This is a genomic window from Micromonospora sp. LOL_021 (assembly GCF_048060215.1).
Taxonomy (GTDB): domain Bacteria; phylum Actinomycetota; class Actinomycetes; order Mycobacteriales; family Micromonosporaceae; genus Micromonospora_E.
The window spans coordinates 227,033-342,375 of the sequence record NZ_JBHMIN010000002.1 but is presented as its reverse complement, the minus strand read 5'-3'; the positions used below and the strand labels follow the sequence as shown (position 1 = coordinate 342,375).

98 protein-coding genes and 1 riboswitch (2 of these 99 running past the window's edge) are annotated in these 115,343 nt (G+C 70.8%); of the genes, 60 read left to right on the top strand and 38 right to left on the bottom strand.

What is annotated here, in order from left to right:
- Positions 1-772, bottom strand: partial view of a D-glycero-beta-D-manno-heptose 1-phosphate adenylyltransferase gene (rfaE2, locus tag ACFHWT_RS03675; protein WP_416593129.1) — the start only. Its footprint begins 917 nt before the window's first position; the window shows 772 of its 1,689 coding nt (coding positions 1-772); it begins with the start codon at positions 770-772; the stop codon falls past the left edge of the window.
- Positions 773-913: 141 nt separating this feature from the next.
- Between rfaE2 and ACFHWT_RS03670 the strand changes: the two genes are divergently transcribed.
- Complete coding sequence (locus ACFHWT_RS03670; RefSeq protein WP_416593128.1) at positions 914-1,423, top strand: MarR family winged helix-turn-helix transcriptional regulator; 510 nt, start codon at positions 914-916, stop codon at positions 1,421-1,423.
- Positions 1,420-3,003, top strand: a complete 1,584-nt coding sequence (locus ACFHWT_RS03665) for an MDR family MFS transporter (RefSeq protein ID WP_416593127.1) — start codon at positions 1,420-1,422, stop codon at positions 3,001-3,003. The genes ACFHWT_RS03670 and ACFHWT_RS03665 overlap by 4 nt, the downstream gene beginning before the upstream one ends.
- Before the next feature lie 15 nt (positions 3,004-3,018).
- On the opposite strand, the gene ACFHWT_RS03660 is transcribed toward ACFHWT_RS03665, so the two are convergent.
- The 3 genes from ACFHWT_RS03660 to ACFHWT_RS03650 are packed head-to-tail and all read right to left on the bottom strand — an operon-like array spanning position 3,019 to position 5,256.
- Positions 3,019-3,513, bottom strand: coding sequence for an NUDIX domain-containing protein (locus ACFHWT_RS03660; protein ID WP_416593126.1), 495 nt, complete (start codon positions 3,511-3,513; stop codon positions 3,019-3,021).
- A 41-nt stretch (positions 3,514-3,554) separates the two neighbouring features.
- Positions 3,555-4,301: an ABC transporter permease gene (locus tag ACFHWT_RS03655; protein WP_416593125.1), complete on the bottom strand. Its 747-nt coding sequence runs from the start codon at positions 4,299-4,301 to the stop codon at positions 3,555-3,557.
- Entirely contained in the window at positions 4,294-5,256 is a 963-nt protein-coding gene (locus ACFHWT_RS03650; RefSeq protein ID WP_416593124.1) for an ATP-binding cassette domain-containing protein, read from the bottom strand. The genes ACFHWT_RS03655 and ACFHWT_RS03650 overlap by 8 nt, the downstream gene beginning before the upstream one ends.
- A 99-nt stretch (positions 5,257-5,355) precedes the next feature.
- Between ACFHWT_RS03650 and ACFHWT_RS03645 the strand changes: the two genes are divergently transcribed.
- From ACFHWT_RS03645 to ACFHWT_RS03575, 15 genes are all read left to right on the top strand, one after another.
- Positions 5,356-6,129, top strand: coding sequence for a TetR/AcrR family transcriptional regulator (locus ACFHWT_RS03645; protein ID WP_416593123.1), 774 nt, complete (start codon positions 5,356-5,358; stop codon positions 6,127-6,129).
- Between the two features lie 78 nt (positions 6,130-6,207).
- Entirely contained in the window at positions 6,208-6,561 is a 354-nt protein-coding gene (locus tag ACFHWT_RS03640; protein ID WP_416593122.1) for an ArsR/SmtB family transcription factor, read from the top strand.
- Entirely contained in the window at positions 6,561-6,848 is a 288-nt protein-coding gene (locus tag ACFHWT_RS03635) for a hypothetical protein (protein ID WP_278173392.1), read from the top strand. Before ACFHWT_RS03640 ends, ACFHWT_RS03635 begins: the two co-directional genes overlap by 1 nt.
- A 32-nt stretch (positions 6,849-6,880) precedes the next feature.
- The gene (locus ACFHWT_RS03630) at positions 6,881-7,864 is read left to right on the top strand and encodes an NAD(P)-dependent alcohol dehydrogenase (protein WP_416593160.1); all 984 of its coding nucleotides are present in this window, start codon (positions 6,881-6,883) and stop codon (positions 7,862-7,864) included.
- Positions 7,865-7,987: 123 nt separating this feature from the next.
- Entirely contained in the window at positions 7,988-8,851 is an 864-nt protein-coding gene (locus ACFHWT_RS03625; protein WP_416593121.1) for a glutaminyl-peptide cyclotransferase, read from the top strand.
- Between the two features lie 80 nt (positions 8,852-8,931).
- The gene (locus tag ACFHWT_RS03620; RefSeq protein ID WP_416593120.1) at positions 8,932-9,939 is read left to right on the top strand and encodes an ABC transporter substrate-binding protein; all 1,008 of its coding nucleotides are present in this window, start codon (positions 8,932-8,934) and stop codon (positions 9,937-9,939) included.
- Entirely contained in the window at positions 9,936-10,757 is an 822-nt protein-coding gene (locus ACFHWT_RS03615; RefSeq protein ID WP_416593119.1) for a class I SAM-dependent methyltransferase, read from the top strand. Before ACFHWT_RS03620 ends, ACFHWT_RS03615 begins: the two co-directional genes overlap by 4 nt.
- The gene (locus ACFHWT_RS03610) at positions 10,754-11,791 is read left to right on the top strand and encodes a FecCD family ABC transporter permease (RefSeq protein ID WP_416593118.1); all 1,038 of its coding nucleotides are present in this window, start codon (positions 10,754-10,756) and stop codon (positions 11,789-11,791) included. Before ACFHWT_RS03615 ends, ACFHWT_RS03610 begins: the two co-directional genes overlap by 4 nt.
- Complete coding sequence (locus ACFHWT_RS03605) at positions 11,788-12,558, top strand: ABC transporter ATP-binding protein (RefSeq protein WP_416593117.1); 771 nt, start codon at positions 11,788-11,790, stop codon at positions 12,556-12,558. The genes ACFHWT_RS03610 and ACFHWT_RS03605 overlap by 4 nt, the downstream gene beginning before the upstream one ends.
- Positions 12,559-12,667: 109 nt before the next feature.
- Positions 12,668-13,162 (top strand): DUF6924 domain-containing protein, encoded by a 495-nt coding sequence (locus ACFHWT_RS03600; protein ID WP_416593116.1) that lies wholly within the window; start codon positions 12,668-12,670, stop codon positions 13,160-13,162.
- Between the two features lie 113 nt (positions 13,163-13,275).
- On the top strand, positions 13,276-16,461 hold the full coding sequence (locus tag ACFHWT_RS03595) for a hypothetical protein (protein ID WP_416593115.1): 3,186 nt from the start codon (positions 13,276-13,278) through the stop codon (positions 16,459-16,461).
- A gap of 23 nt (positions 16,462-16,484) precedes the next feature.
- Positions 16,485-20,132, top strand: coding sequence for a LamG-like jellyroll fold domain-containing protein (locus ACFHWT_RS03590; RefSeq protein ID WP_416593114.1), 3,648 nt, complete (start codon positions 16,485-16,487; stop codon positions 20,130-20,132).
- A 47-nt stretch (positions 20,133-20,179) separates the two neighbouring features.
- Entirely contained in the window at positions 20,180-26,986 is a 6,807-nt protein-coding gene (locus tag ACFHWT_RS03585) for a polymorphic toxin-type HINT domain-containing protein (RefSeq protein WP_416593113.1), read from the top strand.
- A 4-nt stretch (positions 26,987-26,990) separates the two neighbouring features.
- Positions 26,991-27,485 (top strand): SUKH-3 domain-containing protein, encoded by a 495-nt coding sequence (locus ACFHWT_RS03580; protein ID WP_416593112.1) that lies wholly within the window; start codon positions 26,991-26,993, stop codon positions 27,483-27,485.
- A 712-nt stretch (positions 27,486-28,197) separates the two neighbouring features.
- Positions 28,198-30,066, top strand: a complete 1,869-nt coding sequence (locus ACFHWT_RS03575) for a LamG-like jellyroll fold domain-containing protein (RefSeq protein WP_416589933.1) — start codon at positions 28,198-28,200, stop codon at positions 30,064-30,066.
- Positions 30,067-30,119: 53 nt separating this feature from the next.
- Here ACFHWT_RS03575 and ACFHWT_RS03570 read toward each other — a convergent pair whose 3' ends face one another.
- Positions 30,120-30,605, bottom strand: coding sequence for a MarR family winged helix-turn-helix transcriptional regulator (locus ACFHWT_RS03570; protein WP_416551112.1), 486 nt, complete (start codon positions 30,603-30,605; stop codon positions 30,120-30,122).
- 117 nt (positions 30,606-30,722) lie between these two features.
- On the opposite strand from ACFHWT_RS03570, the gene ACFHWT_RS03565 reads away from it, so the two are divergent.
- Together ACFHWT_RS03565 and ACFHWT_RS03560 are read left to right on the top strand one after the other, a co-directional pair.
- Positions 30,723-31,097: a DoxX family protein gene (locus ACFHWT_RS03565; protein WP_281552031.1), complete on the top strand. Its 375-nt coding sequence runs from the start codon at positions 30,723-30,725 to the stop codon at positions 31,095-31,097.
- A 48-nt stretch (positions 31,098-31,145) separates the two neighbouring features.
- The gene (locus ACFHWT_RS03560; RefSeq protein WP_416593111.1) at positions 31,146-32,243 is read left to right on the top strand and encodes an alkene reductase; all 1,098 of its coding nucleotides are present in this window, start codon (positions 31,146-31,148) and stop codon (positions 32,241-32,243) included.
- Positions 32,244-32,286: 43 nt separating this feature from the next.
- Here ACFHWT_RS03560 and ACFHWT_RS03555 read toward each other — a convergent pair whose 3' ends face one another.
- From ACFHWT_RS03555 to ACFHWT_RS03525, 7 genes are all read right to left on the bottom strand, one after another.
- Positions 32,287-33,447: a cellulose binding domain-containing protein gene (locus tag ACFHWT_RS03555; protein ID WP_416593110.1), complete on the bottom strand. Its 1,161-nt coding sequence runs from the start codon at positions 33,445-33,447 to the stop codon at positions 32,287-32,289.
- Between the two features lie 496 nt (positions 33,448-33,943).
- Positions 33,944-34,381, bottom strand: a complete 438-nt coding sequence (locus ACFHWT_RS03550) for a hypothetical protein (RefSeq protein WP_416593109.1) — start codon at positions 34,379-34,381, stop codon at positions 33,944-33,946.
- A gap of 28 nt (positions 34,382-34,409) precedes the next feature.
- Entirely contained in the window at positions 34,410-34,853 is a 444-nt protein-coding gene (locus ACFHWT_RS03545; RefSeq protein ID WP_416593108.1) for a hypothetical protein, read from the bottom strand.
- On the bottom strand, positions 34,843-35,457 hold the full coding sequence (locus tag ACFHWT_RS03540; RefSeq protein WP_416593107.1) for a hypothetical protein: 615 nt from the start codon (positions 35,455-35,457) through the stop codon (positions 34,843-34,845). Before ACFHWT_RS03540 ends, ACFHWT_RS03545 begins: the two co-directional genes overlap by 11 nt.
- Complete coding sequence (locus tag ACFHWT_RS03535; RefSeq protein ID WP_281552024.1) at positions 35,454-35,714, bottom strand: hypothetical protein; 261 nt, start codon at positions 35,712-35,714, stop codon at positions 35,454-35,456. The genes ACFHWT_RS03540 and ACFHWT_RS03535 overlap by 4 nt, the downstream gene beginning before the upstream one ends.
- A gap of 403 nt (positions 35,715-36,117) precedes the next feature.
- Positions 36,118-36,348 (bottom strand): GntR family transcriptional regulator, encoded by a 231-nt coding sequence (locus ACFHWT_RS03530; protein WP_416593106.1) that lies wholly within the window; start codon positions 36,346-36,348, stop codon positions 36,118-36,120.
- 420 nt (positions 36,349-36,768) lie between these two features.
- Positions 36,769-37,008, bottom strand: coding sequence for a winged helix-turn-helix domain-containing protein (locus tag ACFHWT_RS03525; RefSeq protein ID WP_278173418.1), 240 nt, complete (start codon positions 37,006-37,008; stop codon positions 36,769-36,771).
- Positions 37,009-37,497: 489 nt separating this feature from the next.
- Between ACFHWT_RS03525 and ACFHWT_RS03520 the strand changes: the two genes are divergently transcribed.
- On the top strand, positions 37,498-37,845 hold the full coding sequence (locus ACFHWT_RS03520; RefSeq protein ID WP_416593105.1) for a DivIVA domain-containing protein: 348 nt from the start codon (positions 37,498-37,500) through the stop codon (positions 37,843-37,845).
- Positions 37,842-39,659 (top strand): hypothetical protein, encoded by a 1,818-nt coding sequence (locus tag ACFHWT_RS03515; protein WP_416593104.1) that lies wholly within the window; start codon positions 37,842-37,844, stop codon positions 39,657-39,659. Before ACFHWT_RS03520 ends, ACFHWT_RS03515 begins: the two co-directional genes overlap by 4 nt.
- An 89-nt stretch (positions 39,660-39,748) precedes the next feature.
- Here ACFHWT_RS03515 and ACFHWT_RS03510 read toward each other — a convergent pair whose 3' ends face one another.
- On the bottom strand, positions 39,749-40,852 hold the full coding sequence (locus tag ACFHWT_RS03510) for a Ku protein (protein ID WP_416593103.1): 1,104 nt from the start codon (positions 40,850-40,852) through the stop codon (positions 39,749-39,751).
- A gap of 148 nt (positions 40,853-41,000) precedes the next feature.
- Here ACFHWT_RS03510 and ligD (ACFHWT_RS03505) point away from each other — a divergent pair, with 148 nt between their 5' ends.
- Together ligD (ACFHWT_RS03505) and ligD (ACFHWT_RS03500) are read left to right on the top strand one after the other, a co-directional pair.
- The gene (gene ligD, locus ACFHWT_RS03505; protein ID WP_416593102.1) at positions 41,001-41,972 is read left to right on the top strand and encodes a non-homologous end-joining DNA ligase; all 972 of its coding nucleotides are present in this window, start codon (positions 41,001-41,003) and stop codon (positions 41,970-41,972) included.
- Positions 41,962-42,915, top strand: a complete 954-nt coding sequence (gene ligD, locus ACFHWT_RS03500; RefSeq protein ID WP_416593101.1) for a non-homologous end-joining DNA ligase — start codon at positions 41,962-41,964, stop codon at positions 42,913-42,915. The genes ligD (ACFHWT_RS03505) and ligD (ACFHWT_RS03500) overlap by 11 nt, the downstream gene beginning before the upstream one ends.
- Here ligD (ACFHWT_RS03500) and ACFHWT_RS03495 read toward each other — a convergent pair.
- From ACFHWT_RS03495 to ACFHWT_RS03485, 3 genes are all read right to left on the bottom strand, one after another.
- Positions 42,907-44,577 carry a DNA repair helicase XPB gene (locus tag ACFHWT_RS03495; RefSeq protein ID WP_416593100.1) on the bottom strand — a complete coding sequence of 557 codons (1,671 nt, stop codon included), beginning with the start codon at positions 44,575-44,577 and terminating at the stop codon, positions 42,907-42,909. The two genes, ligD (ACFHWT_RS03500) and ACFHWT_RS03495, sit on opposite strands and share 9 nt — an antisense overlap.
- Before the next feature lie 362 nt (positions 44,578-44,939).
- On the bottom strand, positions 44,940-45,881 hold the full coding sequence (locus ACFHWT_RS03490) for a glycosyl hydrolase family 32 (protein ID WP_416593099.1): 942 nt from the start codon (positions 45,879-45,881) through the stop codon (positions 44,940-44,942).
- A 94-nt stretch (positions 45,882-45,975) separates the two neighbouring features.
- On the bottom strand, positions 45,976-47,004 hold the full coding sequence (locus ACFHWT_RS03485; RefSeq protein ID WP_416593098.1) for a LacI family DNA-binding transcriptional regulator: 1,029 nt from the start codon (positions 47,002-47,004) through the stop codon (positions 45,976-45,978).
- 331 nt (positions 47,005-47,335) lie between these two features.
- Here ACFHWT_RS03485 and ACFHWT_RS03480 point away from each other — a divergent pair, with 331 nt between their 5' ends.
- The 7 genes from ACFHWT_RS03480 to ACFHWT_RS03450 all read left to right on the top strand — a co-directional run bounded on the left by ACFHWT_RS03480 (position 47,336) and on the right by ACFHWT_RS03450 (position 54,558).
- Positions 47,336-48,697: an ABC transporter substrate-binding protein gene (locus ACFHWT_RS03480; protein WP_416593097.1), complete on the top strand. Its 1,362-nt coding sequence runs from the start codon at positions 47,336-47,338 to the stop codon at positions 48,695-48,697.
- Complete coding sequence (locus tag ACFHWT_RS03475; protein ID WP_416593096.1) at positions 48,694-49,620, top strand: carbohydrate ABC transporter permease; 927 nt, start codon at positions 48,694-48,696, stop codon at positions 49,618-49,620. Before ACFHWT_RS03480 ends, ACFHWT_RS03475 begins: the two co-directional genes overlap by 4 nt.
- A complete protein-coding gene (locus tag ACFHWT_RS03470) occupies positions 49,617-50,441 on the top strand; it encodes a carbohydrate ABC transporter permease (RefSeq protein WP_416593095.1) in 825 nt (274 codons plus the stop codon). The genes ACFHWT_RS03475 and ACFHWT_RS03470 overlap by 4 nt, the downstream gene beginning before the upstream one ends.
- Positions 50,438-51,595 (top strand): serine hydrolase domain-containing protein, encoded by a 1,158-nt coding sequence (locus tag ACFHWT_RS03465; RefSeq protein WP_416593094.1) that lies wholly within the window; start codon positions 50,438-50,440, stop codon positions 51,593-51,595. The genes ACFHWT_RS03470 and ACFHWT_RS03465 overlap by 4 nt, the downstream gene beginning before the upstream one ends.
- A 217-nt stretch (positions 51,596-51,812) precedes the next feature.
- Positions 51,813-53,135, top strand: a complete 1,323-nt coding sequence (locus ACFHWT_RS03460; protein ID WP_416593093.1) for a hypothetical protein — start codon at positions 51,813-51,815, stop codon at positions 53,133-53,135.
- 856 nt (positions 53,136-53,991) lie between these two features.
- Complete coding sequence (locus tag ACFHWT_RS03455) at positions 53,992-54,162, top strand: hypothetical protein (RefSeq protein WP_416593092.1); 171 nt, start codon at positions 53,992-53,994, stop codon at positions 54,160-54,162.
- Between the two features lie 135 nt (positions 54,163-54,297).
- On the top strand, positions 54,298-54,558 hold the full coding sequence (locus ACFHWT_RS03450) for a hypothetical protein (RefSeq protein WP_416593091.1): 261 nt from the start codon (positions 54,298-54,300) through the stop codon (positions 54,556-54,558).
- Positions 54,559-54,614: 56 nt separating this feature from the next.
- Here the strand turns inward: ACFHWT_RS03450 and ACFHWT_RS03445 are convergent, their stop codons facing one another.
- The gene (locus ACFHWT_RS03445) at positions 54,615-57,152 is read right to left on the bottom strand and encodes a helicase-associated domain-containing protein (protein ID WP_416593090.1); all 2,538 of its coding nucleotides are present in this window, start codon (positions 57,150-57,152) and stop codon (positions 54,615-54,617) included.
- A gap of 170 nt (positions 57,153-57,322) precedes the next feature.
- Between ACFHWT_RS03445 and ACFHWT_RS03440 the strand changes: the two genes are divergently transcribed.
- Both ACFHWT_RS03440 and ACFHWT_RS03435 read left to right on the top strand, forming a co-directional pair.
- On the top strand, positions 57,323-57,937 hold the full coding sequence (locus tag ACFHWT_RS03440) for an HAD family hydrolase (RefSeq protein WP_416593159.1): 615 nt from the start codon (positions 57,323-57,325) through the stop codon (positions 57,935-57,937).
- 32 nt (positions 57,938-57,969) lie between these two features.
- Positions 57,970-58,356: a cold-shock protein gene (locus ACFHWT_RS03435; RefSeq protein ID WP_123607376.1), complete on the top strand. Its 387-nt coding sequence runs from the start codon at positions 57,970-57,972 to the stop codon at positions 58,354-58,356.
- A gap of 38 nt (positions 58,357-58,394) precedes the next feature.
- Here ACFHWT_RS03435 and ACFHWT_RS03430 read toward each other — a convergent pair whose 3' ends face one another.
- From ACFHWT_RS03430 to ACFHWT_RS03420, 3 genes are all read right to left on the bottom strand, one after another.
- Positions 58,395-59,306, bottom strand: a complete 912-nt coding sequence (locus ACFHWT_RS03430) for a 1,4-dihydroxy-6-naphthoate synthase (protein WP_416593089.1) — start codon at positions 59,304-59,306, stop codon at positions 58,395-58,397.
- Positions 59,287-60,027, bottom strand: a complete 741-nt coding sequence (locus ACFHWT_RS03425; RefSeq protein WP_416593158.1) for a futalosine hydrolase — start codon at positions 60,025-60,027, stop codon at positions 59,287-59,289. Before ACFHWT_RS03425 ends, ACFHWT_RS03430 begins: the two co-directional genes overlap by 20 nt.
- 78 nt (positions 60,028-60,105) lie before the next feature.
- Entirely contained in the window at positions 60,106-61,899 is a 1,794-nt protein-coding gene (locus tag ACFHWT_RS03420; protein WP_416593088.1) for an MFS transporter, read from the bottom strand.
- An 85-nt stretch (positions 61,900-61,984) separates the two neighbouring features.
- On the opposite strand from ACFHWT_RS03420, the gene ACFHWT_RS03415 reads away from it, so the two are divergent.
- Positions 61,985-62,842: a DUF3027 domain-containing protein gene (locus tag ACFHWT_RS03415; RefSeq protein WP_416593087.1), complete on the top strand. Its 858-nt coding sequence runs from the start codon at positions 61,985-61,987 to the stop codon at positions 62,840-62,842.
- Here ACFHWT_RS03415 and ACFHWT_RS03410 read toward each other — a convergent pair.
- On the bottom strand, positions 62,811-63,116 hold the full coding sequence (locus ACFHWT_RS03410) for a DUF2530 domain-containing protein (protein WP_416593157.1): 306 nt from the start codon (positions 63,114-63,116) through the stop codon (positions 62,811-62,813). The genes ACFHWT_RS03415 and ACFHWT_RS03410 overlap by 32 nt on opposite strands.
- Positions 63,117-63,310: 194 nt before the next feature.
- Here ACFHWT_RS03410 and ACFHWT_RS03405 point away from each other — a divergent pair, with 194 nt between their 5' ends.
- The 3 genes from ACFHWT_RS03405 (at position 63,311) to ACFHWT_RS03395 (ending at position 66,723) form a co-directional block, all read left to right on the top strand.
- The gene (locus ACFHWT_RS03405; RefSeq protein WP_416593086.1) at positions 63,311-64,774 is read left to right on the top strand and encodes an NCS2 family permease; all 1,464 of its coding nucleotides are present in this window, start codon (positions 63,311-63,313) and stop codon (positions 64,772-64,774) included.
- Between the two features lie 129 nt (positions 64,775-64,903).
- Complete coding sequence (locus ACFHWT_RS03400) at positions 64,904-65,338, top strand: MarR family transcriptional regulator (RefSeq protein WP_416593156.1); 435 nt, start codon at positions 64,904-64,906, stop codon at positions 65,336-65,338.
- Positions 65,339-65,409: 71 nt separating this feature from the next.
- Positions 65,410-66,723, top strand: coding sequence for an MFS transporter (locus ACFHWT_RS03395; protein ID WP_416593085.1), 1,314 nt, complete (start codon positions 65,410-65,412; stop codon positions 66,721-66,723).
- 14 nt (positions 66,724-66,737) lie between these two features.
- Here ACFHWT_RS03395 and sepH read toward each other — a convergent pair whose 3' ends face one another.
- The 3 genes from sepH to ACFHWT_RS03380 form a co-directional block, all read right to left on the bottom strand.
- On the bottom strand, positions 66,738-67,805 hold the full coding sequence (gene sepH / locus ACFHWT_RS03390; RefSeq protein ID WP_278173453.1) for a septation protein SepH: 1,068 nt from the start codon (positions 67,803-67,805) through the stop codon (positions 66,738-66,740).
- A 285-nt stretch (positions 67,806-68,090) separates the two neighbouring features.
- Positions 68,091-69,218, bottom strand: a complete 1,128-nt coding sequence (gene serC, locus ACFHWT_RS03385) for a phosphoserine transaminase (protein WP_416593084.1) — start codon at positions 69,216-69,218, stop codon at positions 68,091-68,093.
- A gap of 156 nt (positions 69,219-69,374) precedes the next feature.
- Positions 69,375-70,481, bottom strand: coding sequence for a citrate synthase 2 (locus ACFHWT_RS03380; RefSeq protein ID WP_123606312.1), 1,107 nt, complete (start codon positions 70,479-70,481; stop codon positions 69,375-69,377).
- 200 nt (positions 70,482-70,681) lie between these two features.
- On the opposite strand from ACFHWT_RS03380, the gene pdxH reads away from it, so the two are divergent.
- The 7 genes from pdxH (at position 70,682) to ACFHWT_RS03345 (ending at position 77,846) form a co-directional block, all read left to right on the top strand.
- Positions 70,682-71,341 (top strand): pyridoxamine 5'-phosphate oxidase, encoded by a 660-nt coding sequence (pdxH, locus tag ACFHWT_RS03375; RefSeq protein ID WP_416593083.1) that lies wholly within the window; start codon positions 70,682-70,684, stop codon positions 71,339-71,341.
- Positions 71,342-71,426: 85 nt separating this feature from the next.
- Positions 71,427-72,392: an aldose 1-epimerase family protein gene (locus ACFHWT_RS03370; RefSeq protein WP_416593082.1), complete on the top strand. Its 966-nt coding sequence runs from the start codon at positions 71,427-71,429 to the stop codon at positions 72,390-72,392.
- On the top strand, positions 72,392-73,012 hold the full coding sequence (locus tag ACFHWT_RS03365) for a nitroreductase family protein (protein ID WP_282234490.1): 621 nt from the start codon (positions 72,392-72,394) through the stop codon (positions 73,010-73,012). The genes ACFHWT_RS03370 and ACFHWT_RS03365 overlap by 1 nt, the downstream gene beginning before the upstream one ends.
- Before the next feature lie 171 nt (positions 73,013-73,183).
- Positions 73,184-73,495: a type II toxin-antitoxin system VapB family antitoxin gene (locus ACFHWT_RS03360; protein ID WP_123606308.1), complete on the top strand. Its 312-nt coding sequence runs from the start codon at positions 73,184-73,186 to the stop codon at positions 73,493-73,495.
- Between the two features lie 71 nt (positions 73,496-73,566).
- On the top strand, positions 73,567-74,343 hold the full coding sequence (locus ACFHWT_RS03355; protein WP_416593081.1) for a DUF4230 domain-containing protein: 777 nt from the start codon (positions 73,567-73,569) through the stop codon (positions 74,341-74,343).
- Between the two features lie 224 nt (positions 74,344-74,567).
- The gene (locus tag ACFHWT_RS03350; protein ID WP_416593080.1) at positions 74,568-75,794 is read left to right on the top strand and encodes a glycosyltransferase family 2 protein; all 1,227 of its coding nucleotides are present in this window, start codon (positions 74,568-74,570) and stop codon (positions 75,792-75,794) included.
- Between the two features lie 300 nt (positions 75,795-76,094).
- A complete protein-coding gene (locus ACFHWT_RS03345; RefSeq protein WP_416593079.1) occupies positions 76,095-77,846 on the top strand; it encodes an arabinofuranosyltransferase in 1,752 nt (583 codons plus the stop codon).
- Positions 77,847-77,891: 45 nt separating this feature from the next.
- Here ACFHWT_RS03345 and ACFHWT_RS03340 read toward each other — a convergent pair whose 3' ends face one another.
- Complete coding sequence (locus ACFHWT_RS03340) at positions 77,892-78,098, bottom strand: PspC domain-containing protein (protein ID WP_416593078.1); 207 nt, start codon at positions 78,096-78,098, stop codon at positions 77,892-77,894.
- Positions 78,099-78,503: 405 nt separating this feature from the next.
- Here ACFHWT_RS03340 and ACFHWT_RS03335 point away from each other — a divergent pair, with 405 nt between their 5' ends.
- Positions 78,504-80,630, top strand: a complete 2,127-nt coding sequence (locus ACFHWT_RS03335) for a DUF5941 domain-containing protein (protein ID WP_416593077.1) — start codon at positions 78,504-78,506, stop codon at positions 80,628-80,630.
- Positions 80,627-82,840 (top strand): bifunctional glycosyltransferase/CDP-glycerol:glycerophosphate glycerophosphotransferase, encoded by a 2,214-nt coding sequence (locus tag ACFHWT_RS03330; RefSeq protein ID WP_416593076.1) that lies wholly within the window; start codon positions 80,627-80,629, stop codon positions 82,838-82,840. The genes ACFHWT_RS03335 and ACFHWT_RS03330 overlap by 4 nt, the downstream gene beginning before the upstream one ends.
- 31 nt (positions 82,841-82,871) lie before the next feature.
- Here ACFHWT_RS03330 and ACFHWT_RS03325 read toward each other — a convergent pair whose 3' ends face one another.
- A complete protein-coding gene (locus ACFHWT_RS03325) occupies positions 82,872-84,470 on the bottom strand; it encodes a glycosyltransferase family 2 protein (protein ID WP_416593075.1) in 1,599 nt (532 codons plus the stop codon).
- A 65-nt stretch (positions 84,471-84,535) separates the two neighbouring features.
- On the opposite strand from ACFHWT_RS03325, the gene ACFHWT_RS03320 reads away from it, so the two are divergent.
- From ACFHWT_RS03320 to ACFHWT_RS03310, 3 genes are all read left to right on the top strand, one after another.
- Positions 84,536-85,078 (top strand): hypothetical protein, encoded by a 543-nt coding sequence (locus ACFHWT_RS03320; protein ID WP_416593074.1) that lies wholly within the window; start codon positions 84,536-84,538, stop codon positions 85,076-85,078.
- Positions 85,075-86,253, top strand: coding sequence for a glycosyltransferase (locus ACFHWT_RS03315; protein ID WP_416593073.1), 1,179 nt, complete (start codon positions 85,075-85,077; stop codon positions 86,251-86,253). Before ACFHWT_RS03320 ends, ACFHWT_RS03315 begins: the two co-directional genes overlap by 4 nt.
- Before the next feature lie 62 nt (positions 86,254-86,315).
- On the top strand, positions 86,316-86,885 hold the full coding sequence (locus ACFHWT_RS03310) for a hypothetical protein (protein ID WP_416593072.1): 570 nt from the start codon (positions 86,316-86,318) through the stop codon (positions 86,883-86,885).
- A gap of 53 nt (positions 86,886-86,938) precedes the next feature.
- On the opposite strand, the gene ACFHWT_RS03305 is transcribed toward ACFHWT_RS03310, so the two are convergent.
- The 3 genes from ACFHWT_RS03305 to ACFHWT_RS03295 all read right to left on the bottom strand — a co-directional run bounded on the left by ACFHWT_RS03305 (position 86,939) and on the right by ACFHWT_RS03295 (position 88,841).
- Positions 86,939-87,808 carry an AraC family transcriptional regulator gene (locus tag ACFHWT_RS03305; protein ID WP_416593071.1) on the bottom strand — a complete coding sequence of 290 codons (870 nt, stop codon included), beginning with the start codon at positions 87,806-87,808 and terminating at the stop codon, positions 86,939-86,941.
- 114 nt (positions 87,809-87,922) lie between these two features.
- Entirely contained in the window at positions 87,923-88,420 is a 498-nt protein-coding gene (locus ACFHWT_RS03300; protein WP_416593155.1) for a GNAT family N-acetyltransferase, read from the bottom strand.
- 46 nt (positions 88,421-88,466) lie between these two features.
- A complete protein-coding gene (locus ACFHWT_RS03295; RefSeq protein ID WP_416593070.1) occupies positions 88,467-88,841 on the bottom strand; it encodes an ArsR/SmtB family transcription factor in 375 nt (124 codons plus the stop codon).
- 79 nt (positions 88,842-88,920) lie between these two features.
- Here ACFHWT_RS03295 and ACFHWT_RS03290 point away from each other — a divergent pair, with 79 nt between their 5' ends.
- The gene (locus ACFHWT_RS03290; RefSeq protein ID WP_416593069.1) at positions 88,921-89,388 is read left to right on the top strand and encodes an ArsI/CadI family heavy metal resistance metalloenzyme; all 468 of its coding nucleotides are present in this window, start codon (positions 88,921-88,923) and stop codon (positions 89,386-89,388) included.
- An 8-nt stretch (positions 89,389-89,396) separates the two neighbouring features.
- Here the strand turns inward: ACFHWT_RS03290 and ACFHWT_RS03285 are convergent, their stop codons facing one another.
- Positions 89,397-91,112, bottom strand: a complete 1,716-nt coding sequence (locus ACFHWT_RS03285; protein ID WP_416593068.1) for an ATP-binding cassette domain-containing protein — start codon at positions 91,110-91,112, stop codon at positions 89,397-89,399.
- 211 nt (positions 91,113-91,323) lie between these two features.
- The gene (locus tag ACFHWT_RS03280; RefSeq protein ID WP_416593067.1) at positions 91,324-91,956 is read right to left on the bottom strand and encodes a GNAT family N-acetyltransferase; all 633 of its coding nucleotides are present in this window, start codon (positions 91,954-91,956) and stop codon (positions 91,324-91,326) included.
- A 221-nt stretch (positions 91,957-92,177) separates the two neighbouring features.
- On the opposite strand from ACFHWT_RS03280, the gene ACFHWT_RS03275 reads away from it, so the two are divergent.
- Positions 92,178-92,834 carry an alpha/beta fold hydrolase gene (locus tag ACFHWT_RS03275; RefSeq protein WP_416593066.1) on the top strand — a complete coding sequence of 219 codons (657 nt, stop codon included), beginning with the start codon at positions 92,178-92,180 and terminating at the stop codon, positions 92,832-92,834.
- A gap of 135 nt (positions 92,835-92,969) precedes the next feature.
- On the opposite strand, the gene ACFHWT_RS03270 is transcribed toward ACFHWT_RS03275, so the two are convergent.
- Entirely contained in the window at positions 92,970-94,829 is a 1,860-nt protein-coding gene (locus ACFHWT_RS03270; RefSeq protein ID WP_416593065.1) for a S8 family peptidase, read from the bottom strand.
- A gap of 271 nt (positions 94,830-95,100) precedes the next feature.
- Complete coding sequence (locus ACFHWT_RS03265; protein ID WP_416593064.1) at positions 95,101-96,600, bottom strand: hypothetical protein; 1,500 nt, start codon at positions 96,598-96,600, stop codon at positions 95,101-95,103.
- A gap of 111 nt (positions 96,601-96,711) precedes the next feature.
- On the opposite strand from ACFHWT_RS03265, the gene ACFHWT_RS03260 reads away from it, so the two are divergent.
- The 4 genes from ACFHWT_RS03260 (at position 96,712) to ACFHWT_RS03245 (ending at position 103,268) form a co-directional block, all read left to right on the top strand.
- On the top strand, positions 96,712-98,634 hold the full coding sequence (locus ACFHWT_RS03260) for a hypothetical protein (protein ID WP_416593063.1): 1,923 nt from the start codon (positions 96,712-96,714) through the stop codon (positions 98,632-98,634).
- A 126-nt stretch (positions 98,635-98,760) separates the two neighbouring features.
- Positions 98,761-100,074: an ABC transporter ATP-binding protein gene (locus tag ACFHWT_RS03255; RefSeq protein ID WP_416593062.1), complete on the top strand. Its 1,314-nt coding sequence runs from the start codon at positions 98,761-98,763 to the stop codon at positions 100,072-100,074.
- A gap of 78 nt (positions 100,075-100,152) precedes the next feature.
- Positions 100,153-100,902 carry an HAD family hydrolase gene (locus ACFHWT_RS03250; RefSeq protein WP_416593061.1) on the top strand — a complete coding sequence of 250 codons (750 nt, stop codon included), beginning with the start codon at positions 100,153-100,155 and terminating at the stop codon, positions 100,900-100,902.
- On the top strand, positions 100,899-103,268 hold the full coding sequence (locus ACFHWT_RS03245) for a glycoside hydrolase family 65 protein (protein WP_416593060.1): 2,370 nt from the start codon (positions 100,899-100,901) through the stop codon (positions 103,266-103,268). Before ACFHWT_RS03250 ends, ACFHWT_RS03245 begins: the two co-directional genes overlap by 4 nt.
- A gap of 54 nt (positions 103,269-103,322) precedes the next feature.
- On the opposite strand, the gene ACFHWT_RS03240 is transcribed toward ACFHWT_RS03245, so the two are convergent.
- Positions 103,323-104,339 carry a coiled-coil domain-containing protein gene (locus ACFHWT_RS03240; RefSeq protein WP_416593059.1) on the bottom strand — a complete coding sequence of 339 codons (1,017 nt, stop codon included), beginning with the start codon at positions 104,337-104,339 and terminating at the stop codon, positions 103,323-103,325.
- Between the two features lie 2 nt (positions 104,340-104,341).
- Positions 104,342-104,477: riboswitch (cyclic di-AMP (ydaO/yuaA leader) on the bottom strand.
- Positions 104,478-104,734: 257 nt separating this feature from the next.
- Here ACFHWT_RS03240 and ACFHWT_RS03235 point away from each other — a divergent pair.
- The 4 genes from ACFHWT_RS03235 (at position 104,735) to ACFHWT_RS03220 (ending at position 109,249) form a co-directional block, all read left to right on the top strand.
- A complete protein-coding gene (locus ACFHWT_RS03235; RefSeq protein ID WP_416593058.1) occupies positions 104,735-105,412 on the top strand; it encodes a potassium channel family protein in 678 nt (225 codons plus the stop codon).
- Positions 105,413-106,140: 728 nt separating this feature from the next.
- Entirely contained in the window at positions 106,141-107,205 is a 1,065-nt protein-coding gene (locus ACFHWT_RS03230) for a cellulose binding domain-containing protein (RefSeq protein WP_416593057.1), read from the top strand.
- 48 nt (positions 107,206-107,253) lie between these two features.
- Entirely contained in the window at positions 107,254-107,922 is a 669-nt protein-coding gene (locus ACFHWT_RS03225) for a winged helix-turn-helix domain-containing protein (RefSeq protein ID WP_416593056.1), read from the top strand.
- Between the two features lie 28 nt (positions 107,923-107,950).
- A complete protein-coding gene (locus tag ACFHWT_RS03220; RefSeq protein WP_416593055.1) occupies positions 107,951-109,249 on the top strand; it encodes a sensor histidine kinase in 1,299 nt (432 codons plus the stop codon).
- A gap of 45 nt (positions 109,250-109,294) precedes the next feature.
- Here ACFHWT_RS03220 and ACFHWT_RS03215 read toward each other — a convergent pair whose 3' ends face one another.
- A complete protein-coding gene (locus ACFHWT_RS03215; protein WP_416593054.1) occupies positions 109,295-109,777 on the bottom strand; it encodes a hypothetical protein in 483 nt (160 codons plus the stop codon).
- Positions 109,778-109,836: 59 nt separating this feature from the next.
- On the opposite strand from ACFHWT_RS03215, the gene ACFHWT_RS03210 reads away from it, so the two are divergent.
- Entirely contained in the window at positions 109,837-110,979 is a 1,143-nt protein-coding gene (locus ACFHWT_RS03210; protein ID WP_416593053.1) for a branched-chain amino acid ABC transporter substrate-binding protein, read from the top strand.
- Between the two features lie 51 nt (positions 110,980-111,030).
- Positions 111,031-111,792 carry a hypothetical protein gene (locus ACFHWT_RS03205; RefSeq protein WP_416593052.1) on the top strand — a complete coding sequence of 254 codons (762 nt, stop codon included), beginning with the start codon at positions 111,031-111,033 and terminating at the stop codon, positions 111,790-111,792.
- A gap of 45 nt (positions 111,793-111,837) precedes the next feature.
- Here the strand turns inward: ACFHWT_RS03205 and ACFHWT_RS03200 are convergent, their stop codons facing one another.
- The 3 genes from ACFHWT_RS03200 to ACFHWT_RS03190 form a co-directional block, all read right to left on the bottom strand.
- Entirely contained in the window at positions 111,838-112,716 is an 879-nt protein-coding gene (locus ACFHWT_RS03200) for a peptidase (protein WP_416593051.1), read from the bottom strand.
- A gap of 1 nt (position 112,717) precedes the next feature.
- The gene (locus ACFHWT_RS03195; protein WP_416593050.1) at positions 112,718-114,067 is read right to left on the bottom strand and encodes a VWA domain-containing protein; all 1,350 of its coding nucleotides are present in this window, start codon (positions 114,065-114,067) and stop codon (positions 112,718-112,720) included.
- Between the two features lie 87 nt (positions 114,068-114,154).
- Positions 114,155-115,343 carry the 3' portion of a methyltransferase domain-containing protein gene (locus ACFHWT_RS03190; protein ID WP_416593049.1) on the bottom strand. It continues 2,087 nt past the right edge of the window, so only the last 1,189 of its 3,276 coding nucleotides appear in the window; its start codon lies beyond the right edge, outside the window — the gene reads right to left on this strand; the stop codon is at positions 114,155-114,157.

The following is a 115,343-nucleotide window of genomic DNA, read 5'->3' as shown; positions in this document are numbered from 1 at the left end:
GCGTGGCTTCGCCGACCGCCGGTGCGGCCTCGGCGATGCTGGGCGTGATCAGCGTCGGCCGCAGCCCGGCCCACCGGGTGAGGTCGTGGGCGTCGAGGGCCACGGTGCCGTACCGGTCCCGGTGCCGGATCAGCCACCGCCGGATCCGGTCGGACAGCGCGCCGAGCCCGTAGTCGCAGATGACCAGGTCGGGCCGGACCTCGTCGGTGTCGGGCGCGGCCGTGTCCGGCCGGATCTGCTCGGCGTGGTCGAGGCGGATCTCCTCGGTGCTGGCGACGAGCGCGGCGAGCAGCCGTTCGACCTGTTCGGCGGGGAGCGGGCCGGTCGGCCCGCCGTCGTCCTCGCGGAGCAGGATCTGGTCGGCGGCGAGCAGTCGACGTTTCACCGGGGTACGGGTGCCCGGCTGGGCGACCATCCGGTCCTGTACGCCGGCCTGGTGCAGGCAGCGCGCCACCTGGTCGCCGACCTGGTCGACGCCGATCGGGGCGACCAGCAGTGGGCGGGCGCCGAGCGCGGCGAGGTTGACCGCGGTGTTCGCGGCACCGCCGGCGGCGACCTGACGCCGGTCCAGGGTGAGCACCGGGGCGGGTGCCTCCCGGCAGAGCCGGGTGGAGGTGGCGAACCGCCATTCGTCGAGCATCGCGTCCCCGACAACCAGGATCCGGCGCCCGGACCACCGCTCGACGAGGCCGGTGGGACCGGCGCCGCCAGGCGGCCCGGCGGGGCCGGCCGGGCCGGTGCGGTGCCGCTGGTCGTTGGGCGAGGGCCGCATGGGGCAGCGGGTGCCCGGGACGGGCACAGTCAAACGTGCGGGTCGGTACATGTCGGGGATCACAGATAAATCGGTTGGCTTTCCGCCCCGGCATGGCAGAATGCTTGTAGCAAGCAACTATCGGATGGGGTGAGATCGGCGGTGCACACCGACCCGCCGACCGGTCCCGACGCGGAGCTCATCGCCCTCGGCAAGCAGTTCGGCGTCTTCCACCGGTCCGTGCACATGTTCTACCAACGGCTGCGGTTCGACCCGCCACTGGAGCGGGCGGCCTACACCCTGCTGGTGCGGCTCGCCGGCGACCGGCCGGCCCGGCTCAGCGTGCTCGCCGACGGCCTCGGCCTGGACCTGTCCACGGTGAGCCGCCAGGTCGCCGCGCTGGAAGCGGCCGGGCTGGCCACCCGTACGCCGGATCCCACCGACCGGCGGGCCAGCGTGATCGCGGCAACCGAGCTCGGCGTGCAGGTCTACACCCGCAACCGGGCGATCTGGGTGGGCGCGATGCGGGACCTGCTGGCCGACTGGACCCCGGCCGAGATGAGCGAGTTCGGGCGGCTGCTGACCCGGCTCAACGAGACGATCACCACCCGCTACGGGGGGACGGATCCGGCGGATCGCTGTCCGCGGGGGGAAGGGGAAACGCCGCAATGACGACCACCGAGGAGCGGGTCGCGCCGGCGCTGAGCCGCCGGCAGATCCTGCTGCTGCTGGCCAGCCTGATGACCGGCATGCTGCTGGCCGCGCTCGACCAGACCATCGTCGGGGTGGCGCTGCCCACCATCGTCGGCGAGCTGGGCGGGATCAACCACTACTCGTGGGTGGTCACCGCGTATCTGCTGGCGTCCACCGCGTCGACGCCGCTGTACGGCAAGACCGCCGACCTGATCGGCCGCCGACCGGTGTTCCTGTTCGCGATCGGGATGTTCCTGCTGGGCTCGCTGCTGGCCGGCATGTCGCAGAACATGACCCAGCTGATCGTCACCCGGGGCCTGCAAGGGCTCGGCGCCGGCGGCCTGATGACCCTGGCGTTCACCATCATCTCGGACGTGGTGTCGCCCCGCGAACGCGGGCGCTACCAGGGCCTGTTCGGCGCCGTCTTCGGCCTGTCGTCGGTGGCCGGTCCGCTGGCCGGCGGCTACTTCGCGGAGACGAACTGGCGCTGGATCTTCTACATCAACGTGCCGCTGGCCATCATCGCGATGGTCATCTGCTGGTACGTGATGCGGCTGATCCCGTTCCGGCGCCGGGATCACGCGATCGACTGGCTCGGCGCGACCCTGCTGGTGGCCGGGGTCAGCGCCATTCTGCTGGCGCTGAGCTGGGGCGGCGGCGAGTACGCCTGGGGCTCCCCGGTGATCATCGGACTGTTCGCCGTCGGTGCGGTCCTCGCCGCGGTCTTCCTCGTCCAGGAGTCCCGGGTCGCCGAGCCGATCCTGCCGTTGAGGCTGTTCCGGGAACCGACCTTCGCGCTGGCCAACGCCGCCGGCTTCGTGCTCGGTCTGGCCATGTTCGGCTCGATCATCTTCATCCCGCTCTACCTGCAGATCGTCAAGGGCGCCTCGCCGACGGCCAGTGGTCTGCTGATGCTGCCGATGATGGCCGGCATCATCGTCACCTCGGTGGCCGCCGGGCGGGCGATGACCCGGTACGGCCGGTACAAGTGGTTCCCGGTGGCCGGCTCGGGGGCGCTGGTCGCCGGCGGTCTGCTCTTCACCCAGCTGGAGGTGACCAGCCCGCTCTGGCAGGCCTTCCTGGTGATGGTGGCGGTCGGCGTCGGGCTCGGGCTGTCCATGCAGTCGCTGGTGCTCGCCGTACAGAACGCGATCCCGCTGCGCGACCTGGGTGCCGGCACCTCCACGGTGACCTTCTTCCGGACCCTCGGTGGCTCGTTCGGGGTCGCGATCCTCGGCGCGGTGCTCAACGCCCGGCTGACCGGCGAGATGGCCGACCGGATGCCCGCCGCGATCGCCCAGCTGCCGCCGGAGCAGGCCGCCGACATCGCCGCCGCCGGCGGCGCGGAGATCTCGATCGACCAGCCGGCGGTGATCCTGGCGCTGCCCGACCCGGTCCGGGACGCCATCCAGTACGCCTTCGTGGAGTCGCTGCACACGGTGTTCCTGGTGACCGGCCTGGTCGCGGTGATCGCCGTGCTGATCACGCTGGTGCTGCCGGACCGGGAGCTGCGCGGCGAGGTCGAGTCGCAGACCACCTCAGCCGACCTCGCCGGATAGTAGTCCGCCCCGGGTCTACTTCAGCACCAGTTGTCCGGAGTGCTCGAAGGCGGCCAGGTCGGTGAGGGTCTCGCCGACGGTGCCGGCCAACGGGGCCGGCATCGCGGCGGGGGCGAAGAACCCGGCGTCGGTGGTTTCGTCGGTGACGGTCAGCAGCTCGCCGGCGAAGCCGTCGACCCGGAAGCAGACCACGAACAGCTGGTATGTGTCGTCGAACATGTTGGTGAAGGTGTAGTCGGCGCCGGTGTGCATGGCGAACGGGGTGACCCCGGCGGCCCGCAGCCCGGTCTCCTCGTAGACCTCCCGGGCGGCGCAGCCGGCGATCGACTCGCCGAGCTCCATCGCGCCGGCCGGTAGCGCCCACAGTCCGTTGTCCGACCGCCGGATCAGCAGCACCCGGTCGTCGGCGTCGCGGACCACGCACCGGGCACCGACGAACATCAGGGTACGGTCGCCAGCCAGCGCCCGCAGTTGTCCGAGGTACGAATCCGCCCAGGAGATGCTGGCCATGGATCAACCTTAGGCGAGGCGGGCGCCGATCGGGTCCTCGATCAGTGGCGGGTACGGGTCTGGAACAGCAGGGCGGCGGCTGCGACCGAGACCAGGCTGATGCCGGCGCACCAGGCGAGGGCGGGTCCGACGCTGGAGCCGGTCGGCTGGTCGAGCAGCAGTCCTCGGATGGTTTCGATGACCGGGGTGGCGGGCTGGTGTTCGGCGAACCCGTGCAGCCAGGTCGGCATCGTCTCGATCGGCACGAACGCGCTGCTCGGGTAGGGCAGGAACAGCACGAAGAAGGTGAACCCGCTGGCCGCCTCGGCCGACTTGGCGAGCAGGCCGACCGCCGCCGACAGCCAGGACAGCGCCACGATGAAGGCGAGCAGTACGCCGATGGCGGTAAGCCACCGCAGTGGCCCGGCCTGCGGCCGGAAGCCGATCAGGTACGCCACGGCCAGCACGATCCCGGCGGAGGCGAGGTTGCGCAGGCTGCTCGCGGCGACGTGGCCGGCGAGGATCGCCGCGCCGGCCACGTCCATCGAGCGGAACCGGTCGATGACGCCTTCGCTCATGTCGCTGGCGACCGAGACGGCGGTCATCGACGCGCCGTACGCTGCGCAGAGCAGGATCACGCCGGGCACGACGTAGGTGACGTACCGGGTGCCGGTCTGGATCGCGCCGCCGAACAGGTAGACGAACAGCAGCATCAGCATGACCGGCAGCATCAGCGCGGTGATCAGCCCGTCGACGTTGCGCAGGCTGATCCGCAGGCTGCGCTGCGACATGACGGTGACGTCAGACATGAGTGGGCTCGCTTTCCTGGCTGGTGGCACGTCCGGTGAGGGCGAGGAACACGTCGTCGAGGCTGGCGGCGTGCACGGTGAACCGGGCGACGGTGTCGCGTCCGGGGTCGATGTCGTCGAGCAGTGCCCGCACGTGTCCGGCGCTGCCGTCGGTGGGCATGCTGACCAGCAGCCGGTCCGGGGCGACGGGGCCGGCCCGGCCGCCGGCGCGGGCGACGAGCTGGCTGAAGGCGGTCCGGTCGGTGGCGGTCAGGTCGAGCCGTTGCCCGGCCACCCGGTGTTTCAGCTCGTCCGGGGTGCCTTCGGCGACCACTTGGCCGCCGTCGAGCACGGCGATCCGGTCGGCCAGCTGGTCGGCCTCCTCCAGGTACTGGGTGGTGAGCAGGACGGTGGCGCCACCGGCGGCCAGTTCGGCGATGACCTGCCACAGGTCCTGCCGACTGCGCGGGTCGAGGCCGGTGGTCGGCTCGTCGAGGAACAGCACCGACGGCGCGCCGACCAGGCCGGCGGCGAGGTCGAGCCGGCGCCGCATCCCGCCGGAGTAGGTGCCGACCCGGCGGCGGCCGGCGTCGACGAGGTCGAACCGGTGCAGCAGTTCGGTGGCGCGTCGGTGTGCGTCGGTGCGGGACAGTCCGGCGAGTCGGCCGAGCATCCGCAGGTTCTCCCGGCCGGTCTGCAGGATGTCGATCGCGGTGTGCTGGCCGGTGAGGCTGATTGCCCGCCGTACCTGTCGGCGTTGCCGGACCGCGTCGAAGCCGGCGACCCTGACCTGGCCGCTGTCCGGCCGTAGCAGGGTGGCCAGGATCCGTACGGTGGTGGTCTTGCCGGCACCGTTCGGGCCGAGCAGCGCGAAGATGCTGCCGGCGGGTACGGCGATGTCCACTCCGGCCAGCACGGCGTGCCGGCCGTACGCCTTGGTGAGGGCGGTCGCCCGCACGGCCAGGTTGTCCTCCATGGGATGCTCCCCCCGGGTCGGTCGATCTTCTGCGTACGCCACACGCTTAGGCGTACGGTATACGCAGTTGGGGTCGCCCGGCAACAGGTGGTGTCGGCGGTGGACGGAAAGGGCGGCGCGACGATGGCGGAGACCGGGACCGGGACGGGACTGCCGGCGAGTATCGAGGCGGCCTGGGGGTTGCGGGACCGGCCGCAGAAGGGGCCGCGCCCGGCATTGACCCTGGCGCGGGTGGTGGCCGCCGGTGTCGCGGTGGCCCGCGCGGAGGGGATCGACGCGGTGTCGATGAGCCGGGTCGCCAAGGAGCTCGGCGCGGCGACCATGTCGCTCTACCGTTACGTCTCCGCCAAGCACGAGCTGATCGACCTGATGGTCGACGCTGTCTACGGCGATCCTCCGCCGATCGGGCCGGACGAGGACTGGCGGGCCGGGCTGGGCCGCTGGGCCTGGGCGGTGACCGACGTCTACCGGCGGGATCCATGGATCATCCAGGTGCCGGTCAGCGGGCCGCCGATCACCCCGAACGCGGTGGCCTGGGCGGACAACGCGCTGCGCAGGCTCGCCGGGACCGGCCTGGACCCGGCCGAACGGCTCGCCGTGGTCCTGTTGATCGCCAACCTGGTACGCGGCGAGATGGTGCTGGCGGTGCAGTTGGCCGAGGCGTACCGGGGCCCGAACGCCGGCAATCTGACCGACTACGGGGGACGGTTGTCCCAGCTGATCGACGAAGAGCGGTTCCCGGCGATGAGCGAGGTCGTCGCCAGCGGGATCTTCGAGCAGCCGGACGACGGCGAGAACGAGGACCTGCGGTTCGCGCTGGATCGGGTGCTGGACGGCATCGAGATGCTGATCCGCGCCCGCAAAACCGACTGAACGGGCGCCCGTTGGCGTGCTGGTGCTGAGCTGCTAGGCTTTCACATGTCAGAAGAACATGACATGTGAAGGAGAGCGATGACCCCGGCCACGCCCTCCGGTGACGATCTGGTCGAGAAGCTGGCGGCGCTGGCCAACCCGCTGCGACTGCGGATCATCGCCAGGCTCGCCGCCGGCCGGGACTACGTAAGTCACCTGTCCCGCGAGATTGGTATCAGCCGCCCGCTGCTGCACATGCACCTGCAGCGGCTGGAGGCCGCCGGTCTGATCGCCGGAAGTCTGGAGCTGTCTGCGGACGGCAAGGCCATGAAGTACTACGAGGTCGTCGACTTCGACCTCCAGCTGACTCCGGCCGCGCTCGCCGAAATGGCGGCCACCCTCACTGAACCGGACCCATCCAGATCGAGTCCCGCCCGCAAGGAGAAGTCCTGATGTACGTCTTCGCCGCCGAGGGCGGCAACACCTGGCCAGATGTCGTGTTCATCCTCGGCGTACTGACCCTCGGCGTGTTCCTGATCGTGGTGGTCGTCGCCTCCCTGCACGAGTTCCGCAAGACGAAGCTGCTCGCCAGCCAGGAGGAGGCGATGCGTCAGCTTGTCCGCCGCTACGAGCAACTCGCCGAGAACTCGGTCGACACGCAGCAGCGGGTCGCGGCCGACCTGGCCGAGCTGCGGACCCGGACCAGCGCCATCGAGCAGATTCTGCGGACCGTCGAATGAGCGCCGGTCGGACCACCCCGATCACCGACACCATGCGGGCGATCGTCCAGGACCGCTACGGGTCCGCCGAGGTGCTGACCGTGCGGCAGCTGCCGTGTCCGTCCATCACGGACAAGGAGCTGTTGGTACGGGTACAGGCCGCCTCGGTCAACTACGCCGACCGGGTGTTCGTCACCGGTGAGCCGTACCTCGCCCGGTTGGCCTTCGGCCTGTCCGGCCCGCGGGCGAAGGTGCGCGGGCGCGACGTCGCCGGCGAGGTCGTCGCGGTCGGTGCGGCGGTCTCCGACTTCCGCCCCGGCGACCGGGTGTACGCCGAGATCGACAGCGGCAGCTTCGCCGAGTACGCCGCCGTCCCCGCCGACCGGGCCTGGCGTACCCCGGGGAACGTCACCCCGGTGCAGGCGGCGACGGTGCCGCTCGCCGGGGTCACCGCCTGGCAGGGGTTGCGGGACCACGGCCGGCTCCAGCCCGGTCAACGGGTGCTGGTCAACGGGGCCTCCGGCGGGGTCGGCACCTTCGCGGTGCAGCTCGCCAAGGCGCTCGGTGCCGAGGTCACCGGGGTCTGCCGGGACCGCAACGTCGACCTGGTGCGCTCACTCGGCGCGGACGACGTGATCGACTACACCCGCGAGGACTTCACCCGGTCGGGTCGGCAGTGGGATCTGATCTTCGACGTGGCAGGTCGGCACCGGCTGACCGACTGCCGCCGGGCGTTGACTCCACGCGGGACGTTGGTCCTGTGTGGCGGCACGGGTAGCCGCTGGTTCGGCCCGGTGGGCCGGCTGCTGCGGTCGAAGGTCTGGGCGCCGTTCGTCAGCCAACGGGTGACCGGGTTCCTGGCCAGGCCGGGGCAGCAGCCGCTGCGGGAGCTGACCGAGCTGATCGAGGCCGGCCGGATGGTCCTCCCGGTGGAGCGGACGTTTCCGCTGGACCGCGCGGCCGAGGCGGTGCGGTTCTTCGTCGAGGAGCATCCCCGTTCCAAGATCGTGGTCGAGGTGACCCCGGCCGGGTCGTGATCGACACGCGCTGGCCGGCTCGGGCGTCGCGGCCCGTCCGCCGGGTGCGGACACCCGGCCGCCGGTGCGCGACACTTGTCGACGACCCGACGGCGGACCGGAGCCGTGCGTGGGGGTGCAGCCGTGAGCGGAGCGGAGGTGGGCGGCGTGCTGGGTCGGCGACGGGCCGTGGTGGTGCTGCTGGCCGCCGTCGCAGTGGCCGCCGCCGCGGCATACGCCGGGTCGCGGTCCGCCGGGCCGGCGACGGTGCCGCTCGTCGACGGGCGGTCCGCGGCGGTCGTGCCCGTCGAACAGTTGCGGGTGGAGGTGCTGGCCCGCTACCCGCACGACACGGTGGCGTTCACCCAGGGGCTGGAACTGGTCGGTTCGGACCTGTATGAGGGCACCGGCCAGTACGGCGAGTCCGAGTTGCGGGTCGTCGACCCGGCCAGCGGCACGGTACGGCGTCGGGTGAGTCTGCCGGACACCGTCTTCGGCGAGGGCATCACCGTGCTCGAGTCGCGCATCTGGCAGATCACCTGGCGGGAGGGTGTCGCGTACGAGCGCGACCGGGAAACCCTCGACGTGCTGCGCGAGGTGACCTACGACGGCGAGGGCTGGGGCATCTGCCACGACGACGCGGCGGACCGGCTGGTGATGAGCGACGGCACCGATCGACTCACCTTCCGTGACCCGGCCACCTTCGGCCCGACCGGGTCGGTCGCGGTGACCCGCGCCGGTACGCCGGTACGCGACATCAACGAGCTGGAATGCGTCGACGGCCAGGTCTGGGCGAACGTCTGGCGGACCGACGAGATCGTCCGGATCGACCCGGCGACCGGGCAGGTCGTCGCCGAGGTCGACGCCGGTGGGCTGCTGGCCGGTGCGGAGCGGGCCGGGGTGGACGTGCTCAACGGCATCGCGGCGGTGCCCGGCACCGACGAGTTCCTGATCACCGGCAAGTACTGGCCGGCGTTGTTCCGGGTCCGGTTCGTCCCAGGTTCCTGACTCACAACTCAGCGCCGGCGGTGCTTTCGGAGCCCGTACCCCCTGCTTGACCTGCGGCTGAGCCGTGCTAGCTTGCCGACATGAAAACCGTTACCGTTTCCGCTGGGCTAGCGGTGGTGCTGGTGGTCGGCCTGGCCGGCTGCGCCACCGCCAGCCCCGATGTCGATACCGAGGCCGCTGCGCCCCCGGAAGCCGGTGCCGTCGAGATCACCAACTGCGGCACCACGCTGACCGTGACCGAACCGCCGCGCCGCGCCCTCACCATGGAACAGAACGCCACCGAGATCATGCTCAGCCTCGGGCTGGCCGACCACATGATCGGCACCAGCTACCAGACCGACCCGGTGCTGCCCGAACTGGCCACCGACTACGCCGACGTGCCGGTACTCGCCGACCTCTACCCCAACCGCGAGGCCGTCCTCGACGCCGCACCCGACTTCGTCTACTCCACCTTCACCTCCGCGTACGGCCCGGACGCCGCCGGCCCGCGCGCGGACCTCGCGGCCCTGGACGTCCCCGCCTACCTGTCCCGGTTCGCCTGCGAGGACCCGGCTACCGGCGAGACCGAGTTCCACTTCGACGGCATCTTCGCCGAGATCACCGAGATCGCCACCATCTTCGGCGTCGCCGAGCGGGGCGAGCAGGTCGTCGCCGACCAGCGTGACCGGCTGGCCGCCGCGACCGCGACCGCCGACGCCCCGGCCGGCACCGACCTGCTCTGGTACTACTCCGGCACCGCCACCCCGTACGTCGCCGGAGCCGGCGGCGTGCCCGCCGCCATCAGCGCCGAACTTGGGGTGACGAACGCCTACGGCGACGCCGAGCAGACCTGGCCGGCCGGCAACTGGGAGGAGATCGCCGCCCGCAACCCCGACGTGATCGTCCTCGCCGACCTGACCCGCGGCGGAGACGGCGACAGCGCCCAGTCGAAGATCGACTTCATGCGGAGCAACCCGACCACCGCCGCACTCGACGCCGTCAAGGCCGGCCGGTTCATCACCGTCCCCGGTTCGTCGATGGACCCGTCCGTACGCAGCGTCACCGCCGTCGAAGCGGTCGCCGCCGGCCTCAAGGAGCTGAACCAGTGACCGACCTGACCACCGAACCCGCACCCGACCTGACACCCGACCCGACCACCGCGCCGCCGCTCGACCCCGCCGAGGCGCGGCGGCTGCTCGACCTGTGGGACACCCAGCAGTCCGCGTACGTCGCCTACCGGGAAAACCGCTTCCAGGTGCTGCTCGACCTGCTCAGCCTGCACCTCGGTGACCGGCCGATCACCGTGCTCGACCTGGCCTGCGGGCCCGGAGCGATCTCCGACCGGGTGCTCGCCGCGCTGCCCCGGGCCCGGTGCGTCGCCGTCGACTACGACCCGGTTCTGCTGCGCATCGCCGCCGGGGCACTCGCCGGTCACGGCGACCGGATCGACGTACGCGACGTCGACCTGGTCGCCGACGACTGGGCCGACCGGCTCGGCGTCGACCAGGTCGACGCGGTGCTCAGCTCCACCGCCCTGCACTGGCTCACCCCGACACAACTGCTCGCCGTCTACACCGCCGCCGCCGGGCTGCTGCGTCCCGGCGGCATCCTGCTCAACGCCGACCACCTGCACTTCGGGCCGGAGCATCCGACGCTGGCGGCGGTCGCACAGCGGCACGACGAACGCACCCAGCAGGCAGGCTTCGCCGCCGGGGCGCTGCGCTACCAGGACTGGCACACCGAAGCGGCCCGGGTACCGGCCCTCGCCGCGCTGGTCGCCGAACGGCAACGGCGGTTCGCCGACCGCCCGAAGCCGCCCGACGCGCCACTGGAGTTTCACCTCGCCGCGCTGCGTACCGCCGGGTTCACCGAGGTCGGCACGGTCTGGCAGTACCTCGACGACCACGTGGTGTTCGCCCGACGATGACCCGCACCCCCTGGCGGACACCGCCGACCACCTGGACACCGGTGTTCGTCCTCGCCCTCGCGGCGCTGGCACTCAGCGTCGCCGGGGCGACCACCATCGGCACCGCCGACCTGACCGTCACCGACGTGTTCCGCACCCACGGCGTACACCTCGGGCTGCCACTGGAACCGCTACCCGCACTGGCCGACAGCATCGTGTGGAACCTGCGGACGCCCCGGGTGCTGCTCGCCGGGCTGGTCGGCGGCGGGCTGGCGGTCTGCGGCGCGGTGCTGCAGGCGTTGACCCGCAACCCGCTCGCCGACCCGTACCTGCTGGGCATCTCCGCCGGTGCCTCGACCGGCGCGGTGTCGGTGCTGGTCCTCGGGCTCGGCGTCGGCGCCGGTGCGCTCACCGGCGGCGCGTTCGCCGGTGCGGTCGCCGCGTTCCTCGCCACCCTGGCCCTGGCCGGTCGACGGTGGACCGAACCGTCCCGGATCCTGCTCGCCGGGGTCGCCGTCGGCCAACTGTTCGCCGCCGTCACCAGCCTGATCGTGGTCTCCGCCGCGTCACCGCAGCAGACCCGGGGGGTCACCTTCTGGCTGCTCGGTTCGCTGACCATGGCCGGCTGGTCGACGGTGGCGCTGGCCGCAGCCGTGGCCGCCGGGGCGCTGCTGATCTGCTGGGCGGCCACCCCGGCGCTGGACGCGTTCGCGTTCGGCACCGACGTCGCCCAGTCGCTGGGATTCTCCCCGGTCATCGTGCGGGCGCTGCTGTTCGGCACCACCGCGTTGCTGGCCGCAGTGCTGGTCGCGGCCAGCGGCGCGATCGGCTTCGTCGGGCTGACCGTGCCACACGCCGCCCGGTACCTGGTCGGTTCCCGGCACCGGATCCTGCTGCCCACCTGCGCCGTCATCGGTGCCACCTTCCTGATCTGGGCGGACACCGCCGCCCGAACGGTGTTCGCGCCGCAGGAGGTGCCGGTCGGGGTGGTCACCGCGCTGCTCGGGGTGCCCGCGTTCGCGCTGCTCATCCGCCGCCGGCAGGCGCCGGCATGAGAATCCGCGCCGAGAAGATCACCTGGGCGGTACGCGGAAAGCCGCTGCTCGCCGACGTCACCCTCGACGCGCCCGACGGCACCCTGGTCGGGCTGCTCGGCCCGAACGGCTCCGGCAAGTCCAGCCTGCTGCGGGTGCTCGCCGGCCTGCAGCGACCCGACTCCGGCCGGGTGCTGCTCGACGGGGTCGACACCCGGTCCATGCCGCGCCGGGTGCTGGCCCGGCGGCTCGCCGTGGTCACCCAGCATCACGCCTCCGACGCGGACATGTCGGTGCTGGACGTGCTGCTGCTGGCCCGGATCCCGCATCGGCCGCTGCTGGCGGCCGGCTCGGCCGCTGACCTCGCCGCCGCCGAGCAGGCACTGGTCGACGCCGGGTTGGCCGGCTTCGCCGACCGGCGCTGGTCGACGCTGTCCGGCGGGGAGCGGCAGCGGGTCGACATCGCCCGTGCGCTGCTGCAGCAACCGCAGGTGCTGCTGCTCGACGAGCCGACCAACCACCTGGACGTCCGCTACCAGCTGGACCTGCTGGAACGTCTGGCGGCCGGCCCGCCGACGGTGATAGCAGCCCTGCACGACATCAACCTGGCGGCGCGGTTCTGCGATCGGATCGTGCTGCTGAACGGCGGCAGGGTGGTGGCCGCCGGCTCCCCGGCACAGGTGCTCACACCGGCCCGGATCGCCGAGGTCTACGAGGTCCACGCACAGGTCGACGACGACCCGGACGGCCGTCCGTACGTCCACTTGCGAAGCGTGGTGTGGGGGTGAAGCGCACGCCCGACCGATCGGACCGATTCCGCTACCATGCCGCCGATCCGGCTCACGTCTCTGCGGCGTTGGGCCCGGTGTCGCCGCCGATCCGAAGGAGCCAACCGAGATGCCTACCCGTCCGCTGATCGTCCGGACCGATGACCTCGAGTTCGAGCCGTGCGTGGTGCGGACTGACTTCTCCGATGAGGCGGCCTGGCAGCAAATTCTGCGTCGGCTGAACAACGACCCGGTACGTTCCACCGACCTCCCTGCGGCGACGGTCGTCGACGACCCGGCCTTCGACGGCGCCACTGTCGAGGAGGTCCTGGCGGCGATCGCGGCGGACGACAGCCCGGCGGTGTTCTTCGTCGCCGATGCTGTGACCATGCGCGGCGAGCAGCCGCTGCTCGCCGTCAAGGTCCCGGACGACGAGGACGACGCTCCGGACGAGGGCGACGAGGACGACGACGGGTTCGTGGAGCCGACCCGCGATCAACCGTTTCGGCTGCTCCCTGAGACGGTGCTGAGCGTGCACGGCAACCTGACACTGGCCAACATGGACTTCGAAGACTACGGTCCAAGCGACGACGATCCGACTACATACGTCTACCGTGGACTGTAGCTGCTGGTCGCTGCGTCGCGCCGCCACCCCATCGACTTTCATTGACAGTCAGGAATCGACCCCGTAGCGTCACAGGCCACTCAGCTTGAGGGTCTCGCACGGGGGAGGACCGCATGGCCGTGGGTCGATGGCGCGCGTCCGGAGATGCGCCACGATGGACCGCAGCGCTGACCGCTGCGGCGGTACTGCTGGCTGTGGCGGCCACAGTCAGCGCCGAGGATCCAGTGCGGTCAGATACCCTGCTCGCCGCACCCACCACGGCGCAGGGGCAGGCACTGCAGGCCGCCCGGAACAGCGGTAAGCCGGTCCGCATCGACGGGCAGACCTCGGAGACCACCGAGGTGTGGGCCCGTCCGGACGGCCACCTCGAGGCACGGATCGCCGCCGACGTCGTCCGAGTTCGCCGCGACGGTGCCTGGCTGCCGGTCGACCTGCGGCTGAGCCGGGCCGCCGACGGCAGCATCGCGCCCGCCGCACACCCGAACGACCTGCGGATCTCCGGTGCCCGCCCGGCCGGCACCCACGAGCTGGCCGCCGTCGGCCAAGACGCCGCCCGAATCGCGATGAGCTGGACCGGCGCACTGCCGGAGCCGCGGCTCGACGGACCCGTCGCCACCTACCCCGACATACTGCCCGATGTGGACCTGATGGTGCGGGCCACCCGGACCGGCTTCGAGCAACTGCTCACTGTGCACGACCGCGACGCCGCCGACCGGATCCGCGAGATCCCCCTCACGCTGAGCGGACCGGGCATCGCCGGGCACCGCCACGACGAACTCGGTGGCATCACCCTGACCGGTGCCGACGGTGACCCCATCGCCACCGTCCCGGCACCCGCTATGTGGGACGCGCAGACCACCCCGGCCGGCACACCGGCCCGCACCGCACCGATCGGCACCACGGTCACCGCCCGCGCCGACGGCATCGACCTGGTGCTGCGCCCCGCCACCGACTGGCTGGACTCGCCCGACACCGTCTACCCGGTCACCCTCGACCCGACGGTCGACCCACTGTCCACCACCTTCGACGCGTACGTCCGGGAAAGCGTCACCACGAACCAGAGCGGCACCAACGACCTGCAGATCGGGCTGCTTGCCACCAGTCCACCGACGATCACCCGGTCGTTCGTCACCTGGGATGCGGCGGTGCTCGCCGGCAAGCAGATCAACTCGGCGACCGTCCACTTCTGGAACTGGTGGTCGCACACCTGCACCCCGAAGGCATGGGAGATCTGGTCCACCGGCGCGGCCAGCACCGCCACCCGGTGGACCAACCAGCCGCAGTGGCTGCACCACGAAGCCAGCTCCACCATGACCAAGGGCTACGACTCCAGCTGCGACGACGGCTGGTCCACGATCAGCGGCACCGGGTTCTTCCAGCGGGCCGCGACCGCCGGGGCTAGTCAGGCACACATGGGCATCCGGGCCACCGACGAGACCGACACCGCCACCTTCAAGCAGTTCCGCTCCCGGGACACCTCCACTTCCTCCCAGGTGCCGTACGCCGTCGTCACGTACAACTCGTGGCCGACGGTGACCGCCCGGTCGACGGTGCCGGCCACCGCCTGCGTCACCGGCACCAACCGGCCACTGGTCAACACCTTGACCCCGCAGCTGCAGGCCAGCGTCGCCGACGACGACGGCACCGCGATGTCGGTCGAGTTTGAATGGTGGGCGGTCGGTGCCTCGGCGCCGCTCGGCGGCCAGACAGTCGGCACCGTCCCCTCCGGTGCCACCGCGAGCGTCACCGTGCCGGCCGGCGCGTTCCTCGACGGTGGCCGCTACCAGTGGCGGGTGCGGGCCGACGACGGCGTCACCGGCAGCGCCGTCTGGTCCGACTTCTGCGAGATGACCGTCTACGTGACCGTGCCACCAGCGGAAGGCTGCGTCGGCGGAGTCGCCAACGATTACGACGGCGACGGAGTGGCCGACGTGGCGATCGCCGACCCGGAAGCCACCGTCGCCGGGCAGGCCGAGGCCGGCCAGGTGCACGTGCGCTACGGCGGCAGCGGCGCCGTCGACACCCTGCACGAGAACAACATCCAGGGGTCCGGGATCGCTGCGGCCGGCGACCAGTTCGGCGCGGCGTTGGCCAGTTACGACGTGAACAACGACGGCTGCACCGACCTGGCCGTCGGGGTGCCGTACGACGATCTCGGCGGCCAGGCCGACGGCGGCCTGGTGTACCTGCTGCTCGGCTCCACGGACGGGCTCGCCGGTGGCCCGTCCTCGATCATGCTGCACCAGAGTCAGTCGGAGTTCCCGGAGACAACCGAGGCCGGCGACTGGTTCGGGTTCTCCCTCGCCGCCGGGCACACCGTGGTCGGTGAGCCGTTTCTGCTGATCGGCGCGCCCGGTGAGGACGTCGGCACCGCAGTCGACACCGGCGTGGTGCACTACCTGCGAGGCACCGGGAACATTCTGCTCAGCCAGGGCGGCAACGGTGTGGTCGGCGCGCTTGAGAACGACGACAGAACCGGCTATGCGCTGGCCGCGTCAAGCCACCACTTCGCCATCGGCTCGCCGGGCGAGGCGATCGGCGCCGAGGTCTTCGCCGGCGCGGTCAACGTCTTCCGCCACCAGTACACCTCCGGCCTCCCCACCCTGGTCGGCGCGATCGACCAGGACCGGGCCGGCGTGTGGGGCACCTCGACCGCGAACGACACCTTCGGCAAGTCGCTGTCCATGGTCGATTATCGTGCGACCGGTGCGCCCGCCGGCGGGACCGACTCGTTCCTCGCCGTCGGCGTTCCCGGTAAGGAGTACGGTGCCGCCGGCATCGCCGACACCGGCGTCGTACAGCGGTTCCACGTCACCGACAGCGGATTCACCGAACTGCCGGTCCTCGCCCAGCACATCGTCGGCGTACCCAGCGGCGACGAGGAGGGCGACTACTTCGGTGAGCGGGTCCACCTCGTCAACCTGGCACCCGGATCGGCCGCGACCGCGCAGAATCTGCTGCTGGCCGTCGGCGCCCCCGGTGAGGACACCGGGTCGGCCGCCGACGCCGGAGTGATCCGGGTGTTCGGTGCGGCCGCGGACCCGATCACCGGCTACGCGACCGTGGAACGGGTGTCCGGTGCCCTACCCGGGGCACCGGCCGCGCAGGAACTACTCGGCCTGGCGATCGCCGGCAACCAGACCCATCTGTACGTCGCCAGCCCGTACTCCGACCAGGCGGTCTACGCCATCCCCTGGTCGACGCTGGCCGCCGGGTCGGCGACGCCCGAGCACGTGTGGCGGGCCGGTGAAGACGGCTTCCCCGCCGGAGCGGTCGCCTTTGGGACGGCGGTCGACTGATGGCCATCGACAGGTGGAACGGCGTGACGGGGGAGGACCGCGACATGATCGGTGGCAACACGAAGCTCAGTGGCCGACGCCGGCTCGGGCTGAGCCTCGGCCTGGCCGGGCTGCTGACCGCGTACGCGGTGGTGGCCAGCCCGGCGACGGCGGCCCCGGACCGGACGGCGCAGGCCGCCCCCGCACCGGCGGCGGAGTCGGACGAACCGGCACCGGCAACGGCTGTGGACGGCGCGGAGCCGGTCCGGCAGACCGAAGCCGAGGCGTTCGCCCACGCCGTCGAGATTGGAGAGCGGGTCGAAATCGGCGCCCTGCAGGGTGAGAGCTCCCAGACGTTCGCCAACCCGGACGGCACGCTGACTTCGGTGCATCACGCCCAGCCGTTCCGGGTGGTCCGCGACGGCCAATGGGTGCCGACCGACGCGACCCTGGTCACCGCCGCCGACGGCAGCATCGGCCCCCGGGCCGCCACCCTCGGGCTGCGGCTCTCCGGTGGTGGCGACACCCCCCTGGTACGGGTGGAGCGCGCCGGCCGCAGTATGACCCTCGACTGGCCCGGTGCCCTGCCGGAGCCGACGGTCGACGGTGACCAGGCCATCTACGCCGAGGTGCTGCCCGACGTGGACCTGGTGGTCGATGTCGAGGTCACCGGCTTCTCCCACGTACTCGTGGTCAAGACCCCGGAGGCGGCACAGCATCCAGAACTGGCCGAGCTGGAGTTCGGCCTGGCCACCGCCGGGCTGACCGTGCAGGACGGCCTCGAAGGTGGGCTGGCCGCCGTCGACGCGGTGTCCGGCGCGCCGGTGCTGGAGGCCGCCGCACCGGCGATGTGGGACTCGGGTGACAACGACGCCGCGACGCCGGGCCGGACCGCTTCCGACGCCGGAGACGCGACCGGTGTCGACGCCATCGAGTCCGCCCCGCCGGGTGCCAGCCTGGCGCCGATCGGCTGGCGGATCGACGGCGACACCCTCACCCTGCTGCCCGACCAGGCGATGCTCACCGATCCCGACACCCGCTGGCCGGTCTACATCGACCCGGTCTGGCAGGACACCCGCAGGAGCGACTGGGCGATGGTTGCCAGCGGCTACCCGCACATGTCGTACCACAAGTTCTCCGGCACCGAAGGCGTCGGCGACTGCCCGGTCGACTCCGGGCAGTGCAACAAGGTCGGGAAGAAGCGGATCTACTACGCGTTGCCCACGCCGTACGCGGGGCGAGCCATCCTGAGCGCGGAGTTCCGGGTGACGATGACCCACACGTACAACTCGACCCCGAGGAACGTCTCGTTGTACCGGGCGTCGTCCGGCATCAGCTCCGGCACGAACTGGAACAACAAACCGGCGCTCGGCGTCCTGCTGCAGACGAAGGCACCGACCGAGAAGAAGAACTCCTGCACCTCGACGAACCAGAACGTCGGCTTCACCGCCACCGCGGCGGTGCGGGAAGCTGTGACCAAGGGCTGGTCGACGACCACGTTCGGGCTCGCCGCCACGGACGAGAACGACCAGACGGCGTTCAAGCGGTTCTGCGGAAACGCGCTCCTGGCTGTGCACTACAACCGGACACCGAGCCAACCGAAGCAGTCCGAGTTGACCATGTCGCCCGGTGGCCAGTGCGTCACCGGCACCAACCGACCGTACGTGGACACCCCGCCGACGCTGTTCATGGTGCTACGCGACCCGGACCACAGCTCGTCGCACACCGAGGATGTCCGGGGCCAGATCCTCTACTACTGGTACGACTCGGCCGGCACCCGGGTCAACAACTACGTCACCACCGGGTGGAAGGCCAGCGGTTCCCGCTTCCAGTACACCCTGCCATCGAGCATCCCGCAGAACACACCGATCACCTGGGAGGTCCGGGCCGGCGACTCGGAGGTCTGGGGGCCATGGAGCTGGGAAGGCAGCACTCAGACCGCCTGCCAATTCGTCTACGACTCCACCGCGCCGGCCGCGCCGGACATCGACTCACCGGAGTATCTGCCGCTCGACGCCGGAGAGCACACCAGCGCCTGCGTCGAGGACGACCAGCACCGGGGCGGGGTCGGCATCTACGGCACCTTCACCTTTGACTCGGTCTCCACCGACACCGTCCGCTACCTGTACGGGTTCAACACCAACCCGTTGCCGGACAACGAACTGGTGCCGACCAGCCCTGGCGGCCCGGTGTCACTGCGCTGGATGCCAGTCGATGACAGATTGACTAGCGTCACGGTGCAGGCGGTCGACCAGTCCGGCCTGCGGTCGGCGATCGCCACCTGCATGATATCCGTGCCGACCCGGCTGGCGGCAGGCGAATGGGGGCTCGGCGAGGCAGCCGGTGCCGCATCGGCTGAGGACGCCCGGGGCAACCATCCGGCGGTCGCCGGAGCCGGGGTGACGTTCGGAGTGTCCGGGCCGGGCTGCGGTGACTCCGGCTCCGAGTGCCAGTTCGACCGGGCAGTCCAGTTCACCGGCGACGCCGCCGACAGCTACCTGGCCACCACCAGCTCGGCGTTGACCGACACGTCGACCGGGTTCGGAGCCAGCGCCTGGGTGCGGCTCACCGACGACACCACCGACCGGGTCGCGGTCAGCCAGGACGGCAGCGGCGAGCCCGGCTTCACCCTCGGCTTCGACGCGGCCACCGGCAAGTGGGAGTTCGCGATCCCGTCGACGGACGTGCTGTCGCTGGGCGGCTGGGCGGTGACCAGCACCGCCCCGGCGATTCGCGACGAATGGACTCATCTGGCGGCCGCGTACGACCCGGAGCTCAAGACGATGACGCTGTACGTCAACGGAGACGTCCAGCCGACCGTGCAGCGTCGGTCGGCGTGGAAGTCCCGGGGCGCGGTGCAAATCGGTCGGGCGTATGCCCGCAGTGGCCACACCGCCGGCTGGGCCGGTGAGCTGGCCGACATCGCCGTCTACGACCGGGTGCTGGTACACCGGGAGGTCAGCGAGCTGTCCACACTGCGGCCGATCCGCCTCGGCTACTGGCCGCTGGACGACGTCTCCGGCGACCGCAGCCCCGAATACGACGACGAGAACGGCCAGGAGCTGCTGTTGGAAGGCGGTGCCCACCTGTACGCACCGGATGTCGACGAGGATCCGTTCGTCGAGTTGCCGCTGGTGGGTGGCGGGCATCTGGTGCTTGACGGGGTTGACGACCGGGCCCGCACGGAGTCACCGGTGGTGGTAACCGACGGCAGCTTCACGGTCGCCGCCCGGGTGCGGCTGCCCAGCCCGACCTGCGGCGACCGGGATCAGGCAGTGCTCTCCCAGTCCGGCGTCGCGGCGAGCGGATTCGTCATCCGCTGTGGCAGTGCCAACCGCTGGGAGCTGGTGCTGCCGCACAGCGACACCAACGACCCGCAGGCCACGGTGGTCTTCGACGTCGACCTGCTGCCGAGCGCCGACCAGCACGGCCAGCACTTGGCGGTGGTCTACGACGCATTCCGCAACGAGGTGCGGCTCTACGTCAACGGCGAGGTGGCCACGGCAGGTGCCGCCACCTACACCGCCGGCTGGCTGGCGGGCGGGCCGCTGCAGGTGGGCCGGGCGCTGCACAACGGCGCCTTCGGCCAGTACCTCGGCGGTGTCGTTGACGAGGTACGCGCCTATACCGGGGTCGCTGACGACGAGTCGATTCAGCGGCTTGTCCTTCCAGAGCCGAATCCGTACCTGTGATGCGCCGATCTCCCGTCCGCTTCGCCTCCTTCCCCCTTGGAGTGGTGATGAGTTCCCGGATTCTGGCTACGACCCCGGTCAGCCGTCAACGGCTGACCGCCGGTGTCACCTGGGCGATGGCGGTCGTCGTCGCCGCCGGCCTGCTGCAGGGGGTGGAGAGCCCGGCCCGAGCCGAGCCATCCTCCGGGGCACTGGCCGTCCAGCAACATGACGAACCGGCTCCGGACCGCCCGGCGGCTCCGGTGCCGCCCCGCGAGCCGAACCCGGTGGTGCAGGCGGCACTGCGTACCGCACCGGAGGTTGCCTGGCCGGCGGCCGGGACGGTGGAGGTGCCGGTGACGCCGGTGGCCAGTCCGACCAGCGGGGCGGGCCGGGCGGCCGGCACCGCGCCGCCGAGCAGAGTGCGGGTGCAGACCCTCGACCGCGCGGTGTCGACGAAAGCGAAGGTCGACGGACCGGTCACCCGGATCGGGCGGGCCGCCGGCGAGACCGGTGCCGGCACCGTCCGGGTGGCGTTGAGCTACGCCGGGATCGCCGATGCGTACGGCGGCGACTTCGGTGCCCGACTGCGGCTGGTCCGGTTGCCCGACTGCGCGTTGACCACGCCGGACGCGTCGGCGTGTGCGCCGGAGCCGGTACCGGCGGTCAACAACGCGGGATCCGACACCCTTACCGCCACGATCGACGTCGGTGCCGGCTCGGCGCTGTTCGCAATGGTCGCTTCGGAGGCTTCGGCGCAGGGCAGCTTCGGCGCGACCGAGTTCGCGCCGTCGTCGAAGTGGAACGTGTCACCGTCATCGGGTGCGTTCAACTGGTCGTACCCGATGCGGGTGCCGCCGGTGCCGGGCGGGCTGACCCCGTCGGTGGTGCTCGGTTACAACTCGCAGGCCACCGACGGGCGGACCGCGACCACCAACAACCAGGGCTCCTGGCTGGGCGAGGGCTTCAGCTACGACCCCGGGTACGTCGAACGCCGCTACAACACCTGTCTTGACGACGGCCGTGACGGCATGGGCGACCTGTGCTGGGCGCACGACAACGCCGTACTGATGCTCAACGGACGGTCCAGCACGCTGGTGCGGACCGGCAGCACCTGGCGGTTCGCCAATGACGACGGGTCGAAGATCGAGCGGTACAGCGGGACGGTCGACGGTGCCGTCAACGGTGACAACGACCGCGAGTTCTGGAAGGTCACCACGATCGACGGCACCGAGCACTACTTCGGGCTGAACCGGCTGCCCGGATGGGCGTCCGGCAACGCCGAAACCAACTCGGTGTGGACGGTGCCGGTCTTCGGCGACGACAGCGGCGAACCCTGCTACAACGCGACACTGGCGAACGCCTGGTGCCACCAGGCCTGGCGGTGGAACCTCGACTACGTCAAGGACCGGCACGGCAACGTCACCTCGTACTTCTACGAGCGGGAGACGAACCACTACGCGCTGCGGGCGCAGACCACCGTCAACGGCACCGCGTACCACCGGGGTGGTTGGCTCAAGCGGATCGACTACGGTCAGCGGCACAACGCGGTCTACTCCACCCCGGCACCGGCCCGGGTGGTATTTACCGACGCCGAACGGTGCATCCCGAGCGGCAGCATCACCTGCGCGCCGGGTCAGTTGAACAACAGCACGGCCAACTCCTGGCCGGACGTGCCGTGGGACCGCAACTGCGCTGCCGGAACCCACTGCACGGCCGGCCAGTCGTCACCCAGCTTCTGGACCCGCAAGCGGGTCAGCCAGATCACCACCGAGATCCGCACCGCCAGCGGTTGGACGCCGGTCGACTCGTGGAACCTGACCCACCTGTTCACCAACAACGCCGACGGCAGCCGGTCGCTGTGGCTGCACAAGATCGACCACCAGGGCCGCTACGGTGGCGGCGACCCGCTGACCGTGCCCTCGGTTGAGCTGGGTCCGCTGCAGCTGCCCAACCGGATCGACATCCCTGGCGACAACGTCGCCCCACTGATCCGGCCTCGACTGACCACCGTCTACACCGACTCCGGCGGTCAGGTCGACGTGACCTACAAGTCGCCGGACTGCTCGGCCAACTCGCTGCCGACCCCCGGCAACAGCACCCGCCGCTGCTACCCGGTGAAGTGGTCGCCGAGCGGCGAGGTGAATCCGATCACCGACTGGTTCCACAAGTACGTCGTCGAGTCGGTCACCGAAACGGACCGCACGAACGTCGAGCCCGGCACCGCCCTGGCCCCGGACATGGTGACCAGTTACGAGTACCTGGGCGACGCGGCCTGGCGGCACGCCGACCCGGACGGCATCGGTGACACCGAGTTCCTGACCTGGAACCAGTGGCGCGGCTACGAGAAGGTGCGCGTCCGGCGCGGCGACGGCGAGACCTTCACCACCCGCACCGAGCACACCTACCTGCGCGGCATGCACGGCGACAAGAACCCGGCCGGCGGCACCCGCACGGTCACCCGTACCGACTCGGTCGGCACTTCCCACACCGACCACGACGAACTCGCCGGCTTCGAGATCGAGACCGCCGTCTACAACGGCTCTCAGGTCAGCAGCAAGTCGGTGACCAGCCCGTGGCGTTACGAGACCGCCAGTTACAGCCGGCCGTGGGGCACCGATCGGGCGTTCTTCGTCAAGCCGCGGGTCAGTCGGGGTTTCACCGCGCTGGCTGGCGGCGGCTGGCGGGAAACGAAGTCGATCACCACCTACGACCCGGCGACCAGCGGCTACACCGACCCGGTCGGGCGGGTCACGCAGGTCGAGGATCTCGGCGACGTCAGCACCGCCGCCGACGACCAGTGCACCCGGACGACCTACGCCGACAACCACGGCCTGCGGCTACGGACCCTGGTCGCCCGCGAGGAGACCGTCTCGGTCGCCTGTTCGGTCACCAACCCCGACCGGGCCACCCAACTGCTGACCGACAACCGGACCTCGTACGACGGCCAGGCATACGGTGCGACGCCGGCCAAGGGCAACGCCACCCGGATCGAGAAGCTCGCCAGCCACAGCGGTTCCGCCGCGAGCTACGTCACCGTCGGCGAAGGCACCTTCGATATGTACGGCCGGCCGCTGACGGCGCAGGACGGCTCCGGCGCGGTCACCAACATCGCCTACACCGAGACGAATGGTCTGACCACCCGCAAGATGGAGACGGGGCCGCAGATCCGGGTCGGCACCGCCGACACCCGATTTATCGCGACCACCGACTACCACCCGGCGTGGGGACAGCCGGTTACCCAGATCGACTGGAACGGCAAGCGCACCGACGTCGAGTACGACAAATTGGGTCGCGCCGTCCGAGTCTGGCTGCCGGACAAGTCGAAGGCGAGTAACCCTACCGAGCCGAGTGTCCGGTATACGTACCAGAACCAGGACACCGCGCCTGTGTCAGTGAAGAAGGAGCAAATCGTAAACGGCGTATCGAACGCCGAGTTTACGATTTACGACGGCTTCCTCCGCCCCCGGCAGATTCAGGTGCCCGGACCGGATGGTGGACGGCTCGTCTCGGAAACCTTCTACACCGCCACCGGCAAGGTGGCGAAGTTCAACGACAAGTTCCACGCCTCCGGTGCCCCGTCAGGCACTCTGCTGAAGACGGTCAACGGCGATGTCGACCTGCAGACGGTGTATCAGTACGACGGCGTGGACCGGGTCACCGACACCATCACCCTGGTCGCCTTGGACGAGAAGTGGCGAACGGTTACCACCTACGGTGGCGACCGGGTGCATGTCGACCCGCCGACGGGCGGCACCCCGACGACCACCATTACCGATGCCCGTGGTCAGATCGTCGAGCTACGGCAGTACCATGGTGCCGGGCCGAGTGGCAGCTTCGACAGCACCACGTACACCTATACCCCTGCCGGTCAGCAGGCCAGCGTCACCGACTCGGCCGGAAACGTGTGGACCTACCGGTACGACCAACGTGGTCGCAAGATCGAAGCGGTCGACCCGGACAGCGGGACCAGCACCTTCACCTACAACGACTACGACCAGTTGACCTCCACTACGGACGGTCGGGGCGTCACTGTCAGCCACACCTACGACGTGCTCGGCCGAAAGACCGGCACCTATCAGGGCTCGGTCGAGACCGGTACGAAGCTTGCCGAGTGGGGATACGACACCGTCGCCAAGGGACAACTCTACTTCGCCACCCGCATCGTCGACGGCGGCCACAAGTATCACACCGTCTACGTTTCTCGAGATGCCCACTATCGAGCGACTGAAGTGCGATACAGCATTCCCGCAGGCGACACGGATGCTGAGCTCGGCGGACTCTACAAATTCCTCACCGTTTACAACGACGACGGCACTGTTAAGGGTACGACATTCCCAAAGGGGGGCGGTCTGCCGGTCGAAGGTGTCAGTTACACCTACGACAGCCTGCAGCGGGTCACAAGGATTACTGGTGACGAGTCATATCTCAGCGACGCTACCTACACGTCGACCGGTGAGCTTCAGTGGGCGCAGGTCAGCGCCGGTAGCCGTAAGGTCGAAGGTGCCTACACCTACGAGGAGGGCACCAATCGGCTGATCAGATCGATGCTACGCCGTCAGCCGATTGTGGGTGACAACCCGGCAATGCCGAACAGCGACATCGACCAGCGCTACGAGTACGACGACGCCGGTAACGTGCTGTCGATCGCTGACCTGCCGAGCACCGGCGTCCGGGACATTCAGTGTTTCCAGTACGACTACTTGCGGCGAATGACGCGGGCCTGGAGCACGGCGACCACGGCGAGTGACCCGTGTGCGGGTGGGCCGGGCACCAGTGGGGTGGGAGGGCCGGCACCGTACCACCACTCCTACAGCTACGACCTGGCTGGTAACCGGCTGAGCGAGACGATCCATGCTGCGGGTGGGGCCGACGAGGTGGAGCGGACGTATTCGTATCCACAGCCGGGTCAGGCGCAGCCGCACACGTTGTCGCAGGTCGTGGAGGAGACGTCGGCCGGTGACCGGTTGTACTCGTACGAGTACGACGCGGCGGGCAACACGACGAAGCGGGTTCGGGTCGGCGAGGAGCAGGACCTGGTCTGGAACGCCGAGGGTCGGCTGGAGTCGGTCACCGAGGACGGGGAGACCACCAGTTTCGTCTACGACGCCGATGGCGGTCGGTTGGTCCGAAAGGATCCGGATTCGATCACGGTGTATCTGCCGAACATGGAGTTGAAGCTGAACCGCTCCAACTCGGTGGTCGATGGGACGCGCTACTACCCGGTCGGCGGTCAGTTGACGGTGGTGCGAACGGTCGCGGGTGTGCAGGTGCAGGCTGCGGATCATCACGGTTCCGGGCAGGCCGCGGTGGACGGGGCGACGGGGCAGATCACGCATCGGCGGATGGCGCCGTTCGGCACGCCGCGCGGCACTCAGCCGGGGGTTGGCCAGTGGTTGGGCGAGAAGGGCTTCGTCGGTGGTACGCAGGACGCGTCGACGGGGTTGACGCATCTGGGTGCGCGGGAGTATGACCCGCAGACTGGTCGGTTCATCTCGGTGGATCCGATCATCGATGTGAGTGATCCGCAGCAAATGCACGGGTACGCGTATGCGAACAATTCGCCGGTGTCGTTTACGGATCCGGATGGTCTGCGGCCGTTGGCGACGGGTGGTGGTGCGGAGGAGGACGCGTACTGGAAGAAGCGCGGTGAGCAGTTGGTGTACTCGATGTCGTCGAACCGTTGGACGGTGGTGCCCCGGCCGCCGCCGGCGTCGACGGTGCCGCCGGAGGTGGCGCAGGCGCGTCGGGATGTGGAGGACGCAAAGCAGGTCGTGGTGGCGGTGGCGAAGGAACTCGGCCAGATTTTGATGGACGAGTTGGGGATCACCGACGCGGTCGACTGTTTCATCAACGGCGACATGGGCGCTTGTGCGATGACGGCGTTGAACGTGGTGTTAACGGCGGTTGGTGGCGCCGCGGGGAAGTTGTTGGCCCGTTACGGGTTGAAGCCGATGAGGTTGAAGGCGCTCGGGGAGCGGTTGTGGAACCTGGGCGGGAAGTTGAAGGACGCGGTCGGTACGTGGATGCGGAGTCGTAAGACTCTGGACAGGGCTGAGGCGGCGGCGCCTGGTTGTAACAGTTTCGTGCCGGGGACTTTGGTGCTGTTGGCGGATGGTTCGTCGAAGCCGATCGAGGATCTCGACGTCGGGGATCTGGTGGTGGCGTCTGATCCGGAATCCGGTGAGACGGCTGTCAAGCCGGTGGTCGCCACGATCGTCGGGCAGGGGAGGAAGGACCTGGTCCAGATCACGGTCGACGTCGACGGTGGCCGGGGTGACGCCGCAGGGGTGTTGGTCGCGACCGACGGCCATCCGTTCTGGGTGCCGGAGGTGGGCGAGTGGCTCGATGCCGCCGAGTTGGCCGCCGGGCAGTGGTTGCAGACCTCCGCCGGTACGTGGGTCCAGGTCACCGCCGTGGGTCAGTGGTCCGAGACCCGTACGGTCCACAACCTCACCATCGACGACATCCACACGTACTATGTGCTGGCTGGCAACACACCAGTCCTCGTACACAACTGTAACCTTGCAAACTATGCCGACAGTGTGCGCAATAAAGCTGGAGTTAAGTTTGCCTCGGAATACACGTCGCCTTCAGGTGCAAAGTACTACGGACATAATCGGCATGGACAGCAGGCGAAAGGGCCGCTAGCGGATGCACTCGAGCAGGCTGGTCATCATGGAGGGTGTGCAGAGGTGCATTGCCTGATCCAAGCTCAGGCGGCGGAAGGTCCCGACGCCATTAGAGATGGAAGCATGCGTACAGTACAAACGCGGAACGATTCTATGCCGAATTCAAATACGACTGGGCATGGCGAGCCGGGTCGTCCTTGTGGGCGCTGTAGTCGACTGTTGGAAAATCTAGGAATCGGGTGAATCTATGATAAGTTTCGACTCGCTTAGTTACAACGTGCTCAGAGCCCTCGGTTCATCAGGGTGGAGCGCCAAACGGGCAATCGATGTTAGGCAATGGATTGAACCTCTGAGTAATGAAGGATATCGAGCCCATGCATTGGCTATAGCTGTCCTGTCGGCGTTGGGAGGGCTTTCGGTTGAGCCGGCAAATAAGGTAGGTCCAAACTTCGCGAATGATGAGCCGTACAATTTCGATCCGTTCGCGGCCGGAGCGGGTCAGCGCGCCTTGGCTGTCGAGGTAGAAACTGTTCTTGGTGGGCAGTATTATCCGATCGGTGAATGGCTCAGCTACTCGAGTGTGTTCTTAGAGTCGAAAGGGAGGGTGGTTGCTGCTGGGATGGGGTGGTTCTGGGAGATGGGGTCAAGTTTCGAAGAGTCTTTGGAGCTGGCAATTTGCGCAAACCGTCCGCTGCTGTGCCTGTACTCTGATCCGGGCGTCGCTCCTTGGCCGCCTGAATAGGTGTCGCGCACAACATTTTATCGGAATGGCGAAAAGGTGGCGAATCCATTTGGCTAGCGAATTGGCTCGCTATGCGGAACTTCCTGTTGTGTTGGATGGTAAGTTTCGACCGTGGCGATATAGCGTCAGTCATTCTGAGTTGGAGATTAGAGGAGAAGGTAGTGGTGTAACGACGCGCGCACTCTTCTATGGTGTAGTGGGGGTGAAACTAAAGTCAGGGTACTCGTCGTTGACCCTGAGTTGTGCCAATAATGATGATCGACAAATTATCCTAGATTTTTTGAGGATCGATGATCGTGCCGGTAGAGTAATTCCGGTGCTCTTGTCGTCCGACCTTGGAGAAGGCTTCGTTGCCTGTCTGTCATTTGTTGTCCGAATGCATCGTTCGAGTGAATCATCTGGCTTGGAAGTTCCAGGTGGAGAAAGTGAGCTCATTGTTGCTGGTTGAGGTCAGGATGTGGACTTTGGTTGGTCTGTCTGGTCGCCTTGGTTAAGACCGCAGACTGTCGTTGCTGCCTCGTCGCGGGATGATTCTATTCGCTTGTGGGCGTTTGGGCTGTCCGTGGAAATTTGGGTAGTGCGATGGCTCTCGTGCCGCTGTATGCGGAAGATGCAAGTCGATTAGCTCTGGTGCCACGCATTGACAATGATCATCGTTGTGTGAAAGCATGGTTATCGCGCGTATTCAGTGCCTGGCAAGGGGGAGTAGTAGATGACAGTGGATAATCGTGGATCCGTGCGCGGGCTGCGGCGGGTGGCAGTGCTGATCGCGTTGGTGCTCGGCGTACACACCGTGGCCGCCGCTCCGGCGGTGGCCGGACCGACCGGGCACGAAACTGCGACGTCGAGCAACGTCGTCGCGCCGATCGCGCCGGACATCGACTCGCCGGAGTACCTGCCGCTCGACGCCGACGAACACACCAGCGCCTGCGCCGAGGACAACCAGCACCGTGGGTCGATCGGTGTGTACGGCACCTTCACCTTCCACTCGCCGTCCCCCCAGGTCGTCAAGTACCTGTACGGCTTCAACACCAACCCCTTGCCGGACAACGTCCTAGTGCCCGCGAGCATCGGTGCGCCGGTGTCGCTGCGCTGGATGCCGGTGCAGGACGGGACGACCTCAGTCACCGTGCAGGCGGTCGACGCCGACGGAGGACGTTCGCCGATCGCATACTGCCTTTTCTCCGTACCGACCCGGCTCGCTGCTGGCGAGTGGCCGCTCGACGACGCGGCCGGTGCCACGTCGGCGGCGGACGCGCGCGGCAACCACCCGGCGGCCGCCGGCAGCGGCGTCACGTTCGGCGTTCCTGGGTCGGAGTGCGCTGACCTGGGCGCGCAGTGCCAACTCGGCCGGGCGGCCCGACTCACCGGCGACGCGGCTACCAGCTACCTGGCTACCAGCACTTCCGGCCTGATCGACACGTCGACCGGGTTCGGTGCCAGCGCCTGGGTGCGGTTGACCGACGACTCGGTCGACCGGGTCGCGGTCAGCCAGGACGGCATCGACGCGCCCGGCTTCACCCTCGGCTTCGACGCGGACAGTGGCCGTTGGGCGTTCGAGATCGCCGCATCGGACTCGCCTTCACCGGCTGTGTGGTCGGTGACCAGCACCGCGCCGGTCATGCTCGGCGAGTGGACCCACCTGGCGGCCGCGTACGACCCGGAGCTGACCACGATGACCCTGTACGTCCACGGCGACGAACAGCCGGTGGCGCTGCGTCAGTCGGTGTGGGCGTCGCAGGGTGCGGTGCAGATCGGTCGCGCGGTCAGCGGCAGCGGCTACACCGAGGGCTGGGCCGGAGACCTCGCCGACGTCGCGGTATTCGACCGCGTACTGGTGTCGCACGAGGTGCGAGACCTGTCGGCTCGGCCGCCGACCTCGTTCGGCTACTGGCCGCTGGACGAGGCTACCAACGGCAACAGCCCGGAGTACGGCGGCGGTGCGGACCTGCGGTTGCACGGCGATTCGCACCTGTACGCCCCGGATATGGACGAGGACCCGTTCGCTGAGCCGCCGCTGGTAGCTGATGGGCATCTGGTGCTCGACGGCGTCGACGACTGGGCGCAGACCGACGGACCGATCGCGGTTACCGACCGCAGCTTCACCGTCGGCGTACGGGTGCGGTTGCCGGGCCCGACCTGCGGAGACACCGACCAGGCGGTGCTGTCCCAGGCCGGCGTCACCGCCAGTGGCTTCGTCATCCGCTGCAACGCCGCGTCGAATCGCTGGGAGCTGGTCCTGCCACACCAGGACACCACCGACCCGGCGTCGACGGTCATACAGGACAACTTGACGTACCCGGAATGGGATTACTTCGGCCAGCACCTGGCGGTGGTCTACGACTCGGCGCGCCAGGAGGTGAGACTCTACGTCGACGGCTACCTTTCTGCGACCGGCACTGCCGCGTACACGGCCGGCTGGCGGGCGGACGGCGGCCTGCAGGTGGGCCGGGCGTTGCACAACGGGAGCTTCGGCCAGTACCTCACCGGCGTCGTCGACGAGGTCCGGGTGTACGCGGGAGCCGCCGACGAGACCATGATCGCCCGGATGTCAGGAATGGCGGGTGGCCCGATCGGGTGACCGTTCGTTGAGCGTGGCCTGCGTGCCGGCACAGGGTGCGCAGGCCGCCGCGCTCAGCGTAGGCAGGAGTCGTCGGGGTCGATGGTGGTGGTGATCCGGCGGCCGATGTCGCGTAGTTGTCGGCATTGGCCCTTGGTCATCGGGTCGAAGACGAGCCGGCGCACCTCGGCGACGTGTCCAGGTGCCGTCTCGACCAGCTTGTCCCAGCCGGCGTCGGTCAGCGTGGCAAGCGTGTAGCGGCCGTCGGTCGGGTCCGGCGCGCGGCTGACCCAACCCCGTTTCTCCAGCCGGGTGACCACCTGCGACAGCCGCGACAACGACCCGTCGGCGATCATGGCGAGCCGGCTCATCCGCATGGTGCGCTCGGGCGTCTCGGACAGTGCGGCCATGACCTGGTACTCGAAGTGGCTGATCCCGGCGTCGCGCTGCAGCTGCCGGTCGAGCGCCGCCGGCAGCCTGGTCAGCACGCTGACGAGGGCGAACCAGGTCTCCAGCTCGTCCTCGTCAAGCCAGTGCGGCTGCTCGGTCGGGGTGGCCATGTTGTCGAGTCTAGCTTCAAGCGTCAAGTGATCACGAGAGCTGCGTCACTTGACGCTTGAAGTCATCGCGGACTAGCCTCGCTTCAAGCTTAAAGCGATCCGACGTCGGAGACAGATATGAACATCGTTCTTTGGGTGCTCGCCGGACTGCTCGCCGCAGCGTTCCTCGGCGCGGGGCTGATGAAGGTCAGCCAGCCGAGAGAGAAGCTCGTCGAGAAGGGCATGGGCTTCGCCGCCGACTTCCCCATGGGCCTGGTACGGACCATCGGCGCGCTGGAGATCCTTGCCGCGATCGGCCTGATCCTGCCGGCGGTCACCGGGATCGCCCCGGTGTTCGTGCCGCTGGCCGCCCTCGGCCTGGTCGCGATGATGATCGGCGCCGCGATCGTGCACGCCCGGCGCAAGGAGTACCCGGCGATTCTGCCCAACCTGGTCCTCCTGGCGATGGCCGCCGTCGTCGCCTGGGGCCGATTCGGCCCGTACGCCTTCTGACGCCCGTACGCCTTCTGACCATTCACCACCTCCTGGGGAGACCTGACCATGCCTGAGCTGTTCGAGCCGGTGATCATCGGCAAGTGGAACCTGCCCAACCGGGTGTTGATGGCACCCATGACCCGCAACCGGGCGCAGCCCGACGGGGTACCCAACGAGCACGCCGCCACCTACTACCAGCAGCGGGCCACCGCGGGCCTGATCATCACCGAGGGGGTGCAGCCGAGCGCCGTCGGGCAGGGCTACCCGAACACCCCCGGCCTGCACACGCCCGCGCAGGTCGACGGCTGGCGGCGGATCGCCGAGGCGGTGCACGCCGCCGACGGCCGGATCGTCGCCCAGCTGATGCACGCCGGTCGGATCGCCCACCCGGACAACAAGCACGGGCAGGAGACCGTCGCGCCGAGCGCCGTCACCGCCGACGGCACGATGATCACGGCCACCGGCATGCAGCCGTACCCGACGCCGCGCGCCCTGACCACCGACGAGCTGCCGCAGGTGGTCGACGAGTTCCGGCAGGCGGCGCGTTCGGCCGTCGACGCCGGCCTCGACGGCGTCGAGCTGCACGGCGCCAACGGCTACCTGCTGCACCAGTTTCTCGCCCCGCCGACCAATCAGCGCACCGACGGGTACGGCGGTTCGCCGGCCGCCCGTGCCCGGTTCGTCGCCGAGACGGTCACCGCCGTCGCCCAGGAGATCGGCCCGGAACGGGTCGGGCTGCGGCTCTCCCCGGCCAACGGCGCCAACGGGCTGGTCGAGGACGATCCGGCCGAGACCGCCGCCACCTACCGGGGGCTGGTCGACGCGATCGCCCCGCTCGGCCTGGCCTTCCTGCACCTGTCGATCGACCCGGCCGATCCGCTGCTCGCGGACCTGTCGGCCCGGTTCGGCGGCCCGGTCGTGGTCAACACCGGGTTCGCGTCGGTCACCGACCGGGAAACCGCGCAGACCCTGGTACGTAGCGGCAAGGCGACCGCGGTCGCGGTCGGTCGACCGTTCATCGCCAACCCCGACCTGGTACGCCGCTGGCGTGAGCAGGCTCCGCTCAACGAGGTCGACCAGGCGACGGTGTACGGCGGTGACGCCCACGGCTACACCGACTACCCGTCCTTGGACGGTGCCGGCACTCCGGCCAGCGCCGGATAGGCGGCCCGGCGGTACCGCCGGCTCAGCGGGCTGAGCCGTTTCGTCAGTCGGGTGGGCCGACGGTGACCGTTGCTGTGGCCGGCAGACACGAGCCGGTGTCGGCCGTCGCCCTGACCTGGGCTACGGCTCCGGCGCTGCCGGGTGCGGCGGTGATGGTGACCGGGTGTTCCGTGCTGCCGGGCCGGGTGACCGTCGGGGTGACGCTGACTCCGGGGTCGCCGGTCACCGTCAGATGCAGCGCCGGGGCGGCAGCGCAGACGGTCACGAACGTCATGGTCGCTGAGCCACCGGCCGACACCTCCACCTGCGACGGACAGGCGATCACCATCAGCGCCGGTGGCGGCGCGGCCTGGCTGAAGGTGATCGTCGCCGAGTCGGCGGTGTCCGCCGGTGAGACGGTGACGACCCGAGCGAAGGCGGTGTGCCGTGGGAAGCCGTCACTGGTGTCGCCGTCGCGCAGCGCCGGGTGGTCGGGTGGAACGTCGATGCCGTACGGGGCCGTCGTGTCGCTGCCGACGAGCTGGTTGTTGATGTGGAACTCGACCCGTTCGATCGTCCCGGTCTTGGTGCTGGCGTCGGCGGTCATCCGGATGGCGCAGACCGACACCAGGTAGCTGTTGTCGACCGGACTGGTCAGCGTCACCTCGGGTGCCGGCCCCGGCCCGGGTTGGTTGCCGTCGCACGGGTCGCCGTTGATGGTGCAGCCCGGATCCTGCGGTCGGTCGCCGGTCCAGGCACCGACGTATCCGATCTCGACCGATCTGCCGGCGGCGATGATGTTGTTCCACGTCGTCGGAGCGGCAGTGAGGGTTGTGCCGTCCAGGGTCCAGTTGGCGTTCCAGCCCTGCTGGACCGTTTCGCCGGCCGGCAGCGTCAGGACCAGTTTCCAGCCGGTGACCGCCGTGGCGCAGGCGTTGGTGATGGTGATGTCGCGGAAGACGCCACCGCTGTCCGGGCCGTTGTTCCAGTAGCTGCTCTCGATTGTCACCGTCAGGCATCCGGCACTGGTGGCGGCCCCGGCGGTCGTGCCGGCCGCGTGTGCCGGGGCGCTGGCCGCCGTCGTACCGCTGGTGGCGAGAAGTATCGCGGCGGCGACGCCGGCCGCGGCCCGCCACCACGCGGCCCGCCACCACGAGGTCCGTCGGCGGCTGCGGGGCACTTCATCGGTACGGTGACGCGTCGGTGGGGTGGACGACAACGACATGGGGGCTGGTCTCCCTTGATCCCAGGAACCCGTGCCGACCTAGCTGGGCCGGCAGGACGGACGGTCCCACAGTTGTCCGCCGGCCCAGGCCACTGTAGGCACCCTCATCGTTACATCAGTGACTGTCAATGTACAACGGGTGTGACGGCGCGCTGGGTATGGCCGCCCGGTGCCTGCCCCGAGCGTCGGGAACGTGGCTTACGCGGTATTTGCTCCCTATCTGACAGGACTCCGCGTCACTGACCGTCAACGGTGCAGAGTGGTGCCCACTCCGCTTATGTCGAGGTGAGGCTGACGCACGTCAAACCCGCGGAGTAACGTGCGTCAGCCTCACCTCGACGCGAAGGTCCGATGTTGACCGCCCGTCCTGGCATTGGTGGTCACTGAGAGTGAAAGTGAAGCCGGGTAGGTAGCCTGAGTTGGCCGTGCGGGTCTGACGAGGGCAGCGGTCTTGGTCGTAGTCCGAGCGCGGTGATCGGAAGCGCCTGATGTTGGATTAGGGCTGGCTCCCGTAGGACTCTTCCACTCGCAGCTGAGCGTCGAGGCCGTGCTCCTCGGCGTACGCGATGGCCCGCGCAAAGACTGCTTCCAGCTCGTCCGTGCCGATCTTGGCTGGGGCGAGAAGATACTGGATGACCTCCATCACCGACTCCGCCGCCACATCCGGCGGGATCTCCTCCCGGCGCTTCGCGTCCACCACGGAGGTGATCATCCCCTCGGTCGCCCGCGCATCGACCGACGTGCTCGCGGGAAGGGCGGCGCGAAGCTCCGCGACGAAGCGGATGATCTCGCTGCGGCTGGCACCCTCCGGGTACTGCCGTTGCACGGCGAGGACGAACAAGGAGGTGAAGAGTGCTGCCACCCCGAGCTGGTCCTCGGGCGGAACATCTTCCTGGGCGGTCGGCCCGTCTGTGTCGTCGTCGAGGGCGAGCAACGCCCGTACCAGGGCAACCGCCCCTGGACTAATCTTCTTCACTCCACTCCTCCGCGAGCTGGTCGACCTCAGCGAGGAAGCGGTCCAACTTGTCTGCTGGTGCGTCCGAGAGTAAATGCCACAGCACGACGAGTTCGGTTTCAAGTAGTGCGCCCTGCTCAGCACCCTCAACGTCGCCGGTTTCGCCGGTCAGGGCCGAGATCAGCATTTTCTCGGCCAGCTCCGGATCAAGATTCAGCGTGGTGTCCGCGAACTTGCTGCGAACCTTGGCGACCAGGCGAATAACCTCGCCCCTGGTTGTCCTGTCCCCGAGCCGCTCGCGTGCAGCGAGGAAAAACGCTGCTCCGAGCACAAGCCCGAGCTCCTGCCACCCTGCTTCGTCAAGCTGCCGGCAGCGCTCCCGATAGGCAGCTGGGTCGCCGTGGGTGAGCTCCCGGAGGAGTTCCAGGTACGGCTCGCGGTCAGTCGTCAATGTTCCGCCTCCGAGACTTCCTATCGTCGAGCTTTTTCAGGATAAGGGCAAGCGTTGCCGCGAGTACAATTGCGGCGGACTCGGCGGATTCAGCGTAACCGGGGCTTTGGTTGGAGGGACCGGGTGTCGAGGGATGTTGTACCGTGGATGTGGTTCCCTTCGGTCCAAGCTGGGTTATCGCATCCGTTATCTTTCCGGTCACGTCGCCGGCGGTCTCGGCATTCTCAACACTCTTCTTGGCGATTCGTCGGTGCCAGCTCTTCGGGCGTGCGGTGCTGGCGACGATCTCTTCGCCGGAGGGCAGGCTGGTATCCGGGTTGGCTCGGCCGACGGGCATCGAGCCGGGCATGATGTGGTTGCCGTACCTGGAGAACGCCTCTGCCGACTTGGCGAGCAGGTTGCCGAGTCGGCCGGCCTTGGCCGCCGCGACCGCGGCATCGTCGACGGCACCCCGGATCTCACTGTGGTCGGACCCGGCACCGGCTTCGTCGAGGTGCCGGTGCGCCTGGGCCAGGTCCGCCTGGGCGCGAGTAGCTCCTGCGGCGGCTTGGTCCAGTCGCTCGACGGCGGTACGGAGCTGTGCGACCACGTCAGCCAGGGTCACCCGAGTTCCCTCCGGTACACCCGGGCATGCTCGACACACGCATCGATCCGACGGATGGTCAGCTCAACCTCCCTGATCGCTGCCTTGAAGTGCTCCCGGCCTTCGTTGACGCAGTCGTGCTGGCTGTCGTGTACGGTGCGCAGCGCCAGGTCACCCGCTTCCGCCGCGACTTCCGCAAGCTGCTCGATGAGCTTCTTGGCCTCCTCGGCGGCTTCGATGGCCAGCCCGATACGCACCTTGACATCGTTGACCGACATGTAGGCATCCGTCCAGACAGGGGTGACGCAATCCGCGACGTGTTGCGCCTTCTGGTGACGTGAAGGCTACCGTCTGTCCGCTACGGGGACGGTCTGCTGGTAGGCACAGTGGACCAGCGGCGTAGCTGGTTGGCTGCTTGGCGGGATGCGGTACATGTGTGCCGTGTTGCCGGAACGATCTTCACCGACCGTGACGGGTGGGCGGTCGGTGTCCACGCCGCTCGCCGCGAGTTGAAGCTGACGCACGTCAACCCGGCGGGACAATGTGCGTCAGCTTCAACTCGAGACCGAGGGTGCGGTGTTTGGCCGTCCGTGTCGGCGTTGGTGGTCACTGAGGGCGAGAGTGGAGTCGGGTGGGCGAGTCTGACCAGGGCGGTTCGCCCTGGCCGGGGTTGGCGTCGGGCTAGCCGGTCGAGTGGTCGGCAACGTAGGTGCCGCGTCCCTGTTGGCCGATGATCAAATTGCGGTCGTGGAGGAGTGACAGCGCGCGGTAGACCGTACCGGTGCTGACGTCGTAGGCATCGGCAAGCTCGCTGGTTGACGGCAGCTTCTCGCCGGGGACCAGCTCGCCACTGTTGATCTTGGCAGCGATGTCGTCGACGATCTCTCGGAACGACGGTTTTGCAGTTGGCATGGGGTGTCTCCAGTTGGTTCGGCACCCTGATCGTGCCGCACCTGGATGACTTACTGCAATAACTAAGCCAAGTTGGTCCCGCGAAGGCGGGGTAGACTTGCTGTAGTAAGTGCAGTAAGTTGAGCCGTGGTCGTCTCCGGTTGGTTCGGCAAAACGGATCGGGTGGCGGCTGAGCAGGTGATATCGCCTCGCCGGGTGGCCGGCAGACGTCAACGGGCGATCTGATCAGGGAGGGGGTGTGCGTATGTGCCGGCTGCCCGGGACGGCTTGACGGCCGGGCTTCGTGGTCCGAGCGTGGTGATCGGATGCGCGCGTTCTGACAGGCCGTCGGCGTGTCGAGTCGATGAGGCGCAGTTGATCATCGACCGGCGATGCCCTGACGAGACGCAGACGGCAGGTCACCGGTGGCCGGTCGAGGCCCTACGGCTTGCGCATCCACGTCGCCGGATCGGTGATGAACACACCCTTGCCCTGGTGGCGGTCGATGACCTCGAGTGCTTCGAGGCGCACAAACACCAGGCGGATCGTTGACGGGCTCACCTCATACTGCTTGCAGAGCTGCGCGATCGACGGCAGTTTGTCGCCCGCCTTCAGTTTGCCGTTCTTGACGTCGGCAACGATGGCGTTCGAGATCTTGAAATAGTCGGGCAAAACAGGCATGGCGCTCCCTCGCGTGGCACCTCCATTCGACCACGTCACTTATGTGTGGAGCAAGGTTTAGGTAGCCTCCGCGTGGAGGTTGACACCGGCGACATCCGCACATAAGTTCATCGCTACGAGCGCTTCCTCGCGTGGCAACGACGGGGTGCTCGTGCACTGGTCGGGGCGGGGTGGTGGCGCGCGGCTTGCCCGCCCCGACCGCCCTACCCGAGCGAATCCCCGCGAAACCCGTAAGCCCGTGAGCAGCAGAGATCCAGCATGAGCCGCTCCGGGGTCGTACTCGCCGAACGAGGCTGCGACCGCCGGAGCTGGGGCGACCCGTCGGCTGCGAGTCCTCCCGCTTCGGCCTTCCCGGCCGGCGGGTCGCCCCGTCCAAGCACACAGATACGCAGCACCAGCACCGGGAGCAGATCAGGCACAGCAACAGCGCGGCATCGCGTCGGCGGCACCAGCTGTCGGCGTACTCCTGACCGAAGGGGAACCCCGACGATGCGCAACCTTCTCCACCGGATCTTCAACCGACCAGGCCGGCGAGCAAACCGGGTGGTCGAGCCACCGCAGCACCTGCGGCCCCGCAACGCCGGAGTGCTTCGCAACGCCGGAGTGTTTCGCCGGCCGCCGTTGCGGCCCCGGATCCACCCCGGCCAGGTCCGCGACCGCCGGTTCCGCGAGGTGCGGCGCGGCCTCGACCCCGCCGAGGTGTACGCCTTCCTGCACTACGTCGCCGAGGACCTGACCGCCCTGCGGGACGACCTGCGGCGCACCGACGACGAGAACCTGCGGATCAAGCGGGCGCTGCGCGAGTGGCAGTCCACCCAGACCCGGATGTACGCATGACCGCCGGGCCGCGCACCCAACTGGTGCTGACCGTCGCGAACCTGGACACCGGCGCGGTCGCCTCCGCCAGCGTGGTGCCCGGCGACATCGCGCCGGAGCAGGCACCGCACGGCGGCTGGGAGGTACCACTGTGGCCGGTGCGTGACGAGTTGGCGGCGCAGGTCAAGGTCGACCTTTCGACGCTGCGTGACCTGCGCTACCTGGACCACACCGCCACGCTGGGCGCCGATCCGGTGCTGACCCTGCCGTCGACCTGGCGGCCGGACCTGCCGGCCGCCGAGCGGGCCGCCGGGCTCGCGGCGGCGCACGCCGGTCCCGGCCACCCGGCCTGGTCGATCCACTTCGGGCGTACGGTGGCTGAGCCGCCGGTCAGCGTCGACGAGTCGTTGGGCCGGCTGTGCGCGCTGGCCGACCTGCTCTGCCTCGACCTGGTCGTCGAAGCCCGGTGGGGGGTGTTGGCGGCCGGCCTCAACTGGGACATCAGGTTCGAGACGCCCGGTGCGGCCGTGCCCCGTGACCAGCGCGGGTACGCCGCGAGCCTGCCCGCCGCCGTCGACGGTACCGCCGTGGCGGACGCGTTGGCCGGGCTGGCCGAGCGGTCGTTGACCGCGCCGGCGCACTTCCTGCTGCCGGCGTTGCGGTCGGCGGCGCCGCCCGACGGGATCGACGTCGAACGGCTGGAGCGCCGCATCGTCCAGGACTGCGGTACGCCGCCGCCGGTCCCGGCCGGCGCGGGGGAGTGGACCGCCGGGGCGCAGGCCATCTGGCGGGACCGCCGCTGGCGGCACACGTCGCTGTGCCGGATCCCGGGCCCCCGGCCGGCGATCCCCGAACTGGCCCCGGTGCTGCGCCGGACCTGGCAGCCGCCGCTGCCGCCGTGGCTCGGCGAACCGGTCCCGAGTGTGCCGTGCCCGGACTGTCACGCCACCGGCTGGCGGCACCCGGTGCTGACCTGCCGGCGGTGCGGCGGTCACGGCCGGCAGTTCGACGGTGTCGTCGTCACCGTCACCAATCTGCGGGACCGGGCGACGCACGTCGAATGGCGGCCGAGCCGCACCACGAGCGGGGACACCGCTGCGTCCGTCGTGGAGTCGGGTGGGCCGCCGGTGGTGCGGTTGCCGGAACGGTTCCGGCTGAGCAGGCTGGCCGGGGTGTTCGGCGTACGGCCGGTGGACCTGCTCGACCTGACCGGCGAGCGGGTGGTCCCGCAGGAGCTGCGCGACGGGGTGGTGCCGGTGCTCGGCGACGGGCCGGACCCGATCCGGCGGTACCTTCGGGCTGCCGCCGCCGGCCGACCTGGTGCCCGCCTGCTGGTGCACGCCACCGACTGGGCCGAACTGCCGGCGTTCGACGCGTTCGCTGCGCTGGTGGTCGGGCTCGGTCTGGCGCTGCGGGTGACCGCGCGGGACATGCGGCCGTACGTCGACGATCCGATGGTGGTGCACGACCTGCTCTGGGGCGTCGAGGCGTTGCCGGTGACCAGCACTGCGGCCGGCGGGACGAACCCGGCCGGTGGAAAGGGGCAGGTGGATGAGCTGGGGCCGGTGGACGAGCTGGAGCCGGTGGACGAGCCGTTGAGCCGCAGCGTGCCGCAGGCGATCGGCTGTTGCCTGCGCTACCTGGAGTTGGCGGTGGTCGAGTCGCTGCCGGCCGACCCGGCGCGGCCGATCCCGGTGCCGCAGCAGTTGGCGCCGCCGGCCGTGCCGGACATCGTCGGGCAGCTCACCGAGCTGGCCGCCGCGCACGCCGGGCAGGTGGTGGCCGCGCATCTGGACCAGGTCGGCTGCCGATTCTGGGTCGCCCCGAGCCGCTGACGCTTGATGCCACAGGTGCATCTTGATGCACCTGTGGCATCAAGCTGAAACTCGTACCTGCCCCGGGGGAGGGTCCGGAGTTGGGCGGTTCAGGCGGATTTGCGGTCAGCGGTCTTCTTCGCGGCGGTCTTGCGGGCACCTGACTTCTGCGTACCGTCGGTTTTCTGACCGGTGCTCTTTGCGGCGGCCTTGCGGGCGTCGGTCTTCTTCTCCGGCTGGGCCTTCTTGGCGGTGGTCTTCTTCTGGTCGGCGGCCGCCGACTTCTTCGCCGGAGCCGTCCTCCTGGCTGGGGCCGCCTTCTTCGCCGCCGGCGCGGCGGCGGCCTTGGCCGACTTGGCGGAGGTGATCGGGGTCGGCTCGGCGGGCTCCCGGTCCTTGCCAGCAGCCTCGTCCGAAGCCTCGCCAGCGGCTTCCCCGCGCGCCACCCGGGCCCGTTCGACCGAGGCGCGCAGTGCGGCCATCAGGTCGACCGCGGCGGCCGGTGCCTCCTCTTCCTCCTCCGGGGCGACGATCTCCCGGCCCTCCACCTTGGCGTCGATGACCTCCTGCAGTGCCGCCCGGTAGTCGTCGGTGTACTCGTCCGGAGCGAACTCGCCGGCCATCGAGTCGATCAGCGAGGCGGCCATCGCCAGCTCCGGCGGGCGGACCTGGATGTCGTCGTCGAGGAAGCCGAACGACGCCTGCCGGATCTCGTCCGGCCAGAGCATCGTGTTGAGCACCAACACGTTGTCGCGTACCCGCAGGGTGGCGAGCTGTTCGCGTTGCCGGATCGCGACCTTGACGATCGCCACCCGGTCCGAGTCGGCCAGGGCGTCGCGCAGCAGCACGTACGGCTTGGTCGCGGTGCCTTCCGGCTCCAGGTAGTAGGCCTTGTTGTAGAGCATCGGGTCGACCTGGTCGGCCGGCACGAACTCCAGCACGTCGATCGCCCGGGAGGTGCTCAACGGCAGGTCGGCGAAGTCCTCGTCGGTGAGGATCACCATCTCGCCGCCGCCGAGGTCGTAGCCCTTGGCGATGTCGTCGTAGCTGACCTCCTCGCCGTCGACCGAGCAGACCCGCTTGTACCGGATGCGACCGCCGTCCTCCCGGTGCACCTGGTGGAACCGGATGTCCTTCTCCTCGGTGGCGGAGTACAGGCGTACCCCGATCGACACGAGGCCGAACGACACCGCGCCTTTCCAGATCGCGCGCATGGCTGGTCTCCTTCGCCATCACCGGCGGCCGCCGACCTGTCCCGCCCTTCCCCAAGGTCAAGATCGCCAGGTCGGCCCGGTGTTGATCCAGGATCGCATCCGACAGAACTCAGCGCGACCACTTCGTTGCTGGTTTTACAGTGGCAGGATGCCGGGTGGACCGCTGCGGCCGATGCTTGCGACGACCGGGGAGCTGCCCACAGGCCCCGGCTGGTGGTACGAGTTCAAATGGGACGGAGTGCGCGCTCTGGCGGATATCTCCGCCGGCGGGCAGCGGCTGTACGCCCGGTCCGGTGCCGAGATCACCATCGCCTACCCGGAGCTGTCCGGGCTGCCCCGCGCCCTGGACGACGCCCTGCTCGACGGGGAGATGGTGCTGCTCGACGCCGCCGGCCGACCGTCGTTCACCCTGCTCGCCGAGCGGATGCACGTGCGGGATCCGGCGCGGGCTGCCCGGCTGGCCGCCGGTGCGCCGGCCACGTACATGATCTTCGACCTGCTGCGGCTGCGCGGCGCGGACCTGACCGGCTGGCCGTACCGGGACCGGCGGCACGCGCTGGAAGCGCTCGGGCTGGCCGGGCCGGCGTGGGCGGTGCCGCCCAGCTTCACCGACGGGCCGGCGACCCGGGCCGCCGCCGCCGAACACGGGCTGGAGGGCGTGGTCGCCAAGCGCCGCGACGCGATCTACCGGCCGGGTGCCCGCAGCCCCGACTGGGTGAAGGTCAAGATCGAGCTGACCCGGGACTTCGTCGTCGGTGGCTGGCGTCCCGGGGTGCGTCGGCTCGGCGGCCTGCTGGTCGGCGTACCGGTGCGGGACGCGACCGGCGCGGCGGGCGGCGCGCTGCGGTTCACCGGCCGGGTCGGCGGCGGGATCGGGTCGGCAGCCGAGCGGGCCCTGCTGGCCGCGTTGGAGCCGCTGCGCGCCGAGAGGTCACCGTTCGACACGCCGCTGCCCCGGGAGGACGCCCGCAGCGCGATCTGGGTACGCCCAGAGGTGGTGATCGAAGTACGGTACGGCCAGCAGACCCCGGACGGGCGGCTGCGGTTCCCCCGGTTCCTGCGGATCCGCCCGGACGTGCCGGCCACCGACGTCACCGAGGAGGACGCCGATGCGGGCTGACCGCGGTCTCGGCGCGGGCGAGCGCCGGATCCGGGTGGACGTCGCCGGCCGGTCGCTGGAGTTGTCCAACCTGGACAAGGTGCTGTACCCGGCGGCCGGGTTCACCAAGGGCGAGGTGATCGACTACTACACCCGCGTCTCCGAAGCGCTGCTGCCGCATCTCGCCGACCGGGCGCTCACCCGGATCCGCTATCCGAACGGCGTCGACGGCCAGTTCTTCTTCGAGAAGAACGCCCCGGCCAGCACCCCGGACTGGGTACGTACCGAGCGGCTGCCCACCCCCGGGTCGTCGCGGGGCCGCGACGAGATCGACTTCGTGGTCGCCGACGACCTGCCCACCCTGGTCTGGCTGGCGAACCTGGCCGCGCTGGAGCTGCACACCCCGCAGTGGCGGGTCGGCGCCGACCCCGACCTGCTGGTCGTCGACCTCGACCCGGGGGCACCGGCCGGGATCGAGGAGTGCTGCGCGGTCGCGGTGCTGATCCGGGACCGGTTCGCCGACGACGGCATCGCCTGCTTCCCGAAGACCTCCGGCCGCAAGGGTATGCAGCTCGGCGCGCCGGTGTCGGCCGGGCAGCCGGCCGACGTCGTCTCCGGCTACGTGAAGCGGGTCGCCGAGGAGCTGGAACGCCGGTCACCGAAGACGATCACGTCGAAAATGGCCAAGCGGCTGCGCCCCGGCCGGGTCTTCATCGACTGGAGCCAGAACAACGCGGCGAAGACGACGGTGGCGCCGTACTCGCTGCGGGCCGGCCCGGTGCCGGCCGCCTCCGCGCCGCTGACCTGGCCCGAGGTGGAGGCCGCGGCGGCCGGCGAGCCGGGCGTCGTCCGCCAGTTCACCGCCGCCGAGGTGCTGGACCGCCTCGACGAGTACGGTGACCTGCTCGCCGACCTGCTGACCGTCGGCCCGCCGGTCCCGCTCCGTAGCCAAGAGTCAGGGTAGGGCCGGGCCGAGGACGTCGTCGGCGTCGACGATCGTGTACGCGTACCCCTGCTCGGCGAGGAACCGCTGCCGGTGCGCGGCGTACTCGGTGTCGATGGTGTCCCGGGAGACCACGGTGTAGAAGTGCGCCTGCCGGCCGTCGGCCTTGGGCCGCAGCACCCGGCCGAGTCGCTGCGCCTCCTCTTGCCGGGAACCGAACGTGCCGGACACCTGAATCGCCACCGCCGCCTCCGGCAGGTCGATGGAGAAGTTCCCGACCTTGGAGATGATCAGCGTGGGGATCTCGCCGTGCCGGAACGCGTCGAAGAGCCGTTCCCGCTCCTTGTTGGTGGTGGATCCCTGCACGATCGGCGCGCCGAGGTATTCGCCGAGCTGGTGCAGCTGGTCGATGTACGCCCCGATGACCAGCACCTGCTCGCCGTGGTGCCGGTCGACCAGCGCCTTGACCACCGGCAGCTTGGTACGCGCGGTGGCCGCCGCCCGGTACCGCTCCTCGGTCTCGGTGACCGCGTACCCCATCCGTTCCGCGTCGGTCAGGGTGACCCGGACCTCGACGCATTCGGCCGGGGCGATCCAGCCCTGCGCCTCGATGTCCTTCCACGGCGCGTCGTAGCGTTTCGGCCCGATCAGTGAGAAGACATCACCTTCCCGACCGTCCTCGCGGACCAGGGTGGCGGTCAGCCCGAGCCGGCGGCGGGCCTGCAGATCGGCGGTGAACCGGAAGATCGGCGCCGGCAGCAGGTGCACCTCGTCGTAGATCACCAGGCCCCAGTCGCGGGCGTTGAACAGGTCGAGGTGGGTGAAGGCGCCCTTGCGGCGCGAGGTCAGCACCTGGTACGTGGCGATGGTGACCGGGCGGATCTCCTTGCGCTCGCCGGAGTACTCGCCGATCTCGTCGGCGGTCAGCGAGGTGCGGGCGACCAGCTCCCGTTTCCACTGCCGGCCGGCGACCGTGTTGGTGACCAGGATCAGCGTGGTCGCCTTGGCCTGGGCCATCGCGGCCGCGCCGACCAGCGTCTTGCCGGCGCCGCAGGGCAGCACCACCACTCCGGAGCCGCCGGCCCAGAACTGCTCGACCGCCTCCTGCTGGTAGGACCGCAGCGACCAGCCGGGACGCCCGTCGCCGCCGGCGGTGTCCAGCTCGATCGGGTGCGCCTCGCCGTCGACGTAGCCGGCCAGGTCCTCGGCCGGCCAGCCGAGCTTGAGCAGGCCCTGCTTGAGCCGGCCCCGCTCGGACGGGTGCACCGCCACCGTGTCGTCGTCGATCTTGTCGCCGAACATGCCGGCGAGCTTCTTGCTCTTAATCACCTCGGTCAGCACGGCCCGGTCGGTGGTCCGCAGCACCAGCCCGTACGCGGGGTCGTTGGCCAGCTGCAGCCGGCCGTACCGGTCCATGGTGTCGGCGACGTCGACCAGCAGCGCATGCGGTACCGGGTAGCGGGAGAACTTCAGCAGCGCGTCGACGACGCTCTCGGCGTCGTGCCCGGCGGCGCGGGCGTTCCACAGGCCGAGCGGGGTGAGCCGGTACGTGTGCACGTGCTCGGGCGAGCGCTCCAGCTCGGCGAACGGGGCGATCGCCATCCGGCACGCGGTGGCGTCCGGGTGGTCGATCTCCAGCAGCAAGGTCTTGTCCGACTGGACGATCAGTGGTCCGTTGTTCACTGTCGGTATCCCCCTTCTGGCCGACCCACCAGTCTCGCACGCGACTGCCCGACCCCGGGCGGCCCCGGTGACCGACGCCACTGTCGGAGTGACGATCGTTGCGTACCTGGTGAATATCGCAACCTCAGCGGCGGCTGCGGCGTCTTACACCACGACGGCTGTCCCGCTCAGGGCAGCGTCACACTGGCCGGTGCCGACGGACGCGTTCGATCCGCACCGTGACCCGTCCGGGCCGGAGAGGCAGCCCGGGGAGCGGCGACGCGGGCGGAGCAACGGGGGCGAGCGGTCCGCACCCGCACGACGGCCAGCTGGTGGCCACCGGCTGCTGGCGACTCTCCAGCGAGCAGCCGGTGGCTACCACCTCAGCGAACCGGGGTGAGCCCGACGCCGGGGGTGTACCGCACCGGGACCGGGTCGATGATCTCGCCGACGAACCGCCCGTTTAGGTGGTCCAGGAAGCCGATCAGCTGCCATCCGTCCTGGTCGGCGTCGGGTACGAGGCGCGGTGCGTACAGGCCGGGGTGGGTGAACGGCCGCGCGGCGGCGACGTCCCACGGGCCGGTGGTGGCGGTGCCGGGCACCACCCAGATCTGGTCGGTGGTCGCGCCCCGGGCCGGCGAGACGGCGTTGTTGGTGCAGAACAGCAGCAGCGGCTGTCCGTCGATCACCACCACCTGGGGGACCTCCAGGTGCCCGAAACCCGCTGGTACGGACAGCGGTGGCCGGACCTGCCAGGTGATCAGATCGTCCGAGGTGGCGTGCCCGATCACGCCCCGGGTGTCGGTCGGCCCGGTGGCGGACCGGGCGGTGATCAGCATGTGCCAGCCCGCACCCGTCGGATCCGGAAAGACCCACGGGTCGCGCCACGCCTGTTCGTACCAGGCGTCCCGGTCGAGCAGTTCGTACCAGGTGGGGTCGGCCTCGACCAGCGGTTCGGTGCCGTGCCGGTGCCAGGTCATCAGGTCGTCCGAGACGGCCAGGCCGATCCGCTGCACCAGCCCCTGCTCGGCCCGGCTGACCCCGGTGTAGAAGAGGTACCAGCGGCCGTCCGGACCCCGGACGGTGCTGCCGGTCCAGGTGGCGAGGTCGTCCCAGGCGGGTGCGTCCGCTGGGACCAGCGCGTCGGCGACCAGCCGCCAGTTGCGCAGGTCGGTGGAGACCGCGTGGCCGATGCTGGCGCGGTGGTGCCGCCGGTGCGGGTCGCCCAACGCCCGGGAGGCACGCAGGAAGAACACGTGCCAGCGGCCGCTGTCGTCCCGTGCGTACCAGCTGTCCCACACCCAGTGATCCGGTAGCCGAAGCATGCCGGAAACCTAGCAGTGAATCGGTTTAGCGCCAAATCTGTGTCGCTACCCGGCGTGCTGGGACGGACCTCCAGGGGCCGGCCGGCGTCGCTGCTCAGCCGCCGTCCGCCGGTGCGGCGATCGACTTCCGGCGATGCAGCGGCATCGGCACCACGCACCGCTCGGTCGACTCGCCGTCGAGCAGGATCTCCACCGCCCGCTGGCCCATCCGCTCGTGCGGCAGCGCCGCCGTGAACAGACCGGGCCGCAGCCAGGTGGCGATCGGGTCGTCGTCGAACGAGACGACCGAGATGTCGGTGGGCACGCTCAGCCCGGCGTCGGCGATCGCCTGGTACGCCCCGAAGGCGAGGCGGTCGTTCATGCAGATCACCGCAGTGGGTGGGACGGCTCGGGCGAGCAGGGTGCGCATCGCGGTGTAGCCGTGCTCGGGCAGCCACTCCCGGCAGAACGGCTCGGCGTAGAGCGTGGCGTCGGCGGCCGACAGGGCGTGCCGGATGCCGAGCAGCCTGGCCTCGGCGGCCAACGACACCTCCGGGTCGCGTTCCTTGAGTCGGTTGCGCCCGATCAGCGCGATCCGTTGCCGGTGGCCCTGCTTGAGCAGGGCCTCGGTGACCGCCCGACCGGCCAGTTCGTCGTCCGGCAGCACACACGGCAGGTTGTCCGGGCTGGTGGCGTTGAGCAGCACCACCGGGCCGCCCAGGATGGCCGGTGGCACGGTCAGCCGGCGGGTGGCCATCGCGGCGTAGATCACCCCGTCGACCTGCCGGTCCAGCATGGCCTCGATCGCGTACCGCTCGAACTCGGCGTCGCCCTGCGTCTCGGTGATCAGCAGTACGTGGTCGCGCTCCCGGGCGGCGTCCAGCGCGCCCCGGATCAGCCCACCGGCAAAACGGGTAGTTGCCACGATGTCGGACACGAAGGCAATCGTGGCGGTTTTCCTGGTCCGGAGACTTCGTGCGGCGACGTTCGGGCGGTAGCCTAGTTCTTCGGCGGCGGCGAAGACCCGCTGGTGCGCCTCGACGGAGAGGCGCGTTCCCTCCCGCCCGTTCAGCACCATCGACGCGGCGGTCTTGGACAGCCCGGCTCGGCGGGCGACATCGGCCAAGGTGGCCCTGTTTCGCACCGTTGATCCTCTTGATAGGGGTTCACTGTCCACAGCACTGCCTCCGCCGGTCATGCCCATGCTCCATCATGCGATGCCGCCCCTGGTCCGGGGCAGGCGGGCTGACCCGCCACCTGTGAACGAGCCGTTTCCGGACCGTTGCCAACTGGTCCTTGACAGCAACGAGCTTCTCGCAGCATGCTCTGCTAAATCAGTTTAGCTAGAACGATCCGCCAGATCAGTCACGGCGGAGCACCAGGCGACGGTGCACCGGAGCCGTCGCAGGCGAAACATCACGAACCGCTGCGCCGCGTGGGATCGGCGGGGCGGCGACAACTCAAGGAGTCCCGAGATGCGTAGATATGCGCGGAAGCTCCACGCCGGTCGCCCGGCGCTGGTGCTGGCGCCGCTGATGGCGGCCGCCCTTGCCATCACCGCCTGCTCGGCCCCGGGTGCCGACCCGGTCACCGAGGACGACGGTGACACCGAGGTCAGCACCGAACTGGGCAGCGACCCGATCACTCTGGAGATGTACGCCGAGACCGGCTTCCCGCTGGCCAAGGCGCTCGCCGACGAGTTCAGCAACCAGTACCCGAACGTCACGTTCAACGTGCGCGAGGACCAGTTCACCGTCATCGTCGAGAACGCTCCCCGGGTGCTGGCCGGCGACAACGCGCCGGACATCATCCGGCTGCCCACCATGATCGACCTGGTCTCCGACGGCCTGCTGAAGAACCTCGACCCCTACTTCGACGCGTACGGCTGGGACAGCTTCCCCGCCTCGCAGCTGGAGCAGCTGCGGATCGCCGAGGACGGCACCCGGGGCAGCGGCTCGCTCTACGGCATGGGCCTCGGCTACAGCGTCACCGGCGTGTTCTACAACAAGGAACTCGCCGAGCAGGTCGGGATGACCGAGCCGCCGGCGACCATCGCCGAGTTCGAGGAGCTGCTCGCCGCGGCCAAGGACGCCGGCATCCAGCCGATCATGCAGTTCAACCAGGACACCGCCGGGATCAACTTCCCGCACCAGGCGCTGCAGAACCAGTACGGCGACCCGCAGGAGATCGCCGACTGGATCTTCCAGAAGGAAGGCGCCACCTTCGACACGCCAGCCGCGCTCAAGGCCACCCAGACCATCGAGAAGTGGGCCCAGGCCGGCTACTTCCCGGCGGACGCCAACGCCATCGACTACACCGCGATGATGGGCCAGTTCCAGGAGGGCAACGGCCTGTTCATGTTCAACGGTGACTGGGAGTCCGGCAACCTGGACGCCAACATGGCAGGCGAGGTCGGCTTCTTCCTGTTCCCGGGGGAGACCGCGGACGCCCCGCACGTGGCGATGTCCGCCCCGAACACCTTCGGGGTCGGCGCCAAGGCCAAGAACCCCGACGCCGCCGCCTTCTTCCTGCACTGGGTGCACACCAACGAGAAGGCCCGGGAGATCTCGGTGCAGGTCGGTGGCTCCAGCCCGGGCGGCCCGGCCGACCTCGAGGTGCCGACCGCCGCCGAGGGCACCGTACTCGCCCAGACCCTCGCCGCCAGCGGGCAGCTGGCCGAGGAGAACGGCGCGGTGGACTTCACCGCCAACGCCACCGGCTCGATCTTCGCCTCGGCGATCACCCCGGAGATGCAGAAGCTGATCGTCGGCGAGCAGACCCCGGAAGGGTACGTGCAGGCGGTCCAGGCCCAGTACGAAGAGGAACTGTCTCGATGACGCTGCCCGCTACCGGCAGCACGTCACCCGCGCGGGCCCACCGGAACCGGTGGGCCCGCGCGGGCCGCTGGTCCGGCTGGTTGTGGGTGGTGCCGGCCCTGGTGATGTACGTGGTCTTCGTGGTCCGCCCGTTGACGCTGACCTTCCAGTACTCGCTCTACGACTGGAACGGCATCGGCGTCGCGCGGTGGGCCGGGCTGGACAACTACCTCACCGTCTTCACCGACTCCGACCTGCTGAAGATCATCGGGAACGCGTTCGTGCTGATCATCTTCTTCAGTTTCGTCCCGGTCGGGGTCGGGTTGCTGGTGGCCAGCCTGGTCCGGCGGATGGCCACCGGTCTGTTCGGCACCGCCGTCCGGACGATTCTGTTTCTTCCGCAGGTCATCCCGTTGGTAGCCGCCGGCATCGCGTGGAGCTGGCTGCTCTCGTCGTCCGGCGTGGTCAACCAGGCGCTGCGCGCCGTCGGCCTGGGCGGGCTGGCCCGGCCGTGGCTCGGCGACTTCGACACCGCCCTGCCGTCGGTCGGCATGATCGGCGCCTGGGTCTCCCTCGGCCTGTGCACCATCCTGCTGATCACCGGCATCGGCAAGATCGACCCGAGCCTGTACGAGGCGGCCCGGATGGACGGTGCCGGCCCGGTCCGGGAGTTCTTCGCGGTCACCCTGCCCGGCCTGCGTCGCGAGATCGGCGTCTGCCTGACGGTGACCGTCATCGCGGCGCTGGCCAGCTTCGACATCGTCTACATCTCGACCAGCGGCGGACCGGGTTACCAGACCACCGTGCCGGGCCTGGAGATCTACCGGCTGGCGTTCGCCCAGCGGCAGGTCGGTCTCGCCTCCGCGCTGGCCATCGTGCTGATGGCGCTGGTGCTGCTCTGCGTACTGCCGATCCAGCGTCTGACCCGGGAGGAGAAGGGATGAGGCTCAGTCGCAGTGAGCAGGTGACCGGACGGGTCTTCCTGATCCTGCTGGTCCTGGTCACCCTGCTGCCGTTCGTGAGCATGCTGTCGGCGGCGCTGCAGCCCCGCGGCACGGTGCCGACCGGGCTGACCTGGCCGTCCGACCCGCAGTGGGGCAACTTCGCCGACGCCTTCACCGTGGCCAACATGGGCGCGCTGCTCAAGTCCAGCGGCCTGATCGTCGCCGGGGTGGTGCCGGTCGCCGTGGTGATCGCCACCATGGCCGGCTTCGGCCTCGGTCACCTGAAGATCCCCGGCGCCCGGTTCGTCTTCGTGTTCTTCCTGCTCGGCCTGACCATGCCGTTCGAGGCGGTGATCACTCCGCTCTACTACCAGATCCAGGACTTCGGTCTGCTGAACACCCGGTGGGCGATCATCCTGCCGCTGATCGGGCTCTTCATGCCGTTCGGCGTGTTCTGGATGCGGACCCACTTCATCAACGTGCCGGCCGAGTTGTCCGAGGCCGCCCGGGTCGACGGCAGCAGCACCTGGCAGCTGTTCTGGCGGATCCATCTGCCGCTGGCCCGGCCGGCGATCGCCTCGCTGACCATCCTGCTGTTCCTCTGGACGTGGAACCAGTTTCTGCTGGCCATCGTGCTCGTCGACGACGGCACCAAGCGGACCATGGCCGGGGCGCTCGGCGCCTTCCAGGGGCAGTGGGGCACCGACCAGGTGCTGCTGTGCGCCGGGTCGCTGCTGATCCTCACCCCGACGCTGATCGTCTTCCTGGTCTTCCAGCGTCAGTTCATCAAGGCCCTGCTGCAGGGGTCGGTGAAGGGGTGACCGTGTCCAACGATCCGATCGTCCATGGCGACGTCGCCGACGGCTTCGGCCGGGTCGCCGACGTGTTCCGGGACAACTTCGCCACCCGGGGCGAGGTCGGCGCCGGCCTGGCCGTCTACGTCGACGGTCGACCGGTCGTCGACCTGTACGGCGGGCTCGCCGATCCGCGTACCGGCCGGGTCTGGCAGCGGGACACCCCGGCGGTGGTCTTCTCCTGCACCAAGGGCATCCTGGCGGTCTGCGCCTATCTGCTGGTGCAGTCCGGCCGGCTGGACCTGGCCGCCCCGGTCACCCGCTACTGGCCCGGGTTCGGTCGCAACGGCAAGGCCGACATCGTGGTCCGTGACCTGTTCACCCACCGGGCCGGCCTGCCGGCGCTGGACCGTGACCTGACCCGGGAACAGGTGCTGGCCTGGGATCCGGTGATCGCCGCGATCGAGGAGCAGACCCCGCTGTGGCAGCCGGGCACGGCGTACACGTACCACGCGCTGACCTACGGCTGGCTGGTCGGCGAGGTGATCCGGCGGATTACCGGCGTACCGGTGGGGGAGTTCTTCCGCGACACCCTGGCCGGGCCGCTCGGCCTGCGGACCTGGATCGGGCTGCCGGCCGCCGAGCGCGACAGCGTCGCCTGGACGCTGGCCCCGCCGGACAACCCGGTCAGCTACCCGGACCGGGTCAGCGAGCGGTCGTTGACCATGGGCGGCGCGTTCGACTTCCCGGCGGACGCCGCCGGCCTGGTCAGCTTCAACGACCCGGCCGTCCAGGCGGCCGAGGTCCCCGGGGCCGGTGGGGTGAGCTCCGCCGCCGGCCTGGCCCGGCTGTACGCCGCCTGCGTCGCGCCGGTGGCCGGACCACCGCTGCTGACCACCGCCTCGGTGGACGACGCGGTGGTGGTGCGCTCGCAGGGCCGGCAGCGGTACGGCGGTCCGGACGCCGGGCAGCGCTGGGGGACCGGGTTCCTGCTCGGGTCGCCCCGAATCCGCCCGATGCTCGGCGACCGCAGCTTCGGCCACGACGGGGCGGGCGGGCACCTGGGCTTCGCCGACGACCGCTACCGGGTCGGGTTCGGGTACGTACTGAACCAGATGGGCGCGGCTGACGACGACCGGGCCAATCGGCTGACCGCCGCGTTGCGGGACTGCCTGGACTGAGGGCGCCGACCGGGTATCCCCCGTCCCACCAGCAACAACTGTATGTCCAGCCGATTTCTGGCACGTGTCTTGACACAGCCCGATCGCGGCGAGCATGCTCAGCTAAATCAGTTTAGCGTCGATCTACTCGCCCAGTTCGGCTGCCGGGTCCCCCTCTCTTTTCCCCCGGCCCGCAGACCTGGCTGGGCACACGCGCTCGCGCGGGAAGGAAGGACGCATGACCCTCCGCAAGAAGGCGGTCGCCCTGCTCACCGCAGCCGCGGTGCTGAGCACCGCCGGGGCGGCGAACGCTCAGGGCGGCAACGGCGGCGGCATCACCACCGGCATCCAGAGCATCACCCCGATCACCGAGGTCTACACCTACGGCCAGCGGGTCTCCGCGGTGGCGGTCGAGTACGGCGAGATCATCAACCCCGACTCGATCGACCCGAGCACCTACACCGTGTCGGACACCGTGTACAACTTCCGGTTCAACCCGATCGAAGACCTGACCAAGATGGCCGATCGGACCATCACCAACGTCTACACCAACAGCCGGGCGCACACCCGGTTCGACCAGCGGTCGGTCACCGGCCGGTACGTGATCATCGAGCTCGATCCGGCCGACCCGGGCGGCTGGACCGTGATCGTCTCGAAGTGCCCGACCTTCCTGTGCACGGTCAAGGTCAACCCTGACCTGCCGACCACGCTGACCCAGCGCAAGCGGATCCACGCCAAGCCGGGCAACGGCAACGGTCTGGGGCCGGTACTCGCTCCGGGCACCCCGCACCGGGTCCGGGCGATGACCGAGGAGCCGGTGAACCTGCTGGTCGACGAGTTCACCTACGGCTCGTACCTGAGCGGCGGCATGGTGCTGCCGTACCACTACCACCTGCCGAAGAACTACAACCCGACCAGGCGGTACCCGCTGATGGTCGTGCTGCCCGGCCACGGCATGGGCTTCGACGGGGACAACACCGGGGTGCAGATCGCGGCGGACATTCCCGCGGTGGCCTGGCTGGAGCGCAAGTGGACCGGCAGCGACGAGGACGTGATCGTGCTCGCCCCGCAGAACCAGCGGGTCGGCGCGGCGGCCGAGGCCGAGCTGCTGATCAAGCTGATCGACCAGTTCGTCGACGAGTACAGCGTCGACCCCAGCCGGATCTACACCACCACGGTCTCCTACGGATCCCAACTGGCCTGGGCCGCGTTCGAGCAGCGGCCGGACCTGTTCGCCGCCGGTCTGATCACCGGTGGGTTCCAGATCAACGAGGCGCAGGCCGCCGCGGTGGCCGAGGCGGAGATGCCGGTGTACGTCACCCACGGCGTCAACGACCACCTGCTGAACATCTCGTTGGGGCGCAACTCCCGGGACGCGCTGCAGGCGGCGCACGTGGCGCAGGGCAAGAGCGAACAGGAGATCGCCGGCCTGGTGCGGTACACCGAGTACGACAACGACGCGTTCTCGCTGCCCGACTACCACGCCGCCTACGGTCCGACGTACGAGGACCGCAGCATCCTGAAGTGGCTGCTCAGCCAGCGCAACGACAGCGCCTCCTGAACCGGCGGACCCGAACCCGGGCAACCGGGTCCGGGTCCGGGTCCGCCTGAGCGCCACCCGACCGTGAGCCCGCCGGAGGATTTCCGAATCCTCCGGCGGGCTCACGCGTGTCTGCGGCCCGGCGTCGGCCACAGCGGCGATCGAAACGGTTCGAAGAAGCTTGTTATCGTAAACATCTGCCGGTTGGATGAGGGTGGACGGTAGGGCCGAGGGGCGGCAAGGGGAAAGCGCAATTCCAGTTACATCGTTACAACGCCTCGCCTGTAGATCAAGCTCTCTCTATGCCTTGAAGGTGTTAGCGATAACATCTATGCTCCTGCTGTGAGGCTCAGGGCACGCCTCACCTACATCCACCGGCCGTGTCGGGAGTCGGCCGGGGGTGGTCGCCGGCAGCTTCTGCGCCTTTCGAGCCGGGCCTCGGGCGTCGTTCGCTGCGGGCAGGCCTCGTCCACCTCGGTCAAGCGTCCCGGGTCACGCCGCACGACGCGGCCGCCCGGCGGTGCCGGTGCCTGCCGGTGCCGGCCACGGTGCCCAGCCCGCACCGTGGCCGGCACCTCCCCATCCCCACATGCGACTCCGCTGGAAGCTTGCTGACGGATATCCGGCGGCATCGGCACCGGTACCGCAATGGAGCGCCAAGCGGCTGTTCTTCAGCTCCGTCACCGTCGGCGGTCCGACCTCAGTAGGCCGTGGGCACATCGCGAATTCAGGAGAGGAAAGGTAATGATAACGGTCAGAAGCGTACGCACGATGGTCGCGTTCGCCGCGACGACCGCGGACGGCGCCGGCGGCCTGGAAGACCAACGACAGCCGGATCAACGGCGGCAAGCTGCGGACCGACGGGAAGACCACTCTGGTGATCCTCAACCGGTCGAACAGCGCGGTCAACGGTGCGGTCGTCCAGGCCCCGCAGAACGTCACGCGGGCGGAGCACTACCTCACCTCGCAGTACTCCAACGCGGCCAGCCAGTCGGTCACCGTCAACGTGGGCGCACGCAGCATCTCCACCGTCGTGCTCACCCACTGAGGCCCTCGGCGCCGGTGCGGGTCCCCGGCCCGCATCGGCGCCGGACACGTCGGCCGGTGCCGGTTACTGTCCGATCCCGCCCCGACCTGCCAGTCTGGAGACAGCGAAGGGCAGCGATCGGGGCGGGAGGCGGTCATGGCGGTCAACGACAGCGCGGATCGACCAGGGCCGGCCGACCGGGGCTACCCGGCGTCGGTCTCGCGGGCCACGTTGTTCTGGTACGCGTTCGCGTCGACCCTGCTCGTCGGCTGGTTTCTGTTCGGCTGGCTGGTCCTGCGTCAGGGCTTCGTCGACTCGGTAGGCGAGGCGCTCGGTACCGGATTCGTGCTGCTGCTCACGGTGTCGGTGATCGAGGCGGCCCGCCGGCACCGGCACGACGGCCGGCCCACGGGCTGACGCCCGGTCGGAACCCGACCGACCAGACCGACCGCCACGGATGAGCCGCCGCGCGGTCAGTCGTGCACCACCGCGGCGGTCACCCGCTGCAGCGCGAAGGTGTGCAGCGTCTCGGTCCGCTCGTCCTCGGCCCGCAGGTAACCCCCGCCGATCGACACCGGACGGACCAGCCGGGAAGCGGCGGCACCGTGCGCGTCCACGTAGCCCACCCAGACCAGCGCCTTGTCCCGTACCGCCTGCTGCAGCACGGCCAGCGCCTGCGAGTGCGCCTGCACCGCCGCCAACCCGTCGACCGCCTGCCCGTTCGCCGCCCGGATCGGGCCGGGGGTGCGCCGTACCGCCCGGGCCGCCGCCTCCCCCCGACGCAACTGCTCGACCAGACCGCTGATCCGGGGCGCGGTCAGCTTCGGCGCGGCCAGCGGATCGACCGACCGCAACGTCACCGGATGCCGCGCCGGTGCCCGCCGGGCCCGGGGCCGGCCAGTACGCAGCGCGGCCCCGGTGCCGTCCTCCGGTACCGGGGCGTAGCCGGCCTGTCGCAGCGCCTCCAGCATCCGGCCGGCGGGCACCACGCAGACCAGCACCGTCGGCGCCAGCCGACGCAGTGCCAGGGCGGCCAGCCGGCGGTCGGCCAGCACCGTGGCCAGCAACGCCTCGTCGTCGCTGCGCAGATAGCCGCCGGCCGATCCGGCGCGCAACCCGCCATGGGTACGGGCTGAGTCGTCGATCAGGTAGGTGAGGCCCTGCGGCACCGGGGTGCGGGACCGCCGGGCGAACAGCTCATGCAGCTCGGCCGCCTGGTAGCCGGCGTCCAACGCCCGCCGCACACTCGCCGGCGTGACCCGGTGCACACTGGCCGCCCCGGTCGACTCCGGCTCGGCGACCAACTCCAACTCGGCAGCCAGGGCCGGCTCCGGTGGACCGGGCACCACCACGGTCAGGTCGGCCTGCACCAGGACGTGGTCCACCGGGGACGGCAGCAGGTCGTCCAGCGCACGTTCCACCGTCGACGCCGCACCTCGGTGCTCCCGTTCGGTGGCCCGTACGCCGAGCGGATCGTCGTCGGCCGAGATGTCCCGAGCGTCCCGGCCCTCCCCGGCGAGCAGCGAGCGGCCGTACCCGGTCAACACGCCCAGCCCGGTGACGCCCAGTTGAGCCGCCTCGTCGAGCACCTCGCGGTGCAGCTCGTCGCGGCCCCGGCTGCGCCGCGGCGCCTGCCAGGCGAGCAGCGTGAGCACTTCGTCGGCGGTCGGCGCGGCCCCCGGCGGCAGCGCGGCCAGCACCCCCAGCACGGTACGGCGTACCGTCGGCGCGCCGGCCCGCTCCACGTCGGTGGACAACGCGGTGATCGGCCGGTCCCGGTCGTCCCGGCGGCCGATCAACCCGGCCCGCCGGGTCATCGCCAGCCACGCCCCGGCCAGCCGCTCCCACCGCCGGGCCACCGGTTCGTCGATCCACTGGTCGTAGTTGCCGGTCGGCAGGATCTGCTGGTCGACGGCGGTGCGGCTGGCCGAGGCGGGCAGTTCGGCGGCACCGAGCAGCCCGGCGGCGTACCCGACCTCGACCAGCAGCCCGGCCAGCGACTCGCTGACCCCACCGGCGCGGGCCAGCCGGCGCAGCTCCCGCACCCCGATCCCGCCGGTACGCAGCAGCGGCGCCGGCTCGGCTGCCAACGCCTCCAGCAGCGCGCCGGCCTGCCGGACCACCTCCATCGCCTGCCCGGCACCGGTCGAGTCCACCGCCTTCGGATCGCGTTCGGCGGAACCGGCCGCAGGCGGGTCGGGGCGCAGCGCGCCGAGCGGCCCGGTGTCCCGGCGCAACAACAGCCCGACCTCGCGGGGCAACTCCACGGCCTGGCTGCCGGCCGTGGCCGGCGCGTCGGTGACCACCGCCAGCAGGCCGGCCTCGACCAGCCAGCGCACCGGACTCACCCCGTCGCCCGGACCGCCGCCGGCCAGCGTGTCGGCGGCTTGAGCGCTGGTGGCCGGGGCAGCTGTGTTCACCGTGCCGAGCGGTGGGCCGGCGGCGAGCCGGTCGAGTACCGCCCGGGCCGCCGGCGGGGCGCTGAGCAGCGTCCGGCGCAACGCGGCCGGATCGGCGCACCGTCGCGCCACCCGGTCGTCCAGGTCGGCGGCGGGCCGGCCCAGCCCTGCCGGGTACGGCGAACTCGCCTCGTCCACCCCGCCGGCCACCCGAAACCGCCCGGCCGACCCGTACAACAGGCAGCGGGCCAGCAGCCGGTCCACCGCCGCGCGGACCTGAGCCGCGGTCGCCCCGCTGCCCGGCGCGGTGGCCATCGCCAGCACCGCGTCCAGCTCGACGGCGGCGTCGGCGGAACTGTCCGCGTGAACCGTAGCGGCCGAACCGTCCCGGGCCGACGGCTCCCGGCACAGTCGCGCGGCGTCCAGGATCCGCAGGGTGAACTCGTCCAGGTCGTCGAGCGCACGGGCGGAGGAGACCCGGGACTGGGCCCGGGCGGCCAGCGTGGCGATGTCGGTCGGCACCGGCACCACCAGGTCCGGACGCAGGCGCAGCAGGTCACCCAGCTCCGCGTCGGAGCGGGAACGCAGGTGGTCGGCGAGTGTGTTGGCCATGGTTGTTCCACGCTAGCCCGCCGGACGCCCCAGGTGGCCTCGGCCGTCCGGAGCAGATGCGCCGGCTCGGGAGTCGCCCGCATAGGCTCACCCTCCGGCCGCCACCCGACCGGCCACCAGCCGGCCGGACCCACCCATCGTGGCGGGCGTGACGAGGGAGGGACGTGCGCATGTCGCCGGTGGTCGGATTCGACCTGGACATGACATTGATCGACTCGCGGCCAGGGGTCGCCGCCACCTACCGGGCGTTGACCGAGCTCACCGGGGTGCAGGTGGACGCCGAGGCCGCGGTGTCCCGGCTCGGCCCGCCGCTGCGCCACGAGATCAGCCGGTGGTTCCCGGCCGACCAGGTCGATTCCGCGGTCGAGCAGTTCCGGTCGCTCTACCCCCGCTACGCGGTCGGTCCGACGCTGCCGATGCCCGGGGCGGTCGCCGCGCTCGAACAGGTCCGGGAACGGGGTGGGCGGGTGGTGGTGGTCACCTCGAAGCTCGGCCGGCTGGCTCGACTGCACCTGGACCATTTGAGGCTGCCGGTGGACGAGGTCGCCGGGGACCTGTTCGCCGAGGGCAAGGCGGCCGCCCTGCGCGAGTACGCCGTACAGCTGTATGTGGGTGACCATACGGCGGACATGGTGGCCGCGCGGACCGCCGGGATTCCGGGTCTCGGGGTGGCCTCCGGCCCCTGTTCGGCGGCTGAGCTGCGGTCCACCGGAGCGGCTGAGGTGATCGACGACCTGACCGGATTCCCGGCGGCGGCCGACGCTCTGCTCCGGCTAGCCTGGTGAGGTCAATCCTGCGAGTGAAGTCGAGGTCAGTGGTGCCGACGGGTCGAGTGAAATGGTACGACGCGGGGAAGGGGTACGGATTCGTCACCAGTGACGAGGGTGGCGACGTGTTCCTGCCCAAGGGTGCGTTGCCGGCTGGCGTCACCGACCTCAAGTCCGGGCAACGGGTGGAGTTCGGGGTGGTGGACAGCCGGCGCGGTGCGCAGGCGCTCGGCGTACAGCTGCTGGAGGCCCCGCCGTCCGTCGCCGAGCTGCGTCGGCGACCGCCGGAGGAGCTGCACGGACTGGTCGAAGACATGATCAAGGTGCTGGAGGCCAAGGTCCAGCCGGACCTGCGGCGGGGCCGGTTCCCGGACCGTAAGACGGCGCAGACCGTGGCCCAGTTGGTGCACGCGGTCGCCCGCGAACTGGAGGTCTGACCCGCGGTCGCGGTCCCCGGACCGCGGCGGTCGGCTGTCTACCGCCGCAGTAGCTGGTCGTCGGGCGGCGGCACGAGTAGCCCTGCCGTCGGTGGGGTGAGCCCTTGCGCCGCCGCCCGGTCGAGCAGTGCGGTGACCGCCGCGTACCCGTCGGTGCCGAGGTCGGCGGTGAACTCGTTGACGTACAGCCCGATGTGCCGGTCCACCACGTCCGGCTCCATCTCCTGGGCGTGCGCCAGCACGTAGTCCCGGGAGGCGCCCGGATCGGCCCAGGCCAGTCGGACCGACTCGCGTACCCAGCTGGCCGCCTGCGCCGGATCGACCACGCCCCGCCGGGCCAGGATCGCGCCCAGCGGGATCGGCAGGCCGGTGTCCGACTCCCACCACGCCCCGAGGTCGACCAGTGCGGTGAGCCCGTACCGCTGGTAGGTGAACCGCGCCTCGTGGATCACCAGGCCGGCGTCGTACCGGCCGGCGGCGACGCCGGGCATGATCTCGTGGAACGGCACGACCTCGATCCGGGCCGGCGGCCGGCTCGCCGACCAGAGCCGGAACAGCAGGTACGCGGTGGTCCGTTCACCGGGTACGGCGACGGTCGCCCCGGTCAGGTCGCCGGCCGCCCAGCGGCCCTGCCCGGCCGTACCGCCGTCCGCCGTACCGCCGGCCGCGCCGGTCAGCAGTAGCGGGCCGCAGCCCCGGCCCAACGCACCCCCGCAGGGCAGCAGATGGTAGTCGGGCAGCAGCCAGGGCAACGCGGCGAAACTGACCTTGACCAGGTCGAACTCGCCGCGTTCGGCGGCGGAGTTGGTGACGTCCACGTCGGCGTACCGGACGGTGATCGGCGGGGCGTCCGGCACCAGCCCGTGCACCAGGGCATGGAAGACGAACGTGTCGTTGGGGCAGGGGGAGAAGGCCAGCCGCAGGGTCACGTCAGCCACGGTAGTCGGCACTGCGGCTGATCAGCGCGCTGGCCACCGTGGTCAGCGCGGCCAGCGCCGACGGGATCCGCCAGCCGGCCCGGTCGCGCGGGCCGACCGGGTTGGAGATGGTACGCAGCTCCGCGAAGGGCAGCCCGGCCAGCTCGGCGGCGCAGGCCACCCCGTACCCCTCCATGGCCTCGGCCACCGCGTCGGGGTAACGGCCGGTGAGCGTACCGGCGGTCGTCGCGGTGCCGGTCACGGTGTTCACCGTCAGCACCGCGCCGGGTACGGCGTCCGGCAGCGCCGCGCGCAGCCAGCTGGTGAGCGCGTCATCGGTGGCGGCGACCGCGGTGCCGAAGCCGAGCTCGTCGATCGGCAGGAACCCGTCCGGCGACTCGGCGCCGAGGTCGGCCCCGATGCTGCGGGTGGCGACGGCGGTCTGCCCGACGGCGATCCGGTCGGGGAACCCGCCGCCGATCCCGGCGCTGACCACCGCGTCGTACGGGCGTCCGCTGCTCGCCGCGAGTGCCAGCTGTCGGCTGGTCCCGGCGGCGGCGGCCGCCGAGCCGACCCCGACCACCGCGACCTCGACGGCCAGGTCGGCTGCGTCGGCCGTCGTGCCGTTACCCGCTGTTGCGTCGGCCGTCGTGCCGCTGCCGGCCGTCGTACCGCCGACCGGGGCGATCCCGCGCCGGAGGGCGACCGCCTCGGCCTCGACCGCGGTCACGATCAGAATCCGCACCTGCCGCACCCTACCCACCGCGTCTTCCTGGACCTACCGGCCGCCGGGCAGGGTCTCTTGCCCGGCCACCCGCCACCTGCCCGTGGATCAGCGTCCGGCGTCCGGCCCGTCGGGTCGGTCGTCCTCGGCCGCGCGGTGCAGCGTCGACGACGGGCGGTAGATGTGAAATCCGGGTGGTGTCGGATCGTCGTCGTCGGCTTGGCCGTCGGCCCGGTCGTCGTCGTGGTGACCGGCAGGTGCGCCGGCGGCCGGGACACCGACCGGCTCGGCGCCGACCGGGCCGGTGCCGCCCTGCCCGGCGCCGACCGGCGCCGGCGGTGCCGGCGTCGGCGGGGCGGGTCGCGGACGTGGCCGGATGCGGGCCGGGACGATCGACCGGCGGGCGCGTGGCGGAACAACCGTGCCGCCGGCCTCGGGCGTACCGGGTTCGGCGGTGCCTGATCCGGCGGTGCCGGGTTCGGGCGGGTCCGGGACGTCGCCGGTCGCGTCGTCGGCTGCGTCGCCGGCTGCGTCGACCGGTCGGCCGTTGAGCCGGTCCTTGCGCTGCCGGCCGGCGACGATCATCGCGCGGGCGGCGGCGAGTACGCCGAAGCCGGCCGCCGCGACGAGACCGACCCGGCCGTCCACCGGGATCAGCCCGAACGCGCCACCGGCGACGAACGACAGCATCAGAATGGTCTCGGAGTGGGCGAAGGCGCTGGCCCGCAGCCGTTCCGGCAGCCGCTCCTGGATGGTGGCGTCCACCGCGAGCTTCGCGATGCCGCTGATGATCGCGGTGACGAAACAGAACAACGCCACCATCAGCAGCGAGAACTGCAGGGTGGCGAGTACGCCGACGCCGGCCACGATCACCAGCCCGCTGGACTGCAGGGCGAGCGGACGGTGGATCCGCATCCGGCTGCCGATCGCGGTGGCGGCGAAGCTGCCGGCCGCCAACGCCGCTCCGACCAACCCGAGCGCGCCCTCGTCGCCGAGCTGCTGGCCGATCACCACCGTGGACAGATCACCGGCCTTGACCGCGAAGGCGAGGAAGAGCAGCAGGAAGCCGTAGAGGCAGCGCAACGTGCCGCTGCCGACCAGGGTGGCGATCACCAGTCGGCTCCCGGTGAGAACCCGCTGCCGGTCGGTGCCGCGCCGCAGCCCGAACACCCGGAACGCGCGCGGTACCCGCTCGGCGGGCTCGGAGTCGGCCCGGGGCGGCAGCCGCAGTGCGATGACCATGCCGACCAGGAAGATCACCGACGCGACCCGCAGCGGCCACTGCGGCCCGAACCAGAACGCCGCCAGCCCCAGTGGTGCGACCAGTGCGCCGGCGATCGTGCCGTAGACGCTGGCCCGGGCCCCGGCCTGGGACAGCCCCAGCCCGGCCGGCAACAGCCGCGGCACGGCGGCGGAGCGGCCGACGCCGTACGCCCGAGACAGGGCGAGCACCCCGAACGCCGCCGGATACAGCCCGAACCCGTTCAGGTGGTCGGCGATCAGCCAGGCCAGGAAGGCCCGGCCGAGCATGGTGGTGGCCAGCGCGTACCGCCGGCCGTGCCGGAAGTGGTCGAGCACCGGGCCGACCACCGGGGCCAGCAGCGCGAACGGGACCATCGTCACCAGCAGGTAGAGCGCCACGCTGCTGCGGGCCTCGCCGAGCGGAGCGCTGAAGAAGATGGTCCCGGCGAGCCCGATCGTGATCAGGGTGTCCCCGGCGCAGGAGGCGGCATGCAGGTCGAACAGGCGCGACATGCCCGGTTCGCCGCCCGCCCCGCGCTGGCGTACCTGCAGAACCTTGTGTCCGGCCCAGCGACCGCTGTGCGCCGTGCCGCGCAGCACCGCGCGGGTGCCGCGGAAGGCGGTCCCGGCCGTGTGCCCGAGCGAGCGAAACAGCCCCATGCGCCCATCCTCACCTATCCGCAGCCGTCCCGTCTCGGGCTGTGCCGGTTTTCGCGGTCGTGAGTGCGGGTCGGCGGGGGAGTGCTTGGCAACAACCAGTCGCTGTCGTCGGGGGAGTGCCTGTCGGCGGTGCCGGCCGGTAGGCAACAATGGGACGGTGACCAGGAGCACCGCTCGTGCCGCCCGCCTCGACTCGGTCTGCGCCAAAGCCGTCGACGTGGCGTACGCCGCGCTGACCGACGCGGTGGATCCCGCCGAGGTCGGCGAGCACCTGCAGGCAGTCGCCGAAGGTGAACGGCTGGTGACCCACCTTTTCGACTGTCATCTTGCCGGGTACCAGGGCTGGCGGTGGGCGGTCACCGTGACCCGGGTGTCCCGCAGCCGGCAGGTGACCGTCTGCGAGACGGTGCTGCTGCCCGGTCCCCACGCCTTGCTGGCTCCGGGCTGGCTGCCCTGGCACGACCGGCTGCAGCCCGGTGACCTGGGCGTCGGTGACCTGCTGCCGACGTCGTTCGACGACGACCGGCTCGCGCCCGGTTACCTGCAGTCGGACGACCCGGCCGTGGAGGAGGTTTCCTGGGAGCTCGGGCTCGGCCGGAGCCGGGTGATGTCCCGCGAGGGCCGCGCCGACACCGCGCAGCGCTGGTACGACGGCGAACACGGCCCACAGGCGCCGATCTCGGTCGCCGCGCCGGACACGGCCCGCTGCGGCACCTGCGGGTTCTACCTGGTGCTGGCTGGGGCGCTCCGGCAGGCGTTCGGGGTGTGCGGCAACGTCTACGCACCGGACGACGGCCGCGTGGTGAGCGTGGACCACGGCTGCGGGGCGCACTCGGAGACGCTGACCGGTCCGGCGGTAACTCCGGTGGACGAGCTGCCCACGGTCTACGACGACGGCGAGGTCGAGACGGTCACGGTGCGTTCGGGTCCGGCTGGCGACTGACCTGGTCGGCGTGGCGCCGTCGCCGGTTGGCGTCGTGCCGCAGCATCACCGCGAGCCCCGGAAGTCCGAGCAGGAAACCGGCCAGGCAGGTCCAGAGCCAGTCGGTACGCCCGGTGTCGGCCAGCCAGTCCCGGGCGAGCAGGCAGACCAGCCCGGCGACGGCCCAGGCGATCATCCCGCCGACGGCGAACGGCACCATTGGTGGGTCCAGCGGCGCCGGTCGGGGTGCCCTCGGTAGCCGCACCGGGCCGGTCGGGGCGTCCGGCGGGGTCATCGGCGGCGAGTCAGGCACCGTACCAGGGTACGTCCCGGTTGATCGAGACCGCCGCGACGGGCCGGTCGCCCCGGACGGTGGGCGGCCGGATCGGCGATGTCGCGGGACGTTACCGGATGGACCTCCACCGGTAACCGCTGATCTGAGACGATGCGCGCAACCCAGTCCAACCTGATGATCAGCTGTGAGGACCCATGGCGACAGTGCCGGCGGAGACGACCGGGTCGACTCCGGACCGCAGCCCACGTAACGCGTTCGACCGGTTCTTCGAGATCACCGCCCGCGGCTCCACCCCCGGCCGGGAGGTACGCGGCGGCCTGGCCACCTTCTTCACGATGGCGTACATCGTGGTGCTCAACCCGTTGATCCTGGGTAGCGCGGTCGACGGCGAGGGCGCCGCGCTGGCGATCCCGGCGATCGCCGCCGCGACCGCCCTGATCGCCGGGTTGATGACACTGTTGATGGGGGTGGTCGCCCGGTTCCCGCTGGCGCTGGCCGCCGGTCTCGGGGTGAACGCCCTCGTCGCCTTCGAGATCGCACCGCAGATGACCTGGGCCGACGCGATGGGCCTGGTGGTCATCGAGGGCGTGATCATTCTGGTTCTGGTGCTGACCGGGCTGCGTACCGCCGTCTTCCGGGCCGTGCCCACCCAGCTGAAGACCGCCATCGGGGTCGGTATCGGGCTGTTCCTCGCGTTGATCGGCTTCGTCAACGCCGGGTTCGTCACCGGCGGCACCGCGTCACCGCCGCTCGGCCTGGGCATCAACGGCATGATCGCCACCTGGCCGGCGTTCGTCTTCGTGCTCGGCCTGCTGCTCACCCTGGTGCTGGTGGTCCGCAAGGTACGCGGTGCGATCCTGATCGGCATCCTGGGCTCCACGGTGCTGGCCATCGTCGTCGAGGCGATCGGCGGATTCGGGCCGGCCGGCGGCCCGGACGGCCAACCCGGCGGCTGGGCGTTGACCGTGCCGAGCCTGCCCGACCAGGTCTTCGGCATGCCGGACCTGTCGCTGCTCGGCAACTTCTCCGTGCTGGGCGCGTGGGACTCGGCGACCTGGCTGATCGCCCTGATGTTCGTCTTCACCCTGCTGCTGACCGACTTCTTCGACACGATGGGCACCATGGTCGCGGTCGGCCAGGAGGGCGGCCTGCTGGACGCCGAGGGGATGCCGCCGAGGACCAAGGAGATCCTGGTCGTCGACTCGATCGCGGCGGCGGCGGGCGGCATGGCGAGCACGTCGAGCAACACCTCGTACATCGAAAGCGCCGCCGGGGTGGCGGAGGGCGCCCGGACCGGAGCGGCGAACCTGGTCACCGGCGCCTTGTTCCTGCTGGCCGTCTTCCTGTCCCCGCTGGTCGAGGTGGTGCCGTTCGAGGCGGCGTCGACCGCGCTGGTGGTTGTCGGCTTCCTGATGCTGACCGCGGTGCGCACCATCGACTGGACCGACTACGAGATCGCCATCCCGGCGTTTCTCACCATCGTGCTGATGCCGTTCACCTACTCGATCTCCAACGGGATCGGCGCGGGGGTGATCACCTTCGTGCTGATCAAGCTGGTGAAGGGCCGTGCGGCGCAGGTGCATCCGCTGCTGTACGGGGTGGCCGCGCTGTTCACCCTCTACTTCCTGCGGCACCCGCTGGAGTTGCTGATCGGCTGAGCCGACCGCCTCGTCGCTTCGTCTGCCGGCACCGGCGGTACCCTGGTGCCGCCGGTGACGGCGGTCATAACGGCTGGTCGATCGGTGTGTTCGTTAGTTAGGCTAACGAACGTGACGGAGTGGGCGGTGATGGGAGAGCAGCAGGTCACGGCCGCGCAACTGGCGACGTCCCTGCGCGATGCCATCACCCGACTCAACCGGCGGGTCCGACGGGCCCGGCCGGTCGGCGATCTGACGGTCACCCAGCTGTCCGCGCTCACCAGCCTGGAGCTGGCCGGTGCGATGACGCCGCGGGAGCTGGCCGACATCGAGCGGGTTCAACCGCCGACGATGACCAGGATCGTCGCCAAGCTCGAGGAGCGCGGACTGGTGCAACGCACCCCGCACCCGACTGACGGCCGGCAGGTGATCCTGTCGGCCACCGAGTCGGGCCGGGAGGTGATCGCCGGGTTCGAACGGGTACGTGACGAGTGGCTCGCCACCCGGCTCGCCGCGCTGAGCCCTGCCGAACGGGACACGTTACGGCAGGCGGCGGAGATTCTGCAGCAGGTCGCCCGCGGCTGACGCGACAGTCGCCACCGGGTCCGCTTCGTCCCATGTGGATGACGCGTACGATCCGAGGAGGCGCACCCCGAGTGCGGGCGACACTGAACACCACCTTCCAGTCCCTACAGGTCCGCAACTACCGGATCTTCGCCACCGGGCAGCTGATCAAGCTGATCGGTGTGTGGATGATGTTCATCGCGCAGGACTGGCTCGTCCTGCAGCTGTCGGACGACTCTGCCACCGCGCTCGGAGTGGTCGTCGCCCTCCAGTTCACCCCGGTGCTGCTGTTCACCCTGATCTTCGGTCGGCTTGCCGACCGTTACGACAAACGGCTGCTGCTGTTCGTCGCCAACGCCATCTGGTGCGTGCTGGCCCTCGTGATGAGCGTGCTGGTGCTGACCGGCGTGGTGGCGCTCTGGCACGTCTTCGTCTTCGCCGGCCTGCTCGGCGTCGGCAACGCCCTGGAGACCCCGGTCCGGCAGGCGTTCGTCTCCGAACTGGTCGGCACGCCGCTGCTGCCCAACGCACTCGCGCTGTCCTCGGCGACGTTCAACACCGCCCGGATCGTCGGCCCGGCCGTGGCCGGGCTGGCCATCGCGGCGTTCGACGTCGGGCCGGTCTTCCTGATCAGCGCGCTTGCGTCGACGGCCCCGCTGGTCGGACTGGTCCGGATGCGCTCCGGCGAACTGCACCGGGTCGGCCTGCCGGTCGGAGCGCAGCGGGACGCCGCCAAGGTGGTCGACGGGTTGCGCTACGTCGCCCGCCGCCCCGACCTGATGCTGCCGATGGCCCTGATGGCCGTGCTCGGCTTGCTGCTGTTCAACTTCCAGCTGACCCTCGCCGCATTGGCCAAGACGGTGTTCGAGACCGGTGCGGCGTCGTTCGGGCTGTTCACCACGGCGCTCGCGGTCGGCGCGCTGGCCGGTGCCCTCGCTGCCAGCGGCCGGCGCGACCGGCCGTCGGTCTACGTCGTGCTGGGCAGCGCGTTGACCTTCGCCGGCCTCGGCACCCTGGTCGGCCTGGCCCCGACGTACTGGCTGGTGGTGCTCCTGCTGCTGCCGACCGGATTCTTCATGGTCTACTTCGCGCAGGCATCCAACCAGCGGGTGCAGCTCGGCGTCGACCCGGCTTTCCGGGGCCGGGTGATGGCGCTGTGGGTGCTGGTCTTCCTCGGCACCAACCCGGTCGGCGCGCCGATCATCGGTTGGGTCGCCGAGCGCTTCGGCGCCGGGGCCAGCATCTGGCTGGGCGGACTGCTGTCCTTCCTGACCGCCGCCGCCGCGCTGGCCTGGCAGTTGCGGCGCACCGGCGGCCGGCTACGGCTGCGGTGGGCACCGATGCCCCGGCTCTATGTATTGCAGGCCCAACCCGCGCCGGCCCACGCCGGAGCCGTCCGAGCCTGACCCGCTCCGGCGGGTCAGGAACTCGCGCGGTCGGCCGGGCCGCTACCGAACAGGACATCGTCCCAGCTCGGCAGTCGCTTGCGGGGCTTGCCGGAGCTGTCGGCCGGGGTCTCGGTGGCACCGGACGCGGCGCGCCGGGGCCGCAGCACCGCCAGGGACGGCACCGCCGGGACCTCCTTGGGCGCGTCGGCGTCGTCGTCGAAGGCGGAACCCGCGCCACCGCCGAGCAGGGCGGCGGCGCCGCCGGCCACCGGCCGCTGCCGGGGCGTCTCGGCGTTGGCCGCCGGCTCCAGGCCGCGACCGGCCGCCGAACCGAGCGGTCGGTCCAGTGAAGCGAGCAGCGCGTCCCGCCCGGCCCGGATCGGGTCCCGGCTGGGTCGTGGCTGGTCACCCGGGGCAGCAGGTAGGCCGTGCCCGCCGCCCCGCCCCGGCTCGGCACGCGACGGACCTGGCAGCGCGTGCCCGCCCCGCTCCGGCGCCGGTTCCTGACCGAGGATCTGGGTCGGCCGCTCGGTGCAGAGATACTGCGCCATGTCGTCGTGCGGCGAGATCACCTGGCGGCTCTTGTCGAGCTCCCAGATGGCCTGGGCGGTGGCCTTGCCGGACGGCCAGGTGGCAATGATCCGCCAGGTGCCGTCGTCGCGCCGGTACGCGTCCCAGGAGATCTTTTCCGCGTCGATGCCGTGCTGGGCCAGCCGGCCGTCGACGACCTCGGCGAGCGGGGCACCCTTGTCGGAGTTCTTCAGCCTGGTACGCCGGGCGTGCTGAGCGAGCATCGCCCGCTCCTGCAGCACCGGTCCGGCGTAGCGCAGCACCCGGTCGACCGGTACTCCGGCGATGCGGGCGACGTCGTCGGCCGACTCGCCGGACCGGATCCGGGCCTGGATGTCCCGGGGGGACAGCGACGGCTGGGGATCGCCGGGCTGGCTGGCCACCGTCAACGTGGTCGAGCTGTCCGGGTCGGCCTGCACGGCGGTGGAGACACGGTCGTCGATCGGCAGGGCGAGCAGTCGGCCGACCTCGTCAGCGAGGACCAGGGCCTGACCGTCCTCGGAGAGGGCGACGAAGCGTACCGGGCGCATCGCGTTGCCTCCGTCCCGCTGAGCTGCCCCACGCCGCAAGGTCGACCGCCCGCGACGTCCTCTGCACACGGTACGCCGATATGCCACCCGATGGGAGTAGGCCACGCCGGGCATGTCGAGTGAGCTGCCCCGATCCGTCCGGCTGGGCGGGGCGGGTGGCGGACGGTGATCGAGCGTCGGCGATCACGATCGATCACGGATGGTCAGCGGTTGGTCGTCATCCTAGAGCAAACCGGCCGGTTCGGCGACAATCAACGCCGAACCGGCCGTATCGCGCGATATGCCTCAGAGTCGCTCGATCACGAAGTCGACGCAGGCGGTCAACGCCTCGACGTCGGCCGGGTCGATCGCCGGGAACAGCGCCACCCGCAGCTGGTTGCGGCCGAGCTTGCGGTACGGCTCGGTGTCCACGATGCCGTTGGCCCGCAGTACCTTGGCGACCTTCGAGGCATCCACTGCGTCGACGAGGTCGATGGTCGCCACCACGTTGGACCGCAGCGCCGGATCGGTGACGAACGGGGTGGCCACCGCGGACCGCTGAGCCCAGCCGTAGATCGCCGCCGCGCTCTCCGCCGTCCGCTTCGCCGCCCAGGCCAGCCCACCCTGGGCGTTCATCCAGTCGGTCTGCTCGGCGGCGAGGAAGATCGTCGCCAGCGCCGGGGTGTTGTAGGTCTGCTCCAACCGTGAGTTGTCGATCGCGGTGACCAGGTCCAGGAACGCCGGGATGTATCGGCCGGACGCCTTGACCTGGGCGGCCCGGTCCAGGGCAGCCGGCGACATCAGGGCCAGCCAGATGCCGCCGTCCGAGCCGAAGCACTTCTGCGGGGCGAAGTAGTAGACGTCGGTCTCGGTCGGGTCGACCTCCAGGCCACCGGCGCCGGACGTGGCGTCGACCAGCATCAGCGCGCCGTCGTCGGCCCCGGCGACCTGCCGGATCGGCACCGCGACCCCGGTGGAGGTCTCGTTGTGCGGCGTCGCGTAGACGTCGACGCCCGCCTCGGCGACCAGGGCCGGGGCGCTGCCCGGCTCGGCCTTGTGTACCGTCGGCTCGCCGAGGAACGGCGCGTCGCGTACCGCCTTGGCGAACTTGGCCCCGAACTCGCCGAAGCTGGCGAACTGCGCCCGGTCGCGGACCAGACCGAACGTGGCGACCTCCCAGAACGCCGTCGTACCGCCGTTGCCGAGAATCACCTCGTAGCCATCGGGCAGCGCGAAGAATTCGGCGATGCCGCGCCGCAGCCGGGCCACCTCGTCGCGGACGGTGCGCTGCCGGTGGGAGGTGCCCAGGTAGCTGGTGGCGACCTCGGACAGCGCCTCGACGGCTGCCGGGCGGACCTTCGACGGGCCGCAGCCGAACCTGCCGTCGGCGGGCTTGATCTCGTCTGGGATGCGGATGGTCGCAACGTCAGCCACGGTGGTCAGCAGTCCTTCCAGAGGCGCTACGGGTCGACCAATCCTCGCACCCGACCGGCTGGCCCCGGGGTGTGGTCCCACGTCTACGACTGAGGCGTGTCCCACATCCCCGGGCCGGTGCCGGTGAATCCGTACCGGATCCGGACCGGTGCCGGATCAGACGTCGTGCGGGACCGCGTCCCAGCCGGCGACCTGCTGCGGTTTGCGCGGCTGCGGGCCGACGTACCGGGCGGACGGGCGGACCAGCCGCTTGAGCCGCTTCTGCTCCAGGATGTGAGCGCTCCAGCCGCCCATCCGGGCACAGGTGAACATCGAGGTGAACATGTGCGCCGGCACCTCGGCGAAGTCGAGCACCACCGCCGACCAGAATTCGACGTTGGTCGCCAGTACCCGGTCCGGCTTGCGGTTGTGCAGCTCCTCCAGAGCGGCCTTCTCCAGCGCCTCGGCCACCTCGTAGCGGGGCGCGCCGAGCTCCTTGGCGGTGCGGCGCAGCACCCGGGCGCGCGGGTCCTCGGCCCGGTACACCCGGTGACCGAACCCCATCAGCCGTTCGCCGCGGTCGAGCACGCCCTTGACGTACGACTCGGCGTCGCCGCTGCGCTCGACGCCCTCGATCATGTGCAGCACGCGGGACGGGGCACCACCGTGCAGCGGCCCGGAGAGCGCGCCGATGCCCGACGAGATGCAGGCGGCGGCGTCGGCTCCGGTGGAGGCGACCACCCGGGCGGTGAAGGTGGAGGCGTTCATGCCGTGTTCGGCGGCGGAGATGAAGTACGCGTCGACCGCCTTGACGTGCCGGGGATCGGGTTCGCCTCGCCACCGGCGCATGAACCGCTCGACGATGGTCTGCGCCTTGTCGATCTCCTTCTGCGGCACGGCCGGCAGACCGAGCCCGCGGGCCGACTGGGCGACGAACGACAACGCGGTGACCGACACCCGGGCCAGGTCCGCGCGGGCCTGCTCGTCGGAGATGTCGAGCAGTTGGGACAGCCCCCAGTACGGGGCGAGCATGGCGACCGCCGACTGCACGTCCACCCGGATGTCGCCGGAGTGCACCGGCACCGGGAACGGCTCGGCGGGCGGCAGACCCGGCCCGAACCGGCCGTCGACCAGCAGTGCCCAGACGTTGCCGAAGGAGACCTGTCCGATCAGATCCTCGATGTCGACGCCGCGGTACCGTAGGGCACCGCCCTCCTTGTCAGGCTCGGCGATTTCGGTCTCGAATGCGATCACACCTTCGAGACCCGGTTTGAAGTCGGACATGTGGCTCTCCTGGGTGGGGATTTGGCGGTGCTGCCCGAGCGCCCGGTAGAACTGCTGCAGGCTGCCCTGAACGGCTTTCACTGACGTCCGTGTGCTGCGGTGACTGGTCGTTCGTGCCCGGTGGGTGACCGGTTGTTCGTGCCTGGTGGGTACCCAGCGTAAGTTCGGTGCCAGGGGTAGCCCTAGTTCAGGAGAGCGACGTGACGGGAGACACACCACGGCCGAGTCTGACGCGTCGTGACTATCGCGGTGGCCCGGAACTGCGTCGCCGCGACCTCGCCGTCGACTGGCACACCCAGTTCGCCCGGTGGTTCGCCGAAGCGGTGGCGGCCGGGTTGCCGGAGCCGAATGCGATGGTGCTGGCCACGGCCGACGTCGATGGGCGACCGAGTACCCGGACGGTGCTGATGAAAGGGTACGACGAGACGGGAATCGTCTTCTTCACCAACTACCGGTCCCGCAAGGGCACCGAGGCCACCGACAATCCCTCGGTCAGCCTGCTCTTTCCGTGGTTCGCGATGTCCCGGCAGGTGGAGGTACGTGGGGTGGTGGCACCGGTCCCACGGGCGCAGACCGAGGCGTACTTCGTCACCCGGCCGCGCGGCTCCCAGCTTGGCGCGTGGGCCAGCCCACAGTCGCGGGTGGTGCCGAACCGGGCGGCGGTTGACGCCGGTCTGGCCGCCGCCCGGCGGCGGTTCCCGGAGCCGACCGTGGTGCCACCGCCGCCGCACTGGGGCGGCCTGCGGGTGACGCCGTGGACCGTCGAGTTCTGGCAGGGTCGGGCCGACCGGCTGCACGATCGGTTGCGGTACCGGCGGGATGCCGGCGGTGGCTGGTCGATCGAGCGGATTGCGCCGTAGCGCAACCTTTAATTTACTCTTAGCTATTGTGGATCATTGGTCGGCGGGTGACCCGCGAGCTGGTTTGAACCGTTATCGTCGCCGCATGGACAACGTCGATGCACGTCCGGGCCCGCCGTCCGGAGCGCAGTGGACGATCGCGGCGGACGGGCACGAGGCCGTCGTGGTCGAGGTGGGTGGCGGGCTGCGGGCGTACCGCGCCGGTGGGGTCGACTACGTTGACGGGTACGCCGAGGACGAGCTCTGTGTCGGCAGTGCCGGCCAGGTTCTGGCTCCGTGGCCGAACCGGATTCGCGACGGCCGCTACACCTTCGCCGAGGTCACCCGGCAGCTGCACCTGTCCGAGCCGGACCGGCACACCGCGCTGCACGGGCTGGTCTGCTGGCTGCCCTGGCAACTGATCAGCAAGACAGCGGACGAAGTGGTGGTCGGCTGCACCCTCTTCCCACAACCCGGCTACCCGTGGTCGCTGGTGCTGCGTACCCGCTGGGCGGTCGGCGCCGACGGACTGCGGGTGACCCATCAGGTGACCAACGCCAGCGCCGAGCCGGCACCGTTCGGGCTCGGGGTCCATCCGTACCTGCGGCTGCCGGACACCGCCGTCGACGACCTGACCCTGCACCTGCCGGCCCGCAGCCGGCTGCTGGTGGACGGCCGACTGCTGCCGATCGGTGCGGCCAAGGTAGCCGGTGGCGAGTACGACTTCACCAAGCCGCGGCGGATCGGTCCGGTGGTGCTGGACACCGCGTTCGGCGATCTTGACCGGGATTCGTCGGGCGGCTCTGCGGTCCGGTTGTCCAACCAGGATGGATCGGAAGGCGTGACGATCTGGGCCGATGCCGCCTTTGGCTGGTGGCAGTTGTTCAGCGGGGACACTCTGGCGGAGCCGCGCTACCGGCGGTCGGTGGCGGTCGAGCCGATGACCTGCCCGCCGGACGCGTTCCGGTCCGGGCGGGATCTGATCGTTCTGGCGCCGGCCGAGACCTGGCAGGCGAGCTGGGGCATCCGGGCGGGGCAGGAGCCGGCGGGACCGGGACCGGAGGGCCGGTGATGGAGTTCCGCGACGCGGTACGTCGGCGGCGGATGGTCCGCAACTACGATCCGGACCGCCCGGTACCGCCCGAGATCGTCAACCGGTTGCTGGAGCACGCCATTCACGCGCCGTCGGCCGGGTTCTCCCAGGGTTGGGCATTCCTGGTGCTGGACCGGCCGGACGACCGGGCGGCGTTCTGGGCGGCGACCACCCCGGTGGCGGCGGACCCGGACACCGAGCGGCGCAGCCGCTGGCTGGCCGGCATGACCCAGGCACCACTGATCATCGTCCCGCACGCCAACCGGTCGGCGTACCTGGACCGGTATGCCCAGCCGGACAAGGGTTGGACCGACCGCGACGAGGCGCGCTGGCCGGTGCCGTACTGGCACATCGACACCGGGTTCGCGGCGTTGCTGATGCTGCTGACCGCCGTGGACGAAGGGCTCGGAGCCTGCTTCTTCGGTATCCCGCCGGAGCGCACACCGAATTTTCGGGAGGCGTTCGGCGTGCCGGACGAGTTCGTCCCGATCGGTGCGATCACCGTCGGCTACCGGGCACCCGACACGCGTTCCCCGTCGCTGCGTCGCGGTCGCCGTCCGGTCGACGAGGTGGTTCATCGTGGCCGGTGGAACGGTTGACCGGGGCCGGTTGCGGGCGGTGACGCTGCGGTACGGGCCACAGGATCGCTCCGATCGGTCGCGGCAGGTCGCTACGCTGGCAGACGCGCTGGCGTACGGTGGCGTCCGGCCGGCGGGTGGCGGTTCGGCAGACAGACGGTTCGGTAGGCGACATGGGAGGAGCGCGCCGTCGTGATCTTCAAAGCGGTGCGGGACGGTCGTCCTTACCCTGAGCACGGTCTGACCCTGAAGCAGTGGGCAGAGATTCCGCCCCGCCCGCTGCGGCTCGATCAGCTGATCACCACCAAGCGGGAGCTGGCGCTGGACAAGCTGCTCGCCGAGGACTCGACGTTCTACGGCGACCTTTTCCCGCACGTGGTCCAGTGGAACGGCGGTCTCTACCTGGAGGACGGCCTGCACCGTGCCCTGCGGGCCGCGCTTCAGCAGCGCAACCAGATCCACGCCCGGGTGTACCTGCTCATCCAGCAGCGGGCCGCCGGCTGACCCTGCCCGCCGGCCGGCTCCGGATGCGGTTGTCGTACCGGGGCCGTACGGTGAGTCCAGACGTCCCGGCGGTGGGCCGGCGTCTGGTGAGGACGGTGATGTGGATGTCCCGTAGCGGCGATGTCAACACTCCTACTCGGGAATTTCCGGAATATCCCGACGGTACGCCGGAGCCGGTCGGGCCGGCTAAGCCGCCGGCGGAGTCCGGCGGACGTCGGCGCGGGCTGCTCGGGCTCGCCGCCATCGTCGGCCTGGTCGTGGTGCTGCTGCTGTCGACCCAGGCCGCCGGGTTGCTGCCGAGCTGGCGCAACCCCTTTGCCCAACAGGAGACCGATCGCACCCAGCCGCCGGTGCTGCAGTCGATCCAGGATCTCAGCCGGTTCGTCGCGGCGGAGGGCAACTATCAGGTTGTCGTCGACCTTGAGCAGGACCGACGGCACGTGCCCGATTTCCTGCTCAACGAACGGACGCTGTTCGTCGGGGTCGGGACGGTCGAGGCGTACGTCGATTTTGGGCAAATCGGTGAGGAAACCATATCTACCTCTGAGGATGGGCTTTCTGCGCAAATCGAGCTGCCGGCCCCGCAGCTGACCGAAGCGGATCTCGATCTCGACAACAGTTACGTCTTCGCCGAGGATCGTGGCCTGCTGAACCGTCTCGGTGAGGTGTTCGGCGGTGACCCGAACCGGCGGCAGCAGGTCTACCAGTTGGCCGAGGACCGGATCGCGGCCGCCGCCCGGGAGAGCGGGATCGCCGGGCGGGCCGAGGAGAACACCCGCAAGATGCTGACGGGGCTGCTGCGCTCTCTGGGATACGAGGAAATCTCAGTAACCTTTGTGACGCCGTAGCCATTTCGCAAGCTGAAACCGCCCGTAAAGGGTGGTGATCCGCCGGGCCGAATCATCCTTCGGTCCGGCGTTTTCTGTCCAGGGGCGGGCACTCGTTCCGCGTGGGTCGCGCTAGAGTGCAGTCGAGGGCCGGATCCGCGATAACGGCGGGCCAGACAATGAAATTGACTCATGACTGGTACGGCGGCCTGACTGTGGTCAGTCTCTAATTCGGGGGTGCACCCGTGGCGCGTTCGGTGCGCAACGACGAGGTCGAGGTCACGGTCCTTCTGCCGTGTCTGAACGAGGCGGAGACGCTGGAGGTGTGCATCCGCAAGGCCCGCCGGTCTCTCGACGAGCTCGGGGTCCGGGGCGAGGTCCTGGTCAGCGACAACGGCTCCACCGACGGCTCGCAGGAAATCGCCGTACGCGCCGGTGCCCGGGTTTCGCACGCCCCGATGCGCGGCTACGGCGGAGCACTGATCAACGGCGTCGAGCAGGCCCGCGGTCGGTACGTCATCATGGCCGACGCCGACGACTCGTACGACCTTTCCGACCTTCGACCTTTCATTCATGAATTGCGGCGCGGTCGGGACGTGGTGATGGGTAACCGGTTCCGCGGCGGTATAGCCGACGGTGCGATGCCGTTTCTGCACCGTCATCTCGGCAACCCGGTGCTCTCCTGGCTCGGCCGTCGGCTGTTCAACCTGAATGTGGGTGACTTTCACTGTGGGATCCGCGGCTTCAACCGGGACCGGGTCCGGCAGTTGCAGCTCTGCATGCCGGGCATGGAATTCGCCTCCGAACTGGTCGTCCGGGCCGCGCTCAACGGCTACGACATCACCGAGGTTCCGACCACGCTCCGTCCCGACGGCCGGAGCCGGCCACCCCACCTGCGGACCTGGCGGGACGGCTGGCGTCACCTGCGGTTCCTGCTGGTGTTCGCCCCCCGAAAGATGCTGATCTGGCCCGGTGCGGTGCTGTTCACGGTCGGCCTGATCGGCACCGTCACGTTGGCCGTCGGCCCGTTGGTCGTCGGCGGGATCGGGTTCGACGTCAGCACCCTCGTCTACACCTGTCTCGCCATGCTGGCCGGCGCACAGCTGCTGCTCTTCGGAGCGTTCGCGCTGATCTACGGCAGATACGAGGGCATCACCGACCTGCGACAGTCCGACCGGTGGAGCCGGTACGTCAGACTGGAGACCTGCACGGCCGGCGGGATCGCGTTGATCCTGCTCGGTCTGGCCGGCACCATCCTGGCGGTCGCCACCTGGGGGGCGACCGGCTTCGGTGCCCAGGACGCGAGTGACACCATGCGGGTAGTGCTGCCCTCCTCGACCGCGATCGGCCTCGGCGCGACACTGATCTTCGCCGGGCTCTTCTCCAGCCTGCTCAGCCTGCGGCGGGTCTCCGTCGCCGTGGCCGATCAGCAGACCTCGGAGCTCGGCCCGCTGGTCGTCAGCACCCACTGACCAGGACGGCCCGCCGATTCACGACACGGCCGGCGCGCGTCACGACGACGATCGGTTCCGCGGAGCACCATGACTGTCGAGACATCCCCGGCCGGCACGGGCGAGCCACCCGGCCGGGAGGCAGGTTCGCCCGGCCGGGAGGCATCGGGCCGAATCCCGGAGCAAGACAATCCGGACGGATCTCGTAGACCGGAGCCAGGGCCAGGGCCAGGGCCAGGTCGGCCCTGGGCCAGCCGGTCGCGGTCACTGGCCGGCCGGCCGGGGCTGCTCGCCGTACTGACCTGGCTGGTGGCCACACCGGTGGCGGTCGTGCTGCCGTCGGTGGCGCGCGCCGACCCCTTCACGGTGGCCGGTCGGGCGTTGCCGGTCGCCAGCGGCCTGCTGCTGGTCTGCCTCGGCGGACTGGCCGCTGCCGCCGTACGGCGATGGCTGCCGGCCGCGATGCCGGCACTGGCCGGAGTGAGCGCCGGCCTGGCCTCGGCCTGGCTGGCGCTGATCCTGCGGGCCGCGCTGTACGGCACCCCGTTCGGCTTCGGCGGCCTGTCCGGGGACATGCTGCGGATGACCGCCACCGCCACCCGGTACACGGTCACCGTGGCCAGCGCGGACACCACGGTGTCCGGGCTGCCGTCGGAGTATCCGCCGCTGTATGCCTGGCTGGTCGGCCGGGCGGCGGTGCTGCTCGACCAGCCGGCCTGGCGGTTGCTCGGCGACGCCGAGGTGCTGTTCGTCTCGGCGTCGGTGCTGGTCGGTTTCCTGCTGTGGCGCCGCCAGGTGGGTCCCTGGACGGCGCTGGCGATTTCCTGCGCGGGGGTGCTGGCCTGGTCCGACCCGCGAAAAGCGTACGAGGTCCTCGCTTTGATGATCTTTATCCCGTGGGTGCTGGAGACCTTCACCCGTCCGCCGCGCAGCCGGCTGCACTGGCTGGCCTCCGGGCTGCTCGGGGGTCTGCTGGTGGTGCTCTACCAGGCCTGGCTGGTCTACGCGGCGCTCGGCCTCGCGGTGATCGTCGGGTCGGCCTGGCGGGCCGAGCCGGACCGGTGGGCGTACCTGCGGCGGCTGCTGCTGGTCGCCGCAGTCGCCACCGTCTCGTCGGCGTGGTACGTGCTGCCCTACCTGTGGGCGTTGATCACTACCGGCGGCGGGCAGCTGGTTTCCGACCTGTTCGTGTCGCCGTACTACCTCGATGGCCTGCTGCCGTTCCTGGAGCGAGGTGACCTGCCGCTGCGTGGTCTGCAGCTGGCCGGCCTGGTGGGGCTGGTGTGGCTGATCCGGTCGACCTGGTGGGCTCGGCCGCTGCTGCTGATCGCCGCTGGCGCGTTCGCCTACCGGCTGCTGTCGATGGTGCGGTTCATGCTGACCGGGCACACCGCCTTCGCGCACTACACGGCCCGGCTGTACGGCGTGGTGCTGGCCGTCGCCGGGGTACTGACCCTGGTGCACGTGGTGCCGCTGCTGCTGCGCCGGCTGCGGATCAGCCCGCCGGTCGGAATGGCCGGCGTGCCACTGGCGGTGCTGCTGGCCTGGGCGGTGCCGGTCTACTCGACGAACTGGATGCCGGGCACCAACGGCTCCGGTCCGAGGTACGCGACGGCCGCGCACGCCGAGCCGCTGCCCGGTGGCGGCTATCCCCGGTACGCGCCCGACACCGGCCGCGCCGACTGGTTCCCGGTCGAGCCGGTACGTCGAGCGGTAGAGCAGGTCACCGGGCCGGACCCGGACCGGGTCACGCTCAGCGTCGACGAACGGCTCTTCTCGTACCTGCCGTGGCCCGGTTACCTGAGCAACGACCGGACCGCGGCGGGCACCCTGTCCCGGTGGGACGAACGCTGGGCCGAGCTGCGCGACCTGGCCGACCAGGAGGACCCGGCGGCGTTCGCCGCCGAGTCGGCGGCGACCGCGTTCGGGCCGATCGACGTCTTCGTCCTGACCCGGGACGGCGACGAGCTGATCTGGCAGGACCTGCGGTTCCACCGTGACCAGTTCGACGAACGGTACTGGGTGGTCCGTGACGACCTGCCAGGACAGGTCGTGGTCACGGTCCGTCGGTGATCGTCGTCGGCCGTCCCCCGGGCGGGCGGTGCCCGGGTTGGGTGCTCAGTACGACGTGGCGAGGTTAGGGTCCTCGTTCGGCATGACGATCCACAGCGCCAGGTAAATGATCACCTGGGTGCCGGGCAGCAGCAGGGAGAGCAGGAAGATCAACCGCACCATTCCCGCTGAGATGCCGAACCGTTGGCCGAGCCCGGCGCAGACGCCGGCGATCATCCGTCCGTTGCGGGGACGTACCAGTTTGCGGCTCATCGGGCGCTCCTTCGGGGTGTCGTTGCTGGCCGGTCTGCCACATTCCACGGTAGGTGCGCCGGGACCCGGTGACCTCGGTCCACGGACCGATTCGCGGCGTGGCTCCCGTACGGCGTTACCCTGACCGATTCAAGATCATTCAGCGGCCGAGCCAGAGCGGCGTCATCTCACGGACGTGCGAGCTACCCGCATTGTTCACCGACTGCTAATCTTGCCGGCGTTGCCCTCGCCGACGGTGCCCCCACCCTCGTCGGCAGGTTCGGGCGACGACACCCCTCGGAGCGCCTCGCGCGCTCGTCTAGACGGAAGCGCGCGAATGTGACACTGGCGATCCTGATTTCGGCGAACCGGGCTCCTGCTACCCCGACCAGCGTCGATGCCGGAGAGTTGCACACAGTAAGTGGGTTGTCGCTTGACGATCGCCTCCGGGAGCAGCTCGTTGCGGCCGGCGCCGCCGAGGTACGGACGGCGGAGCCGGCCGCCGTCGCCGACCTCGTCGAGCGGGCCGCCGGGCCGGTTCTGCTGTGCGCCACCGACGTGGTCGCCCACACCGAGGTGATTCGACTGCTCTCCGTGGCGCCGGCCGAGACCACCCGGGCGCTGCTGCTGCCCGCTGTGGACGGATCCGGTGGCGGTCGGGCCGCCGCCGTCAGCGCTCTGCGCGGTCGGATCGTCGCCGTCACCCCCGACCCAGCCACCACTGACCCAGCCACCACCGACCCGGCCGGTGCCAGTTCGGCCGGCGCCGGCCGGCTCCCGCTCTTCGGCGGCGTACTGCGGGTCGGCGTCGGTGACTTGTCCGCGTTGGCCACGGCGGCCCGGGCCGCCGCTACTCGGCGGCTGCCCCCGGGCACCCATCCGCTGGACGCGATCCTCGCCGAGTTCGTCGCCGACGGCGCAGCCGTCGGGGCGTACCCGTTGCGGCACCTGGTGGCCCGGCGGGTGGCCGACCCGGTCGGTCTGTCCGACGCCGAGGCCCGGATCCGTGCCGTCGACCCCGACCGGGCCCGCCTGCGCCTGGTGGTCAAGGAACAGGACGACCTGTTCGCCACCTATTTCGTGAGCAGTTGGTCGCCGATAGTTGCGAAGGTCGCGGCCCGGATCGGGCTGAGCCCGACCGGGGTCACCGCGATCTCGGTCGCGTTCGCCGCCGCCGCCGCGCTGTTGTTCGCCGTCGGTGACCGGCCGTTGCTGCTGCTCGGCGCGGTCCTGCTCTATCTCGGCTTCGTGCTCGACTGCGTCGACGGCCAACTGGCCCGCTACACCGGCCGGTTCAGCGCGTTCGGCGGTTGGCTGGACACCATCGCCGACCGGGGCAAGGAGTACCTGGTCTACGCGGGGCTCGGCGTCGGTGTACACCAGGCAGGACTGGCCGACGGGTGGGCGGCCGACGGGTGGGTGCTGGCTACCGCCGCCATCGTGTTGCAGACCGTCCGGCACATGACCGACGCCTGGTACGGGGCGCTGCACGACGAAGCCGCCCACCGGCCGCGGAGCCAGCCGGCCACCGGCGCGTCGGTGGCCGGGGTCGGCGGTCGGCTCAGCCAGGCCTCCGACCGGGTGCTCGCCGCGCCGCGCTCGCCGATCTACTGGGCGAAACGGACCATCGTCTTCCCGATCGGCGAGCGGTGGGCACTGATCGCCGTCACCGTGGTGCTGTTCGGCCCGCTGGTCAGCCTGTGGGCCGTACTCGGCTGGGGAGCGATCGCGGTTCTCTGGACACTGTGCCTGCGGACCCTGCGGGCCCGGTCGATGCGGGTCCCGGTGCTGGCGGCGGTGGACACCGCGAACTACCGCGACGACGGTTTCGTGGCCGGTGGGATCGCCGGTCGGCTGACCGGTCGGTCCCCCGCCGGGCAGTTTCCCCTCGCGGTGGCCGCCGCCGGGACCGCCGCGATCCTGCTGGCCCTGACCACGACCGGCACGCTGTCCGGTGCCGGTGCTGTCCTCGTCGGCGCGGCGGCCCTGCTGGCGGCCGGCTCGGCCAGCGCGGCCCGGCCGGCAACCGGCGCGCTCGACTGGCTGGTGCCAGCGGCGCTGCGGGCGGCCGAACTTCTCTTCGTCGTCGCGGCCGGCGTGGTCGCCGGCGTGCCGGCCGCGGTCACCTACGGACTGCTGCTGATCCTCGCCCTGCACCACTACGATCTCACCGCCCGGCTGGAGAAACGGCTCGACGGACCGCCGCTGCGCCGGTGGAGCCTCGGCTGGGACGGCCGAATACTGCTGCTCGCCGCCGCCGCTGCCGCACCGATGCTGCCCGCCCCCGGGCTGCCCGCGACGGTCACCCCGGTCGCGGTGACCACCGGTGTTGTTGCCGCGTTCGCCGGCTACCTGCTGCTGCACTTCCTCGTGACCGCGGTGCTCGACCACCGGCCGTCAGCACCGGATCGAGCAGCGGACCATCGCCCGCCGGGCGCCGTCGCCCGGATTCCGGCACCCCGCCGGCCGCCGGCCGCCATGCCGGCCGGTCCGGCTCCCTCCCTCCACCCCGCCGGCCGCCCCGCCGGCACGATCGCAGGTGATGACCGATGACGTTGATCAGTATCGTTGTGCCGGTGTACAAGGTGCAGGGCTACCTGCGGGAGTGCCTTGACTCCATCCTCGGGCAGTCGTTCACCGACGTCGAGGTGATCGCGGTCGACGACTGCTCGCCGGACACCTCCGGGCAGATCCTCGCCGAATACGCCGCCCGCGACCCCCGGCTGACGGTGCTGTCGCTGCCGGCCAACGTCGGCCTGGGCAAGGCCCGAAACGCCGGCCTGGACGCGGCGACCGGCGAGTACGTCTGGTTCCTGGACAGCGACGACTGGCTGACCGATGGCGCGCTGCGGGCGGTCGCCAACCGGCTCCGGGACACCACGCCCGACGTGCTCATCGTCGACCACGTACGGGTTTTCTGGAACAACTACCAGGCGGCTAGCGCGCTGCGCCAGGCGTTCCCGACCTCGCCCGGCGCCGAGGTGTTCGACGTACGGACCCGGCCGGAGACGCTCAAGGTCCTGCACACCGCCTGGAACAAGGTCACCCGCCGGGAGTTCCTGGTCGATCTCGGGCTGCGGTTCGAGACGGGCTGGTACGAGGACGTGTCGTTCACCTTCCCGCTGCTGGTCGCGGCCGAGCGGATCACCGTACTCGACCGGGCGTGCGTCAACTACCGGCAGCGCCGCACCGGGGCGATCACCCGGACCCGCAGCGCCCGGCACTTCGAGATGTTCGACCACTGGAGCCACACCTTCGACTGGTTGGACGCCCGCGGCCCGCAGGCCGATCCGGTCCGGCCCGAGCTGTTCGGTCTGATGATCTCCCACTATCTGATGGTGCTGGGACACGGCGGTCGGCTGCCCCGCGAGCTGCACCGGGAGTTCTTCGCCCGGGCACACGCCGACTACCAGCGGCGGCTGCCGGCCGGTGGCTATCCGCAGCCGGACGGCGTGGAAGGGCTGAAGCGGCGGCTGCTGGCCGCCAACCGGTGGCGTACCTTCGCCGCGTTGCGGGTCGGTCAGCAGGTCCGCAAGCAGCTGCCCTCGATCGCCCGACGCTTCGGCCGGCCGGTCAAGCGGCGGCTGATCAACCTGGCCCGGGCCGGCCGGCGGACGCTGCTGCGCGGCTACTACCGGCTGCAGCTGCGGCTGCCGATGGACGAGTCGCTGGCGCTGTACGCCGCGTACTGGTATCGCGGCTACAGCTGCAACCCGGCGGCGATCCACGCCAAGGCGGCGCAGATCGCCCCGCAGATCAAGAGCGTCTGGGTGGTCCGGCGGGACCGGGCGGCGAGCATGCCGCCCGGGGTGCCGTACGTCGTCGCCGGCACCCGGGGCTACTACCGGGCCCTGGCCCGGTCGAAGTGGCTGATCAACAACGTGAACTTCCCCGACTACGTGCGCAAGCGGGCCGGCTCGGTGCACGTGCAGACCCACCACGGCACGCCGGTCAAGGTGATGGGCCTGGACCAGCAGCGGCACCCGATCGGTGCCACCTCGATGAACTTCTCCCTGCTGCTGCGCCGGGTGGACCGGTGGGACTACAGCGTCAGCGCCAACCACTTCTCCACCCAGATGTGGGAGCGCGCCTACCCGGCCGGATTTGAGTCGCTCGACACCGGTTATCCGCGCAACGACCGGCTGGCGCTGGCCACCGCCGCCGAGGTGGCCGCTGCCCGCGAGGCGCTCGGCATCGCTGCCGGCGAGCGGGTGGTGCTCTACCTGCCGACCCACCGCGAACACCAGCCCGGCTGGCGGCCCGACTTCGACGCCGACGCCTTCGCCGAGGTCCTCGGCCCGGACGCCTGGCTGCTGATCCGCAGCCACTACTTCCACGACCGGCAGCGGACCGGCCGGGCGCCCAACGCCCCGGCCAGCGGCCGGGTCCGCGACGTGTCGGCGCATCCGGTGGTCGAGGACCTGTACCTCGCCGCCGACGTGCTGATCACGGACTACTCGTCGGCGATGTTCGACTACGCGATCCTGGACCGACCGATCGTGATCTACGCGCCGGACGCCGCGGCGTACGCGATGGCGCGGGGCGTCTACTTCGACATCACCGCGGAACCGCCGGGAGCGGTCGCCACCACCTTCGGCCACCTGCTGGACGTGTTCCGTACCGGAGCGGTCGACGACGATGCCGCGACCAAGGCCCGGACCCAGTTCCGGGGGCGGTTCTGCCACCTCGATGACGGGCACGCCGCCGAGCGGGTGGTCCGCCGCGCGTTGCTTGGCGAGCCGGCACCGCCGGCCGCCAGCTGATTTTGAGGTGGGGCGGGCGGCCGGTGGTCGGTCAGCTGTCGGTACGGCGGGACGTCAGCCGCCGCCGACCGGACCGGGCCGTCCGCCATGCCCGGCGGAGCAGGTTCCGGCTCTGCCGGGCACCCATCTCGGACAGCCACTGCGGGCTGCGGGCCAGGGTGCCGGCGGTGCCGTCGGTGACGACCAGCGTCGGCCCGGCGGAGTCCGGCGTCAGCCAGAGCACCCGGGTGCCGACCCGGGTCGGTCGGGTGCCGAGGGTGCCCCGCCCGCCGCGCTCCGGACCCGGTGGTACGGCGTACTCGCGGCCGCTGTCCCGGACGACCAGCCGGACCGGGTACCGGCCGGGGGCCAGCTCGCCGGCGGCCAGCCGGCAGGACCAGCGCAGATCGTTGCTTCTGCGGTACTCGACGGTGACCGGTTGGCGGAGCAGTCCGTCACCGATCTCCAGCAGCAGGTCGGAGCGGACCTGACCGGGTTCACCGTCGATGCCGGCACAGCGCACCGTGCCCTGGACGGTGACTGTCGGACCGGTACCCGGCCCACTGCCGCGCAGGCCCTGCACACTGACCGTCACCTCACGAATCCGGAGCAGATCACGATAGGTGTCGAAGTCGGGGTGCCCGAGGTAAGGCTGGCCGGCGTTCACCCGCAGCGGTCGACTGGAACGTGGCCGGCGTACCGTCGCGGCATCCTGCTCGTAGATCGCGACGGCGCGCAACCCGGCCCCGGCGTTGCCGACGAACTCGCTGGCCAGATGGATCGGGATGTCCTTGAAGAGGCTGTGCATCCGGGCGGTGAACTCGGCGAGCTGGTCGTCGTCGCAGCCGGCGGCCGCCCGCCACGCGTAGTGCAGCTGCACGTAGGCGATCCATCGGTGCACCGCTTCGCGGTCGTCCGGGCGCAGGTCACGCACCTCGTCGGCGAGCCGCTCGATGATGGTCAGGTGCTGCATGATCCGGGCCGGCTGGCTGCGGGAGTCCATCAGCGAGGAATTGTCCCCCCGTTGCCGGTAGAGGTAGCTCAACCGGGGGGTGAGGATCGTCCGGGGTGATCTGGCCAGTAATGGAATGGTGAACAACACGTCCTCGAACGTGGTGCTCTCGGTGAACCGGACGCCGACCGCGTCGACCAGATCCCGGCGGAAGATCTTGTTGCAGGCCGACGGGTTGCCGACCAGATCCGGGGCGTGCGCGATGTGCTCGACCACCCGCTCGCCGACGAGCAGTTCCCGCCGCCAGGCGGGGTTCGGCCGGGGCGGCAGCCCTTGCATGTCGCCGACGGCGATCGCCGCCTCGTGGCGATCGGCGAGCCCGGTCAGGTGACTGAGCGCCCCGTCTGGGTAGATGTCGTCCGAGTCGAGGAATGCCAGGTAGCGGCCGGTAGCGAGGCGTACGCCGTGGTTGCGGGCCGCGCCGAGTCCGGCGTTGTCCTGCCGCACGTAACGCACCGCGGTGGCCTGGTCGGCGTACCGCTGGGCAATCTCGGCTGACCCGTCAGTCGAGCCGTCGTTGACCACGACGACCTCGATCAGGTCCCGGCCAGGCTGGCGTTCGATCGATCCGAGCGCTTCCGCGAGCCACTTCTCTGTGTTGTAGACCGGCACGACGACGCTGACCGTCGGGGATGGCACCGCGTTCACCTCACGTCACGACTGGGTAATCTGGATCGGTGACCCTTATGCGTAGAGTACGTCGCGTGCTGCGTCCGGCACGGCGGATGGTCGGTCGGTTGCAGCGCAGGGCCGGCCGGCCGGCGGCGCAACTCTACAGCCCGAACGTTACTGCGAGCGACGTTCGTCTGATCGCCGGCATCGCCGAGCGCAAGGGCGATCGTCCCGGCGTGACGGCCGCCCTGCTCCGGTTGGTGCAGCGCGGGGCGGCGAACGAGACCGAGCAGCGGCGGGTCCGGTCCGTCGGCGTCGGTGCACCGGCCCCGGTCGCCGACCCGCCGCCCGCCGGTCGACTGGTCGGCGACGCGGTCCGGCTCACCCTGCACCGACCCGATCCCGCAGCCCCGATCGAGGCTACCGTCACCGGCCGACCCGCACCGTTGTCCTACTGGCGTCCTGCCTGGGCAGGGCTGCCGTCCGACCTGCGAGACCAGCTCACCGCCAGCGTCCTCACCCGATTCGCGGCGACCGGCGGCGTCACCGAGGTGCGCGCCGGCGACCTGGCCAGCGCATCCGTCGCCCGAGCGGTCGCCGCCGGCACCGGCGCACGGTACGGTGGGCAGCCGTGATCGTTCCCTGGCGCCGTGGCACCTCGGCCGGACACCTGCTCGACGACGCGTTGAGCGCGCTGGCCGCCGCCGACTGGTCCGACACCGACCGCCCCCCGGTCGCCTGGTTGCACTGGCCGGTCGACATGGCCAACCCGTACCAGTCGTTGCTGTACAGCCGGTTCGCCCGGCACAACCTGACGCCGATCCGGGTCCGCCGGCTCGACCAGCTGGACAAACTGCTGCCCGCGCTGCCCGACGGCATCGGCCGGGTGCTGCACGTGCACTGGCTCTACGACGTCACCTCCGGTTGCACCACCACCAGCCAGGCCGAGGCGGCGGTCGATGTCTTCGCCAAGCGGCTGGACACCCTCCGCGGTCAAGGCGTACGGCTGGTCTGGACGGTGCACAACCTGCTCCCGCACGAGACCGTGCACCGGGCGACCGAAACCCGGCTGCGCCAGGTGATGCTCGCCGCCGCCGACGTGGTGCACCTGATGCACGACAGCCACCTCGACATCCTGCGCGATGCCTTCGGTGCCGAGCCACGGCGCGTGGTGATCGCCCCGCACCCCACCTTCGCCGGTGCCTACCCGGACTGGGTGGACCGGCCCGCCGCGCGCAGCCACCTCGGCATCCCGCTCGGCGCCCGGGTGCTGGTCACCTTCGGGCAGGTCCGGCCGTACAAGGGGCACGGCGACTTTCTCGACGCGCTCGACGTCGCGGTCCGGCAGGACCCGCGGCTGCGCTGGCTGGTCGCCGGCAAGGTACGCGAGGAGGCCGGCGGCCCCGAGTTCATGCGCCGGGCCGCCGAGCACCCGGCGGTGATCTTCCATCCCGGCTTCGCACCCGACACCGACGTGCAGTACTTCCTGCGGGCGGCCGACGCCGCCGTCTACCCGTACCGGTCGTCACTGAACTCCGGCGCGCTGGCGCTGACCGCCGGATTCGGCCTGCCGGCGTACGTGTCGGCCGGCACCACCGTCGGTGGCCTGCTGCCGGACGCCGCGCTGCGCCGGTTCGATCTGTCCGATGCGGACAAGACCGCCGAGACGATCACCGAGTCCGGCGGGGCGTGGGACCGTGCCGAGTCGGTCCGCGCGGCGGTCCGCGACCACGCCGAGGATCTGGCCCCGGCGAAGGTCAGCGCCCGGTTCGCGGCCGAGTTGCGGCGGCACCTCGACCCACTGGCGTGACACGTACCTGGCCGGTGTGCCCGCGTACCTAATGGGATCGATTGGTGGCTAGTCTTGTCGGCATGTCGAGCCCCGTTCCACCGGTGCCTCCGTCCGGTCCGGACCGCAGACTGGTGTGGGCGTCCGACGAGGTGCGGGTCGGTATCGCCGAGCAGGTCCTGCCGCTGCGGGACCGGCAGGCCAGGCCGGCGACGGCCGTACGGGCGGCGGTGTTCGTTTACGTCTTCACCTGGCCGCCGGCCTTCGTCGTCTTCGCGGTGACGACGGCCGCCGCGCCGACGTCCACCAACCACGCCAGCGTCGCGACGACCGCCGTCTGGGCACTGCAGTTCGCCACCCTGATCGCGGTCTGGGCGGTGGTCGGGGCGTTGACGTCGCGGCGGGCCACAGCGCCCGACGGGGCCGATGACGCCCCACCGGCCCGCCGGGTGCTGCTCCGCGCGTCCGGCGGCGCGCTGGTCACCGCCGGAGGCGCGGCACTGGTGCTGGCGCTGCACGGACTTTCGATCGGTCAACTGGCAGTGCCTGCCGGCATGCTCGTCGTCGTCCTGCATCTGCTGCCCGTACTGGTCGCCCGGCTGCTGCGTCGCCGTCGGCGCGACCGGGCCGATACGCCGGACCCGGCGACGTGACCGTCCGTGCAACTGCCGTCCGGCCTGTCAGCTCCGTCCGTCAAGCCTGCCCGTCAGTCCGGTTCGACAGGCAGCCACAGCTCGCAGGTGGCGGTGCTGAAGTCGGCGGCACGTTCGAGGAAGGCCACCATCGATGGACCGGGCCGCAGCCGCCACGGGTTTGACGGGAACCACTCGGTGGCGGTCGCGGCCCAGGCGGCCTGCAGGGTCTGCGGGTGCGGCCCGGCGGTACGGAACACCGCCCAGGTGCCGGCCGGCACCTCGAGGGTTTCGAGGTCGGTGGGTACGGCCGTGTCCGTGTCGATGGCGACCCCGTGCAGGTAGGTGAGCTCGCTGCCCTCGGTGCTGTCCGGGTTGAGGTCGTGGAGGACCTGCAGCAGTCCGGCCGGCTCAGCGTTGCCGAGCGACTTCAGCCGGGAGTGCTCCTGGGCCGGTAGCGCGGCGATGTGCCGCTGGATGTGCGGGTTGACGCCGTGGTGGATCAGCGGGACCCGGGCCGCGTGTCCGACGAGCCGGAACGCGGGCCGGTCGACGATTCGGGTGTGCATCGGGGTGTTCCCTTCGACGGTCAGGCGGAACCTGAGCTGTGACTGGGTGCGAAGGGGGCCTCCGCAGCGGCGGACGTCACCCGGGCCGACACCGTGTACGGCCCGGAACGCCCGTCCGAACGCCTCCGTCGAGCCGTACCCGTACCGGACGGCGATGCTCAGCAGATCGTCGCCGCCGCGAACGAGGTCGGCGGCGGCGACGGTCATCCGGCGGCGGCGGATGTACTCGGACAGTGGCATGCCGGCCAGCGACGAGAACATCCGGCGCAGGTGGTACTCGGTCGTGCCGAGCCTGCCGGCCACCGCGTCGACGTCGAACTCCTCGGTCAGGTGCTCTTCGACGAGGTCGACCAGACGGTTGAGTGCCGAGATCACGAGGCCTCCCTTCGCCGTTCAGCCTGGCCGAGGCCACCTCGGCGGCGCCCGACTTCTGCGGCCCGATCCGATCATCCGCGACCGGCCCGACCCGTAGCGCCGCCGGTCGGAAGGTCAGCCGATGATCGGGCTGCGGCGTTCGAGGAGGACGACGTCGCGCCAGCGGCCGTGATGACGGCCGATGCGTTCGCGGGTGCCGATGGTACGGAAACCGCACCCGTGGTGCAGGGCGATGCTGGCGGTGTTCTCGGGGAAGACTCCGGACTGGATGGTCCAGATGCCGGCCTGTTCGGTCGAGGCGATCAACTGCTGGAGCAGCAGCCGGCCGATGCCGCGCCCGCGGGCATCGGGGTGGACGTAGACCGAGTGCTCGACGACCCCGGCGTAGACGCACCGGTCCGAGACTTGGGCGCAGGCCGTCCAACCGAGGACGGTGTGCACCCCGGCGGCGGGGTCGACGGCGACCCAGCGGTGGTCCGGCGGGCGGGCGGCGGTGAACCTGTCCCAGGGAGGCGGCTCGATCTCGAAGGTGGCGTTGCCGGTGGCGATGCCGAGCCGGTAGATGTCGAGTACGGCGTCGCGGTGCGCGTCGGACATCGGGGCGAGGATCATCGGCGGTGCCTCGTCGGCGGCGGTCACCGGGGCGCTCCGGTAACGGTCATCGGGTGACTCCGGTAGCGGCGATCGGGACGTCGAGCAGCTGGGACAGGGCGGCGAGCCGGGCCGGGACGATCCAGTAGTACACCCAGGTGCTGCGGCGCTCACAGTCGATCAGACCAGCCTCGCGCAGCACCTTGAGGTGGTGCGAGATCGTCGGCCCGGTCAGGGTGAACGCGTCCGTCAGGTCGCAGACGCACACTTCGCCGCCGGCCTGGGACGCGATCAGGGACAGCAGCCTCAGCCGTACCGGGTCGCCGAGGGCCTTGAAGCCGCGGGCCAGGCTGGCGGCCGCGTCGTCGGTAAGCGCCTGGTCGGTCAGCGGGGGGCAGCAGCTCGACGCGTCCAGCACGACCGGCAACTCTTGTCTTGACACTCGTCTAGTTTGACAATCGTCGAGTCAGCCCGCAAGCTCGTTGTCTAGATGCTCGTCTAATCAACCTGGGAGGTGCGGGATGTCCCGTGTCCAACTGGCCCTGCGCGTCGCCGACTTGGAAGCGTCGGTCGCGTTCTACAGGAAGCTGTTCGGCGTCGAGCCGGCCAAGCGGCGGCCTGGCTACGCCAACTTCGCGATCGCCGAGCCACCGCTGAAGCTGGTGTTGCTCGAAGGTGCCCCCGACCAGCCGACCGTGTTGGACCACCTTGGGGTCGAGGTCTTCGACGGCGCGCAGGTCACCGCCGCGACCGACCGGCTCACCGAGGCCGGCCTGATCACCCTCACCGAGAACGACACCTCCTGCTGCTACGCCCTGCAAGACAAGGTGTGGGTCCGTGGCCCAGGCAACGAGCCATGGGAGGTGTACGTCGTCAAGGGCGACTCCGACGACATCGGCGCGTCCGGCGTCGCCGACGCCTCGGAGACCTCGGCGGAGCCCGCAGCCGTCGGATCAATCAGCTCGCCTGCGGGCGGCTGCTGCTCGTAGGAGTCCGTTCACCCGACTCCGACCGCCAGCCGGGGCCAGTGGTGCAGGTCGCGCAGCAGTTGACGGTCGTGCGAGGCGACCACCACCGCCGCGCCGGTGGCGTCGAGCGCCGCGACGAGCTCGTCCACCAGAGCGATCGACAGATGATTGGTCGGCTCGTCGAGGATCAGCAGATCGGGGCGCTCGGCGAGGCGCGTCGCGAGTTCCAGCCGGCGCAGCTGACCCGTGGACAGCCGGCTCACCGGCGTACTGCGGGCCGCACGGTCGAGCAGGCCGAGGCCGGCCAGCGGGACGGCCTCGGCCTGCGCCAACCGCCCATGGGCGATCAACCGGGCCACGTGGTCGTCGTACGCCCGGGCCGCCGAGTCGGCGTCGGCCAGCCGAGGCGACTCCTGAGTCACCAGCGCAACCCGGGTGTCCGACGATTTCCGTACGGTGCCGGACGTGGGCTCCAGGGTGCCGGCGAGCACGGCGAGCAGCGTCGACTTGCCGGCCCCGTTCGGCCCGGTGACCAGCAACCGGTCCGCCGGCCCGAGGTCCACCGACATCGGCGTTTCGAGGCGGCCGGCCACGGTGACGTCGACCGTGACGACCAGGCGTGGGCCGGTGCGGCGCGACCCGGCCCGGCCCAACCGTGGCACGCGCAGCTCAAGCGGTGGCTCCGGCACGGTTATCTGGTGCGCCTCGAGTGCGGCCCGTTGCCGGTTCACCGCCTGGACCACACCGGGGGTCCGGGTCTGCCGCTGATGTTTGTTGGTGCCCTTGTCCGGGCGCCACCCGGTACGCAGCCGGGTCTGTGCCTGGGCCAGCGCCTCCTGCAGCCGGCGTCGATCATCCTGCTGGGCGGCGTACTCCTGCTCCCAGCGGGCCCGCTCGCGGACCCGCCCCTCTCGCCAGCCGGCGTATCCGCCGCCGTAGCTGCGCGGCCGCCCATCCCGGCTCGGGTCGAGGTCCATCACCTGGTTCGCGACGTCGGCCAGCAGCGCCCGGTCGTGGCTGACCACGACCACGCCGCCCCGGTGCTCGCCGAGCCGGCGGGTGAGGAAGTCCAGTCCGCCGCCGTCGAGATGGTTGGTGGGTTCGTCGAGCAGGAGCAGGTCGAGATCCGCGCCGAGCAGGCAGGCCAACCGAATACGGTACCGCTGCCCGACCGAGAGGGTGGCCAACGCCCGGTCACGGTCCCGGCTCGCGTCCAGTGCGGCGATGGCGACGTCCAGGTGCCGGTCGGCGTCCCATGCGTCGAACGCCTCACACCGGTGCAACGCGGTGGCGTACGCCTCGTCGGCGCCGGGCACCCCGTCGGCGAGGTCGGCGGTGGCCCGGGTGAAGGCGGCCAGCGCGGCGTGCGGGGCGGCGAGCGCCGCGTCGAGCAGGTCGCCGACAGTCGATTCGGGGTCGCAGTCGAGTTCCTGCTCGGCGAGGCCAAGGGTGCCGACGCGGTGCGCGGTACCGGCGTCGGGGGTGAGCCGCCCGGCGAGGGCATGCAGGAGGGTGGTCTTGCCCCGGCCGTTCTCGCCGACGACGGCCAGCCGGGTGCCGGCGGCGACGGTGAGGTCGACCTGGTCGAGAACCACCCGTCCACCGCGTACGACGGTCAGCCCGGCAGCGGTGAGCTGGGCGTTCTCGCGGGCGGGGAGAAGATCGCCGGCCTCGGCGGGAATCTGGTCGTCGGCCGGGTTGGCGGTGCTGGCGGTTGCAGTGGCATCAGGGTGCTGCGTAGGCACGGGGTTCTCCGCGGTCTCGGATCGAGAGCCGGAAGGCACCTGGAAGTGCCGCCCGGCGGGGACGCCTGGGACGGCAGCGGAGAGAGGGGTGAAGGTACGCGCTGCCGTCAGGCGGCGGCGCGGAGCCTCAGGGAACCGGTACCTGTGCACATGGCATCCATGCTAGCGGGTGGTCCGCACCGTCGGTGTCGCCCGGCCAGGCGTACCGCCGTCAGCTGGCCACGCTCCGGGGCCGGGGCTCGCGCCACATCGGCCAGATCGGCGGGCCATCGGGCAGCCGGACCGGTCCGTGCGGTCGGTAGCCGTGCCGCAGGTAGAGGTCCCGGTTGCGGGGCGTGGTCGCCTCCAGGTAACCAGGGGTGCCGTAGCCGTCCAGATGGCGGTGGTGGTGCCGCAGCAGCGCGCTGCCCAACCCACCGCCCTGCCGCCACGGTGCCACCGCCAGGTAGGCCAGATGCCAGTGCGGCTGCCACGGATGGTGTGCCGCCAGGATTCGGCCCAACGCGGCGAAGCGGGGCTGCCACCGCCCTGTCGCGGTGAGGAGTTGAAGCTCGTGGTCGCTGACCGTCTCCGGCTCGGTGGGCGTACGTCGCCCGCGCGGGTGCCAGACCGCGACCCCGCTGAACTGGCCGGCGATGTGCACCGTACCGCCGGCCCGGATGGCGTGATCGAGTTCGATGGTGAACAGCGTCCGGAAGATCTCTGCCCGCGCCTCCAGGTCTTTGACCAGCCACTGCGACACCGGCGCAATCAGGAACGCCTCGGTGAGCAGGGTGGCGGCCTGCGGGAGGTCGTCCACTCCGGCGGTACGGATCGTCACGGCGGCTGGGTGGATCGCGGTCATCAGCGGACTCCTGCCGGTCGGCGTATCTGCGTGACGGGTGGCCCAGCCGGTGGGCCGGGCAATGCAGGTGACGCCCGTGGGACCGGGCCGGATGGCGTAGTGGCAGGTCAGATGCCCGACACTTGTACCCTCGGTGGTGAAAACTGCAATACGCCGACCGGCGTCGGTGTGACAGCTGGTCCCGTTTGTGGCAGCTGAAAGCCGAGTGTGCTGGAGGCTCGATGGCGACGTTCGTACTGATCCCTGGCGGTGGGACCGATCCGTGGTACTGGCACCGGCTGGTCGACGAGTTGCGGGTCCGTGGGCATGAGGCGATCCCGGTCGACCTGCCGTGCGAGGACGACGCCGCAGGGCTCGACGAGTACGCCGACACCGTCGGCGCCGCGATTGGCGGCCGAGCAGACGCCGTGCTGGTCGCCCACTCGTTCGGCGGCTTCACCGGGCCGCTGGTGGCCGCCCGGGTGCAGGTGCGGATGCTGGTGCTGCTCAGCGCGATGATCCCGGCGCCCGGTGAGACCGCCGGGGACTGGTGGGCGAACACCGGCCATGCGGCTGCCCTGGGCGGACAGCCCGAGTCGGACGTGCTCGCGTTGTTCACCCACGGGATGCCGGACGACCTGGCGGCGGAGGTGCTGCGGCACGACCGCGACCAGTCCGGCACGCCGTTCCGGCAGCCCTGGCCGCTGCCGGCCTGGCCGGATGTGCCGACCCGGTTCGTCGTCTGCCGCGACGACCGGTTCTTTCCCGCCGGGTTCATCCGTGGCCTGGTCGCGCAGCGGCTCGGCATCACGCCCGACGAGATCGGCGGTGGCCATCTGGCGGCGCTCACCCACCACCGGGAGCTGGCCGACCAGTTGGAGGCGTACCTCCTCGACTGACCCAACCGGATTGCCCGCCGAGCGTGAGCCCGGCGCGCAACCGGACCGGGGGCGTCGCAGACCTACGACGCCCCCGGTCCGGTGCAGTGCCTGTCGGAGCCGGTCAGGGTTGACCCGACCGGGTCCGGGGCAGGGTCACAGCTCGAGCGACCAGGTGTTGATGTAGCCGGTGTCGCCGCTGAAGATGTCGCGGACCCGCAGCTGCCAGGTGCCGTTGGCGGTCTCCGACGACAGGTTAACCGTGTACGTCTCGATCACGTTGTCGGCGCCGTCGAAGAACGCCCAGCTCTTCAACCGGTAGGAGGAGCCGTCCGGGGCGATCAGGTCGACGATCAGGTCACCCCGGTAGGTGTGCTGGATGTTGACGTCCACCGTCGACGACGACGAGGGGGTGCTGCTGCAGCCGCTGATCGAGATGCTGCTGCTCACCCACGACCCGCTGTCCGGGATCGCCACGTCGGTGCCGTTGGTGCCGGTGCAGCTGCCGCCCGGACCGATCACCGTCAGGGTGAACGTCGCGGTACGGGTCGCCGAGCTGCCGGTGCCGGTGACGGTGACCGGGTAGCTGCCGCCCGGAGTGCTCGCCGAGGTGCTGACGGTCAGGGTGGCCGAGCCGCCCGAGGTGACGCTCGACGGGCTGAAGCTGGCGGTCGCGCCGCTCGGCAGACCGCTGGCCGAGAAGCTGACCGTCTGCGCCGAGCCGGACGTGGTGGCGGTGGAGACGGTCGCCGTCACCGAACCACCCGGCGTGGTCGAGCCGGACGTCGGGCTGACCGACATGGAGAAGTTGTCCGCCGGCGGGGTGCCGTCGTTGACCACGTACAGCAGCCGGTTGGGCGAGCCGCTGCCCGGGTTGCCCACCGCGCCCACCGTCGCGTTGTCGTACAGGTAGTCGCGGACCTCCTGCGGGCTCCAGCCGGGGTTGACCGAGGCGACCAGGGCTGCCGCGCCGGCCACGTGCGGCGCGGCCATCGAGGTGCCGCTGATGGTGTTCGTCGCGGTGTTGCTGGTGTGCCAGGCCGAGGTGATCGACGACCCGGGAGCGAACACGTCCAGGCAGGTGCCGTAGTTGGAGAAGCTGGACCGATTGTCGTTGCTGGTGGTGGAGCCGACGGTGACGGCTTCGGTGACCCGGGCCGGAGAGGTGTTGCAAGCGTTGGCGTTGCTGTTGCCCGCCGCCAGGCTGTAGGTGACACCGGCGGCGATCGAGTTGCGCACCGCGGTGTCCAGCGAGGTGTTGGCGCCGCCGCCGAGGCTCATGTTGGCCACCGCCGGCAGTTCGGCGTTGTCGGTCACCCAGTCCACCCCGGCGATGACGCCGGCGGTGGTGCCGCTGCCGGAGCAGTTCAGCACCCGGACGCCGACCAGGGTGACGCCCTTGGCGACCCCGTACGCGCTGCCGCCGACGGTGCCGGCGACGTGCGTGCCGTGGCCGTTGCAGTCGTCCGCCGACCCGCCGTCGACGGCGTCGAAGCCGCTGACCGCCCGGCCGCCGAAGTCGTTGTGGCTGAACCGGATCCCGGTGTCGATGATGTACGCGTGCACGTTGGACGCGGTGTTCGGGTAGGTGTACGAGTCGTCCAACGGCAGATCGCGCTGGTCGATCCGGTCCAGCCCCCACGACGGCGGGTTCGGCTGGGTGTCGGTGATCCGTACGGTGTGGTTCTGCTCGACGTACTCGACGGCCGGGTGGGCCGCGATCCGGGCCGCCTGCTTCGCGTTGGCGGAGATCTCGAAGCCGCGCAGCGCGGCGGTGTAGGTGCGGGAAACCGTCCGACCGTGCTGGCTGGCAAGGGTGCGGGCGGTCGCGGCGACCTGTCCCCGGGTGACCGCGCTCTTCTTGAAGACCACGATGTAGCTGTCCGGTACGGCGGTCGGTCCACCAGCGTGCCGGATCGTCCCCTCCGGTTCGGCGGCGGTGACCGGTCCGGTGACTGCCGCCACCATGGCCAGTGCGGTGGCACCGACGATGATGATCCTGCGGGGGAGATTCATCTCCCGTCCTCCCATCAGATCGGCAGGCGTCAGTCCGCTGACGGTGACAGCGGATCAGTGAACGCCGATCTTGCTGAGAGTAATCTGAGCCGACACTGGGAAGTTATATTCCGAAACGTCTATACCACTGGTGCGATGGAACCGGCGGGATCATCGCCCACCTGCAGGGCCGTGCCCGGAGGGCGGGTGGTGCCGGGCCGCCCGAAACAAGGAATTTTCATGATCGCCCTTGGTTTCACGGTTGCCCTTGGCGGGGGCGGTTCATCGAGGCTCAGCGGGAGATTAGCCGACGGCGTACCCCGCGGGCGTACTTGCGGGCGACGAAGACGGTCGCCCGGCCGAGGCTGCGGGCCCCACCGACGGTGACCGTCTGCCCGGCCCGTCGGCCGCCGCGTGGCCCGGCCGTAGCCGGGCCGCCCGCCGCGCCCGACCCGGCCGCGGTCAGGTCGACGACGTCGTACTCACTGCCGGTCTCCCACCGTTGACCGTGGCTGGCGGCGACCGCCTCGACCAGCGCGCCGTCGGCGGTACCGGCGTGCAGCGCCCGGCTGCGGGCTGCGGTGGACCACAATTCGACGGCGTGGGTCGGGGCACCGGCACCGGCCGGCAGCACCCGCAGCAGACCGCACCGCCACTTCTCCATCGCAGCGACCAGCGAGCCGACGGTCCGCGGACCGACGCCCAGCCGGGACGGCACCCGGAGCAGGTATGGCGCGGGGAAGGCGGTCAGCGGGGCGCTGCTGACCATCCGTACCCGTGGTTCGCTGCGGTACTCGGCGGCCAGCAGCCGCAGGTCGCTCCCGCCGCTGTCGGCTCGGCCGACTGCGGTCCCGCTGCTGTCGGTCCCGCTGCTGTCGGTCCCGGCCGCGGCCCAGTCGCCGACCAGGGCCACATGCAGGTCACGCTCGTCGCCGCCGAGTAGCCGGTCGACGCAGGACCGGACCACCTGGTACGGCTGGTCGACCGGCACCACGGCGGTCACCAGCGGCACCTGCCAGACCCGGCCGGGCCGGTTGCGACGAGCGCGGGGGAACGGCACCAGGTCGGTCAGCTCGGCGTCGGCCCGCTGCCCGGCGGTGACCGGATCCGCGAGGGCGGCCGTCCACAGCGTCGCCGCCGGCTCCGGCACGAACACCGCCCCAGCCTGCGCCAGCCGATAGGCGACCTCGACGTCAGTTCCCTGGAACCGGTCGGAGCCGGCCTGGTAGCGGTCCCGCTGGAAGGCGTAACCGGTGCCGGCGGCGGCCAGGAAAACGAGATGGTCGGCGGTGCGGAGCTGATGCGTGGTGTCGAGCAGCCGGGCCAGCCCGGGGTCGACCGTACTGCCCGGGAAGAGCTGGCCGAGGGTGCCGGCGCTGGCGTGGGCCACGATCACGTCCGGGTCCGGGGCCCGGCCGGAGAAGATCATCGGTACGGCGACGCTGACCGCCGCCGGACTGGCCTGCTGCCAGCGGGTGAGCGCCGAGACCAGGTCCGGTGCCGGGACCGCCCCGGCCGGAATCCGGACGATGATCTCGCCCTTCGCGGTGCCGACCTGGTCGGCGAAGTCGCTGTCGGTGGTGACGGTGACGATCTGCAACAGCCGGTCCGGGTACCGCTGCTGGCGCAGCGCGGCGACGGTCCGGGCGGCGGCCGCCGGGTCGCCGCCATCGCCGACCACCAGCACGCTCACCTGGGCGGTGGGCGCCGGGTGACCGGGCTCTACGGGGGCGATCAGGGTCCAGTCGTTGTGTGGTGACGGAGCGGCGGACACGGCACCAGGCAGGGACACGCGTGCAGCGTACCGGAAGCCTGGCCGGTAGCCTCTGCCGTGATGTGGGTCGGGCGTCGCGCGCGTCGGCCCGACGTGGTGCTCCGAGCCGGAACGACAAGGTGGCGCAGGGTGGCGGAGAATGCGGTGGGTGGCGTCGTGCGCGGCGGGAGCCCCGATCACCGGCGCTGGTGGTGGCGGGTCCGGTTGACCGATCGACCGGATGGCAGCCCGGTGTCCGGGCCGACCACCGGGACGGCCCGCCGGGCGCTGGTGGACGCCGACTCGGTGGCGGCGCTGCGCCGCCTGCTGGCTGAGCCGGCCGCGGCCACGCCGACCCGCCAGCTGGTGGTTCGGGTACGCCGTTGGCGTCCGCCGACCGCCGGCTGGTCCGGCCGGCTGGGCCCGGTACCGGGACTGCGGCGGCACCGGGTGCGGCTGCCGCGCGGTGGGGGCAACGCACGGCTCAGCGTCGACCTGGCCGAGCCGGTCCCGCTGCACGATCTGCTCACCGCCGCGCTGGCAGTGCTGGCGCCGGTCCGGCCGTTGCCCCGACCGGCCAGCGCCGACGTCGCGGCGGTCGGGGTGGCGCCCGGCTGGCTGCCGGTCGACGCCAACCATTCGGTGACCGGGGCGTTGACGACGAACCCCGAGATCCGCGGGTACGACGTGGTCCTCGCCCCGGACGCGGCGACGCTGGCCGCCGGGTCGGACCTGGTCGGGGTGGCGGTGACCGCAGGTGGCACCGGCGCCCGGGTAGCCAACCGGCAGCCGCTGGTGCTGATCGATTCGGCGGTGGCGAACCCGGTCGGCCGGGGCCGCCGGTACGGGCCGACGGAGCCGGCCGGGGCGCTGGAGTTTCTGCCCGGCGACCCGGTGCCGGGCTGGCAGGTGCGGCCGGCTGAGTCCGGCCCGGCCGGGCCGGACCTGGCACCGGCCGGGGCGGATTCCCCGGTGGCCGGTGCGGTGCCGGTGGCGCGCGGCGGGTTGGCCGGCGTACCGCTGTCCGGTGACCAGCTGGCGGCGATCCGCCGGTTCACCCATCTGATCTGCCCCGATGTGCCGGCGATCGCGCCGGCGGCGGAGGCGACGCTGCTGGCCCAGCTGGCGGCGACCGGTGCCGTGCTGCGGGTGCCGCAGCTGCCGCCGGCGGTGGCGGACCGGTTGGCCGAGCCGTTGCTGGCGGTGCTGCGCAGCGACCTGCCCGGGGTCGGCGCGGATCCGTTGGAGTGGGAGATCCGCAGCGTACGGCAGCGGTCGGCGGCGTTGCGTGGGCACGCCGCCGCGTTCGCCGCCGGTGACGTCACCGGCGACACCTTTCCGGCGCTGGCGGCGCCGCCGTCGGTGAGCGCGGTGCTGGTCACCCGGCGTCCCGAGTACCTGCCGGACGTGGTGCGGCAGCTGGCCGGGCAGACCTACCCGGAACTGGAGATTGTGCTCTGCCTGCACGGTATCGAGTTGACGGCGGACCTGCGGGCGCGGCTCGGTGAGTGTGGCCGGCCAATCCAGATTTTCAGCGCGCCCGCCGGGTTCAGCTTCGGCGAGGTGATGGGCGCGGCGACCGCGCGGGCGCGGGGCAGCCTGGTCACCAAGGTCGACGACGACGACGTGTACGGCCCGGAGCACATCTGGGACCTGGTGCTGGCCCGGGAGTACTCGGGCGCGATGCTGGTCGGCAAGGCGGCCGAGTTCGTGGTGCTGCAGATGCTCGGGGTCACGGTCCGCCGGGCCGCGGTGCCGCCGGAGGCGTACGGCGCCCCGGTGGCCGGCGGCACGATGTTGATGGCGCGCGGTGACCTGGAGGCGGTCGGTGGTTGGCGGCCGGTGCCCCGGTCGGTGGACCGCGGCCTGATGGACCGGGTGCTGCGAGCCGGCGGGCTGATCTACCGCACCCATCCGCTCGGCTACCTGTACGAACGGCGGGCGGCCGGGCACACCTGGGACGCCGGTCTCGACTACTTCCTGCGTCGGGGTGGCCAGCAGTGGGACGGGGTACCCCGGCATCCGGAGTTCGGTACGTCGCCGGTCGGGCTACCCGAAGTAACCGCTCGGTAATCCACCCGCTCTTCTGGTAATCGAGCTGTCACAATATGAACATGGCACGTTTACCCGATGTGCCAGGGCGATGGCGCTCGTCACAGTCATTCGGGGGCCGGCAACCGATGGCTGGGGGAGGTGACGGTGACCACCGTCGCGCTCAAGGATGTATCCAAGGTCTTTGCCGACGGGACCGTCGCCGTCGACAAGGTCAACCTCGACGTCAACGACGGTGAGTTCATGGTGCTCCTCGGCCCGTCCGGCTGCGGCAAGTCGACCGTGCTGCGGATGATCGCCGGGCTGGAGGATCCGAGCAGCGGCGCGGTGCTACTGGACGGCGAGCTGGCCAACGACATTCCGCCCCGGGACCGCCGGGTCGCGATGGTCTTCCAGGACTTCGCCCTCTATCCGCACATGTCGGTGGGGGACAACATCGCCTTCCCGCTGCGCCTGTCCGGAGTGGAAACGGCTTCCCGGCAGGAACGGGTGGCTGACGTCGCCAGCGCGCTGGGCATCGGCGACGTACTCGCCCGTAAGCCCAGTCAGCTCTCCGGTGGCCAGCGGCAACGGGTGGCGATGGGGCGGGCCATCGTCCGCCGTCCCGGCCTGTTCCTGATGGACGAGCCGCTATCCAACCTGGACAGCGGGCTGCGGGCCGAGCTGCGGGCGGAGATCTCCGGGCTGGTCCGCGAGCTCGGCGTCAGTACCGTCTACGTCACCCACGACCAGGCCGAGGCGCTCACCATGGCCGACCGGGTGGCAATCATGCGCAAGGGCGTGCTGCAGGACGTCGGCACCCCGACCGAGGTGTACGGCCGCCCGGCCACCCTCTACGTCGCCGCGTTCCTCGGCAGCCCTCGGATGAACCTGCTGGAGGCCTCGGTCTACGTCCATCTCGACCGCTACGTCGCGCTCAACCTGGGCGAACAGACCCTCTACCTGCCCTGGACCGATCTGCGCGCCCGGGCGGTGTCGCACTACCACGGGGAACGCATCGTGGTCGGCCTGCGGGCCGAGGCGCTGACCCCGGTTGCCCCCGGCAGCCCGGGTGACGTGCTGCAGGGCCGGATCCGGTTCCTCGAACATCACGGCCACGAGTCGCTGGCCTACCTCGACATCGGGGCCACCGCGATCGTGGTCGACGACCTCGCCGGCACGGCGGTGGAGCCGGCCGGTGCCGGCGGCCGGCTCCACCGGTTCAGCGGCGTGATGCAGCGCCTCACCGGTCGGTCCGTTGGCCGGGCAGCCGTCGCCGAGCAGTCGGCCGAGTCCGGCCCGGACCGGGAAAGCGTGCTCAGCGACCCGGGGCGGCACCACCGCCGGCCGGCCGAACTGGCCGTGCGGCTGGCTCCGTACCCGGCAGTCACCCCCGGCCATCCCCTGGCCGTCTCGGTCCGGATGGACGCCCTGCACTTCTTCGACGAACGGGGCGATCGGATCGATGTCGGATGGCGATGAGTGACTGACTGGTCACCGTGGGCAGGCGCGCCGGTGGAAACCGAGCCGGCCGACCGGAGATCAGGTTAGATTGGCTGCGTGCTCGGTCTACCCGCTCATGTGACCGCCTGCCTGTTCGACCTCGATGGGGTGTTGACTCAGACCGCGAAAGTGCACAACGCGGCGTGGGAGGAAACCTTCAACAACTTCCTCCGCGCCCGGGCCGACGAGACCGGCCAGCCGTTCCAGCCGTTCGATCCGGGTGCCGACTACAGCCAGTACGTCGACGGTCGACCGCGGGCCGACGGGGTGCGTTCCTTCCTCGCCTCGCGAGGCGTTGAGCTTCCCGAGGGGTCGGCGGACGACCCCCCGGAGGCCGACACCGTGTACGGCATCGGCACCCGGAAGAACGAGGTGCTGCTGCGACGCATCGCCGAAGACGGGGTGCAGGTCTACGACGGTTCATTGGCCTACCTTCATGCTGCCCGCTGGGTCGGGCTGCACCGGGCCGTCGTCTCGGCCAGCGCCAACTGCCGGGACGTGCTGATCGCGGCGGGGATTGAGGAGTTGGTCGAGGTGCGGGTAGACGGGGTGATTGCGCGCGAGAAGGGCCTGCGGGGCAAGCCGGAACCGGACACGTTCCTGGCGGCTGCCGCGCAGCTCGGCGTCGAGCCGGGCAACGCCGCGGTGTTCGAGGACGCGCTGGCCGGCGTGACGGCGGCGCGAGCGGGGGAGTTCGGCTGTGTCATTGGTGTCGACCGGGTCGGCATCGGTGACGAACTGCTCGCCAACGGTGCCGACATCGTGGTGAGCGATCTGGGGGAGTTGCTGGTCGGAGCCGAACGGTGATCCGCGAGCGGGCCTATCCCGTGGAACCATGGCACGTGCGGGAGACCCGGCTCGACTTCGACATCCTGGCCCAGTCGGAGTCGGTCTTCGCCCTCGCGAACGGGCACGTCGGATTCCGCGGCAACCTGGACGAGGGCGAACCGCACGGCCTGCCCGGCACCTACCTGAACTCGTTCTACGAGTTGCGACCGCTGCCGTACGCCGAAGCCGGCTACGGCTTCCCCGAGTCCGGCCAGACGCTGGTCAACGTCACCAACGGCAAACCGATCCGGCTGCTGATCGACGACGAGCCGTTCGACGTACGCTACGGCGATCTGCTCTCCCACGAGCGGGTGCTCGACCTGCGGGCCGGTCTGCTGGACCGCAGGCTGGAGTGGCGCTCGCCGGCCGGGCGTACCGCCCGGGTCCGCAGCACCCGGCTGGTGTCGTTCACCCAACGGGCGGTCGCGGCGATCTGCTTCGAGGTGGAGGCGGTCGACGAGCCGCTGCGCATCATCGTGCAGTCCGAGCTGGTCGCCAACGAGGAGCTGCCGGCACAGAGCAAGGACCCGCGCGTCGCCGCCGTGCTGGAGACGCCGCTGCAGGCCGAGGAGCGGCTGGTACAGCCCGACGGCGGGCTGCTCATCCACCGGACCAAGGCCAGCGGGCTGCGGATGGCGGCGGCGATGGGGCACGAGATCGACGGCCCCGGCGAGGTGTCGGTCAGCACCGAGGGTTTCGACGACTGGGTCCGGACCACCGTCTCCTGCCTGCTGGAGCCGGGGCAGCGGCTGCGGATGGTGAAGCTGCTGACGTACGGCTGGTCCAGTCAGCGCTCGTTGCCGGCGCTGCGCGACCAGGTCGGCGCGGCGTTGGCCGGCGCGCGGATCTCCGGCTGGGAAGGGCTCTGCGCCGAGCAGCGCAAGTACCTCGACGACTTCTGGGGCCACTCGGACGTGCGGGTGGACGGCGACCCGGAGATTCAGCAGGCGGTCCGGTTCGGGCTGTTCCACGTGCTGCAGGCCGGTGCCCGCGCCGAGCAGCGGCCGATCGCGGCGAAAGGGCTGACCGGCCCGGGGTACGACGGGCACGCCTTCTGGGACACCGAGATGTTCGTGCTGCCGGTACTGACCTACACCCAGCCGGGGGCGGTCGCTGCGGTGCTGCGCTGGCGGCACTCGACCCTGGACCAGGCGCGGGAGCGGGCCCGGATGCTCGGGCTCAACGGGGCTGCGTTCCCGTGGCGGACCATCCGGGGGCAGGAGTGCTCGGCGTACTGGCCGGCCGGCACCGCCGCGTTCCACGTGGCGGCGGACATCGCCGACGCGGTCCGGCGGTACGTGCACGCCACCGGGGACGTCGAGTTCGAGCGGGAGATCGGCCTCGAACTGCTGGTGGAGACTGCCCGGCTGTGGCGTTCGCTGGGCCACCACGACCGGCACGGCCGGTTCCACATCGACGGGGTGACCGGGCCGGACGAGTACACCGCCGTGGTCGACGACAACATCTACACCAACCTGATGGCACAGCGGAACCTGCTGACCGCCGCCGACTGCGCGCTGCGCTACGCCGACCGGGCCTGGGTGCTCGGCGTCGACGACGAGGAGACCGCGGCCTGGCGGGACGCGGCGCTGTCGATGCACGTCCCGTACGACGACGAGCTGGGCGTGCACCCGCAGTCGGCCGGGTTCACCCGGCATCAGGAGTGGGATTTCGCCGGCACCCCGCAGGACCACTATCCGCTGCTGCTGCACTACCCGTACTTCGATCTGTACCGCAAGCAGGTGGTCAAGCAGGCCGACCTGGCGCTGGCGATGCACTGGCGGGGCGACGCGTTCACCGAGGAGGAAAAGGCCCGCAACTTCGCCTACTACGAGCGGCGTACGGTGCGGGACTCGTCGTTGTCGGCGTGCACCCAGTCGGTGATCGCCGCGGAGACCGGCCATCTGGAGCTCGCCCACGACTACATGGGCGAGGCCGCGTTGATGGACCTGCATGACATCAACCGCAACACCCGCGACGGCATCCACGTGGCCGCCCTGGCCGGGGCGTGGCTCGCGCTGGTCGCCGGCTTCGGCGGGATGCGAGACCACGGCGGCGAGCTGACCTTCGCCCCCCGGCTGCCGCAGCGGATCAACCGGCTGGAGTTCGCCATGATGTGGCGGGGCCTGCGGCTGCGGGTGGCGGTCCAGCACGACGAGGTGACCTACTCGCTGCGCGACGTCGACCCGAACGCCACCGTCGACCTGACCCACCACGGCGAACCGATCACGGTGACCGCGGACAAGCCGGTCACCCGGGCGATCCCGCCGGCCGGCCCGGTCGGTCCGCCGCCGCAGCAGCCGACCGGCCGGTCACCGGTACGCCGGTCGGCGCGTACCGACTGACGGACCTCTCGCGCGGTGCCGGGCCGGCCCGGCACCGCGCGAGGTGAGGTCAGGTCACAGCAGGGACAGATGTACGTGGTTGGTGTGGTCGCTGTTCGGGTCGCCGCCGGCACCGCTGTACGAACTCCAGCCGGTCGTCGGTGACCAGAACTGGCGGTACCAGATGACGTACAGGATCCCGAGCTTGTCGGCGTTGCGGACCAGGAAGGCGGTCAGGTTGTTGCCGTACAGCCGGTCGTCGCCGAAGGCGTCGCCGCCGAACCCCTGCTGCTGAGCGGAGAAGTCGCAGGCCCGCCCCTTCGGGTGCTCGAACGGGCCGCCGGGGCGGAAGCAGGAGACGAAGCGGGTGAAGCCGGCCTTCTTCGCCTCGTTCAGCGCGTGCATGGTGCGCGGCGTGATGCAGCCGCTCGTGGTGGGGTCGTCCAGACTGCACGACTGGGACGGCCAGGAACCGTCCGAGTTGCGCGGCGCCTGGGCGGCGACCGGCGAGGTGGCCGAGACGAACCCGTTGGTGGCGACCGCGCCGACCAGCTGCAGGGCCTTTTCGGCCTCTTTCTTCTGGCGAGCCATCGCCTCGAGTTGCTGTTCCTCGCGGGCCACTTCGGCGTCGATCGCGGCGACCGCCCGGGCGGCCTGTTCGCGGGCCTCGTTGAGTTCCCGGATCCGCTTGTTGTCGTGCATCGCGATCATGTCCAGGCCTTCGGCGCGTTCCAGCAACGCGTCCGGGTCGGCGCTGTTGAGCAGGACCATCACCGGGGTGATCCGACCGAGACGGTACGAGTTGGAGGCGACCTGGCCGATCTGTGGGGTCAGCGCCGCTATCCGTTCCTCGACCTTTTCCAACTCGAGGTTGAGCTTCAACTGGCGTTTGCGGGACTCGTCGACCGCGGCTTTGGCTTCGACGAAGCCCCGGCCGGTTGATTCGAGCACTTCACTGAGCAGTGGCGGGGCGCCTTCGTCGTCCGGATCCTGAGCGGCGGCCGGCGACGCTACGACGAAGCCGGCGAGCAGGGCGGCGACGGCGGCGAGAGCCGCGGCCGTCGGAATCCGCCGGCGGAGGGGTGCGGTCATCCTGTTCCTTTCCTTGGCCGCCGACCGAGTTAGCTGACGGGTTCGGGACGGAACGATCCCTACCGCTGGCGCGGATTCACCCCGGTGGAAACGTGGTTCCCCGGCTCACCCCGGAGGGTGATTGGGCGGCGGTCACCGCCGGCGCCGGTGGGCGCCGCCTGGCGGAGACCGCCGGCAAGCTTACCGGATCGGTCACCGGCATCAACACCTCGACAATCCTGACTGAGCTGGAAAAATCCGTTACCAGACAACGACTTTCGGTGATGTCCACTGTCTGCGTCCGGCGGCGTACCGCAAGTCGTCGGACGGGCCGGATACCGCTGCGCCGAGGTTAGCGGCTGACTACAGTGCGTATGAGGAAAAGCGGGAAAGTCGTAGCGTCGGACGGATCCTCGGTGAGAGATGACGATTCCCCGGTCGGGCCGCCGGACGCCGACAGCGTGGCGGTGATCGGCCTCGGCCGGTTCGGTGGTCAGGTCGCCCAGTCCCTGCTCCGCCTCGGCCATCCCGTGCTGGGCATCGACGAGCATCCCAAGCGGGTGCACCGCTGGTCTGAGCGGCTGCCAAGGGTGGTCGAGGCGGATTCGACCGATGACCAGGCGTTGCGCCAGTGCGGTGTGGCCGGTTACCCCCGCGCGGTGGTCGGCATCGGCTCGGACGTCGAGGCCAGCATCCTCACCGTGGTGGCGCTGACCGAGCTGGGTGTGCCGGAGATCTGGGCGAAGGCGATCACCGCCAAGCATGGCCGGATCCTCGCCTCGGTCGGTGCGCACCATGTGATCTTTCCGGAGGCGGCGATGGGTGACCGGGTGGCCCACCTGCTGGCCAGCCGGATGCTCGACTTCATCGAGTTCGACGACGGGTTCGCCATCGCCAAGGTCTGCGCCCCGCCGGACGCCGCCGGTCGGACGTTGGCCGAGTCCCGGCTACGCCAGCGGTACGGCATCACGGTGGTCGGGATCAAGGAGCGGGACCGGCAGCTGCGGTACGCGGGACCTGAGACGTTGATCCCGCCGGATGCGCTGCTGATCGTCGCCGGGGCGACCACGGCGGTTCAGCAGTTCGGCCGGTGAACATGGGCGTGACCGCCTCATCACACCTTCATTTCGTGAGCTGATCAGCCGCTGGACTTTCGCAAACTCGTGACTCAGGCTACAGTCCCTGCATGGGAGCGCTTCCATCGATGGATGTGCCCCCACTGAGGTAGTCGACGCGTGGCGCGGCGATGGCGACATCACCGTGTCAACCGCACAGCTCCCGAGGCTGGCGGCGGGCCAAGCCCGGACTCCGCCGCCAGCCCGCGCACCACCTGTCGAGAGGAGGTGGAACCAGAGCCACTCGCGTGGCCCGGCTCCCGCGCGTCACGCACGACCTGGACGCCAGACCGCTCGTGCGTGTGTAGCAACTGATGGTGGGGACGGGGGTTGCCCTCCCCGTCCCCACGCTAGTCCCCGATTGTTACGGCGGGGAATCGCCGACAAGTCAGGACCGCGACGCCGGTCCGTCCGACAGCGCTGCCCAGCCTGCCGATGAATCGGCAGGCTTCGTTGTGCATGGGGCCTGGAGCAGCAGCTGGCTGCCGCGCCCGATCCGCGGCGACGGTCGGACCGAGGTGCGTTTCGCCGTCGCAGAAGGTTCGAGCTCCGTCGATCGGTAGTGGGCAAGCTCACAGTCGGTTGATCCGCTGGTCGCGACCGGACGATCTCGTCGCCCGCTGTCGCGCGGTGGTGCCCGACTGATCGATCGACAATCATGGATGTCACAGTCGCTGGTCCGTCCCGGCGTCCGCACCGAAAGCGAGATGTCCATGCCGCAACCGCCGCACCACTGCCGCCGGTGGATCCGGCGCGATCCCAACCGCACACGACGCCAGCTCGGCGTCGCGGTCGCCGCCGCACTGCTCGGCCCACCCCTGCTGCCGGCGTCCGCGGCGCTCGCCGCAGCGGACACCGTGCCGCCGACCACCCCCGGCACCCCGACCGTCGCCGCGATCAGCACCACCGACGTCACCCTGGTCTGGACGGCGGCCACCGACGACGTCGGGGTGACCGGCTACGAGGTGGCCCGACTGCACACCGACTACATCGTGATCAGCACGACCCCCGACAACGAGATCACCATCGACGGTCTGGGGCCGTCGCAGACGTACCAGTTCTGGGTGTACGCGCTCGACGCCGCCGGCAACCGTTCGCCGGCCAGCCCGAGCCTGCGTCTGACCATGCCGCCCGGCGACGACCAACCACCCACCGCGCCCACCGCGCTGACCGCCACCACGATCGGCACCGACTCGGTCACCCTGCGGTGGCAGCCGTCCGCCGACAACGTCTACGTCGCCTGGTACGAGGTGCTGCGGATCAACCCCGACGGCTCCACCACCCCGGTGGCGACCGCCCCGCAACACCCACCGACCGGACCGACCGCCCGGGTCGGCGCACTACAACCGCAGACCGCGTACACCTTCGTGGTGCGGGCCCACGACGACGCCGGCAACACGTCACCACCGTCCGAGCCACTGACCGTGCGGACCCTGCCGGCGGCACCCGACTGCAAGGTCAGCTACCAGGTGGTGAACCACTGGCCCGGAGCCTTCCAGGCCCAGTTGACCATCCACAACGCCGGACCGGTCGTGATCGACGGCTGGACCCTGCGCTGGACCTTCCCCGGCGATCAGCAGATCAGCCACCTGTGGGGCGCCGAACCGATCGACCTGGTGCCGCCGGACATCACCGTCGCCAACACGACGTGGAACAGCCGGATCCCGGTCGGCGGCAGCGTACAGCTCGGTTTCGTGGTCAGGTACCCGGTCAGCAACCCGCCGCCGACGGACTTCCTGCTCAACGGCAACCGGTGCGCGTCCTCGGGTTGACCCTCGTCAAAGACGCGCTGGTGACGGCGGCTTGCTAGCCTCGCCCGCATGCGGGTGCTGGTGGTCGAGGACGACCCCGAGGTACGCAGTGCCGTCGTCACCGCGCTGCGCTCCGGCGGATTCGCCGTCGACCAGGCGGCCGACTGGAGCCAGGCCGACCTGAGCATGAGCATCAACGACTACGACTGCCTGGTGCTCGACCGGATCCTTCCGGAAGGCGACTCACTGCACCAGCTCGGGCACCGACGACGGGCCGGGCTCACCACACCGGCCCTGGTGCTCACCGCGCTGGACAGCGCCGGGGACCGGATCGCCGGCTTCCAGGCCGGCGTCGACGACTACGTGGTGAAGCCCTTCGTCACCGCCGAACTGGTGCTGCGGGTCCGGGCGCTCTGCCGACGCCGCGGCGCTACCACCCCGCCGCTGCTGCGGGTGGCGGATCTGGAGGTCGACGCCGCCCGCCGGGAGGTGCGCCGCGCCGGCGTCCTGCTGACGCTCACCCGCAAGGAGTTCGCCGTACTGGAGATGCTGCTGGTCCGGCGCCCGGCGGTGGTCACCCGCAGCGACCTGTTCGAACACTGCTGGGACGAGCTCGCCGACCCCAGCTCGAACGTGGTGGACGCGGTGGTCGCCCAGCTGCGCCGCAAGCTCGGCGAACCGCAGCTCATCCACACCGTACGCGGGGTCGGTTACCGGGTCGGCGGGGCGCCGTCGTGACCGCCGGTCGGGTCGGCGGGGCGCCGTCGTGAACCGCCGTGACCGGCGGGGCGGCAAGCCGCTGCAGACCGCCGACCGGCTGCGCAACCTGCGGATCCGGATCACGCTGCTGGTGATGGCGATCAACGTGGTCGGCCTGGCCGGGATGGGTGCCGTCGCGCTGCTGGTCGACGGACGGCAGCGCGACGAGGTGGTCGCCGCCGAGCTGCGGCGTACCGCCAGCACCGCCGCCGCCCTGCTCTACTACGAGTCCGGGGCGCTGCAACTCGACAAACTGTTCGACAACGCGGTCGCCAACGGCACCACCGCCGTCTACGTGTACGAGGCCGGCCGGACCGACCTCAGCCTGGTCTTCGCGTACCCGGCCCGGCTGCCGGTCGTCCCGCCGGACAACCTGCTGACACCGGCCCGGACGGTCTGGACCTCCGGCACCGAGCTCGCCGACGGAGTCGGCGACACCGCCGGTACCCCCACCCCGCTGCTCGCCGTACCGTTCGAGCACGCCGTCACCGGGGCGGTGGCCGGCGCCGTGGTGGTGCTCGGCGACACCGGGCCGGCCGAGACCGCCAACCGGCGGCTGGCCCTGGCCCTGGTCGCCGGCGGCGTCAGCTTCACCGCGCTGGCCTGCGCCGGCGGTTACCTGCTCGCCCGCCGTGGCACCGAGCCCATCGCCGACGCGCTCAACCAGCAGGAACGGTTCGTCGCCGACGCCGCGCACGAGCTGCGCACCCCGTTGACCGTGATCCGTGCCGTCTCCGAGACCGCGCTGGCCGAGCCGCAGCGCCGCCCGGCGGCGCTGCGCCAGGTGGTGCGTTCCGCCGACCGCCTCGCCGACTCGGTCTCTGTCCTGCTCACCCGGGCCCAGCTCGTCGCCGGCCTGCGTGACCTGCGCCGAGAGCCGTTCCGCCTGGACCAACTGGCTGAGGAGGTGCTGACCGACACCGTCGTCGCGCCGCACCGGGCGGTGCCGGTCACCGAGGCGGTGGTGGCGTACGGCGACCCGGCGCTGGTCCGGATCGCGCTGCGCAACCTGATCCAGAACGCGGTCCAGCACGGTCGGGCCGCCGACCAGCCGGCCGAGATCCGGCTCGAGGTCACCGCCGGACCGCCGACGGTACGGGTACGTGACCGCGGCACCGGGCTCAGCGAAGCCGTCGCCGCCGCGCCTGAGCAGCGGTTCCGCAGCGGCGCCGAGGACGGCACCGGGCTCGGGCTGGCCATCGCCAGCTGGGTGGCGCAACTGCACGGTGGGCAGCTGCGGCTGGTCAACGCCGAAGGCGGCGGTGCCGAGGCCCGGTTGCGGCTGCCCGGCGGTCAGGGCGGGTAGGACGGCATGCCCGAGCGGACAGGTCAGCGTGCCGGGACCACCCGATCAGGGCACGTAGACCGCGTTGTCGCCGTCGGGGCGGATCGCGAACCAGATGCCCGACTGGCCGTGACCGTTCGCGTCGCCGGGCATCCGGTCACCGGCGTAGCCGTACAGCGGCCAGCCGGCCAGGCTCAGCTGCCGGCTCCCGTCGGACCGGTCGAAGCAGCCGACCAGCTGCCGGTCGATCCCCTCCACCCGTACCTCGCCCTCGCAGGGTGCCGGAAGCCAGGATTGGCGGCACTGTCCCTCGCAGGCGGACCAGGTCGGTGCCGCGGTGTCCCGGTCGGACCGGTACAGCACGAACCCCTGCGCGTCGATGACGATCTCGTCCAGCGTCCGGGAGTCGACCGCGTACAACGCGGTGCCGGTCGCGGTGGACGACGGCGCGGCGGAGACACCCGCCGGGGTCCCCGCCCCGGGGTCGCTGCACCCGATGAGGACCAACCCGGTGAGGATCAGCACCGCGCCCCGTACAAATCGTCTCATCAAAACCTCACGCTCCTACCAGCAGGATATGCGGGTCATACCGGGTACAGGAGGTGGACGTGCGTACGTCGCTGCGGCCGACGGCGGTGCTCGGCCTGCTGACGGTGCTGACCGGATGCGTCGCGGCCGGCGGCGAGCAGCCGGCACCGGCCAGCGCCTGCGGCAGCCGCATCGCGGTCCTCGGCCCGCTCTCCGGCGACTCGGCCGACCTCGGCGGCAACGTCCGCGACGGTGCCCGACTGGCCTTCGACCAGTACCGGGCGGAGCATCCGGACTGCCCGGTGGAGCTGGTCGAGTTCGATTCGCAGGGCGACCCGAAGCAGGCCCCCGCGCTGGCCCAGCAGATCGTCAACGACGTCCGCATCATCGGGGTGGTCGGTCCGGGTTTCTCCGGCGAGGCCGAAGCGGCACTGCCGATCCTCGACCAGGGTGGCGTCGCCACGATCACCACCTCGGCGACCCGGACCGAACTCAGCGAACGCGGCTGGTCCACCTTTCACCGGCTGGTCGGCAACGACGCCGCGCAGGGGCGTGCCGCCGGTCGGTACATCGACCAGGCGTTGGGCGGCACGGCGGTGTTCGTCGTCGACGACGGTGGGGCGTACGGCCAGGGGCTGGCCGACCAGGTGGCCGCCAGACTCGGTGCCAAGGTGGTGCAGCGGGCGACGGTCGCCGCCGGAGCGACCGACTTCAGTGCGGTCGTCGGGCAGATCCGTTCCGCCGACGCCGACGTGGTCTTCTACGGCGGCTACTACGCGGAAGCCGGTCGGCTACGCCGCCAGCTTCGCGCGGCCGACGTCGCGGCGACCTTCGTCGCCGGTGACGGGGCGAAGGCGGACGGCTTTCTCCGCGAGGCCGGCGACGACGCCGAGACCGGGGTGGTGATCACCTGCCCCTGCCTGCCGCCGGAGCGGGCCGGGGCCGAGTTCCCGCAGCGCTACCGGGAACGCTTCGGGGTGGAGCCGGGTACCAACTCCGCCGAGTCGTACGACGCGGCGACGGTGTTCCTCGCCGGAATCCAGGCCGGGCACGGTGACCGGGCCGCGATGGCCGCGTTCGTCGACGACTACGACGGCTCCGGCGTCACCACCCGGATCGCCTGGACCGGCACCGGTGAGCTGGTGGCGTCGTCGGTGGTGGTCTGGGCGTTCCGCGTCCAGCAGGGCCGGTTCGTGGCGGAGCGGTCCATCCCGACAAGTTGACCTGCGCGCCCCTGACGGGCGCGTCCGTGAACGTGGCAGAGGAGTTCAGTCATGACCCTACCGACCACGGCCGGCGGTGCCGGCAACGCCTGCACCGGGGCGGACAACCGGCCCGGTGGTGGCACCGAGAAGGTGCTGCGCGCCGTCGCGGCCGGCCCGCTCGGCGCGTACCCGTTGCTCGAGGCCGCGTTCTGCTGGAACGAGCGGCGGCCGGTCGGCTGGCGCCGGCTGGGGCCGGCGTCGGCCACCGCGGACCGGCAGCTACCGGTGGCACAGACCGAGCAGCCGGCGGCTGCGGCCCGGACCGCCCGCCTGCTGTCCACGATCACCTGGTCGGTGACCAGCCCGGTTGGCGCATCCACCTCGCTGACCAGGGTGGAGGTGTCCTCGGACGGGTACCACCGGGTGTTACGGGCGTTGGCCGGCGCGTGGCGCGACGGGCGGCGGATGCTCGGCAGTCCCGGGCTGGCTGCCGCGCACTACCCCGCCGCGCTGGCCGTCTGGCGGATGGCCGCGCTGCTGGCTCCGGCGGACCGGACCGCCGGGGTGCTCGCCATCTCGGTGAGCACCCCGGCGGCGGCGCTGCTGCGAAGTGCCGCGCCGGCGTTGGCGCTGCCGCACACGGTCGTCGAGCGCAGCGGGCGCAGCACCGTGATCCGGGTGGACCGTCCGACGCTGTTCCGCCGGCTGCTGACCGAGATCGACCCGGCCGCCGCCGGTCCGAGCGACGGCACGCCTACCGGACGGCCGGTGGTGGCGGTCGGACGCCGGCTGCCGGCCGAGTCGATGCGCCGGCTGGCGGCCGCCGGTTGACCGGACCATCGGCCCGGCCGGCGGAGTCCGCAGCCGGTCAGCAGGTCAGCCGGCTGTGGCGGGGCCGGTCCGGCGGCGGGGCCGACGGGTCAGCCCGAAGCCGACCACGCCACCGACGGCGGCCAGTACGCCACCGGCCACCGTCCAGATCCATCGACTCGTCAGGCCGGGCAACCAGTCGCTGAACCAGCCGGCGACACTGTCCCACCAGGACTCTTCGCTGACCTGTTCGGCGGCGTCCGCCGTATCGGTGGCGTCGGCCGTATCGGTGGCGTCGGTTGCGCTGGTGAGCACCGCCCCTTGTCGTACGGTCGGCGTCAGCGGCGCCTCCAGCCGGCCGCCCTCCGGGCTGGTGTCGCCCGACATGTCGGCGCTCACCCGCAGCTCGACCTGCACCGGCAGACCGAGGTCCTGCTCCGGCAGGTCGGTGACCGAGAGCCGTACGTAGTAGGTGCCGGGCAGTGGATCGGCGGACCATGGCTCGGCCCAGGCCCGGACCTGCCGCAGTACGCAGCCCGCCCGTACCTGCCCGTCGGTGGCGGATCCGACGGGTGACTGCATGCCCGCAGTGCACGGCTGGCGGCGGCGCAGCCCGTCGAACACGTCGATGGTCCAGGTCGACGCACCGCTGCGCGTCGCAGGATCGGCGAGGGTCACGGTCGCCGCGATCGAGCTGGTCTGGCCGGCCTCGGCCGGGAACGACCAGTACAGGTACTCGCCGGTCGCGGCGGAGACCCGGACCGGCTGGTCGATGTGGACCGCCGCAGCGGTGAGGAACGACGTACCGGCCTTGGTGAGGGTGGCCTCCGCCGGCGCCGGGGTGGGGCCGTCGGCCGCCGCCGGGGTCGCGACGAGAAGGACTGCGGCGCCAGCGGCGCCGACGACCAGGCCGGTGCGGGTCAGCCGGAATCTACGACGGGTCAACTCAGCTCTCCTTCCAGACAGTCGTCCACCAGCGGGTCAGCCAGCCGGCGAGGACTCCGGTGACCAGCCCGGCGAGGCTGAGCACGATCAGCAGCAGCCAGCCGCGGCCCAGACCCGGGCTGTCCGGGGTGGGGGAGGCGGCCACCAGATCGACGGTGAGCTCGATAGGCATGCCCGGGGCGTCGCCGGCCCCGCCGGCAGCGGCGAACGAGTTGCTGACCACCAGGCAGACCTCGAACGGTGGTCGTTCCGCACCGGCGGCCGTCGGCGCGGCGGTGGACGCGGCACCGGTCGGCGTACCGGCCAGTTCAGAAGTTCCGTCGGTGTCGTCGGCCCGGTCGGTGTCGTCGGCCAGGTCGTCTTCCGGGCCAGCGGACCATCGCAGGCCGGTGGACAGTACGTCGGCCCGGCCGCTGCCGGCGTCGGTACCCCGGACCAGCTCACGGCCGTTGGGATGGACGGCGCGGAGCAGGATCCCGTAGTCCCGGTTCACCGGGCGGTCCAGCGCGATGCTGACCGAGGCGCGCAGCTCCTGGTCCGCTCGGATCGGTACGCGGTACCAGCGGTGCTCCTCGAAACGTTCCCGGTCGGTGTAGACACCGGCCGCGAGCAGCGGTGCCGCCGTGCAGTCGGTGCTGCCGGTGACCAGCTCCGGGGTCTGGGTGTAGGTGTCCTGGGCCCGGTCGACCAGCTGGTTGATCCGGTCGGCGAGCTGGTCGGCGCTCTGCGCGGTGGTGTACGTGCCGCCGGTGGCCCCGGCGATGCAGACCAGCTGTTGGCGGACCTTGTCGTCGAGGGTGAGGCCGAGCGTGTCGACGATCAGCCGGGTGCCCTGGGCGGCGAGTTCCCGGGCCACGTCACACGGGTCAGGCGGGGCGCAGGTGTCCTCGCCGTCGGTGATCAGGACGATGCGTCGGGCGGTCTCACCGGAGCCGAGGTCCTTGGCCGCCTCCCGCAGCGCCAGCCCGATCGGGGTGAAGCCGGTGGGCCGCAGGCTGGCGATCGCGGCCTTCGCCTGGTCGCGGTCGACCGGCCCGACCGGCACGATCTGCTGGGTGTCCTGGCAGCCGAGGGCCTTGTCGTCGCCGGGGTAGGTGGCGCCGAGGACCCGGATGCCGAGGTCGGTGCCGGCCGGCACGGCGTCGACGACCTCGTTGAACGCACGCTGGGCGACGGCCATCCGGGTCTGGCCGTTCATGTCGGGCTCCCGCATCGAGCCGCTGACGTCCAGGACCAGCTGCATCCGCAGGTTCTCGGTGGTCTCGTCGGCACCGGCGGGCGGGGTTCCGGGCAGGATGATGACGCCCAGTAGTCCGATCAGGACAACCTGGGCGATACGTCTGATGATCACCGGGCGATCTTAGTGATCATCCTATGTGCCCTCCACAGTGGCAGGGCGTGACCGGTGCTCGCCCGGGCGGTCGTCATGCGTACCGGCTCAGTCGCGGTGTGGGGTCTCGAACAGTTCGGTGACCATCTTGGCGTAGTCGCGGGCCATGTCGCCGAACTGGTAGCTGCGGGCGGCGGCCCGGGCCGCCAGCTCCACGTGCCTGCCGCGCAGCTCGGTCGAGGCCAGCAGGGCGTCGGTCAGTCCGTCGCGGGCCGCCGGATCGAAGCCGATGGTGTACGCCGGATCGAGCAGTGCGGTCAACGCGCCCACCCGTGGCGCCACCACCGGACGGCCGAACGAGACCGCCAGATGGAAGCTGCCCGAGTTGAGCACCGTACGGTACGGCAGCACCACCGTGTCCGCCGCCTTGAAGTAGAACTGGACCTCCTCGTCCGGGACCGGATCGAAGATCGCGGTGATCCGGGGGTCACGGTCGCAGCGTTCGGCCAGTCCGTCGCGCGGGTCTAGCCGTTTCGGCGCCCCCGCGACGATCAGTCGCAGCCGGGGATCCTGCTCGCCGGCCGCGTTGAACGCGTCGAGCAGCTCGCTGACCCCCTTGTACGGGCGGATCCCGCCGAAGAACAGCAGGACGTGGTCGTCGGCGGCGTACCCGAACCGGCGACGGGCCGCGAGTCGGCTCACCGAGTCGGGATACACCCCGAGGTAGCTGCTGTGCCGGACGATCCGGATCTTGTCCGGCGGCAGTGGGTAGTGTGGCGCGGTCGCCGCCACCGTCTCCGGGCAGAGCAGGTGCACGACATCGGCCTCGGCGGCGAGGTACCGGGCCAGCTCCCGCTCCACCTCCGGGAACTTCCACTCGTGCGGGAAGACGTTGTGGATGGTCCAGATCAGCCGGCCGCCCCGACGCCGTAGGTCGGCGATCCGGTGCTGGAACTCGGCCAGCCGCACCGCCGCCTGCTGGGCGTCGGTGGCCGGGTGCACGATCGGGTCGGTCCAGTGCACGTGCAGCACGTAGTTGTCCAGCCGCCCGGTGGCCAGGTGCGGGGCGGCGGAGACCCGGACGGCGTCGGCGACCGGGAACCAGCGCACCCCGACGTCGCGGAGCCCCGACATCAGCAGCTGCTGGTACGGATTGTCCAGGTAGTAGGGGTACGTGCCGACGAACCGGCTGTTGGCTCGGCGCGGCTGCGGGTCGAGCCCGTCGATCACCGCGTGCAGGTCCGCCGCCCGGCGGGCGAACGAGTGCCGCTCGCGTACCACCGCGGACAGCTGGCCG

Bases quoted from the DNA above. Each gene is read 5' to 3' on its own strand.
- ACFHWT_RS03535 (WP_281552024.1), bottom strand. From the start codon at position 35,714: ATGTCGGTCAACGATGTCAAGGTGCGTATCGGGCTGGCCATCGAAGCC.
- ACFHWT_RS03410 (WP_416593157.1), bottom strand. From the start codon at position 63,116: ATGACCCCGCCGGACGCCCCGACCGGCCCGGTGCGGCTACCGAGGGCA.
- ACFHWT_RS03420 (WP_416593088.1), bottom strand. From the start codon at position 61,899: ATGGGGCTGTTTCGCTCGCTCGGGCACACGGCCGGGACCGCCTTCCGC.
- ACFHWT_RS03580 (WP_416593112.1), top strand. From the start codon at position 26,991: ATGATAAGTTTCGACTCGCTTAGTTACAACGTGCTCAGAGCCCTCGGT.
- ACFHWT_RS03275 (WP_416593066.1), top strand. From the start codon at position 92,178: ATGGCGACGTTCGTACTGATCCCTGGCGGTGGGACCGATCCGTGGTAC.
- ACFHWT_RS03555 (WP_416593110.1), bottom strand. From the start codon at position 33,447: ATGTCGTTGTCGTCCACCCCACCGACGCGTCACCGTACCGATGAAGTG.
- ACFHWT_RS03530 (WP_416593106.1), bottom strand. From the start codon at position 36,348: ATGCCAACTGCAAAACCGTCGTTCCGAGAGATCGTCGACGACATCGCT.
- ACFHWT_RS03365 (WP_282234490.1), top strand. From the start codon at position 72,392: ATGGAGTTCCGCGACGCGGTACGTCGGCGGCGGATGGTCCGCAACTAC.
- ACFHWT_RS03405 (WP_416593086.1), top strand. From the start codon at position 63,311: ATGGCGACAGTGCCGGCGGAGACGACCGGGTCGACTCCGGACCGCAGC.
- ACFHWT_RS03475 (WP_416593096.1), top strand. From the start codon at position 48,694: ATGACGCTGCCCGCTACCGGCAGCACGTCACCCGCGCGGGCCCACCGG.
- ACFHWT_RS03510 (WP_416593103.1), bottom strand. From the start codon at position 40,852: ATGCGCGCGATCTGGAAAGGCGCGGTGTCGTTCGGCCTCGTGTCGATC.
- ACFHWT_RS03665 (WP_416593127.1), top strand. From the start codon at position 1,420: ATGACGACCACCGAGGAGCGGGTCGCGCCGGCGCTGAGCCGCCGGCAG.
- ACFHWT_RS03340 (WP_416593078.1), bottom strand. From the start codon at position 78,098: ATGAGCCGCAAACTGGTACGTCCCCGCAACGGACGGATGATCGCCGGC.
- ACFHWT_RS03620 (WP_416593120.1), top strand. From the start codon at position 8,932: ATGAAAACCGTTACCGTTTCCGCTGGGCTAGCGGTGGTGCTGGTGGTC.
- ACFHWT_RS03610 (WP_416593118.1), top strand. From the start codon at position 10,754: ATGACCCGCACCCCCTGGCGGACACCGCCGACCACCTGGACACCGGTG.
- ACFHWT_RS03585 (WP_416593113.1), top strand. From the start codon at position 20,180: ATGAGTTCCCGGATTCTGGCTACGACCCCGGTCAGCCGTCAACGGCTG.
- ACFHWT_RS03515 (WP_416593104.1), top strand. From the start codon at position 37,842: ATGACCGCCGGGCCGCGCACCCAACTGGTGCTGACCGTCGCGAACCTG.
- ACFHWT_RS03310 (WP_416593072.1), top strand. From the start codon at position 86,316: ATGTCGAGCCCCGTTCCACCGGTGCCTCCGTCCGGTCCGGACCGCAGA.
- ACFHWT_RS03290 (WP_416593069.1), top strand. From the start codon at position 88,921: ATGTCCCGTGTCCAACTGGCCCTGCGCGTCGCCGACTTGGAAGCGTCG.
- ACFHWT_RS03440 (WP_416593159.1), top strand. From the start codon at position 57,323: ATGTCGCCGGTGGTCGGATTCGACCTGGACATGACATTGATCGACTCG.
- ACFHWT_RS03565 (WP_281552031.1), top strand. From the start codon at position 30,723: ATGAACATCGTTCTTTGGGTGCTCGCCGGACTGCTCGCCGCAGCGTTC.
- ACFHWT_RS03300 (WP_416593155.1), bottom strand. From the start codon at position 88,420: ATGATCCTCGCCCCGATGTCCGACGCGCACCGCGACGCCGTACTCGAC.
- ACFHWT_RS03655 (WP_416593125.1), bottom strand. From the start codon at position 4,301: ATGTCTGACGTCACCGTCATGTCGCAGCGCAGCCTGCGGATCAGCCTG.
- ACFHWT_RS03525 (WP_278173418.1), bottom strand. From the start codon at position 37,008: ATGCCTGTTTTGCCCGACTATTTCAAGATCTCGAACGCCATCGTTGCC.
- ACFHWT_RS03370 (WP_416593082.1), top strand. From the start codon at position 71,427: ATGGACAACGTCGATGCACGTCCGGGCCCGCCGTCCGGAGCGCAGTGG.
- ACFHWT_RS03380 (WP_123606312.1), bottom strand. From the start codon at position 70,481: ATGTCCGACTTCAAACCGGGTCTCGAAGGTGTGATCGCATTCGAGACC.
- ACFHWT_RS03400 (WP_416593156.1), top strand. From the start codon at position 64,904: ATGGGAGAGCAGCAGGTCACGGCCGCGCAACTGGCGACGTCCCTGCGC.
- ACFHWT_RS03575 (WP_416589933.1), top strand. From the start codon at position 28,198: ATGACAGTGGATAATCGTGGATCCGTGCGCGGGCTGCGGCGGGTGGCA.
- ACFHWT_RS03650 (WP_416593124.1), bottom strand. From the start codon at position 5,256: ATGGAGGACAACCTGGCCGTGCGGGCGACCGCCCTCACCAAGGCGTAC.
- ACFHWT_RS03240 (WP_416593059.1), bottom strand. From the start codon at position 104,339: ATGACCGCACCCCTCCGCCGGCGGATTCCGACGGCCGCGGCTCTCGCC.
- ACFHWT_RS03660 (WP_416593126.1), bottom strand. From the start codon at position 3,513: ATGGCCAGCATCTCCTGGGCGGATTCGTACCTCGGACAACTGCGGGCG.
- ACFHWT_RS03470 (WP_416593095.1), top strand. From the start codon at position 49,617: ATGAGGCTCAGTCGCAGTGAGCAGGTGACCGGACGGGTCTTCCTGATC.
- ACFHWT_RS03490 (WP_416593099.1), bottom strand. From the start codon at position 45,881: ATGCTTCGGCTACCGGATCACTGGGTGTGGGACAGCTGGTACGCACGG.
- ACFHWT_RS03635 (WP_278173392.1), top strand. From the start codon at position 6,561: ATGTACGTCTTCGCCGCCGAGGGCGGCAACACCTGGCCAGATGTCGTG.
- ligD (WP_416593102.1), top strand. From the start codon at position 41,001: ATGCCGGGTGGACCGCTGCGGCCGATGCTTGCGACGACCGGGGAGCTG.
- ligD (WP_416593101.1), top strand. From the start codon at position 41,962: ATGCGGGCTGACCGCGGTCTCGGCGCGGGCGAGCGCCGGATCCGGGTG.
- ACFHWT_RS03630 (WP_416593160.1), top strand. From the start codon at position 6,881: ATGCGGGCGATCGTCCAGGACCGCTACGGGTCCGCCGAGGTGCTGACC.
- ACFHWT_RS03280 (WP_416593067.1), bottom strand. From the start codon at position 91,956: ATGACCGCGATCCACCCAGCCGCCGTGACGATCCGTACCGCCGGAGTG.
- ACFHWT_RS03230 (WP_416593057.1), top strand. From the start codon at position 106,141: ATGTCCATGCCGCAACCGCCGCACCACTGCCGCCGGTGGATCCGGCGC.
- ACFHWT_RS03520 (WP_416593105.1), top strand. From the start codon at position 37,498: ATGCGCAACCTTCTCCACCGGATCTTCAACCGACCAGGCCGGCGAGCA.
- ACFHWT_RS03330 (WP_416593076.1), top strand. From the start codon at position 80,627: ATGACGTTGATCAGTATCGTTGTGCCGGTGTACAAGGTGCAGGGCTAC.
- ACFHWT_RS03605 (WP_416593117.1), top strand. From the start codon at position 11,788: ATGAGAATCCGCGCCGAGAAGATCACCTGGGCGGTACGCGGAAAGCCG.
- ACFHWT_RS03450 (WP_416593091.1), top strand. From the start codon at position 54,298: ATGGCGGTCAACGACAGCGCGGATCGACCAGGGCCGGCCGACCGGGGC.
- sepH (WP_278173453.1), bottom strand. From the start codon at position 67,805: ATGCGCCCGGTACGCTTCGTCGCCCTCTCCGAGGACGGTCAGGCCCTG.
- ACFHWT_RS03600 (WP_416593116.1), top strand. From the start codon at position 12,668: ATGCCTACCCGTCCGCTGATCGTCCGGACCGATGACCTCGAGTTCGAG.
- ACFHWT_RS03460 (WP_416593093.1), top strand. From the start codon at position 51,813: ATGACCCTCCGCAAGAAGGCGGTCGCCCTGCTCACCGCAGCCGCGGTG.
- ACFHWT_RS03480 (WP_416593097.1), top strand. From the start codon at position 47,336: ATGCGTAGATATGCGCGGAAGCTCCACGCCGGTCGCCCGGCGCTGGTG.
- ACFHWT_RS03205 (WP_416593052.1), top strand. From the start codon at position 111,031: ATGACCCTACCGACCACGGCCGGCGGTGCCGGCAACGCCTGCACCGGG.
- ACFHWT_RS03595 (WP_416593115.1), top strand. From the start codon at position 13,276: ATGGCCGTGGGTCGATGGCGCGCGTCCGGAGATGCGCCACGATGGACC.
- ACFHWT_RS03445 (WP_416593090.1), bottom strand. From the start codon at position 57,152: ATGGCCAACACACTCGCCGACCACCTGCGTTCCCGCTCCGACGCGGAG.
- ACFHWT_RS03560 (WP_416593111.1), top strand. From the start codon at position 31,146: ATGCCTGAGCTGTTCGAGCCGGTGATCATCGGCAAGTGGAACCTGCCC.
- ACFHWT_RS03270 (WP_416593065.1), bottom strand. From the start codon at position 94,829: ATGAATCTCCCCCGCAGGATCATCATCGTCGGTGCCACCGCACTGGCC.
- ACFHWT_RS03215 (WP_416593054.1), bottom strand. From the start codon at position 109,777: ATGAGACGATTTGTACGGGGCGCGGTGCTGATCCTCACCGGGTTGGTC.
- ACFHWT_RS03640 (WP_416593122.1), top strand. From the start codon at position 6,208: ATGACCCCGGCCACGCCCTCCGGTGACGATCTGGTCGAGAAGCTGGCG.
- ACFHWT_RS03225 (WP_416593056.1), top strand. From the start codon at position 107,254: ATGCGGGTGCTGGTGGTCGAGGACGACCCCGAGGTACGCAGTGCCGTC.
- ACFHWT_RS03570 (WP_416551112.1), bottom strand. From the start codon at position 30,605: ATGGCCACCCCGACCGAGCAGCCGCACTGGCTTGACGAGGACGAGCTG.